115 protein-coding genes and 2 pseudogenes (2 of these 117 only partly in view) are annotated in these 110,733 nt (G+C 58.1%); 68 read left to right on the forward strand and 49 right to left on the reverse strand.

All coding sequences use genetic code 11. From position 1 onward, the window contains the following. Positions 1–191, reverse strand: the 5' portion of a protein-coding gene (locus ACR0BT_RS15595) for a hypothetical protein (RefSeq protein ID WP_170397337.1). It extends 4 nt beyond the left edge of the window; the window shows 191 of its 195 coding nt (coding positions 1–191); the start codon lies at positions 189–191; its stop codon lies off the left edge, out of view. A 352-nt stretch (positions 192–543) separates the two neighbouring features. On the opposite strand from ACR0BT_RS15595, the gene ACR0BT_RS15600 reads away from it, so the two are divergent. After that, positions 544–1,410, forward strand: a complete 867-nt coding sequence (locus ACR0BT_RS15600; RefSeq protein WP_480763552.1) for a lytic transglycosylase domain-containing protein — start codon at positions 544–546, stop codon at positions 1,408–1,410. Between the two features lie 45 nt (positions 1,411–1,455). Here ACR0BT_RS15600 and ACR0BT_RS15605 read toward each other — a convergent pair whose 3' ends face one another. The 5 genes from ACR0BT_RS15605 to tldD form a co-directional block, all read right to left on the reverse strand. Then, complete coding sequence (locus ACR0BT_RS15605; RefSeq protein ID WP_170397333.1) at positions 1,456–2,082, reverse strand: 3-oxoacid CoA-transferase subunit B; 627 nt, start codon at positions 2,080–2,082, stop codon at positions 1,456–1,458. Continuing rightward, positions 2,082–2,786 (reverse strand): CoA transferase subunit A, encoded by a 705-nt coding sequence (locus ACR0BT_RS15610; RefSeq protein ID WP_480763553.1) that lies wholly within the window; start codon positions 2,784–2,786, stop codon positions 2,082–2,084. Before ACR0BT_RS15610 ends, ACR0BT_RS15605 begins: the two co-directional genes overlap by 1 nt. Before the next feature lie 92 nt (positions 2,787–2,878). Then, positions 2,879–5,503 carry a type I DNA topoisomerase gene (gene topA / locus ACR0BT_RS15615; RefSeq protein WP_480763554.1) on the reverse strand — a complete coding sequence of 875 codons (2,625 nt, stop codon included), beginning with the start codon at positions 5,501–5,503 and terminating at the stop codon, positions 2,879–2,881. A gap of 169 nt (positions 5,504–5,672) precedes the next feature. Beyond that, positions 5,673–6,809 (reverse strand): DNA-processing protein DprA, encoded by a 1,137-nt coding sequence (gene dprA, locus ACR0BT_RS15620; protein WP_480602241.1) that lies wholly within the window; start codon positions 6,807–6,809, stop codon positions 5,673–5,675. 240 nt (positions 6,810–7,049) lie between these two features. After that, positions 7,050–8,471, reverse strand: coding sequence for a metalloprotease TldD (gene tldD, locus ACR0BT_RS15625; protein WP_480612760.1), 1,422 nt, complete (start codon positions 8,469–8,471; stop codon positions 7,050–7,052). 176 nt (positions 8,472–8,647) lie between these two features. On the opposite strand from tldD, the gene coxB reads away from it, so the two are divergent. The 11 genes from coxB to ACR0BT_RS15680 all read left to right on the forward strand — a co-directional run bounded on the left by coxB (position 8,648) and on the right by ACR0BT_RS15680 (position 18,594). Then, positions 8,648–9,559 carry a cytochrome c oxidase subunit II gene (gene coxB / locus ACR0BT_RS15630; protein ID WP_480763555.1) on the forward strand — a complete coding sequence of 304 codons (912 nt, stop codon included), beginning with the start codon at positions 8,648–8,650 and terminating at the stop codon, positions 9,557–9,559. 74 nt (positions 9,560–9,633) lie between these two features. After that, complete coding sequence (gene cyoE / locus ACR0BT_RS15635; protein ID WP_170397322.1) at positions 9,634–10,590, forward strand: heme o synthase; 957 nt, start codon at positions 9,634–9,636, stop codon at positions 10,588–10,590. After that, positions 10,587–10,748, forward strand: a complete 162-nt coding sequence (locus ACR0BT_RS15640; RefSeq protein WP_170397320.1) for a hypothetical protein — start codon at positions 10,587–10,589, stop codon at positions 10,746–10,748. Before cyoE ends, ACR0BT_RS15640 begins: the two co-directional genes overlap by 4 nt. Continuing rightward, on the forward strand, positions 10,748–11,323 hold the full coding sequence (locus ACR0BT_RS15645) for a cytochrome c oxidase assembly protein (protein ID WP_170397318.1): 576 nt from the start codon (positions 10,748–10,750) through the stop codon (positions 11,321–11,323). Before ACR0BT_RS15640 ends, ACR0BT_RS15645 begins: the two co-directional genes overlap by 1 nt. A gap of 22 nt (positions 11,324–11,345) precedes the next feature. Then, positions 11,346–12,161, forward strand: a complete 816-nt coding sequence (locus ACR0BT_RS15650) for a cytochrome c oxidase subunit 3 (protein WP_170397316.1) — start codon at positions 11,346–11,348, stop codon at positions 12,159–12,161. Positions 12,162–12,317: 156 nt separating this feature from the next. Then, the gene (locus ACR0BT_RS15655) at positions 12,318–12,995 is read left to right on the forward strand and encodes an SURF1 family protein (protein WP_170424281.1); all 678 of its coding nucleotides are present in this window, start codon (positions 12,318–12,320) and stop codon (positions 12,993–12,995) included. Continuing rightward, on the forward strand, positions 12,992–14,380 hold the full coding sequence (gene thrC / locus ACR0BT_RS15660) for a threonine synthase (protein WP_480763556.1): 1,389 nt from the start codon (positions 12,992–12,994) through the stop codon (positions 14,378–14,380). Before ACR0BT_RS15655 ends, thrC begins: the two co-directional genes overlap by 4 nt. Further along, positions 14,377–15,639: a M16 family metallopeptidase gene (locus tag ACR0BT_RS15665; protein ID WP_480561163.1), complete on the forward strand. Its 1,263-nt coding sequence runs from the start codon at positions 14,377–14,379 to the stop codon at positions 15,637–15,639. The genes thrC and ACR0BT_RS15665 overlap by 4 nt, the downstream gene beginning before the upstream one ends. After that, on the forward strand, positions 15,639–16,223 hold the full coding sequence (locus ACR0BT_RS15670) for a GNAT family N-acetyltransferase (protein WP_170397308.1): 585 nt from the start codon (positions 15,639–15,641) through the stop codon (positions 16,221–16,223). Before ACR0BT_RS15665 ends, ACR0BT_RS15670 begins: the two co-directional genes overlap by 1 nt. Before the next feature lie 128 nt (positions 16,224–16,351). Continuing rightward, a complete protein-coding gene (locus ACR0BT_RS15675; protein ID WP_480503856.1) occupies positions 16,352–17,143 on the forward strand; it encodes an MBL fold metallo-hydrolase in 792 nt (263 codons plus the stop codon). Positions 17,144–17,181: 38 nt separating this feature from the next. Then, entirely contained in the window at positions 17,182–18,594 is a 1,413-nt protein-coding gene (locus ACR0BT_RS15680) for an FAD-binding oxidoreductase (protein ID WP_480763557.1), read from the forward strand. A gap of 39 nt (positions 18,595–18,633) precedes the next feature. Here ACR0BT_RS15680 and ACR0BT_RS15685 read toward each other — a convergent pair whose 3' ends face one another. The 3 genes from ACR0BT_RS15685 to ACR0BT_RS15695 form a co-directional block, all read right to left on the reverse strand. After that, positions 18,634–19,116 (reverse strand): fasciclin domain-containing protein, encoded by a 483-nt coding sequence (locus ACR0BT_RS15685; RefSeq protein WP_170424274.1) that lies wholly within the window; start codon positions 19,114–19,116, stop codon positions 18,634–18,636. A 171-nt stretch (positions 19,117–19,287) separates the two neighbouring features. Further along, a complete protein-coding gene (locus ACR0BT_RS15690) occupies positions 19,288–19,827 on the reverse strand; it encodes an adenine phosphoribosyltransferase (RefSeq protein WP_010441681.1) in 540 nt (179 codons plus the stop codon). An 82-nt stretch (positions 19,828–19,909) separates the two neighbouring features. Further along, positions 19,910–20,044, reverse strand: a complete 135-nt coding sequence (locus ACR0BT_RS15695; protein WP_255612018.1) for a hypothetical protein — start codon at positions 20,042–20,044, stop codon at positions 19,910–19,912. 107 nt (positions 20,045–20,151) lie between these two features. Between ACR0BT_RS15695 and ACR0BT_RS15700 the strand changes: the two genes are divergently transcribed. Continuing rightward, positions 20,152–20,325, forward strand: coding sequence for a hypothetical protein (locus ACR0BT_RS15700; RefSeq protein ID WP_170397300.1), 174 nt, complete (start codon positions 20,152–20,154; stop codon positions 20,323–20,325). Positions 20,326–20,327: 2 nt separating this feature from the next. Here ACR0BT_RS15700 and ACR0BT_RS15705 read toward each other — a convergent pair whose 3' ends face one another. After that, positions 20,328–20,957, reverse strand: coding sequence for a LysE family translocator (locus tag ACR0BT_RS15705; RefSeq protein WP_170397298.1), 630 nt, complete (start codon positions 20,955–20,957; stop codon positions 20,328–20,330). Positions 20,958–21,241: 284 nt separating this feature from the next. Between ACR0BT_RS15705 and ACR0BT_RS15710 the strand changes: the two genes are divergently transcribed. Continuing rightward, complete coding sequence (locus tag ACR0BT_RS15710; RefSeq protein WP_480763558.1) at positions 21,242–22,099, forward strand: alpha/beta hydrolase; 858 nt, start codon at positions 21,242–21,244, stop codon at positions 22,097–22,099. A gap of 2 nt (positions 22,100–22,101) precedes the next feature. On the opposite strand, the gene ACR0BT_RS15715 is transcribed toward ACR0BT_RS15710, so the two are convergent. Further along, positions 22,102–22,974, reverse strand: a complete 873-nt coding sequence (locus tag ACR0BT_RS15715) for an S-methyl-5'-thioadenosine phosphorylase (protein ID WP_170511367.1) — start codon at positions 22,972–22,974, stop codon at positions 22,102–22,104. 205 nt (positions 22,975–23,179) lie between these two features. On the opposite strand from ACR0BT_RS15715, the gene ACR0BT_RS15720 reads away from it, so the two are divergent. Beyond that, positions 23,180–24,814 carry a SulP family inorganic anion transporter gene (locus ACR0BT_RS15720; protein WP_170564740.1) on the forward strand — a complete coding sequence of 545 codons (1,635 nt, stop codon included), beginning with the start codon at positions 23,180–23,182 and terminating at the stop codon, positions 24,812–24,814. A gap of 30 nt (positions 24,815–24,844) precedes the next feature. On the opposite strand, the gene ACR0BT_RS15725 is transcribed toward ACR0BT_RS15720, so the two are convergent. Together ACR0BT_RS15725 and ACR0BT_RS15730 are read right to left on the reverse strand one after the other, a co-directional pair. Beyond that, entirely contained in the window at positions 24,845–25,489 is a 645-nt protein-coding gene (locus tag ACR0BT_RS15725) for a CatB-related O-acetyltransferase (RefSeq protein WP_170818065.1), read from the reverse strand. Further along, positions 25,489–26,094: a flavin reductase family protein gene (locus ACR0BT_RS15730; RefSeq protein WP_170397289.1), complete on the reverse strand. Its 606-nt coding sequence runs from the start codon at positions 26,092–26,094 to the stop codon at positions 25,489–25,491. Before ACR0BT_RS15730 ends, ACR0BT_RS15725 begins: the two co-directional genes overlap by 1 nt. 72 nt (positions 26,095–26,166) lie before the next feature. On the opposite strand from ACR0BT_RS15730, the gene ACR0BT_RS15735 reads away from it, so the two are divergent. The 5 genes from ACR0BT_RS15735 (at position 26,167) to ACR0BT_RS15755 (ending at position 29,217) form a co-directional block, all read left to right on the forward strand. Beyond that, positions 26,167–26,661 carry a GNAT family N-acetyltransferase gene (locus ACR0BT_RS15735; protein ID WP_170397287.1) on the forward strand — a complete coding sequence of 165 codons (495 nt, stop codon included), beginning with the start codon at positions 26,167–26,169 and terminating at the stop codon, positions 26,659–26,661. 53 nt (positions 26,662–26,714) lie between these two features. Continuing rightward, positions 26,715–27,482: an EcsC family protein gene (locus ACR0BT_RS15740; protein ID WP_170404266.1), complete on the forward strand. Its 768-nt coding sequence runs from the start codon at positions 26,715–26,717 to the stop codon at positions 27,480–27,482. A gap of 80 nt (positions 27,483–27,562) precedes the next feature. After that, positions 27,563–28,048 carry an NUDIX hydrolase gene (locus ACR0BT_RS15745; RefSeq protein ID WP_170564746.1) on the forward strand — a complete coding sequence of 162 codons (486 nt, stop codon included), beginning with the start codon at positions 27,563–27,565 and terminating at the stop codon, positions 28,046–28,048. A gap of 71 nt (positions 28,049–28,119) precedes the next feature. Further along, positions 28,120–28,575: a DUF1178 family protein gene (locus tag ACR0BT_RS15750; RefSeq protein ID WP_170397281.1), complete on the forward strand. Its 456-nt coding sequence runs from the start codon at positions 28,120–28,122 to the stop codon at positions 28,573–28,575. A gap of 3 nt (positions 28,576–28,578) precedes the next feature. Further along, on the forward strand, positions 28,579–29,217 hold the full coding sequence (locus ACR0BT_RS15755) for an SDR family NAD(P)-dependent oxidoreductase (protein WP_480763559.1): 639 nt from the start codon (positions 28,579–28,581) through the stop codon (positions 29,215–29,217). Here ACR0BT_RS15755 and ACR0BT_RS15760 read toward each other — a convergent pair. Beyond that, positions 29,211–29,567 (reverse strand): hypothetical protein, encoded by a 357-nt coding sequence (locus ACR0BT_RS15760; protein ID WP_170397277.1) that lies wholly within the window; start codon positions 29,565–29,567, stop codon positions 29,211–29,213. The two genes, ACR0BT_RS15755 and ACR0BT_RS15760, sit on opposite strands and share 7 nt — an antisense overlap. Positions 29,568–29,722: 155 nt before the next feature. Between ACR0BT_RS15760 and ACR0BT_RS15765 the strand changes: the two genes are divergently transcribed. The 6 genes from ACR0BT_RS15765 to ACR0BT_RS15790 all read left to right on the forward strand — a co-directional run bounded on the left by ACR0BT_RS15765 (position 29,723) and on the right by ACR0BT_RS15790 (position 38,548). Next, a complete protein-coding gene (locus tag ACR0BT_RS15765) occupies positions 29,723–30,961 on the forward strand; it encodes an aspartate kinase (RefSeq protein WP_170397275.1) in 1,239 nt (412 codons plus the stop codon). Positions 30,962–31,006: 45 nt separating this feature from the next. Further along, a complete protein-coding gene (ptsP, locus tag ACR0BT_RS15770; RefSeq protein ID WP_170511353.1) occupies positions 31,007–33,250 on the forward strand; it encodes a phosphoenolpyruvate--protein phosphotransferase in 2,244 nt (747 codons plus the stop codon). A 165-nt stretch (positions 33,251–33,415) separates the two neighbouring features. Further along, positions 33,416–34,861 (forward strand): glucose-6-phosphate dehydrogenase, encoded by a 1,446-nt coding sequence (gene zwf, locus ACR0BT_RS15775; RefSeq protein WP_480763560.1) that lies wholly within the window; start codon positions 33,416–33,418, stop codon positions 34,859–34,861. Between the two features lie 2 nt (positions 34,862–34,863). Continuing rightward, positions 34,864–36,669 (forward strand): phosphogluconate dehydratase, encoded by a 1,806-nt coding sequence (edd, locus tag ACR0BT_RS15780; RefSeq protein WP_480561171.1) that lies wholly within the window; start codon positions 34,864–34,866, stop codon positions 36,667–36,669. Positions 36,670–36,673: 4 nt separating this feature from the next. Next, positions 36,674–37,306 carry a bifunctional 4-hydroxy-2-oxoglutarate aldolase/2-dehydro-3-deoxy-phosphogluconate aldolase gene (locus ACR0BT_RS15785; protein ID WP_170397269.1) on the forward strand — a complete coding sequence of 211 codons (633 nt, stop codon included), beginning with the start codon at positions 36,674–36,676 and terminating at the stop codon, positions 37,304–37,306. 51 nt (positions 37,307–37,357) lie between these two features. Further along, positions 37,358–38,548, forward strand: coding sequence for a pyridoxal-phosphate-dependent aminotransferase family protein (locus tag ACR0BT_RS15790; protein ID WP_480763561.1), 1,191 nt, complete (start codon positions 37,358–37,360; stop codon positions 38,546–38,548). 81 nt (positions 38,549–38,629) lie between these two features. Here ACR0BT_RS15790 and ACR0BT_RS15795 read toward each other — a convergent pair whose 3' ends face one another. After that, the gene (locus ACR0BT_RS15795; protein WP_480763562.1) at positions 38,630–39,739 is read right to left on the reverse strand and encodes a pyridoxal phosphate-dependent aminotransferase; all 1,110 of its coding nucleotides are present in this window, start codon (positions 39,737–39,739) and stop codon (positions 38,630–38,632) included. A gap of 149 nt (positions 39,740–39,888) precedes the next feature. On the opposite strand from ACR0BT_RS15795, the gene ACR0BT_RS15800 reads away from it, so the two are divergent. Further along, complete coding sequence (locus ACR0BT_RS15800; RefSeq protein ID WP_170733244.1) at positions 39,889–40,671, forward strand: crotonase/enoyl-CoA hydratase family protein; 783 nt, start codon at positions 39,889–39,891, stop codon at positions 40,669–40,671. Here ACR0BT_RS15800 and ACR0BT_RS15805 read toward each other — a convergent pair whose 3' ends face one another. The 4 genes from ACR0BT_RS15805 to ACR0BT_RS15820 form a co-directional block, all read right to left on the reverse strand. After that, complete coding sequence (locus tag ACR0BT_RS15805; RefSeq protein ID WP_170511344.1) at positions 40,672–41,004, reverse strand: DnaJ family domain-containing protein; 333 nt, start codon at positions 41,002–41,004, stop codon at positions 40,672–40,674. Between the two features lie 39 nt (positions 41,005–41,043). Next, positions 41,044–42,204, reverse strand: a complete 1,161-nt coding sequence (locus ACR0BT_RS15810; protein WP_480763563.1) for a benzoate/H(+) symporter BenE family transporter — start codon at positions 42,202–42,204, stop codon at positions 41,044–41,046. 146 nt (positions 42,205–42,350) lie between these two features. Continuing rightward, positions 42,351–45,512, reverse strand: coding sequence for a valine--tRNA ligase (locus tag ACR0BT_RS15815; protein WP_480763564.1), 3,162 nt, complete (start codon positions 45,510–45,512; stop codon positions 42,351–42,353). A 93-nt stretch (positions 45,513–45,605) separates the two neighbouring features. After that, entirely contained in the window at positions 45,606–46,505 is a 900-nt protein-coding gene (locus ACR0BT_RS15820) for a phytanoyl-CoA dioxygenase family protein (RefSeq protein WP_170404230.1), read from the reverse strand. A 177-nt stretch (positions 46,506–46,682) separates the two neighbouring features. Between ACR0BT_RS15820 and ACR0BT_RS15825 the strand changes: the two genes are divergently transcribed. The 3 genes from ACR0BT_RS15825 to ACR0BT_RS15835 all read left to right on the forward strand — a co-directional run bounded on the left by ACR0BT_RS15825 (position 46,683) and on the right by ACR0BT_RS15835 (position 51,230). Next, positions 46,683–48,974, forward strand: a complete 2,292-nt coding sequence (locus ACR0BT_RS15825) for a xanthine dehydrogenase family protein molybdopterin-binding subunit (RefSeq protein ID WP_480763565.1) — start codon at positions 46,683–46,685, stop codon at positions 48,972–48,974. Further along, positions 48,952–50,028: a DUF2235 domain-containing protein gene (locus tag ACR0BT_RS15830; protein WP_170397244.1), complete on the forward strand. Its 1,077-nt coding sequence runs from the start codon at positions 48,952–48,954 to the stop codon at positions 50,026–50,028. The genes ACR0BT_RS15825 and ACR0BT_RS15830 overlap by 23 nt, the downstream gene beginning before the upstream one ends. 110 nt (positions 50,029–50,138) lie before the next feature. Then, positions 50,139–51,230 carry a Hint domain-containing protein gene (locus ACR0BT_RS15835; protein ID WP_170663854.1) on the forward strand — a complete coding sequence of 364 codons (1,092 nt, stop codon included), beginning with the start codon at positions 50,139–50,141 and terminating at the stop codon, positions 51,228–51,230. Positions 51,231–51,283: 53 nt separating this feature from the next. On the opposite strand, the gene ACR0BT_RS15840 is transcribed toward ACR0BT_RS15835, so the two are convergent. Further along, on the reverse strand, positions 51,284–51,853 hold the full coding sequence (locus ACR0BT_RS15840; RefSeq protein WP_170564771.1) for a GcrA family cell cycle regulator: 570 nt from the start codon (positions 51,851–51,853) through the stop codon (positions 51,284–51,286). 126 nt (positions 51,854–51,979) lie between these two features. Between ACR0BT_RS15840 and ACR0BT_RS15845 the strand changes: the two genes are divergently transcribed. Beyond that, positions 51,980–52,783: an ABC transporter permease gene (locus ACR0BT_RS15845; protein ID WP_170397238.1), complete on the forward strand. Its 804-nt coding sequence runs from the start codon at positions 51,980–51,982 to the stop codon at positions 52,781–52,783. Here the strand turns inward: ACR0BT_RS15845 and ACR0BT_RS15850 are convergent. After that, positions 52,765–53,655: a DMT family transporter gene (locus ACR0BT_RS15850; protein WP_480763566.1), complete on the reverse strand. Its 891-nt coding sequence runs from the start codon at positions 53,653–53,655 to the stop codon at positions 52,765–52,767. The genes ACR0BT_RS15845 and ACR0BT_RS15850 overlap by 19 nt on opposite strands. Positions 53,656–53,949: 294 nt before the next feature. Between ACR0BT_RS15850 and ACR0BT_RS15855 the strand changes: the two genes are divergently transcribed. From ACR0BT_RS15855 to ACR0BT_RS15865, 3 genes are read left to right on the forward strand one after another with little or no spacing between them, the layout of a single operon-like run. After that, positions 53,950–55,137, forward strand: coding sequence for an aspartate aminotransferase family protein (locus ACR0BT_RS15855; RefSeq protein WP_170404221.1), 1,188 nt, complete (start codon positions 53,950–53,952; stop codon positions 55,135–55,137). A 27-nt stretch (positions 55,138–55,164) separates the two neighbouring features. Beyond that, entirely contained in the window at positions 55,165–56,091 is a 927-nt protein-coding gene (gene argF / locus ACR0BT_RS15860) for an ornithine carbamoyltransferase (RefSeq protein ID WP_170404219.1), read from the forward strand. Positions 56,092–56,147: 56 nt separating this feature from the next. Further along, positions 56,148–56,492 (forward strand): 5-carboxymethyl-2-hydroxymuconate Delta-isomerase, encoded by a 345-nt coding sequence (locus tag ACR0BT_RS15865; RefSeq protein WP_480763567.1) that lies wholly within the window; start codon positions 56,148–56,150, stop codon positions 56,490–56,492. A gap of 27 nt (positions 56,493–56,519) precedes the next feature. On the opposite strand, the gene ACR0BT_RS15870 is transcribed toward ACR0BT_RS15865, so the two are convergent. Both ACR0BT_RS15870 and ACR0BT_RS15875 read right to left on the reverse strand, forming a co-directional pair. Continuing rightward, on the reverse strand, positions 56,520–57,116 hold the full coding sequence (locus tag ACR0BT_RS15870) for a ferric reductase-like transmembrane domain-containing protein (protein WP_480612813.1): 597 nt from the start codon (positions 57,114–57,116) through the stop codon (positions 56,520–56,522). A gap of 6 nt (positions 57,117–57,122) precedes the next feature. Next, on the reverse strand, positions 57,123–57,611 hold the full coding sequence (locus ACR0BT_RS15875) for a peptidase associated/transthyretin-like domain-containing protein (RefSeq protein ID WP_170397223.1): 489 nt from the start codon (positions 57,609–57,611) through the stop codon (positions 57,123–57,125). A 256-nt stretch (positions 57,612–57,867) separates the two neighbouring features. Here ACR0BT_RS15875 and ACR0BT_RS15880 point away from each other — a divergent pair. From ACR0BT_RS15880 to ACR0BT_RS15895, 4 genes and pseudogenes are all read left to right on the forward strand, one after another. Continuing rightward, a pseudogene (locus tag ACR0BT_RS15880) lies at positions 57,868–58,020 on the forward strand (pirin family protein); the annotation flags it as partial. 242 nt (positions 58,021–58,262) lie between these two features. Then, positions 58,263–59,894 carry a recombinase family protein gene (locus ACR0BT_RS15885; RefSeq protein WP_480763568.1) on the forward strand — a complete coding sequence of 544 codons (1,632 nt, stop codon included), beginning with the start codon at positions 58,263–58,265 and terminating at the stop codon, positions 59,892–59,894. A 185-nt stretch (positions 59,895–60,079) separates the two neighbouring features. After that, entirely contained in the window at positions 60,080–60,277 is a 198-nt protein-coding gene (locus ACR0BT_RS15890) for a hypothetical protein (protein WP_480714674.1), read from the forward strand. Positions 60,278–60,488: 211 nt separating this feature from the next. After that, positions 60,489–60,905, forward strand: a complete 417-nt coding sequence (locus tag ACR0BT_RS15895; protein WP_480763569.1) for a BRO-N domain-containing protein — start codon at positions 60,489–60,491, stop codon at positions 60,903–60,905. A 1,000-nt stretch (positions 60,906–61,905) separates the two neighbouring features. On the opposite strand, the gene ACR0BT_RS15900 is transcribed toward ACR0BT_RS15895, so the two are convergent. Beyond that, positions 61,906–62,136: a hypothetical protein gene (locus ACR0BT_RS15900; RefSeq protein WP_480714672.1), complete on the reverse strand. Its 231-nt coding sequence runs from the start codon at positions 62,134–62,136 to the stop codon at positions 61,906–61,908. A 360-nt stretch (positions 62,137–62,496) separates the two neighbouring features. Here ACR0BT_RS15900 and ACR0BT_RS15905 point away from each other — a divergent pair, with 360 nt between their 5' ends. The 5 genes from ACR0BT_RS15905 (at position 62,497) to ACR0BT_RS15925 (ending at position 65,595) form a co-directional block, all read left to right on the forward strand. After that, positions 62,497–63,183: a hypothetical protein gene (locus ACR0BT_RS15905; protein WP_480763570.1), complete on the forward strand. Its 687-nt coding sequence runs from the start codon at positions 62,497–62,499 to the stop codon at positions 63,181–63,183. A gap of 29 nt (positions 63,184–63,212) precedes the next feature. Then, complete coding sequence (locus ACR0BT_RS15910) at positions 63,213–63,977, forward strand: hypothetical protein (RefSeq protein WP_480763571.1); 765 nt, start codon at positions 63,213–63,215, stop codon at positions 63,975–63,977. Between the two features lie 223 nt (positions 63,978–64,200). Next, on the forward strand, positions 64,201–64,719 hold the full coding sequence (locus tag ACR0BT_RS15915) for a peptidoglycan recognition protein family protein (protein ID WP_480714669.1): 519 nt from the start codon (positions 64,201–64,203) through the stop codon (positions 64,717–64,719). A 152-nt stretch (positions 64,720–64,871) separates the two neighbouring features. Further along, positions 64,872–65,285, forward strand: coding sequence for a hypothetical protein (locus ACR0BT_RS15920; protein WP_480763572.1), 414 nt, complete (start codon positions 64,872–64,874; stop codon positions 65,283–65,285). A gap of 28 nt (positions 65,286–65,313) precedes the next feature. Beyond that, positions 65,314–65,595, forward strand: a complete 282-nt coding sequence (locus ACR0BT_RS15925) for a hypothetical protein (RefSeq protein WP_480714667.1) — start codon at positions 65,314–65,316, stop codon at positions 65,593–65,595. Positions 65,596–65,701: 106 nt separating this feature from the next. On the opposite strand, the gene ACR0BT_RS15930 is transcribed toward ACR0BT_RS15925, so the two are convergent. Further along, positions 65,702–66,322, reverse strand: a complete 621-nt coding sequence (locus tag ACR0BT_RS15930; protein ID WP_480763573.1) for a thermonuclease family protein — start codon at positions 66,320–66,322, stop codon at positions 65,702–65,704. A gap of 392 nt (positions 66,323–66,714) precedes the next feature. On the opposite strand from ACR0BT_RS15930, the gene ACR0BT_RS15935 reads away from it, so the two are divergent. The 3 genes from ACR0BT_RS15935 to ACR0BT_RS15945 are packed head-to-tail and all read left to right on the forward strand — an operon-like array spanning position 66,715 to position 69,193. Continuing rightward, positions 66,715–67,995 carry a hypothetical protein gene (locus tag ACR0BT_RS15935; RefSeq protein WP_170385602.1) on the forward strand — a complete coding sequence of 427 codons (1,281 nt, stop codon included), beginning with the start codon at positions 66,715–66,717 and terminating at the stop codon, positions 67,993–67,995. Next, a complete protein-coding gene (locus ACR0BT_RS15940) occupies positions 67,995–68,774 on the forward strand; it encodes a COG3904 family protein (protein ID WP_480714665.1) in 780 nt (259 codons plus the stop codon). Before ACR0BT_RS15935 ends, ACR0BT_RS15940 begins: the two co-directional genes overlap by 1 nt. A 23-nt stretch (positions 68,775–68,797) precedes the next feature. After that, positions 68,798–69,193 carry a thermonuclease family protein gene (locus tag ACR0BT_RS15945; protein WP_480714664.1) on the forward strand — a complete coding sequence of 132 codons (396 nt, stop codon included), beginning with the start codon at positions 68,798–68,800 and terminating at the stop codon, positions 69,191–69,193. A gap of 146 nt (positions 69,194–69,339) precedes the next feature. Here the strand turns inward: ACR0BT_RS15945 and ACR0BT_RS15950 are convergent, their stop codons facing one another. From ACR0BT_RS15950 to ACR0BT_RS15960, 3 genes are all read right to left on the reverse strand, one after another. Then, complete coding sequence (locus ACR0BT_RS15950) at positions 69,340–69,588, reverse strand: ParB N-terminal domain-containing protein (RefSeq protein ID WP_480763574.1); 249 nt, start codon at positions 69,586–69,588, stop codon at positions 69,340–69,342. A 74-nt stretch (positions 69,589–69,662) separates the two neighbouring features. Next, complete coding sequence (locus ACR0BT_RS15955) at positions 69,663–70,352, reverse strand: hypothetical protein (RefSeq protein ID WP_480763576.1); 690 nt, start codon at positions 70,350–70,352, stop codon at positions 69,663–69,665. Positions 70,353–71,798: 1,446 nt separating this feature from the next. Further along, on the reverse strand, positions 71,799–72,740 hold the full coding sequence (locus tag ACR0BT_RS15960; RefSeq protein ID WP_480714661.1) for a pirin family protein: 942 nt from the start codon (positions 72,738–72,740) through the stop codon (positions 71,799–71,801). A gap of 309 nt (positions 72,741–73,049) precedes the next feature. On the opposite strand from ACR0BT_RS15960, the pseudogene ACR0BT_RS15965 reads away from it, so the two are divergent. Both ACR0BT_RS15965 and ACR0BT_RS15970 read left to right on the forward strand, forming a co-directional pair. Next, a pseudogene (locus ACR0BT_RS15965) lies at positions 73,050–73,862 on the forward strand (pirin family protein); the annotation flags it as partial. A gap of 65 nt (positions 73,863–73,927) precedes the next feature. Continuing rightward, on the forward strand, positions 73,928–74,902 hold the full coding sequence (locus tag ACR0BT_RS15970; RefSeq protein WP_480763577.1) for a 2-dehydropantoate 2-reductase: 975 nt from the start codon (positions 73,928–73,930) through the stop codon (positions 74,900–74,902). A gap of 61 nt (positions 74,903–74,963) precedes the next feature. Here the strand turns inward: ACR0BT_RS15970 and ACR0BT_RS15975 are convergent, their stop codons facing one another. The 3 genes from ACR0BT_RS15975 to hrpB all read right to left on the reverse strand — a co-directional run bounded on the left by ACR0BT_RS15975 (position 74,964) and on the right by hrpB (position 79,623). Further along, positions 74,964–76,442 (reverse strand): inorganic phosphate transporter, encoded by a 1,479-nt coding sequence (locus ACR0BT_RS15975; protein ID WP_480763578.1) that lies wholly within the window; start codon positions 76,440–76,442, stop codon positions 74,964–74,966. A gap of 89 nt (positions 76,443–76,531) precedes the next feature. Next, complete coding sequence (locus ACR0BT_RS15980) at positions 76,532–76,990, reverse strand: NUDIX hydrolase (RefSeq protein ID WP_170511319.1); 459 nt, start codon at positions 76,988–76,990, stop codon at positions 76,532–76,534. 194 nt (positions 76,991–77,184) lie between these two features. Beyond that, entirely contained in the window at positions 77,185–79,623 is a 2,439-nt protein-coding gene (hrpB, locus tag ACR0BT_RS15985; protein WP_480763579.1) for an ATP-dependent helicase HrpB, read from the reverse strand. Positions 79,624–79,743: 120 nt separating this feature from the next. On the opposite strand from hrpB, the gene meaB reads away from it, so the two are divergent. The 5 genes from meaB (at position 79,744) to ACR0BT_RS16010 (ending at position 83,758) form a co-directional block, all read left to right on the forward strand. Then, a complete protein-coding gene (gene meaB, locus ACR0BT_RS15990) occupies positions 79,744–80,721 on the forward strand; it encodes a methylmalonyl Co-A mutase-associated GTPase MeaB (protein WP_170424219.1) in 978 nt (325 codons plus the stop codon). A 170-nt stretch (positions 80,722–80,891) separates the two neighbouring features. After that, positions 80,892–82,085 carry a Hint domain-containing protein gene (locus ACR0BT_RS15995; RefSeq protein ID WP_480763580.1) on the forward strand — a complete coding sequence of 398 codons (1,194 nt, stop codon included), beginning with the start codon at positions 80,892–80,894 and terminating at the stop codon, positions 82,083–82,085. Positions 82,086–82,204: 119 nt separating this feature from the next. Next, the gene (gene rpmB, locus ACR0BT_RS16000; protein WP_008756960.1) at positions 82,205–82,492 is read left to right on the forward strand and encodes a 50S ribosomal protein L28; all 288 of its coding nucleotides are present in this window, start codon (positions 82,205–82,207) and stop codon (positions 82,490–82,492) included. 405 nt (positions 82,493–82,897) lie between these two features. Continuing rightward, positions 82,898–83,248 (forward strand): glycosyltransferase family protein, encoded by a 351-nt coding sequence (locus tag ACR0BT_RS16005; protein WP_170733230.1) that lies wholly within the window; start codon positions 82,898–82,900, stop codon positions 83,246–83,248. A gap of 45 nt (positions 83,249–83,293) precedes the next feature. Next, positions 83,294–83,758: a copper chaperone PCu(A)C gene (locus ACR0BT_RS16010; RefSeq protein WP_170647588.1), complete on the forward strand. Its 465-nt coding sequence runs from the start codon at positions 83,294–83,296 to the stop codon at positions 83,756–83,758. 68 nt (positions 83,759–83,826) lie between these two features. Here the strand turns inward: ACR0BT_RS16010 and ACR0BT_RS16015 are convergent, their stop codons facing one another. Then, positions 83,827–84,435 carry an HdeD family acid-resistance protein gene (locus tag ACR0BT_RS16015; protein WP_480763581.1) on the reverse strand — a complete coding sequence of 203 codons (609 nt, stop codon included), beginning with the start codon at positions 84,433–84,435 and terminating at the stop codon, positions 83,827–83,829. 61 nt (positions 84,436–84,496) lie between these two features. Further along, positions 84,497–85,195, reverse strand: coding sequence for an NAD-dependent deacylase (locus ACR0BT_RS16020; RefSeq protein ID WP_170511307.1), 699 nt, complete (start codon positions 85,193–85,195; stop codon positions 84,497–84,499). Between the two features lie 27 nt (positions 85,196–85,222). Between ACR0BT_RS16020 and ACR0BT_RS16025 the strand changes: the two genes are divergently transcribed. Then, positions 85,223–85,675 (forward strand): low molecular weight protein-tyrosine-phosphatase, encoded by a 453-nt coding sequence (locus ACR0BT_RS16025; RefSeq protein ID WP_480763582.1) that lies wholly within the window; start codon positions 85,223–85,225, stop codon positions 85,673–85,675. A gap of 172 nt (positions 85,676–85,847) precedes the next feature. Here the strand turns inward: ACR0BT_RS16025 and ACR0BT_RS16030 are convergent, their stop codons facing one another. From ACR0BT_RS16030 to ACR0BT_RS16045, 4 genes are all read right to left on the reverse strand, one after another. Beyond that, complete coding sequence (locus ACR0BT_RS16030; RefSeq protein WP_170564796.1) at positions 85,848–86,987, reverse strand: hypothetical protein; 1,140 nt, start codon at positions 86,985–86,987, stop codon at positions 85,848–85,850. A 162-nt stretch (positions 86,988–87,149) separates the two neighbouring features. After that, a complete protein-coding gene (locus ACR0BT_RS16035) occupies positions 87,150–88,091 on the reverse strand; it encodes a LysR family transcriptional regulator (protein WP_170397757.1) in 942 nt (313 codons plus the stop codon). A gap of 65 nt (positions 88,092–88,156) precedes the next feature. After that, a complete protein-coding gene (locus tag ACR0BT_RS16040; RefSeq protein WP_170404173.1) occupies positions 88,157–88,465 on the reverse strand; it encodes a hypothetical protein in 309 nt (102 codons plus the stop codon). 149 nt (positions 88,466–88,614) lie between these two features. After that, a complete protein-coding gene (locus ACR0BT_RS16045) occupies positions 88,615–89,895 on the reverse strand; it encodes a hypothetical protein (RefSeq protein ID WP_480763583.1) in 1,281 nt (426 codons plus the stop codon). Between the two features lie 86 nt (positions 89,896–89,981). Between ACR0BT_RS16045 and lepA the strand changes: the two genes are divergently transcribed. Continuing rightward, entirely contained in the window at positions 89,982–91,781 is a 1,800-nt protein-coding gene (gene lepA / locus ACR0BT_RS16050) for a translation elongation factor 4 (protein WP_170397199.1), read from the forward strand. A gap of 169 nt (positions 91,782–91,950) precedes the next feature. On the opposite strand, the gene ACR0BT_RS16055 is transcribed toward lepA, so the two are convergent. Beyond that, complete coding sequence (locus ACR0BT_RS16055) at positions 91,951–92,448, reverse strand: hypothetical protein (protein WP_480763584.1); 498 nt, start codon at positions 92,446–92,448, stop codon at positions 91,951–91,953. A gap of 754 nt (positions 92,449–93,202) precedes the next feature. On the opposite strand from ACR0BT_RS16055, the gene ACR0BT_RS16060 reads away from it, so the two are divergent. Beyond that, positions 93,203–93,523 carry a hypothetical protein gene (locus ACR0BT_RS16060; RefSeq protein WP_170397195.1) on the forward strand — a complete coding sequence of 107 codons (321 nt, stop codon included), beginning with the start codon at positions 93,203–93,205 and terminating at the stop codon, positions 93,521–93,523. A 130-nt stretch (positions 93,524–93,653) separates the two neighbouring features. Continuing rightward, on the forward strand, positions 93,654–94,103 hold the full coding sequence (locus ACR0BT_RS16065) for a hypothetical protein (RefSeq protein ID WP_170466098.1): 450 nt from the start codon (positions 93,654–93,656) through the stop codon (positions 94,101–94,103). Between the two features lie 82 nt (positions 94,104–94,185). Here ACR0BT_RS16065 and ACR0BT_RS16070 read toward each other — a convergent pair whose 3' ends face one another. The 3 genes from ACR0BT_RS16070 to ACR0BT_RS16080 all read right to left on the reverse strand — a co-directional run bounded on the left by ACR0BT_RS16070 (position 94,186) and on the right by ACR0BT_RS16080 (position 96,021). Beyond that, a complete protein-coding gene (locus tag ACR0BT_RS16070; RefSeq protein WP_480763585.1) occupies positions 94,186–94,614 on the reverse strand; it encodes a hypothetical protein in 429 nt (142 codons plus the stop codon). Positions 94,615–95,442: 828 nt separating this feature from the next. Next, positions 95,443–95,580, reverse strand: a complete 138-nt coding sequence (locus ACR0BT_RS16075) for an entericidin A/B family lipoprotein (RefSeq protein WP_010443271.1) — start codon at positions 95,578–95,580, stop codon at positions 95,443–95,445. A gap of 99 nt (positions 95,581–95,679) precedes the next feature. After that, entirely contained in the window at positions 95,680–96,021 is a 342-nt protein-coding gene (locus ACR0BT_RS16080) for an ArsR/SmtB family transcription factor (RefSeq protein ID WP_480763586.1), read from the reverse strand. Positions 96,022–96,330: 309 nt separating this feature from the next. Here ACR0BT_RS16080 and ACR0BT_RS16085 point away from each other — a divergent pair, with 309 nt between their 5' ends. From ACR0BT_RS16085 to ACR0BT_RS16110, 6 genes are all read left to right on the forward strand, one after another. Continuing rightward, complete coding sequence (locus tag ACR0BT_RS16085; RefSeq protein ID WP_039970058.1) at positions 96,331–96,963, forward strand: ATP-dependent Clp protease proteolytic subunit; 633 nt, start codon at positions 96,331–96,333, stop codon at positions 96,961–96,963. A 136-nt stretch (positions 96,964–97,099) separates the two neighbouring features. Beyond that, entirely contained in the window at positions 97,100–98,365 is a 1,266-nt protein-coding gene (gene clpX / locus ACR0BT_RS16090; RefSeq protein WP_170397188.1) for an ATP-dependent Clp protease ATP-binding subunit ClpX, read from the forward strand. Between the two features lie 62 nt (positions 98,366–98,427). Next, positions 98,428–98,790 carry a RidA family protein gene (locus ACR0BT_RS16095; protein ID WP_170663838.1) on the forward strand — a complete coding sequence of 121 codons (363 nt, stop codon included), beginning with the start codon at positions 98,428–98,430 and terminating at the stop codon, positions 98,788–98,790. Positions 98,791–98,869: 79 nt separating this feature from the next. After that, positions 98,870–99,253 (forward strand): NADH:ubiquinone oxidoreductase subunit NDUFA12, encoded by a 384-nt coding sequence (locus tag ACR0BT_RS16100; RefSeq protein WP_010443266.1) that lies wholly within the window; start codon positions 98,870–98,872, stop codon positions 99,251–99,253. 10 nt (positions 99,254–99,263) lie between these two features. After that, a complete protein-coding gene (gene mlaD, locus ACR0BT_RS16105; protein ID WP_170466091.1) occupies positions 99,264–99,716 on the forward strand; it encodes an outer membrane lipid asymmetry maintenance protein MlaD in 453 nt (150 codons plus the stop codon). Continuing rightward, positions 99,713–100,072 (forward strand): DUF2155 domain-containing protein, encoded by a 360-nt coding sequence (locus ACR0BT_RS16110; RefSeq protein WP_170466088.1) that lies wholly within the window; start codon positions 99,713–99,715, stop codon positions 100,070–100,072. The genes mlaD and ACR0BT_RS16110 overlap by 4 nt, the downstream gene beginning before the upstream one ends. Here the strand turns inward: ACR0BT_RS16110 and aat are convergent. From aat to ACR0BT_RS16130, 4 genes are all read right to left on the reverse strand, one after another. Next, on the reverse strand, positions 100,036–100,668 hold the full coding sequence (gene aat / locus ACR0BT_RS16115; RefSeq protein WP_170663837.1) for a leucyl/phenylalanyl-tRNA--protein transferase: 633 nt from the start codon (positions 100,666–100,668) through the stop codon (positions 100,036–100,038). The genes ACR0BT_RS16110 and aat overlap by 37 nt on opposite strands. 51 nt (positions 100,669–100,719) lie before the next feature. Next, positions 100,720–102,066: an acetyl-CoA carboxylase biotin carboxylase subunit gene (gene accC, locus ACR0BT_RS16120; RefSeq protein ID WP_170466082.1), complete on the reverse strand. Its 1,347-nt coding sequence runs from the start codon at positions 102,064–102,066 to the stop codon at positions 100,720–100,722. 9 nt (positions 102,067–102,075) lie between these two features. Continuing rightward, entirely contained in the window at positions 102,076–102,570 is a 495-nt protein-coding gene (gene accB, locus ACR0BT_RS16125) for an acetyl-CoA carboxylase biotin carboxyl carrier protein (RefSeq protein ID WP_170397178.1), read from the reverse strand. A gap of 149 nt (positions 102,571–102,719) precedes the next feature. Beyond that, the gene (locus ACR0BT_RS16130) at positions 102,720–103,256 is read right to left on the reverse strand and encodes a LuxR C-terminal-related transcriptional regulator (RefSeq protein ID WP_170799917.1); all 537 of its coding nucleotides are present in this window, start codon (positions 103,254–103,256) and stop codon (positions 102,720–102,722) included. Between the two features lie 176 nt (positions 103,257–103,432). Here ACR0BT_RS16130 and ACR0BT_RS16135 point away from each other — a divergent pair, with 176 nt between their 5' ends. From ACR0BT_RS16135 to ACR0BT_RS16155, 5 genes are all read left to right on the forward strand, one after another. Then, positions 103,433–104,728, forward strand: coding sequence for a helix-turn-helix transcriptional regulator (locus ACR0BT_RS16135; RefSeq protein WP_170397174.1), 1,296 nt, complete (start codon positions 103,433–103,435; stop codon positions 104,726–104,728). A 78-nt stretch (positions 104,729–104,806) separates the two neighbouring features. After that, positions 104,807–105,187, forward strand: a complete 381-nt coding sequence (locus tag ACR0BT_RS16140; protein ID WP_170397172.1) for a response regulator transcription factor — start codon at positions 104,807–104,809, stop codon at positions 105,185–105,187. Next, the gene (locus tag ACR0BT_RS16145; RefSeq protein ID WP_170397170.1) at positions 105,184–105,504 is read left to right on the forward strand and encodes a hypothetical protein; all 321 of its coding nucleotides are present in this window, start codon (positions 105,184–105,186) and stop codon (positions 105,502–105,504) included. Before ACR0BT_RS16140 ends, ACR0BT_RS16145 begins: the two co-directional genes overlap by 4 nt. After that, the gene (locus ACR0BT_RS16150; RefSeq protein WP_170397168.1) at positions 105,492–108,173 is read left to right on the forward strand and encodes an ATP-binding protein; all 2,682 of its coding nucleotides are present in this window, start codon (positions 105,492–105,494) and stop codon (positions 108,171–108,173) included. The genes ACR0BT_RS16145 and ACR0BT_RS16150 overlap by 13 nt, the downstream gene beginning before the upstream one ends. Before the next feature lie 77 nt (positions 108,174–108,250). After that, positions 108,251–109,345: a FliM/FliN family flagellar motor C-terminal domain-containing protein gene (locus ACR0BT_RS16155; RefSeq protein WP_480763587.1), complete on the forward strand. Its 1,095-nt coding sequence runs from the start codon at positions 108,251–108,253 to the stop codon at positions 109,343–109,345. A gap of 5 nt (positions 109,346–109,350) precedes the next feature. Here the strand turns inward: ACR0BT_RS16155 and ACR0BT_RS16160 are convergent, their stop codons facing one another. The 4 genes in view from ACR0BT_RS16160 to ACR0BT_RS16175 are tightly spaced (at most 19 nt apart) and all read right to left on the reverse strand, a layout consistent with a single transcriptional unit that may run on beyond the window. Continuing rightward, the gene (locus ACR0BT_RS16160) at positions 109,351–109,779 is read right to left on the reverse strand and encodes a protein tyrosine phosphatase family protein (RefSeq protein ID WP_170397163.1); all 429 of its coding nucleotides are present in this window, start codon (positions 109,777–109,779) and stop codon (positions 109,351–109,353) included. A 9-nt stretch (positions 109,780–109,788) separates the two neighbouring features. Next, a complete protein-coding gene (locus tag ACR0BT_RS16165; RefSeq protein WP_170397161.1) occupies positions 109,789–110,220 on the reverse strand; it encodes a DUF6691 family protein in 432 nt (143 codons plus the stop codon). Beyond that, on the reverse strand, positions 110,220–110,648 hold the full coding sequence (locus ACR0BT_RS16170) for a YeeE/YedE family protein (RefSeq protein WP_170397160.1): 429 nt from the start codon (positions 110,646–110,648) through the stop codon (positions 110,220–110,222). The genes ACR0BT_RS16165 and ACR0BT_RS16170 overlap by 1 nt, the downstream gene beginning before the upstream one ends. A gap of 19 nt (positions 110,649–110,667) precedes the next feature. Next, on the reverse strand, positions 110,668–110,733 hold the 3' end of the coding sequence (locus ACR0BT_RS16175) for an MBL fold metallo-hydrolase (protein WP_480763588.1). Its footprint extends 798 nt past the window's final position; 66 of the gene's 864 nt are visible here — the last part of the coding sequence; the start codon falls outside the window, past its right edge — the gene reads right to left on this strand; it ends in the stop codon at positions 110,668–110,670.

Consider the following 110,733-nt stretch of genomic DNA (forward strand, 5'->3'; position numbering starts at 1 on the left):
TCGGTATCCGGAACTGTCACAGTTACCGAACCCAGAGCGTCATCGATGTTGCCTGCCAGGCTGCTGGCACCATTGTGGATCTGGTTGTAAGCAACGGCTGCCAGGCCAACAACAGCTGCGGTCAGAACGACCCAGTCTACAGTTACGGCGCCGTCTTCGTCTTTGCGGAAGTTCTTGATGAACTTGATCATGTTATGTCCCTCCTAAAGGATCAAAAATTAATTAACCTCGGCGTCTTTCAGAGCTTTCTCTCTCAGTCCGCTCCCGATCGTCTCGGTGTGGATATATGTTTGACCCCTGTGCGTGGCAGGAATTGGGCCAAACCAATATTTTTTTGCTCAAAGCTTAATTTTTTGTTGGTGAATTTAGTAACCAGTTGGAAATAAATAAAAAAAATCACACCTTTTTTGTACTTCCGTTGTGTGGGCGATGCAAAATGGCGGCAATTGAGGCGAAATTGCCCCAATTCGCTTGGTTTTTCTGGTGTTGCGGGCCGTTATGATGTTCAAAATGCTTCAAAAGATAAGAAATCGAGGCAGGCAAATGTATTTCCGGGACGCAGTATTATGCGCCGGTGCAGCGGTGTTTCTGATGGCGGGTGCGATTCCTGTCACTGCAACCGAAACCGAGCCGCGCGGCGTCTATAAGCGCATAAAGGCCCCTAAACCGGGGACACGTCCGCGCGTGACGATTCAGATCACGCCCGAACAACATGCAGCATCACCATCAGCCCCCAGCACTGGCGCCAAGCTGGTAGTGCCTGAGATTGCCGCTATCGCAAAGCCGCCCCCATCGGTTCCTCAGAAGATTGCGGGGGCGACCAAGCCAGTTGGCTCTTATAGAGCATTCTGGAGCCGGGTATCCCCCGATCTGGCGCAGGCCAGCGCAGGTAGGCTGAGAGAGGCCGTTCAAGCGCTTACTGCCACGGGTGTCGCGGCGCCGCGTCTGCAGACCTTGCAAGACATCGCAGAAAAGCGAGGGGTGGATATTCTACGTTCGACCGTAGGGACGAATGTCTCACCCGCACTTGTCCTAGCCGTTATCTCGGTAGAATCTGCGGGCCGCACACAGGCTGTCAGTTCTGCCGGGGCGCAGGGCTTGATGCAATTGATGCCAGCTACCGCCGAACGTTTTGGGGTAGAGGACAGCCTGAAACCTGAACAGAATATCGAAGGTGGGGTCAAATACCTGCATTGGCTCATGAACGAGTTCGACAATGACCCGATTCTCGTACTGGCAGGTTACAATGCCGGCGAAGGGGCCGTGCGCAAGCATAGTGGTGTGCCACCTTATGCCGAGACCAGAGACTACGTGCCCAAGGTTCTGGCCGCGTTTCAGGTCGCGAGTGCTCTTTGTACAACAACACCGCAGTTCGTTTCGGACCCCTGCATTTTTCAGACTTCGAACTAAAAAAGGCCCGCGTCGCAGCGGGCCTTATGTTTCATTGGCCTGAGGTCAATCTACGATTGTTGCCTGAGTCGCTCCTCGCATCTCGTCCTCGCTGACGCCATCGGCCAGTTCGACGATCTTCAGGCCGCCTTCGACGACATCCAGAACACCCAGATTGGTGATGATGCGATCCACAACGCCCTGGCCAGTCAGAGGCAGCGTGCATTCCTTCAGCACTTTTGAATCACCATGCTTGTTGGTGTGATCCATCACTACGATCACGCGACCAACGCCAGCGACCAGATCCATCGCACCGCCCATACCTTTGACCAGCTTGCCGGGAATCATCCAGTTGGCCAGGTCTCCTTTCTCGTCCACTTCCATCGCACCCAAAATCGCAGCAGCGATCTTACCGCCTCGGATCATGGCGAACGAGGTCGCGCTATCGAAGTAAGAGGTGCGGGACAGTTCGGTAATCGTCTGCTTGCCTGCGTTGATCAGGTCAGCGTCTTCCTCGCCCTCAAACGGGAAAGGCCCCATGCCCAACATACCGTTTTCGGACTGTAGGGTGATGTCCTTGTCCCCTACATAGTTCGCCACCAGCGTCGGAATACCGATGCCGAGGTTCACATACATGCCGTCTTCCAGCTCTTCTGCCGCACGTGCGGCCATCTGATTGCGATCCCAGGGCATTATGCGTCCTCCTTCTTGCGGGTGGTGCGCTGTTCGATGCGCTTTTCGTGGCTGCCTTGGATAATGCGATGCACATAGATGCCGGGCAGGTGGATGCCATCCGGGTCCAGCGAGCCGCGCGGGACGATTTCTTCAACCTCAGCCACACAAATCTTGCCGCAAGTCGCTGCGGGCACGTTAAAGTTGCGGGCGGTCTTGCGGAACACGAGGTTCCCGGTGTCATCGGCTTTCCACGCCTTTACGATCGCGAGGTCGGCAAAGATGCCTTCTTCCATGATATAGGTCTCGCCGTTGAAGTCTTTGTGCTCTTTGCCTTCAGCGATCACAGTGCCCACGCCGGTCTTGGTATAGAAACCGGGGATGCCCGCACCGCCAGCGCGCATACGCTCGGCTAGAGTGCCTTGGGGGTTGAATTCCAGCTCCAGCTCACCGCTCAGGTACTGACGCATGAACTCGGCGTTTTCGCCAACGTAAGAGCTGATCATCTTTTTGACCTGCTTGGTCTGCAGCAGAATGCCGATCCCGAAATCGTCGACGCCGGCGTTGTTCGAGGCAAAGGTCAGGTTCTGAGCGCCCGAGTCCTTGATGGCCTCAAGCAGCAGCTCGGGAATTCCGCACAGGCCAAAACCGCCCGCCGCGATCATCATGCCGTCCGAGATCACTCCATCGAGCGCTTCGGTGGCATTGGCATAGACTTTCTTCATGGAAAACTCCCCCAATGACATGGTGTTGGGCCGATTTGTGCCGCCACGTCACGAGGAAGTCAACGAATCCAAGGGGCAGGTGGTATTTCTACCTAACTTGCTTTCTTGGTGGTCTTCTTGGCAGCAGCTTTCTTCTTGGGGGCTGCCTTTTTCTTTGTGCCTTTCTTGGCCGCGCGTTCATTGACCAGTTCGATGGCCATTTCCTGGGTCACATCCACGGGTTTGATGTCTTTGGGGATCGTCGCGTTGACCTTTTCCCATTTCACATACGGCCCATAGCGCCCGTCCAACACCTGCATCGCGCCGCCATCGGGATGGTCGCCCAACTCTTTCAGCGGCTTCGCAGCCGCCCGCCGTCCGCGCCCTGGATTGGCGCGTTTTTCGGCCAGCAGTTCCACCGCGCGGTTCATGCCGATCTCAAACACATCGTTCGGGTCTTTGAGGTTTGCGTAGACGGGCTTTGCCTCGTCGGCCAACTGATGCATTAGATAAGGTCCAAAGCGACCAAAGTTCGAACTGATCATGCCGCCTTCGGGGTGCTCGCCGATCTGACGGGGCAAGGACAGAAGAGTCAGAGCTTTCTCCAGATCCATGTCGTCTTTGCTCCAGCCACGGGGCAGGGACGCACGAGGAGGCTTCTTGTTCTCAGGCGTGGGCTCTCCACGCTGGACATATGGCCCAAATCGACCGGATTTCAGCCAGATCTCATCGCCCCCATCTTCGCCCAGCAAACGCTCGTCACCTTCCGCGCCCTCACCAGCGATCGGACGGGTATAAGTGCACTCAGGATAGTTGCCACAACCGACAAACCCGCCGGTGCGCGAAGTTTTCAGATGTAACTGGCCAACACCGCATTTCGGGCAAATGCGCGGGTCAGAGCCATCTTCACGCGGCGGATACAGCTGCGGTGCCAGCGCTTCGTCCAGCTTGTCCAGCACTTCCGAGATACGCAGCTCCGATGTCTCACCAATTGCGGCAGAGAAATCGCGCCAGAACTTGCCGAGCAGATCCTTGTAGTCACGTTCACCTGCGCTGACGTCGTCAAGCTCTTCTTCCAGATTGGCGGTGAACTCGTAGCCCACATACTGGCGAAAGAAATTCAGCAGGAAGATGGTGACGATTCGGCCCTTTTCTTCGGGGATCAGCCGATTCTTGTCTTTACGTACATATTCACGATCCTGAATCGTGGTGACAATCGAGGCATAGGTCGACGGACGCCCGATCCCCAGCTCTTCCATCCGTTTGACCAGCGTGGCCTCTGTATAGCGCGGGGGCGGTTGGGTGTGATGCTGCAGCGCCAGAACGGATTCGTTCTCGGCCAGAATGGCGGCCTTTTCCGAGTCGGCGGTGGCCTTGGCAAACTGATCACGCAGCGAGGTCTTGGCAAAACGTGCGGGATCGCCCTGCATGATCTGTGGCAAGCGCTTGTCGTCATCGTCGACCACGTCATCGCGACCTTCTTCGTAAACGCGCATGAAGCCATCGAACAGCACCACCTGACCGGTGGCGCGCAGGCCAACCTGACCGTCCGTGCTGGTAATCTCGACAGTCGTGCGTTCAAGCCGTGCGGCAGCCATCTGACAGGCAATGGTGCGTTTCCAGATCAGATCATAAAGCTTGCGCTGATCCTCATCGGTCACCTTCAGCGCCTTGGCATCGCGCGACATATCTGTCGGGCGAATACACTCGTGTGCTTCCTGAGCGTTCTTGGCCTTGTTTTTGTACATGCGCGGGCTGTCTGGCACGTATTCCGCACCATAACGGTCGGCGATTGCATCGCGCGCTGCCGCCACGGCCTCGGGGGCCATGTCGATACCGTCGGTTCGCATGTAGGTAATGTATCCGGCCTCATACAGCCGCTGGGCCACCTGCATCGCATGGCGTGCGCCCATGCCGAACTTGCGGCTGGCTTCTTGCTGTAAGGTCGACGTCATGAACGGGGCAGAGGGGTTGCGCGCGGCAGGCTTGGCCTCGACCGATGTCACGCTCAGATCACGGCTGGTGATCGCCTGAACCGCCAGTTCGGCTTGCGTTGCATTCGCTAGATCGTGCTTGTCCAGTTTCTTGCCTGCCAGCGTGACTAGACGCGCCTCGTAGGTTTGTCCCCTAGGCGTCTCGAACACAGCTTTGACCGACCAGTATTCGACCGGCTTGAAGGCTTCGATCTCCATCTCGCGTTCAACGATGAGGCGCAGGCAGACCGATTGCACGCGCCCCGCTGAACGGGCACCCGGCAACTTGCGCCACAGAACGGGTGACAGGTTGAACCCTACCAGATAGTCCAACGCGCGGCGGGCCAGGTAAGCCTCGACCAGCGGCATATCGACCTCACGCGGGTTCTGCATCGCCTCGGTCACGGCGTCCTTGGTGATCGCGTTGAACGTTACGCGGCTGACTGGCGTGTCCTTCTTGATCGAACGCCGCTTGGTCAGCGCTTCTTGGAGGTGCCAGCTGATTGCCTCGCCTTCTCGATCAGGGTCAGTCGCGAGGATCAGTGCGTTGTCTTCTTTCAGAGCGTCGGCGATCGCCTTGACATGCTTACGGCTGTCATTGCCGACCTCCCATTTCATTGAAAATTCATGCTCGGGATCGACCGACCCATCCTTCGGCGGCAGGTCCCGCACATGGCCATATGAGGCCAAAACGGTGTAGTCGGGGCCAAGATACTTATTGATCGTTTTTGCTTTGGCCGGAGATTCTACAACAACTACGGGCATTTAAGAGGAATCCTCGCTCGACGGATTTTGCGCTTTGTATGACCGTGCAAAATGTGTGGGGCAAGATCGAATTGTCAATGCGTTCGTTTTCACCACCAAAAATACTTTGTATTAAAGCCTGATCTGGTCGTGCCGCTCGCGGAATCAGGTGCCGAATCCATTCGATAACTTAGGCGCAAAGTGACAGCAGGCCGCCTGGTTGCCGCTGAATCTTGCCCTCAAGCTCCAGATCGACCAACACAGGGCCGACTTCGCCCGCAGATGCAGCGATGTCCCGGATCAACTGGTCTTCCGCGATCGGAGATGGGCCAAGTCGAGTCAGAATCGCCTCGTGCAAGGCTTGGGGCGTGATTTCGGCTGTGTCTGCCTCGGGTCCAAGGGGTAGGATTTGTTGGGCGGAGGATTGTAGCTGTTGCTTGGGCAAAGCATCAATCACGTCTTCTGCATTGCGGACGAGTATAGCCCCGTCTCGGATCAGCAGATTGCATCCTGCCGCGCGGGCGTCAAAGGGATGGCCGGGCACGGCCAGAACCTCGCGCCCTTGGTCCAGGGCGTCCCGCGCGGTGATCAAGCTGCCGGATTTCGCCGCGGCCTCGACAACGACCACTGCCTGCGCCAGACCCGAGATAATGCGATTGCGGCGCGGAAAATGTCGTGCCTGAGGTGTTGTGCCCATCGGTTGTTCAGACAGGCGAAGACCGGTTTCTGCGATATCTCGCGCAAGATCGGCATTTTCGGCCGGATAAATCACATCTACCCCACCTGCTAACACTGCCACAGTACCGGTCGCCAACGTGGCGAGGTGCGCCGAGGTGTCAATGCCGCGGGCAAGCCCCGAGACCACGACATAGTCTTGCTTACCCAGATCCGTCGCCAACGCCCGCGCCATGCGCGCGCCCAGCGAAGAACAGTTCCGTGCCCCGACCATGGCAATTGCCCGGCGTTTCAAGATCGACGGATCGCCGATTGCCCAAAGCATCGGGGGCGCATCCGAAAGGTCACATAACGCGTAAGGGTAATCGGCGGCCCCAAGGCACAAAAGCCGCGCTTTGGCGACCTTTGCGGCCTTGAGCTCCGCCTCAATTACGCCGGGCGGGCAGATTTCATAATCCTCGATCCCGGCAGCGCGCGCCATTTCCGGCAACGCGGCCAGCGCGTTCTGCGCCGAGCCATGTTCGCGCAATAAGCGCCGGAATGTTGCCGGCCCTACTTTGCGTGAGCGCAACAGACGGAGCCAGGAAAACCGGTCCTCTTCCGTGGTGGGTGGGAGTGGGGGGTGATTGGAAGAAAGCTGCTCTTCGGTCATCCGATGCTCCGCCTGATTGCAAAACTGGTTTACGGTGCAGCGGGTTAACAGCCTGTGAATCTTAGAAAATTAGATCAGTATTTTTCGAACCCATCCCTCGGAGAGATGATTATGTCATTGAAAGAAAGAAAGAAAATTCGTGCGAATTATCTTGGCTCACATATCCATGGATGAGTTTTTGATTTCACGCGAAGGGTAGTGTGTTAACCCTTCGCGCCTCGATTCTCATTTTGGGCCGACTCAGGTGGCAGAGCCGCCCACAGTCAGCCCATCCATCAAAACGGTAGGTTGGCCGACACCGACCGGCACCCATTGCCCATCCTTGCCACATGTGCCCATGCCGGGATCCAGCGCCATGTCATTGCCCAGTCCCCGAATGCGTTTTAGCGCCGAGGGGCCGTCGCCAATCAGCGTCGCGCCTTTGACCGGAGCGCCGATCTTGCCGTTCTCGACACGATATGCCTCGGTGCAGGAGAACACGAACTTGCCGTTGGTGATGTCGACCTGGCCACCGCCGAAGCCCACAGCCCAGATGCCGTCTTTGATATCTGCCACCAACGAGGCCGGATCGGCATCGCCACCCAACATGATCGTGTTGGTCATGCGCGGCATCGGTTTATGGGCATAGCTTTGACGCCGGCCGTTCCCGGTTGGAGCAACGCCCATCAGGCGTGCGTTCTGGCGGTCCTGCATATATCCGGTGAGGATTCCATCCTCGATCAGAACTGTACGCGAACTGGGTGTACCCTCGTCATCCACTGATATCGAACCGCGTCGGTCTGCAATCGTCCCATCATCCACGACTGTTACACCTTTCGAAGCGATCTGCTGCCCCATCAGCCCGGCAAAAGCGGAACTGCCCTTGCGGTTGAAATCACCTTCAAGCCCGTGGCCGATGGCCTCGTGCAACAGAATACCGGGCCATCCGGGGCCCAATGCGACTTCCATCACGCCGGCAGGTGCAGGGACGGCATCCAGATTGACCATCGCGATCCGCAGAGCCTCACGCGCCTTATCTTGCCAGTCTGAGGGATCGATCAAGCCATCCAGCCCAACACGTCCGCCACCTCCGGCAGAGCCGCTTTCGCGCCTGCCGTTCTGTTCTACGATAACCGAGATGTTCAGGCGGGTCATCGGGCGTATATCGCGCACCTGCACACCATCGGGGCGAAGAATCTCGACCTCCTGCACTGCAGCGGCAATCGTGGCGCTGACTTGCACAACCCGGGAATCCAGATCACGGGTAAAAGCGTCTATCTCGCGCAGTGTCTCGATTTTGACCGGGAAGGCGGCGGATTCGATCGGGTCTTCATCGGTATATAACCTGGTATTGGTGGCACGTGGTGGCCCGGCCAGCGTCCCACCACCATCGCCGACCGCCAACCGCGCGGTTTCGGCTGCACGCTTCAGAGAGGGAATCGAAACATCCGTTGAATGCGCGTATCCAGCCACTTCACCCTGCACCGCGCGAAGACCGAATCCCTCGGAAGCGTCGTAAGAGGCCGTGCGTAATCGGCCGTCATCAAACACCAAAGATTCGGATTTGCGCCGTTCTACGAACAGTTCCCCATCCTCGGCGCCATCAGTTGCAGCCTTCAGTACAGCAAGCGCTTCATCCTTGGGAAGAACGCTTTCAAACGGGCGAAACGGGGCCTGAGTCATCAGTTGTGACCTTTCGGGTTTGATCCAGATCAAAAATAGCGTCTGTTTGACGCAAGCATTTTGCTTTATCTACCCGACGGAATATGGTTTTTAACGCGGCCAAAGACAACGGGAGAGGTGCGACCGATTCACACCTTTTCGCGAGAGACGCAAAGATCAAACGATCAGGACAGAAAATGAAGAATGCTTTGATGCTTTCCGGGCTTGCTACGGCCCTCTCCAGCCTTCCCGCCATGGCTCAGGAGCTTGAGATTATTGGCAAGCCGGTTGACGGCGGCATGGGGTTCCAGCCTGCTGCCACCAGCCTTGCCGAAGGGATTCAGTCGCTGGACAACATGATTCTGGTGATCATCACCGCGATCTGTGTGTTTGTTGCGGGTCTGCTGGTTTACTGCATCGTACGCTACAACCAGCGCGCAAACCCGAACCCGGCTCGGTTCTCGCATTACACTCCGGTTGAGATTGCATGGACATTGGGCCCGATCCTGATTCTGGTCTTCATCGGAGCGTTCTCGCTACCGGTTCTGTTCAAACAGCAGGAAATTCCTGAAGGCGACATCACCATCAAAGTCGTGGGGAACCAGTGGTACTGGACCTACGAATATGTCGATCATGACTTTGCCTTCGATAGCTATCTTCTGGGCCACCCGGCCACCCTCGACGAGGGCGCGCGCCCGGCGGATGCCGACGTAACACCGTTTGTTCTGGACGATGCGATGCGGGCGAAGCTGGCCGATGCAGGCTATGGCGAAGACGAATGGCTGCTCGCCACCGACACCGCGGTCGTTGTTCCGGTCGGCAAGATTGTCGTGATGCAGGTTACTGCATCGGACGTGATCCATTCCTGGACCATTCCTTCGTTCGGCGTGAAGCAGGACGGCGTTCCTGGTCGTCTGGCCGAACTTTGGTTCGAAGCAGACAAGGAAGGCGTCTATTTCGGACAGTGCTCTGAGCTGTGCGGTAAAGACCATGCCTATATGCCAATCACTGTCAAAGTGGTCAGCGAAGAGGCATATGAACAGTGGCTGCAGGGTGCGCTTGAAGAATATGCAGGTCAGCCTGCTTCCTACCAAGTGGCCTCGAACTAAGCCCTTTGCGGCCTAGGTAAACACATGCGGGCTGCGCGGAAATCGCGCAGCTTTTGCCCCGAAAAGGACCGGATATGAGCGACGCAAGCTTCAATGCCAGCACCGTCTCTGCGCAGACCCGCGCGGACGAGGCCAGCTTTGGCGATTATTTCGCCCTGCTGAAGCCGCGCGTGATGTCGCTGGTCGTATTCACGGCTTTGGTCGGACTGCTTGCGGCTCCGGTTCCGATACATCCGTTTGTTGGCTTCTGCGCCATCCTGTTCATCGCTATTGGTGGCGGTGCATCCGGCGCGCTGAACATGTGGTGGGACGCGGATATCGACCGCGTGATGAAGCGCACCAAAGGCCGTCCAATCCCCTCTGGCAAAGTTGAAGAAGGCGAGGCATTGGCGCTGGGTCTGGCTCTGTCTGGCCTGTCCGTGATTATGCTGGGTTTGGCAACCAACTGGTTTGCAGGGGCGTTTCTGGCCTTCACTATTTTCTTCTATGTTGTCGTCTACACGATGTGGCTGAAACGCTCGACGCCTCAGAACATCGTCATTGGTGGTGCCGCGGGAGCGTTCCCGCCGGTCATCGGATGGGTCGCGGCCACTGGCTCGATGACTCTCGAACCGTGGTTGATGTTTGCCCTGACATTCATGTGGACACCTCCGCATTTCTGGGCGTTGGCCTTGTTCATGCGCTCGGACTATGACGATGCGGGGGTGCCGATGTTGACCGTCACGCACGGCCGCCGTGCAACGCGCTGGCACATTCTGGTCTATACCGCGTTGCTGGCGTTGCTGGCGGTGGGGACTGCGTTCTCGGATATCGGAGGCCCGATTTATCTGGTCGTTGCGCTGGTTCTGAATGGCTTGTTTCTGCGGGGGGCCTGGCAGATTTCTCGTCGAAACGAAGACGATTCGGAGGCCGACAACTTCAAGGTCGAACGCAGTTTCTTCAAACTGTCGCTGCTGTACCTGTTTCTGCATTTCGGCGCGATTCTCGTCGAGGCCCTGTTGAAACCTTACGGATTAGGAGGCTGGTCATGAGCCTGCGCAAAACTCACGAACTTCACCAAAGACGGTTCAGCCGCAATCTGGGCGTCGGCCTGACACTGGCCGCGTTCATCGTGATCATCTTCGGCCTGACAGTCGTCAAGGTCTCGAACACAGATTTTAGTCTGGCGACGCAGCAGGTGCAGAACTGATGAAGTTGACGGGGCCACAGAAAACGGTCGCGCAACTGGTCGGCGTCGTCGTCCTTATGGGCGGTTTGGCATGGGCAGCGGTGCCGTTTTATAATTGGTTCTGCCGGGTCACGGGGTATGGAGGGACCACGGGGGTTGCCGAGAAAGCCCCTGATGACATACTCGACCAAGTGGTGACGGTCCGATTTGATGCCTCCAAGGCCAAGGGTATGCCGTGGGAATTCAAGCCCGTCGAACGCGAGATGAAAATACGTATCGGTGAGACAGGTCTGGCGTTCTACGAAGCGTACAACCCAACCGACAAGCCCGTCGCAGGGCAGGCGTCCTACAACGTGGCGCCCTATTCCGCCGGGGGGTATTTTCAGAAAATCGCCTGTTTCTGCTTCGATGAACAGGTGTTGGAGCCGGGTGAGCGAGTCGAGATGCCCGTTACGTTCTTCGTCGATCCCGAACTGATCGAAGATCCCGAAGCAAAATATGTGCATACGATCACGCTGTCGTATACATTCTATGAGATTGATCTGCCCGAGGGCTATGCCGCCCTTGATGTGCAGGCTGAAACAAACAAGAACTAACGCCTGTAGGTGAGGGACGCTGATGGCACACGCAAAAGACCATGATTACCACATTCTGAACCCGTCAATCTGGCCACTGATCGGCGCGGTAAGCGGATTTGTGATGCTGTTCGGGGCCGTTCTTTGGATGCACGGGATTACCCCGTGGATCTTCTGGATGGGGCTGGTCGGGGTTCTTTATACCATGTTTGCATGGTGGTCCGAAGTCGTGGTTGAAAGCCGTCAGGGCGATCATACGCCGGTCGTGCGTATCGGCCTGCGCTATGGCTTTATCCTGTTCGTGATGTCCGAGGTGATGTTCTTCTTCGCCTGGTTCTGGTCGTTCTTCAAACATCGCATGTATCCGATGTACGACTATGCCGGTACTGAATACATCCAGCCGGATATCCACGCCGTTGATCCGTTCCACCTGCCGCTGATCAACACTTTGGTCCTGTTGCTGTCGGGTTGTGCGATTACTTGGGCCCACCACGCGCTTGTTCATGACAATGACCGCAAGGCGCTGATCAATGGTCTGGCCATTGGTATCGTTCTGGGCATCGCCTTTACTGCGCTTCAGGCGTTTGAATACTATGAGTTACTGGCCCATGAGGGTTGGGAGTTCGGTGGCGATCAGTTCTATTCGAACTTCTTCATGGCAACCGGTTTCCACGGCGCGCATGTGATTATCGGCACCATCTTCCTGTCGGTCTGTCTGATCCGCGCCCTGAAGGGGGACTTTACGCCCGAGAAACACGTCGGTTTCGAGGCTGCCGCTTGGTACTGGCACTTCGTTGACGTCGTCTGGCTGTTCCTGTTTTTCGCCGTCTACATCTGGGGTCAGGCCCCGCTGATGTAACGCCACGCAGGTGATCCAATTGCAAAAGCCGCCCCACGGGGCGGCTTTTTCTCAATCAGGGGCGCAAGATTGCGCCCCATACAATTACATGGTTGCACTTCGGTTCACGTGCCCCTTAACAAGGCGCCGGTTCCCGCAACAAGGTCTGATCCCAATATGCGTCGCATTCTGTTTCTGCTGATCTTCGGCTTTGCCGGTCTGGGCCTGCTGTTGTCGCTGGGCATTTGGCAACTGCAGCGGCTGACCTGGAAACAGGAGGTGCTGGCCGAAATCGAAAGCCGCATCGCTGCCGATCCTGTCGCCTTGCCATTGCAGGTGTCCGAAGATGCGGACAAATACCTGCCGGTGACGGTCACAGGCGAGATCGAACCGGGCGAGATCCACGTTTTGGTTTCGGTCAAGCAGGTGGGGCCGGGGTATCGGATCATCCAGTCCTTTACCACCGACGACCGGACTATTCTGGTGGATCGCGGCTTTGTGCCGACCACAGCCAAGCAGGCTGTTCGCCTGACTGGCCCGATGGAAATCACCGGCAACCTGCACTGGCCCGATGAAGTTGATGGCTACACGCCTGACGCAGATATTGACGGCAACATCTGGTTCGCCCGTGATGTGCCCAATCTGGCCGCCGCGCTGGGGGCTGAGCCGGTGTTGCTAATTGCCCGCTCGGAAACCGATCCGAATGTAACGCCAATGCCGGTGGATACGGCGGGCATCCCCAACGATCATTTGCAATACGCAATCATCTGGTTTGGTCTTGCTCTGGTCTGGGCCGCAATGACCGGATACTTCCTGTGGCGCAGCCGTGCCAATTCCGAAAGTGACGCGACATGAAATACATCTCGACCCGCGGGCAGGCGCCCGAACTGACCTTTGAAGAGGCGATGCTGACCGGACTGGCCCGTGATGGTGGTCTGTACTTGCCCGCTGAAATTCCGGTGATGTCGCAGGACGAAATTGCTGCGTTGGCTGGCTTGTCCTACGAAGAAATCGCATTCCGCGTGATGTGGCCCTATGTGAGTGGCTCGTTCTCCGATGATGAGTTCAAAGATATCATAGCGCGCGCTTATGAGGGCTTCGGCCATGACGCCCGCGCGCCGTTGAAGCAGCTGAACGAGAACCATTTTCTGCTGGAGCTGTTTCACGGACCCACACTGGCTTTCAAAGATTTTGCCATGCAGCTAATCGGCCAGCTGTTCCAGGTTGCGCTCAAACGGCGCGAAGATCGCGTGACCATTGTCGGCGCGACGAGCGGTGACACCGGTTCTGCCGCAATCGAAGCGTTCCGTGGGCTGGATGCGGTGGATGTGTTCATCCTGTTCCCGCATGGCCGTGTTTCGGAAGTGCAACGCCGTCAGATGACGACTCCTGCCGACAGCAATGTGCACGCTTTGGCCGTGGATGGCGATTTCGATGACTGTCAGGCCGCGCTGAAAGACATGTTCAACGATTTCGACTTCCGTGATGGGGTGAAGCTGGCCGGGGTGAACTCGATCAACTTCGCCCGTGTGCTGGCACAGATCGTTTACTATTTCACCGCCGCCGTCAGCCTCGGCGCGCCACATCGCAAGGTCAGCTTCACCGTGCCGACAGGGAATTTCGGCGATATCTTCGCAGGCTATCTGGCCAAACGCATGGGGCTGCCCATCGATCGTCTGGTGGTGGCGACCAACCAGAACGACATTCTGCATCGCTGTCTCTCGGGCGAGGGATATTTCAAGGGCGATACGATCCCCTCAATCAGCCCTTCGATGGATATTCAGGTTAGCTCGAACTTTGAGCGCGCACTGTACTACGCCTATGGCGAAGATGGCGGCGCAGTCGCTCAGTTGATGGACGAACTCAAGAGCGGAGGCTTCAATGTCAGCCAAGGCGCAATGGAGGCTCTGCGAGAAAGCTTTGACTCGGGCCGCGTTTCTGAGGACGAGACGCTTGAGACGATCAGGCGCACCATGGTCCATAGCGCCGAGTTGGTTTGTCCGCACACCGCCGTTGGGATCAAAGTGGCTGAAGACCACCGCGCTGCCGATGTGCCCATGATCACGCTCGCAACCGCGCATCCCGCGAAGTTCCCGGCGGCGGTCGAGAAGGCAAGCGGCGAACATCCGCCTCTTCCATCCCGCATGTCTGATCTGTATGAACGTCCGGAACGGGTGACCCGCGTTGCGAACGATCTGGGTGCCCTTGAGGATCATATCAGAAGGCATATTGCTGAGTGACAGTCAGACAGGACCAACTGAAGAACGGATTTCGTGTCGTCAGTGAACATATGCCGGGGCTGCAATCTGCGGCCATCGGCATCTGGGTAACCGCCGGTGGGCGGCACGAGCGGATCGAGCAGAACGGTATCGCGCATTTCCTTGAGCATATGGCGTTCAAGGGAACCCAGCGGCGTTCTGCGCTGCAAATCGCCGAAGCGATCGAGGATGTGGGCGGGTACATCAACGCCTATACCTCGCGCGAAGTTACGGCCTATTATGCACGCGTACTGAAGGACGATGTGGCGCTGGCCATGGATGTCATCGGCGACATCGTCATGAACCCGGTATTCGACCCGCGCGAGATCGAGGTCGAGCGCGGCGTGATCCTGCAGGAGATCGGTCAGGCCTATGATACGCCGGACGATGTAATCTTTGACTGGCTGCAAGAGCAGAGCTATCACGACCAACCCCTTGGCCGCACCATTCTGGGCCCGACCGAGCGCGTCAGTGCGTTTTCCCGCGAGGACTTGTCTGGTTTCGTGGCCGAACACTACGGGCCGGAACAGATGATCCTGTCTGCAGCTGGAGCTGTGGACCACGATGCGCTGATGAAACTGGCCGAAGAGATGTTCGGCCACCTGCAGCCGCGCAAGGGTCTGATCCCCGACGCTGCGCGGTTCACTGGTGGTGAGGCGCGGCAGGAGAAAGAACTGGAGCAGGCGCATTTCGCGCTGGCGCTGGAAAGTCCGGGCTATCGCGATGATGCGATCTATACGGCCCAGATTTACTCGACCGCTCTGGGTGGAGGCATGTCCTCGCGCCTGTTTCAGGAAGTGCGCGAGACGCGCGGGCTTTGCTATACGATCTTTGCTCAGACCGGTGCTTATGCGGATACCGGTACGACAACGATTTACGCAGGCACCTCGGCCGATCAGGTGGGCGAATTGGCGACGATTACCATCGACGAGATGAAGCGCGCTGCCGAAGACATGAGCGCAGAAGAGGTTGCCCGCGCGCGGGCCCAGATGAAGGCCGGGATGCTGATGGGGCTGGAAAGCCCGTCGAACCGGGCCGAACGGCTGGCGCGGCTGGTGCAGATCTGGGGACGTGTGCCCTCGCTTGAGGACACCGTGGCCAAGATCGATGCGGTCAGCACCGAGGACGTGCGTGCCTTTGCCGAAGACATGGCAGTCAAAGCCCCTGCAGCGCTGGCGTTGTATGGGCCGGTCTCGGGCGCACCGACGCTGGTGGATCTGCAGGAGAGGCGTGCGGCGTGATGCTGTTAGGCAGACGCAAGCTGAAACTCGAAACCGAGCGCTTAACGCTGCGCCCGCCCATGCATTCCGACTTCAACGACTGGACCGCCCTGCGGCGTGCTTCAAAGGACTATCTGGTGCCGTGGGAGCCGGTTTGGGCCAAGGACCATCTGAGCCGAAAGTCGTTTACCAACCGGGTCTATTGGGCCCAGCGCTCAGTCGCGAGTGGAACGGCGATACCTCTGTTCCTGTTTCGTCGCACAGACAATATTCTGCTAGGGGCGATCACGTTGGACAATGTTCGCCGTGGTCCGGCGCAGGCTGGCACCTTGGGCTATTGGACCGGGCAGGCCTTTGCGCGACAGGGGTTCATGCGCGAAGCAATTGGCGCCGTTGTTCATCACGCCTTCACCCGTCTGGATTTAAGCCGGATCGAGGCCGCGTGTTTGCCTGAGAACAAGGCCTCTCGCGGTCTGCTGGAAAGCTCAGGCTTCAAATACGAAGGCGTGGCGCAGTCTTATCTGCAGATCAATGGGCGCTGGCGAACACATGTTCTGTATGCCAGCCTAAGGTCCGATCGTCGGGGCAAGACTGAGGCAGGCTAGAGGGCTCTGCCGCCAGGCATGGCAAGCCTCCTGTCCTGGAGATATCCGTGGCCAGATCAACAAGGGCATGACTTGTTGGCCCATTGCGCTACACTTGCCCTATGTGGCGGTTTGTTGCGGGACTGATGATGATTGCATGCGGGGCTGTGGCGCAGGAGCGGCGGCCTAGTCACTGCATCGCCATCGCAGATGCGGCACCGGGGATTGAATATCTTCACAAAGCGGCGTGGCAGGATCCCGTGCCCGAGTTTTCGGTTCGTATCAGCTATGTCGCGCATGCATCGTTTCTGATCCAGACACAGGGCGGGCTGAACGCGGTGACCGATTTCACCGGTTTTATCGGCGGCGCTGCGCTAATTCCTGACGTGGTCACAATGAACCATGCGCACAGCACCCACTGGACTGCCCATCCCGATCCGGCCATCCCGTATGTCTTGCCGGGCTGGGGAGAGTTCGGCGAAGGCATCGAGCACCATCTTGATCTGGGTGAGATGCTGATTCGCAATGTGTCGACCGATATCCGTTCGGCCTATGGCGGTATTGAAGATCGCGGAAACTCGATCTTTGTGTTCGAGGTCGAAGGGTTGTGCATCGGCCATCTGGGGCATCTGCATCACATTCCGTCGGATGAACAATTCGCTGCACTGGGTCGGCTGGATGTGGTCATGGCGGCGGTGGACGGAGGCACCACGATGCCCTTGCCCGAGATGGTTCAGGTTCTGAAACGCCTCAAAAGCTCGGTCATTATCCCGATGCATTGGTTCTCGGACTTTTCGCTCCAGCGGTTTTTGGTGGATATTCGGGATGAATTCCCGGTTGAACGGGATGGGGTGTCCGAGATTGTCGTCTCGTTGCGCACGCTGCCCGACAGGCCGACGGTTGTGGTGCTGGAGCCTCAGTACCTGATAGAGCTGGAATAGGGCTTGTCGCGGCCCGTGGCCTTTGGCAGGGAAGAGCCATGAAACTGAACCCTGCAGACAGCCGCCTTGCCGAAGCAATCAGAGCCCGATTGGGTGCTGACGTTTTGCGCCCGATTGCAGATCGTTACCTTGAAGAGCCGCGTCAGCGGTTTGTCGGGCAGCCCGGTTTGCTTGCCTTGCCACGCACTGTGGAAGATGTGTCGGCTCTGGTGCAATTGGCCGCAGACGCTCGGGTGCCTGTTGTCCCTTATGGCGGCGGCACCGGTCTGGTAGGAGGGCAGGTTGTTCCGGATGGTCCTGTCCCTTTGATCGTTTCCCTGGAACGGATGACGGCGATACGCGCGACTTACCCCACCGAGAACATACTTGTGGCCGAGGCCGGTGCCATTCTGGCCGACGTTCAGACCGCCGCTGAAGACGCGGACCGTCTATTTCCCCTGTCGCTGGCTGCGCAGGGTTCTTGCCGGATTGGCGGCAATCTGGCCACCAATGCGGGTGGCGTGAATGTGCTGCGCTATGGCAATGCACGCGATCTGTGCCTGGGGCTTGAGGTGGTGCTGCCTAATGGTGAGATCTGGCACGGGCTTAGTCGGTTGCGTAAGGACAACACCGGGTATGACCTGCGCAACCTGATGATCGGGTCCGAAGGGACACTTGGCATCATCACGGCGGCGGCGTTGAAGCTGTTCCCGCGACCCAGGGGCGTTGGAACCGCAATGTTTCAGGTCTCCTCACCCGAGGCTGCCATTGATCTGTTGTCAGTGGCGCGGGATCAAGTGGGGGAAGCGGTCAGTACGTTTGAGTTGATCCATGGGCAGGGACTCAAATTCCTGACCGAGGTTTTGCCCGACGTGCGGCAACCCTTTGCGGCAACACCGGAATGGAGTGTGTTGATCGAGCTGGGCTTGTCGGTCGGCCAAGACCCTTCGGACATGCTTGAGGCGATTTATGTCGCCGCTGATGAGCGCGATCTGGTCCGCGATGCGGTCATCGCGCAGAGCGAAGCACAGCGGTCCGAACTCTGGGCCGTGCGCGAGCGCATCCCCGAGGCCAACCGGCTGATCGGATCAGTTTCCAGCCATGATATCTCGGTCCCGATTTCCCGCATTCCAGAGTTCATTCGGCGCGGTGCGGATGTGGTGGCCGGGCAGGGGCCGTTTCGCGTAAACTGCTTTGGCCATCTGGGCGACGGTAATCTGCACTACAACGTATTTCCACCTGCCGGGCAGGACAAGGCGGAGTTTGTCGCACAGCGGGGCGCGGTCAAACGCGCGGTACATGATCTGGTTCATGAATTTGGTGGATCGGTCAGCGCCGAACACGGTGTCGGTCGGCTCAAGACAGATGATCTGGAACGCTATGGCGATCCGGTCAAGTTGCAGGCCATGAGGGCGATCAAAGCAGCGCTTGATCCTCAGGGGATTATGAACCCCGGGGCGGTTCTGGCCTAATAGACGCGCCCCGGACGTATACCGGGGCGCTGCGGTTCTTTACGACGCGGGCAGAATGACCTTGTCGATCACATGGATCACGCCGTTCTCGGCTTCGATATCGGCTTGCACAACGTTGGCATCATTCACCATGACGCCATTGTCGAGATCGATGGTGATATCTCCGCCCTGCACGGTGGCGGCGGTCATGTCATCGGACAGATCACCCGACATCACTTTGCCCGGGACAACGTGATAGGTCAGCACTGCGACCAACTGGTCCTTGTTTTCGGGCTTCAGCAGATTTTCGACCGTGCCCTCGGGGAGCGCTGCAAAAGCCTCATCCGTTGGGGCGAAAACGGTGAACGGCCCTTCGCCTTTCAGCGTTTCAACCAGTTCGGCGGCCTGAACGGCAGCGACGAGCGTTTCAAAACTGCCCGCGCCCACCGCAGTATCGACGATATCCTTGGCGTGCCCATCTGCCAAAGCAGAGGTGGTCAACAGAAGACTGGCAACTCCAGCAACAGCGAATTTGCGCAACATGACATGATTTCCCTTGTTGAGAATGCCCTAGGTGGCATCATTCGGGGTACGCAGTCAGGTCGCGACAAGATCACAGAATCCAGAGGCAACTGTTTCTTGAATGTGACCCCAATCGCGCTAAGCCTGCGGCGCACGCGATTTCCAGTCACGAGTTTGTGAAGTTTGTGGAGATCAGAGCCCTTCGAACTCGCACAGAACGTGCACGTCCATGCCCAAATCTTCCAGCGCTTTGCGACCACCCAATTCGGGCAGATCGATGATGAACGCGCATGAGATGATCTCGCCGCCCAGCCGTTCGATCAGCTTGATCCCCGCAGCGGCGGTGCCTCCGGTAGCCAGAAGATCATCAACGACCAGGATCTTCTCACCCGGCTGGATGGCGTCATCGTGAATTTCGACTATCGCCTCTCCATATTCCAGCTTGTAGTCCTGGCTGATCGTGGTGCCGGGCAGTTTGCCCTTTTTGCGGATCGGCACGAATCCAACGCTCAGCTGGTGGGCAATCGCACCGCCCAGAATAAAACCGCGCGCCTCAAGGCCCACAACTTTGTCGATTCGCTCACCGGCGTAAGGGTGCAACATCTGGTCGATTGCCATGCGGAACCCACGCGGGTCGGCAAACAGGGTGGTGACATCGCGGAACATGATCCCTTCATGCGGGAAATCGACGATGGTCCGAATGTAATCCTTGACCGTTTTGTTTCTGGACATGGGCCACCCCTTTGGCATCAAACACGCGCGGGGTATTTCGCCCATAAGGTGCGGTCATGCAAGAGAACTCTGGCCCCTGCGGCTACTTGCTGCGGCCGCGCATGGCGTTAGGCAGGCCGTAGTAGCGATACAGCGCGTTCGGAAGCCAGGACAGGTGCGGCTTGCGCCAGTTGCGTTGATCCCGAAGAAGAATGGCTTGCGCGACATGAAGGTTCATTGCTTTAATCTCACTTTTGCTGTTATGTGCGCGATATCTACATTTTATATTCTATGTATATACAATGCATCGCACTTAGAATCAAGGGCAGGACGGGGACTGGACGTGTGACCAAGAAAGATGGAAAGAAATCTACCAAGAAAAACAGTCAGTTGGTTTTGCGCCTCGACAAGGATGAGCGCGACGCGTTCGTCGAGTTGTGCAGGGATCTGGACACCTCTGCCGCCCGCGAAATCCGCCGGTTTATCCGGGGGTTCATGAAGGAAAACGCTGAAAACTGAAATCACGCCGGGCGGCGCAGAACCGCTGTGGCGATGCCCATTCCGATCAGGGTCAACCCTCCGAACCGGGTCATGGTCGTGATGACATTCGCACGTCCGATCATACGGCGCAGCTTGTCCGCCAGCAGCGCATAGGCCAGCGCGTTCAGCCCCGCGAGACCCACAAATGTTGCGATCAGGATCGCGAATTGCGGACCCAAAGGCTCGGCTGGACGCAAGAATTGCGGTACGAAAGCGATGAAGAAGGCAATGGACTTCGGGTTCAGCGCGGTGACTGCTGCGGCATGGCCAAAAACACTGCGGGCGGTCACGTCACGTTCGGTTTCAATTGCTTGCAGCCCGCCCGACGGCGCGCTGCGCAGGAGTTTGACACCCAGCCAGACAAGATAGGCTGCCCCAACCCATTTCAGCACGGTAAACAGTGTGGCAGAGGCCAGCACCAGCGCGCCCAGCCCCAGCAGCGACGCGGTCATCGCCACCAAATCCCCCAATGCGACCCCAGTGGCCGAGGCAACCGCCACACTGCGTCCTTTCGACAGCGCATAGCTAAGCACCAGCAACACGGTCGGGCCTGGGATCAGCAGCAGCGCAGTCGAAGCGGCCACAAAGGCCAGCCAGATTTCAATGGACATGGAGTATCCTATTAGAGTGTTTCCCACACCAAGCCTTGGCACGACGTATTGGTCAAGGCTTTGCGGGCACATTCTCGTGGTGAAACACCGGCTCCAACGGGTTGGCGTTCGGATTTGCGAAGCCGGGGTCGCCTAAATACCGAGGACATGGGGCAGGGAATTCAGGCGTGCAATGCGATCTGGGATTGCCGCAACAGGTTTAAGATTGGATGAAGCTTGGCTTATGCATCTTGAAACGCCTCCAATGTACCCCACTCTCGCAATGCGACCCAAAGGAGGGAGCCATGGTTCAAACCCAACACGCTGAGGCCGATACCGGCCGCGCCAGATCCGGTGTCGAGCGCCTCAAAAGAATCTTGGTAGGACTGCTGTTGGCCGGGGCGATCTTGTATGCGGGCGTCCTCGGATACATGTTTTTCAACCAGCAATCTCTGCTGTACAAACCCGAAGGTACGTTACCGGATCCGGCTTCGGTGGGGTTGGCGGATGTTGATGCGCTGTCGCTGACAATGGCTGATGGTACTGCCCTGACGGTCTGGGCTGCACCCGCTGCAATCCCGGATGCACCGACCGTCCTATTCTTCCACGGCCAAAGCGGCAATCTGGGGGACCGTGCTGAACGGCTGCGCGAAATCCTGAACTCGGGCTACGGGCTGCTTGCCCCCAGCTATCGCGGCTTTCCGGGCAGCGAAGGCGAGCCCTCGGAACTGGCGCTGATCTCTGATGGAGTTCAGCTCTATGACAGGCTGGCGGGTCAGGGCAAAGCTGTGGTGCTGCACGGTCAGAGCCTCGGCACCGGCATTGCCGCCGCTGTGGCTGCCGAGCGTCCCGATGCAGAACTTCTGGTGCTCGAGGCCCCGTTCACTGCAACCGTTGATGTCGCGGCGGAACGCTATCCTTTCCTGCCGGTCTCAGCCTTGATGAGGGATCAGTTCGCCACACGTGATCTTATCGAACAGATCTCGGTGCCGACGTTGATTTTTCACGGCACCGAGGATGAAACTATTCCACTGCATCACGGAAAAGCTCTGGCCGAGATGTCTGATACCGCGCAGATTTACGTGATCCCCGACGGCACCCACAACGATTTGTGGTCGCGTGGCCTATGGGACGAGGTGCAAAAGAACCTGTCTCAGAACTGAGTTCATAACACCCGCCCAGCCACAGCATCCAGCTTGGCCAACAATTCCGGATCGCGCTTTTCAGGCGCGGTCAGGATGGCATACTCCAGCGCCCGGTCGCAGCCATGCGGGCAGGGCGCACGGTCGGTCCCCAGCATAGCGGGTAGACCTTTGACCAATGCCCGGCCTTTTTCCGCATTACCGGTCAGCGTGGCGATGATGGCGGCCACGTCGACTTCACCGTGATCAGGGTGCCAGCTGTCATAGTCGGTGACCATGGCAATTGACGCATAACAAAGCTCGGCCTCGCGGGCGAGTTTCGCTTCGGGCATGTTGGTCATGCCGATCACGTCGCACCCCCATTGTTCGCGATATAATTTGGATTCCGCCAATGACGAGAATTGCGGTCCTTCCATCGCCAGATAGGTTCCACCTCGGTGGATGGTGATGCCAGCCGTCTTGCCAGCAGTCTCACAAGCGTCCGACAGGCGCGGGCAGGTCGGATGCGCAACACTGACATGGGCGACGCAGCCAGTCCCGAAAAAGCTCTTTTCACGGGCAAATGTTCGATCGATGAACTGATCCACGATCACGAAATCACCCGGCGCCATATGTTCGCGGAACGACCCGCAGGCCGAGACCGAGATCACATCCGTTACGCCAAGCCGTTTCAACGCGTCGATATTGGCGCGATAGGGCACCTCGGTCGGCGAGTGCACATGTCCGCGACCGTGACGCGGCAAGAAGGCCATTTCGACCCCATCCAGCGACCCGGTCAGGATCTGATCCGACGGATCGCCCCATGGCGTTTCTACTGTGACCCACTCGGCATTCTCTAGACCATCGATGTCATAAATGCCCGATCCTCCAATGACGGCGATTTTTGTTTGGGTCACGAGTGCTCTCCATTGAAAATTCCTGCTGTGTGAGTTCTGCGGGCCACAGCTTCATTTGACAAGTGGGTTCAACGGTTTGTGTGCGCTTGGGTCAAGCTATGCGCACGGCGCATATCAGGGTCCCGCCTGGCGCGGTATCTCAAGACCGGTTTGACCGCTAGAAGGCCCCTTTCGCGCGAACAAAACCGACCAACAGGACCGATCCATGCCCCGAGCCATGCTGGCAAGCTTTGCCAATCGTATAGCCAAACCCGATTTGCGCTGGGTCCCGGATGAGGGATTGACCTTTTCCCGCCTGCGGATCGAACTGCTGTCCGGTCTCACCGTCGCCTTGGCGCTGGTCCCCGAAGCCGTGGCCTTTGCCTTTGTCGCCGGGGTGCACCCTCTGGTCGGGCTTTATGCCGCATTCCTGGTTGGTCTGATCACTGCGTTGATCGGTGGTCGCCCCGGCATGATCTCGGGCGCAACCGGGGCGCTTGCGGTTGTCATGGTCGCATTGGTTGCGCAGCACGGGGTCGAATACCTGTTCGCTACAGTGGTGCTGATGGGGATTATGCAGATTATCGCAGGAGCGATGCATTGGGGCCGGTTCATCCGTCTTGTGCCGCACCCGGTGATGCTGGGCTTTGTGAACGGTCTGGCGATTGTGATCTTTCTGGCGCAGCTGGGGCAGTTCAAAGTGCCCGGAACCATGGAAAACACCGGCCACGGCATGGGCGGTGGCGAGTGGCTTTCGGGCGTTCAGCTCTACACAATGCTGGGTCTGGTCGCTCTGACCATGGCTGTGATCTGGATCATGCCCCGCATCACCCGCGTCATCCCAGCGCCTCTGGCCGGGATTTTTGTTGTCGCTGCTTTGGTCATTGGCATTGGGCTGGACGTCCCGCGTGTCGGTGATCTGGCTTCGATCGAAGGCGGCTTGCCCAGCTTCCATATACCTATGGTGCCGCTGAACTGGGAGACCTTTGAAATCATCCTGCCCTATGCCCTGATCCTTGCCGCAATCGGTCTGATTGAATCCCTGCTGACGCTAAACCTTGTGGGTGAGATCACCGGCAAGCGCGGTGGTGCTTCGCAGGAATGTATCGCGCAGGGCACAGCGAACGTAGTCACCGGTTTCTTTGGTGGTATGGGCGGTTGTGCGATGATCGGTCAGTCGATGATCAACGTGAAGTCAGGCGGGCGCACGCGTATCGCAGGTATCGCTGCAGCGCTGTTTCTGTTGCTCTTCATCCTGGTGGGTTCGCCTCTGATCGAGCAGATTCCACTGGCCGCACTTGTCGGTGTGATGTTCATGGTGGTGATCGGAACCTTCGCCTGGAATTCGCTGAAGATCATGCGCAAGGTGCCTTTGATGGATGCGTTCGTGATCGTACTGGTGACAGTCGTCACCGTGATGGAAGACCTTGCGGTGGCTGTTGTGGTCGGTGTTATTGTCTCTGCCCTGGCTTATGCATGGAATAACGCCAAACGCATCCACGCGGTTACGCGCGACTCGGAAACGGAAGAAGGGGCGAAGGTCTATGAAATTCAGGGCCCGCTGTTCTTTGGCTCGTCCGAGGGCTTCGTGGAGCTGTTCGACGTAAGAAACGACCCCGAAACCGTCATCATCGACTTTGCAGCCAGCCGTGTGGTGGACCAATCCGCGCTGCAGGCTATCGAAAACATCGCCGCCAAATACGAAGCTGCTGGCAAACGCGTCATGCTGCGGCACCTGAGCCGTGACTGTCATACACTGCTGAACAAGGCCGGCCATCTGATGGTCGACAGCGATGATGACCCGGATTACGAACTGGCTGTGGATTATTCGGTCCGCACCGGTATTCTGGGCGGGCACTGAATACGCGAAAGGGCGGCCGGATTGGCCGCCTTATATCTCAGAAGCAATGCGCTCCAACGCATCGATATTGCCTGAAAGCAAGGCATCTTCGGCCCGAGTGATGGTTTCTGCGGGCCAATCCCACCATCGCAAGTCTTGCAGCCTTTCAATCACATCGCGATCAAAACGATAGCGCCGGACTTTTGCCGGATTTCCGGTAACGACTGCATAGGGTGGAACCTGACCCCGCACGACCGAGCCTGCGCCAACAATCGCGCCATTTCCGATCTGCGCTCCGGGTAAAATCAAAGCTCCGTAACCGATCCAGACATCGTGCCCGATAACGGTATCACGTGTATCAGGCTGGTAGCCTGACATGCGATCCGGATCGAAGATTGGAAATGGAAAGCAGGTCAAGCCATCGGTCGCGTGATTTGCGGAGGCAGTGATAAACCTTACTCCATGAGCGATTTGGCAGAACTTGCCCAGCATCAGCTTTTCTTCTGAAAAGGGAAACAGATACGGTGCAAGCCGCTGCGCCCAGTCCTTCGGTGCATCGAAATCCGACGCATAAGTGTAAGCTCCTGCCTCAAAGCGGGGATGATCGATGGCCTGAGACAGAAACACTGTTCCGTTGTGGCTAGAGCCGTCGGGCAGAACAATCGGATATCTGCATGTAGGATCAGGCAGTGGCATTAGTCATCCGGGCGTGAAAGGCTGAACAATTCTGTCACCACAGAATAGTCCCGATAACCCAACCGCGCGAGCGGGTTGAATGAGGTCACGTCAAATTTGCCGTCACGGATGTGGTCATCGTGCAGGTGCACACCAGTGACCTCTCCGAACACCACCCGATTGGACTCACCCGGCAGAGTAACGATCTGAGTAAGTTTGCATTCCAGCGCTGCGGGCGCTCCCTCGACCCGAGAGCAATTTATGGTTTCGCATTCAACGGGTGTCAGCCCAGCATGAGTGAACTCGTCGACGTGCTTTCCCAAACCCTCTGAGCTGGCATTCATTGCATCGCGATGCGCATGGGCCACCACGTTGACGCAGAATACCTTCGTGGCCTCGATATTGGCGATGCTGTCCTTGCCGCCATCCTGATCGTGTTTGGAGCCGGTTGAGGCGAACATCACCTGAGGCGGTGTATAAGCGACACCATTGAAGAAGGAATACGGGGCCAGATTGTTGATCCCGTCAGCATCGCGCGTCGAAATCCAGCCGATCGGGCGTGGGGTTATGATGGCGTTGAAGGGGTTGTGCGGCAGGCCGTGGCCGTCTTCGGGGCGATAGAACATATGGACTCCAAGCGTTTGCCCAAGGCCTATCGAAGTGCTAGGGCGTTTTCCAGCAAGGATAAGAGGGCGCGCGTGCAGCAATTCAAGATCAGGCCGGAAGAGCCGGAAGACTGGTGGGAGGTCGAAGCGCTCTATGACCTGTGCTTTGCTCCGGGGCGCGAGGCGTTGTCGTCTTATCGTCTGCGCGATGACGTGCCGCCTGTCGCTGGCCTGTCGCAGGTCGCGCGCGATGGGCAGGGCATTCTGGCTGGTGCAATCCGGTTTTGGCCCGTGCATGTGGGTGAACATGACGCGCTGCTGCTAGGTCCAGTGGCGGTCCACCCGACCCATCAAGGCGAAGGGTTGGGCGGATATCTGATCCATCAGGGGGTAGAGGCCGGGCGCGCCAAAGGGTGGGATCGCGTCATGCTTGTGGGCGATGCGCCCTATTATGCCCGGTTCGGGTTCACCCCGCTGACGGGTGTCGAAATGCCCCCGCCCACCAACCCTGATCGCATACTGGGTTTGGAACTGACCCCCGGAGTTTGGTCCGAAATTCAGGGGCTTGTTAGTCGCTGGACCCGTTGACCCATTGAAAACCCGCTGCAAAGTCCCGATGTTTTCAGGACAGGAGGGCACAGATGCAGGACGTGGTTCTTGTCGAAAAACTCGATCCCGAGGCCGAGCTTGATCGGCTTGCGCAGCTGTACGGTGCGGCAGGTGGCGCAGGAGTGAATCTGCTGAACAAGCTTGGTGGTTCGGCGGAATCCTTATTGGATCAGTTACCTAAGCCGGTGCGAGAAGGTCTGACCGAAGCAACCGAACAGGCGCTTTGGCTTGCCATGCATGCGGCCGAAGGCTCTCGGCGTGCCGTGCCGGACCAGAAACCATGGGTCAACACAGCCTTGACTACTGCCATGGGCGCAGCCGGAGGTCTGGGTGGAGTGTCCACAGCACTTGTCGAGCTGCCCGCGACAACCGCCATGATGCTGCGCGCGATCCAAGGCGCAGCGATGCGGGAAGGATTTGATCCGACCGCCGAGAACGTGAAATTCGACTCGATCCGAGTCTTGTCAGCCGCAGGTCCTTTGGCCGAGGATGACGGGGCTGATCTGGGCTTTTTCTCAATGCGCATGACCCTGACCGGACCGACCATGCAACGCCTCATTGCGATGGTGGCGCCGCGCCTGTCCGTAGTGCTGGGCCAGAAGCTGGCGGCGCAGTCTGTACCGTTGCTTGGGGCGCTTGCCGGGGGCGGTACAAATTTTGTCTATACCCGCTACTACCAGCAGATCGCGCATGTGCATTTTGGGCTGCGTCGATTGGCGATTGATGCCGACATCCCTCATGACGAGCTGGTGCGGCGTTTGTCGGGGCGGATGGCTCTGAACAAGGGGGCTTTCCCGTAAAGCTTGGCAGACTCTGCCGGATATGATAAATATCACTTTATAAACCGCAACATAAGCGGAGCGAGCAGTGGATATGAACCGTGTTTGACGGGCGCAGTAATGGTGCTATCGCCGATCTTTCGGCCGAGAACCTCTCCCTTTCCGGGGCGCTGCCTGTTTATGCTCAATCCGCTGCGCTTTGCTATCGAACCAATGATGGCCTGCCAGAGATTTTGTTGATCACAACGCGCAGGGCGCGGCGCTGGATCATCCCGAAGGGGTGGTTGATCAACGGGCTGACCCCGTCTGAAACAGCCGCCCGCGAGGCCTGGGAAGAGGCTGGTGTTTTGGGGCAGTGCGGAAGCGAAAGCCTTGGTCGGTTTGCCTATATCAAGAACCGGCCTGGCAAGCCATCGGCGCTGTGTCTGGTTGATGTGTTTCCGCTGCATGTGCAGCGATCCGAGGCGCATTTTCCCGAAGCGGGTGAGCGCAGGCGCAAATGGGTTTCGCCCAAAAAGGCGTCATCGAAAGTGGCGTCGCCTGATCTCGCCGCGCTTTTGGGTGGATTCGGGTTGCATCGGCAATAGCGGGCCAAGATCAAGACTTGATATTGCCATGTTGGTCGGTATCTATTCGCCAACCGGATTTTGGATGTGATATGATTCAATACGCATTGAAATGCAGCAATGACCACAGCTTTGACAGTTGGTTTCAATCCGCAGCCGCCTTTGACAAACTGTCAGCGGCCGGGTTGGTAACCTGCGCGGTATGCGGCTGCGACAAGGTGGAAAAGGCGGTGATGACACCGCGTGTCCGGCCTGCGCGCAAGGCGGTGACCGAGGTTGCACCAGCGCAGCCTTCTGCGGATGAGATCAGCATGGCAACACCTTCGCCCGAGATCGCTGAGGTCCTTAGCGAACTGCGTCGAAAGGTCGAGGAAAACTCGGACTATGTGGGCAAGGATTTCGCCAAAGAAGCCCGCAAAATCCATCTGGGGGATGCGCCCGAGCGCGCGATCTATGGTGAGGCCAAGCCCGAAGAGGCGCAATCGCTGATTGAAGACGGCGTGCCGGTCGCACCGTTGCCGTTTGTTCCTAGCCGCAAGACCAACTGACCCATGCACATCGTTGTTACGGGCGCGAACCGAGGGATCGGGAAAACCGTTGCGGATCAATACCGTGCAGAAGGTCATGAAGTGACCGGAACTGCCCGAGACGGTAGCGCAGATATCGTGCTGGATGTCTCGGACCCAGAACAGCACGCTGCAATGGCCGAGCAACTGCGAGGCCGCCAGATTGACCTGCTGATCTGCAATGCGGGCGTTTATCTGGACAAAGGACACGACATTAGTGGCTATCCCGCCGAGATGTGGGCGCAAAGCTTCGCCGCCAACGTGACAGGCGTGTTTCTTACCATCCAGTCCTTGTTGCCGAACCTGCGAACCGCGCGGGGCCGGATCGCCATCGTTTCGTCTCAGATGGCGTCACATACGCGCGCGCCGGGTGGCAGCTATATCTACCGTGCGTCAAAGGCGGCGGCGCTGAATTTGGGCCGCAACCTAGCGACTGACCTACAGGCGGATGGCATTGCGGTGGGAATCTACCATCCGGGCTGGGTGCAGACGGACATGGGCGGATCTGCAGCAGAGATCACGGTCGATCAGGCGGCAAACGGCTTGATCGAGCGATTTGCGGCTCTCTCGCTCGATACTACCGGTTGTTTTGAAACCTGGGATGGTCGGGCGCACCCTTACTGAGAGTTCAGGGCCGCCTTGGGGATTTCGTAGACTTCACCGGGATCAATGAAGATCACCATGATATCACCGCGTGTCTCATAGGTCAGTTTCGATGTCGAACTGCTGGAATCCGGCACACCTTTGGTGAAGTAAATCCGCCGAACCTCGCCAGTGTTCAACTGAACCGCCAACGTCGCCGTTCCATCTTCGCGCTTCCGCAATTCGGCCGGACAACTGGCCAGTGTATCACCTGCCAATGCAGCGCATGGAACGGTGCCTAATGAGTTCTCGCCATCCGTTCCCGATAGGGTGGCCACTTGGGCATTTGCGGCAGTCGAAACCAGGCTTAGGGCAAGGGCAAAGCGGAACATTGAAATCCTCGTGGAATAAGACTTTGACCGAACGCTTACACCACGCACGACCAAAGTAAAGCACTGCGGTGCAGACTTTGCCCACTTGCCCTTGCGCCCCCCCTCGCATAAGAGGCACGGGATCAGAAATTCAAGGCGCGGAGACACTAGCCCCCATGCCCGTACTCGTGATGAAATTCGGCGGCACATCGGTCGCCAATCTGGACCGGATCCGCCGTGCTGCCAAACGGGTTGGTGTCGAGGTAGCCAAAGGCTATGACGTCATCGTCATCGTTTCGGCGATGTCCGGCAAGACCAACGAGCTGGTGGGCTGGGTCGATGAAATCTCTCCGCTCTATGACGCGCGCGAATATGATGCCGTTGTCTCCTCTGGTGAAAACGTTACAGCTGGCCTGATGGCGCTGACCCTGCAGGAAATGGACATCCCGGCGCGCAGCTGGCAGGGTTGGCAGGTGCCGCTGATCACCAACGGTGCCCATTCAGCGGCCCGGATCGAAGAAATCCCGCCCGAGAATATCAACCAGAAATTCGGCGAAGGGATGCGCGTTGCGGTGGTCGCGGGCTTCCAGGGCATCAGCCCCGAAGGTCGCATCACCACGCTGGGTCGGGGCGGTTCGGACACCACCGCCGTGGCTTTTGCTGCCGCTTTCGAAGCCGAGCGCTGCGACATCTATACGGATGTGGACGGTGTCTATACGACCGACCCGCGCATCTGTGAAAAAGCGCGCAAGCTGGACAAAATCTCGTTCGAGGAAATGCTCGAACTGGCCTCGCTGGGGGCCAAAGTGCTTCAAACCCGCTCGGTCGAGCTGGCGATGCGCTACAAGGTGAAACTGCGCGTTCTTTCAAGCTTTGAGGAACAATCCGACGAGGCCGGTACACTGGTCTGCGACGAGGAGGATATCATGGAATCCAATGTTGTGGCCGGTGTGGCCTATTCCCGCGACGAAGCCAAGATGACCGTCGTTTCCGTGGCGGACCGCCCCGGCATCGCCTCGATCATCTTTACCGCGCTCAGCGACGAGGGCGTGAACGTGGACATGATCGTCCAGAATATCTCGGACGAAGGGCGCACCGACATGACCTTCTCCTGTCCGACCAATCAGGTCTCCCGCGCCGAAAAGGCATTGCTGGCGATCAAGGATCAGGGTGAGCTGAACTACGCCGAACTGGTTGCGGATGAGGATGTTTGCAAGGTCTCAGTTGTCGGGATCGGTATGCGCTCGCAATCCGGTGTTGCGGCCAAGATGTTCAAGATTCTCTCGGATGAGGGGATTAACATCAAGGTCATTACAACCTCCGAGATTAAAATTTCCGTCCTGATCGACAGGAAATACATGGAACTTGCGGTTCAGGCACTGCATGATGCCTTTGAACTGGACAAGGCGGCCTGAGCTTTCAGCCAAGTGTCCTGTCTGAAACCGTAACGTGGGTGGGCCATGGCGGAAGGCACGGAAACAGAATCTCGCAAGTTGCTGGGACGGCTGCGCGAAGAAATGGCGAGTGAAGCCGCCGGTCAGGAACGTCTTGACCGGATCACGCACCTGATCGCCGACAGTACCGGTCGCGAAGTTTGCTCGATCTACCTGTTTCGGGATGAGGATACGCTTGAACTGTGCGCCACCGAAGGTCTGTCCCCAGAAGCGGTGCACAAGACGCGGATGCGTATGGGCGAAGGGCTGGTCGGTCGCGTCGCCAAATCTGGCAAGGTGGTGAATACGGCGGACGCACCCTCGGCCAAGGGCTTTCGGTACATGCCGGAAACTGGCGAGGAACGGTATTCGTCCTTTCTTGGTGTGCCGGTACAGCGTCTGGGTCAGAAACTGGGCGTGCTGGTGGTTCAGTCCCGGGACGCGCGCGAGTTTTCGGCGGATGAGGTTTATGCGCTGGAAGTTGTCGCGATGGTTCTGGCCGAAATGGCCGAACTGGGCGCGTTCGTCGGCGAAGGCGCGGCCTTGTCACCGCTGCACCAGCAATCGGTGCAACTTACCGGTGGCCCGGCGCAGGAGGGATCTGCTGAAGGCCATGTCTGGCTGCATGAACCTCGTGTTGTTGTCACCAATCCCATTGCCGAAGACCCGCATCGTGAGCGTGAGCGGCTGACCGAGGCCGTTGAAGAGCTACGCGTCGGCGTCGACAAGATGCTTGAGATTTCTCAGGGCGGCGACAAAGAGCAGTTGCAGGTTCTGGAAGCCTACCGGATGTTCGCCAACTCCAAGGGTTGGATGCGCCGGATGGAGGAGGACATCGCTCTTGGTCTCAGCGCTGAGGCGGCGGTCGAGAAAGAACAATCTCAGGCGCGGGCCCGCATGGGGCAGGTCACCGATCCGTATTTACGTGAACGGTTGGCCGATCTGGACGACCTCAGCAATCGGTTGCTGCGAATTTTGACTGGACAGGGTAACGGAAATGGGGCTGACCTGCCGCCCGATCCGATCCTAATTGCGCGAAATATCGGCCCCGGTGATCTGCTGGAATATGGCCGTTCTCTCAAAGGGATCGTATTGGAAGAAGGCTCGGTCGGAAGCCATGCCACTATCGTGGCGCGCGCGTTGGCGATCCCACTGGTGGTGCATGTAGGCCGCATCACCACCGAAGCGCTGAATGGCGATCACATATTGGTGGATGGGGATAGCGGTGTCGTACATCTGCGCCCCGAGGACACCGTCGTTAGTGCTTTCCGTGATAAAATCGCGATGGAAGCCAAGGCGCAGGAACGCTACGCCTCGATCCGTGAAACGCCCACCGTCACGCAGGATGGTGCGCGAATCAACATGGTGATGAACGCGGGCCTGATGGCCGATTTGCCCTCGCTTAGTACCTCTGGCGCCGAAGGAGTGGGCCTGTTCCGCACCGAACTGCAGTTTCTGATCCGCAATCAGATGCCCAAGCGATCCGAGCTGGTGACGCAATACAAACGTGTCCTGGATGCTGCGGGAGAAAAGCGCGTGGTGTTCCGCACGCTCGATATCGGGTCAGATAAGGTTCTGCCTTATATGAAACATGTGGAAGAGCCGAACCCGGCGCTGGGCTGGCGGGCGATCCGCGTGGGTCTGGACAAGCGTGGCGTGATGCGGATGCAGTTGCAGGCGCTGATCCGCGCCGCCGATGGCCGCCCCCTGACGATCATGTTCCCGTTTGTCGCGCAGGCTGACGAATTCCGTGAGGCGCGCTGGGAGGTCAAGAAAACGATCGAGCGTGAACGGCGTCTGGGCCATGTTCTGCCTGAATCGCTCGAAGTGGGGGCGATGCTGGAAACGCCTTCACTTGCCTTTGCGCCGCAGAAGTTCTTTGACGAAGTCGGCTTTATCTCGATCGGTGGGAACGACCTGAAACAGTTTTTCTTCGCCGCCGACCGCGAAAATGAACTGGTTCGCCGTCGCTACGATACGCTGAATGTCAGCTTTCTGAGTTTCATTGAACGTATCGTTGAGAGATGCTCGATCTCGGACACACCGCTCAGCTTCTGTGGCGAAGATGCTGGTCGCCCGGTCGAGGCGCTGTGTCTCGCGGCCATGGGCATCCGTACCCTTTCGATGCGCCCGGCCTCAATCGGGCCGGTCAAAAGCCTGTTGTTGCGGTCGAACCTTCAGGATGTGCGTAAAATTATCGCCGATGCCCGCCATCGTGGGGAACAATCCGTGCGTCCGGCGGTGATGGACTGGCTGCGGACGCAGTCCTGACTGATCTTCCGCGATGCCAGCTGCAAATCCGCGCTTGATTTTTGCGCTCAGGTTTTCTATTCAGCCGGTGAATGTTAGCGATAACATAGCTAATGACGCACATGCGTTTTAATCCCGGGCTGAAACCTCGCTTATGCTGGCGGGGAATTCGAAAGGAGCCTTGCAATGGTCTCACGCGTAATTCCGGTAGATCCGTTCGACCTTGTGTTGTTCGGCGCGACGGGCGATTTGGCGCAGCGTAAAATCCTGCCGGGCCTCTATCATCGCTTCGAAGTCGGCCAGATGCCTGAGAATGCGCGCATCATTGGAACCGCCCGATCCGACATTGACAGCGACGGGTTCCGTGAACAGCTGCGTGCGTCGATGCAAGAGTTTGCGCCGGGTTTTAAAAAGGATACGCTTGATCGCTTTCTGTCCCGCGTCGAGTATGTTCCGGTAGATGCGCTTGGCGATGCGGGTTGGTCTGACCTTGCGAAAACGCTGCGACCGGATGTGGTACGCGCTTTCTATCTGTCAGTAGGCCCAAGCCTTTTCTCGGGCATCGCCCAACGTCTGAACGAGCACGGCCTGTCCACACCTGACAGTCGTATCGTGGTCGAGAAACCCTTTGGTCACGATCTGGCATCAGCCAAAGCGTTGAACGAAGGGCTGCGGGCCTGTTTTGAAGAACATCAGATTTACCGGATCGATCATTATCTGGGCAAGGAAACCGTGCAGAACCTGATGGCGCTGCGCTTTGCCAATTCGCTTTTCGAACCGCTCTGGAACGCCACTCATGTTGATAACGTCCAGATCACCGTGGCCGAAACCGTGGGCGTCGAAGGGCGCGGTGCTTATTATGATCAGTCCGGCGCGATGCGGGACATGATCCAGAACCATCTGGTTCAATTGCTGTGCCTGACAGCGATGGAACCGCCTTCGAAATTCTCACCCAACGCGGTGCGCGATGAGAAAGTCAAAGTGATCGAAGCGCTGGAGCCGGTGGAACCCAAGGATATCGCTCGTGGTCAGTACCGCACCGAAAAAGGGGGCGATGGCTATCTGGATCACGTCGGCAACCCCGCCAGCCGTACCGAAAGCTTCATTGCGCTGAAGGCGCATATCGGCAACTGGCGCTGGGCCGGTGTCCCGTTTTATCTGCGGACCGGCAAGCGCCTGCGCGCACGTGAATCCGAGATTGCAGTGTTCTTCCGCGACCCGCCGCATACGATTTTTCCGAATGTCGGCCCATTGCATGGCAACGTGCTGGTGATCCGCCTGCAACCGGACGAAGGCATCACGCTCCGCACCACCATCAAGGAACCGGGGCAGGGCGGGTTCCGCCTGTCCGACGTTGCACTCGACATGAGTTTCGCTGATGCGCTGGGCGACGACGGCCAATCCCCGGATGCCTATGAACGCTTGATCATGGATGTCATCCGCGGCGACCAGACTTTGTTCATGCGCGGGGATGAAGCCGAGGCCGCATGGGCCTGGGTCGATCCCATCATTCACGGCTGGGAAGAGCGTGGCGATAAGCCCGCGAAATACGATCAGGGCAGTTCGGGGCCCGAAGAAGCATTGATGCTGATGCATCGCGATGGGCGCCGCTGGCGTCAGATCGGAGGGTAATCATGGTCAACACAGTTATATCCGACGTCACCAAACGCATCATCGACCGCAGCGCCGATCTGCGTGGTCCGCATCTTGAACGAATGGAGCAGGCCAAATCCAAAGGCCCTGCGCGTGCGCACCTGTCCTGCAGCGGGCAGGCCCACGCCTATGCCGGGGCGGGCGAAGATCAGGACTCCATGGCCGCCGGCACGGCTGGCAATCTGGGGATCGTTACCGCCTATAACGATATGCTCTCGGCCCATCAGCCTTTCGAACGCTACCCGGCCCTGATCCGCGATGCGATCCGCGCAGCAGGCGGCACAGCGCAGGTTGCAGGCGGCGTGCCAGCCATGTGCGACGGCGTCACGCAAGGCGAGGCGGGGATGGAACTATCTCTGTTCTCGCGCGATGTGATCGCGCTGGCGACCGGAGTGGCGCTAAGCCACAACACTTATGACGCCGCCGTTTTCCTGGGCGTCTGTGACAAGATCGTGCCCGGCCTAATCATCGGCGCGCAAGCCTTTGGGCATCTTCCTGCCGTCTTCCTGCCTGCAGGACCGATGACCAGTGGCCTGCCGAATGACGAAAAGGCCAAGGTCCGCCAGAAATTCGCCGCCGGAGAGGTGGGCCGCGAAGAGCTGATGAAGGCCGAAATGGCCGCATATCACGGCCCCGGCACCTGCACCTTCTACGGAACTGCCAACACCAACCAGATGCTGATGGAATTCATGGGCCTGCACCTGCCAGGGTCCAGCTTCATCAACCCCAACACCCCCCTGCGCGATGCCCTGACCGAGGAAGGCGCGCGCCGCGCCCTGTCTCTCAGCGCGTTGGGCAATCACTACACACCGGTCTGCCAGATCCTTGACGAGCGCGCTTTCGTCAATGGCATCGTCGGCCTGATGGCCACCGGCGGTTCCACTAACCTACTGATCCACCTGATCGCCATGGCGCGTGCCGGTGGTATCGTGCTGGACTGGGAGGATTTTTCCGACATCTCCGCTGTCGTGCCTTTGGTCGCGCGCGTCTATCCCAACGGTCTGGCAGACGTGAACCACTTCCACGCTGCGGGTGGCCTGGGCTTTGCCATCGGCACGCTGCTGGAAGATGGCTTGCTGCACCCCGATACGCTGACTGTCGCGGGGCAGGGCCTGCACAACTACACCAAAGAACCCAAGCTGAAAGACGGCGAGTTGGTCTGGGAAGAGGGCGCGGGCCACAGTCTGAACGAAAAGATCGTTCGCCCGGCCAAAGACCCGTTCCAACCCACGGGCGGGCTCTCTCGCTTGACGGGCAATCTGGGCACAGGGGTCATGAAGGTGTCGGCTGTAGCACCTGAACACCAAGTGGTCGAAGCGCCCGTGCGTGTATTCCACGACCAGAACGCCGTTAAAGCCGCTTTCAAAGCCGGAGAATTCACCGATGACGTCATCGTTGTTGTTCGCTTCCAAGGGCCAAAAGCCAACGGTATGCCTGAACTTCATTCGCTGACGCCGATCCTGTCGATCCTGCAGGGTAGGGGGCAGAAGGTGGCTCTGGTCACCGATGGCCGTATGTCGGGCGCATCCGGCAAGGTGCCCGCCGCCATCCATGTCTGCCCCGAGGCGCTGGATGGTGGACCGATCGCCTATCTGCAAGACGGTGACCTGTTGCGCGTTGATGCGGTCAAGGGCGAGTTGGAAATCCTGACCCCCGGTGTTCTCGACCGCAATCCGGCCACCGCCGACCTTACGGCAAACCAACACGGCGTTGGCCGTGACCTCTTCGGCGCCTTCCGTCAGAATGTCGGCTCAGCCGACACCGGCGCCAGCATTTTCGGAGTGTAACCCAATGTCCAAAACCCAACGCACCCGCGAGATCTGCGCGCTGGCCCCGATTGTTCCAGTCCTGGTCGTCGACGACGCGGCCCATGCGCGCCCGTTGGCCGAAGCTTTGGTTGCTGGTGGCCTCCCGGCGCTTGAAGTCACCTTGCGCACTCCCGCCGCGCTCGACGCGATCCGCGCCATGGCCAACGTCCCAGGCGGTGTTGTCGGGGCGGGTACACTGGTCACACCCGAAGATGTCCGCGCTGCCAAAGAGGCTGGCGCTCAGTTCGGCGTCTCGCCCGGTGCAACCGATGCCCTGATCGCCGCCTGCGAAGCCGAAGGTCTGCCCCTTCTCCCCGGTGCGGCTACAGCAAGCGAAGCCATGGCTCTGCTGGAAAAGGGCTATGACATGCTGAAATTCTTCCCCGCCGAGGCCTCAGGAGGGGCTCCCGCCCTAAAAGCCATCGGCGCACCGCTACCGCAGATCACCTTCTGCCCAACTGGTGGCGTATCGCCGTCAAATGCCCTCGATTACCTGTCGCTGTCGAATGTTGTCTGCGCCGGCGGCAGCTGGGTCGCGCCGAAGCAGATGGTTCAAAACGGTGATTGGTCCGGGATCGAAACACTTGCCCGCGAGGCCGCCAGTCTGCTGGATTGACGCCGCAGGGCAAGACGCTAGGGTAGGCCTCAATTCAAACAGGTTGCCCTCATGACAAACCAAACCTCCCTCGCGCATGGGCGCGAGTATCTGGCCATCCCCGGCCCTTCGGTCATGCCCGATACGGTGCTGCAGGCGATGCACCGTCCGTCGCCCAATATCTATGACGGCGAATTGATCGAGATGATGCCCGCGCTCACCCGAGATCTGAAACGCGTTGCCGGAACTCAGCACAACGTCGCCATCTATATCGCTAATGGTCACGGTACATGGGAAGCTGCGCTTTCCAACGTCATTGCACCCGGTGAAACCGTGCTTGCCCCGGCCTCTGGCCGATTCACCCACGGTTGGGCCGAGATGGCCGAAGGAATCGGCGCCAAGGTTGACCTGATCGATTTCGGCATGTCCTCACCCTGGGATCTTGACCGCATCGCCGAGGCCCTGCGTAACGATACCAGCCACAAGATCAAAGCGGTCCTTGCAGTCCACGTCGATACGTCCACATCGATCCGCAACGATATCCCGGCTCTGCGAGCGTTGCTCGACGACCTTGACCACCCAGCCTTGCTGATGGCTGACTGCATCGCGTCGATGGGCTGCGACCGGTTCGAGATGGATGCCTGGGGTGTCGACGTCACCGTCACGGCTTGCCAAAAGGGGCTTATGACCCCGGCGGGCACCGGCTTTGTCTTCTTCAACGACAAGGCGCAAGCCAAGCGCGCCACAATGCCCCGCGTCTCGCATTATTGGGACTGGCAGCCACGCGCCAATCCAGATCTGTTCTATCAGTATTTCAACGGCACCGCGCCAACCCACCACCTGTATGGCCTGCGCGCCGCGCTCGACCTGATCCATGGCGAAGGGATCGAACAGGTCTGGGCCCGCCACGAACACCTGGCAACGGCCATCTGGGCCGCCTGTGAAATCTGGGCGCAAGGTGGCGCGCTGCATTTCAACGTCGCCGACCCGGCCCATCGCAGCCACGCGGTCACTGCCCTCCGCCTGACCGAGGGGCGGGGCACGCCGCTGCGCAGCTATACCGAAACCCAACTGGGTCTGACGCTGGGCATCGGTCTGGGAATGGAGGATTGGGACGGCTGCTTCCGCCTTGGCCACATGGGGCACGTAAACGCTCAAATGGTCATGGCCATGCTGGGTGGCGTCGAAACCGCTATGGCTGCGCTCGATATACCCCGTGGTCAAGGCGCGCTCGAAGCCGCCGCCGCGACGCTGGCCGGATAAGCCCGATCCGCCTCTTCATCTGGCCATAAATACCTTCGGGGAAAATCGCGCATGGGCGCGATAGGGGGCAGACAGCCCCCTTTACGAGGCTCGGGCTTTTGCCAAGGCCGTGGGCAGAGCGGCTTCAAACGCCGCCATTTCCGCCTCACCTCCGCAGCTGACCCGAATGCACCGGTTCTGGGGCGCGGCAAATGGCATCCGCACGAACACGCCTTGTTCAACGAGCGTGTCCAACACGGCCTTGGCAAACACCCCATCGCGCCCACAATCAATCGCCACAAAGTTTGTCGCAGACGGCAAAGGCACCAGACCATTCGACCGTGAAATCTCTTCGATGTGGTTCCGGGACCCGGCAATCCTTTGCTGCACATGCGTCAGCCAATCTTCATCTTTTAGCGCGGCTAATGCCCCTGCCTGCGCGGCTCGGTTCATGCCGAAATGGTTGCGCACTTTGTTGAAGCTCGCAATCAACTCGGGCGAGCTGATAGCGTAGCCTACCCGCGCCCCGGCCATGCCATAAACCTTGGAAAACGTTCGCATCCGGATCACACGTGAATCATCAGCAGCGACAGGTGCAGCGGTCCCCTCGGGCGCGCATTCGACATATGCCTCGTCAAGAACCACCAAACAGCCCTCTGGCAAAGCCTCCAGAGCGGACAGGATATCCTTACCTGCATGCCATGTTCCCATCGGGTTGTCCGGGTTGGCCAGATAGACCAACTTGGCGTCTACCTCCGCCGCTTTGGCGAACAGCGCCGTCGGGTCCTCGTGATCGTCGTGGTAGGGGACCTTGTGCAATACCCCACCAAACCCGGCCACGTGGTAATTGAAAGTCGGATAAGCTCCATCCGAAGTCACAACTGCATCGCCGTGACCAACCAGCAGGCGCACCAGATAGCCCAGCAACCCGTCAATGCCTTCGCCAACCACGATGTTTTCAGGCGCGACCCCATGATGTACCGCCAGCGCATGGCGTAGTTCGTAATTCTCGGGATCGCCATACATCCATATCTCGCCTGCGGCCCGTTGCATTGCATCGATGGCGCGCGGGGACGGGCCAAACACGCTTTCATTCGCACCGATCCGGGCCACGAAGGGCGCGCCACGTTGGCGCTCCTGCGTTTCGGGGCCGACAAAAGGCACGGTCGCGGGCAGCGTGAGGGCAAGCGGGGTATAACGAGGACCAGTCATGGCCGCAGATAAGCGCAACCGATCAGGCGGGGCAAGCCTTGCCAGAAGTTCAAAGGAGGCTTCGGATGTGCGGTTTGCCCTGACGTCGCTGTGGCGCTTCTGGCGTCTTGCTGGCATGTTTATACAGCAAATCACGCCCCGGAGGTCCCATGTCCCGCGTATCCGTCGAATACAAAGACCACATCGCCCATGTCACGCTGACTCGCGGCGACAAGATGAACGCGCTGGACGATGCGATGATCAAGGCGATCCTTTCGGCCGGCCAAGAAGTCGCCGCAGCCGATATCCGCGCCGTGGTGCTATCGGGAGAGGGCAAGAGCTTTTGCGCAGGGCTCGATATGGCCAGCTTTGCCAGCATGGCACACACAGACCCAACCGAATGGCTGATGACCCGCAGCCACGAAGATGCCAACGAAATGCAGGAACTTGCCTTGATCTGGCGGCGCGTCCCGGTGCCGGTGATCTGCGCTATTCAAGGCGTCGCCTATGGCGGTGGGCTACAGATCGCGCTGGGTGCCGACATCCGCATCGCGCATCCCGAAGCCAAGCTGGCAGTGATGGAGATGAAATGGGGCATTATCCCCGACATGGGCGGCATGGTTCTGCTGCCAGAGCTCGTGCGCTCGGACGTGCTGCGCCTGCTGACCTATACCGCCCGCCCTATCGGTGCGCCACAGGCGGCAGATTGGGGGCTTGTTACCAAACTGTCGGATGATCCCCTGACCGAAGCGCTGGCGCTGGCCGAGGACATCGCGGGTAAAAGCCCGTCCGCCATCCGCGCCGCCAAACGGTTGATTGATGTGGCCGAAACCCGTGACCGTGCTGATGTGCTGTTGGCCGAATCTACCGAACAGGTCGACCTGATCGGTAAGTCGGATCAAATGGAAGTTGTCATGGCACAGATGCAGGGTCGAAAGCCCGAGTTCAAATGATCACCGCATGAATGCGCGCCGTGCATCGCGGGCCATGTTGTATCGCATCTCAAGATCAGCAATCTTTGCCATTGCGGCCCTGCGGTCCTGATTGTCAGTCAGCGCTGCAAACTCCTTGCGGGCGGCGTCGAGCTGTTTCTTGATGTCGAACTCCTCGGGTAGCACTCCGGCCTGCGCCATGATCCGATGACCCGCAGCAATGGCGGGATCGCCTTGTGCCTCGCCCGAGCGGTCGGGTAACGGGGCACCTTCGCCTTCAAGACCCTGCAGTTGGCCTTCGGCCTGCGCCTTTTTGATCTGGCGTTCAATCAGTTTTCCAAGCGATCCGAACATGCGCTCATTTTACCGCCTGAGGGGTTCTGATGAAAGGGCTCAGCGCACTCGGTTTGTTGCCAGATATGCGATACCCCCAGCCAACAGCCCCCAGACTGCCGCGCCCAACCCAAAAACCGTTATTCCAGAGGCTGTGATGGCCAGTGTCAAAATAGCCGCTTCGCGCTCGACAGGGACGTCCAGTGCGGCATGCATGGCATTGGCCAGGACCCCGATCAGGGCCACACCTGCCAGAGTGCCCATAAGCAGCGGGTCGGCATGGGCGGCAAAACTGGTGATCGCCACGGCAAAGATACCGAAGAGGCAGTAGAACACGCCACCCATGATTGCCGACCAATAACGCTGCGCCGGTTCGGGGTGGCTTTCCTCGTTGGAACACATCGCTGCGGTGATTGCGGCCAGGCAGGTTGCGGGCGCCCCGAAAGGGGCCGAAAGCATGCTTGCGCCACCGACGGATGAAAACAACCGGCCGGGAACAGGATCAAAGCCAAAGCTGCGCATCACCGCGACGCCGGGGATATTCTGTGTCGCCATCGTGACGATAAACAGCGGTACGCCGATCCCGATGGCCGACGCGACCGAGAATGATGGCATGGTCCAGATCGGAGCCGCGATCAAACGATCCGGCATCAATTGGGCATCTCCTGCGTTCAGCGACACAATGATAGCCGCCGCGACCACAGCTGCCGGAACTGCGATCAACCGATTGAAACGGCCCGCGACAAACCACGTCAGGATCACCGGCAACGCCTGCCATGGAATCTCGATCGCCGCCTTGAAGGGCACAAGGCATAGTGGCAAGAGCACACCTGCCAGCATTGCTTGCGCCAGTGTTGTGGGAATTGCTGCTGCCAACCGTCCCAGCGGCTTCCACAGCCCTGCCAGAACCGTTAATGCTCCGGCGCACAGGAACGCACCAATCGCGCCTGAAAATCCCTCGACCGGGGTGGCCGAGACGGCTAACAGAGCGGCCCCCGGGGTCGACCACGCAACGCTGATCGGCATTTTGTTCCGCAGGCTGAGGACGATGGCTGCAAGCCCCATGGCAATCGCCGCACTCATCAGACCCGAGGCGGCTTCCTGCGATGAAGCTCCCATTGCGCCCAACCCTTGCAATACGATGGGAAACGAGCTGAAGAACCCGACAATGGCCACAACCAACCCGGTTGAGACGGTCTGCATCGGAGGGAAAGATCGCATCGTCAGTGCCTCGCCAGGTTGTGTCGCCGAAGTGCTAACAAGCGGGGCGTGGCGTGAACAAGGGGAAAGCTCTGAGGGTAAAGAAAAACCTCACCGCCGGTTGGGTGGTGAGGTTCGATTTCAATATATCAGCAGCAGGAAAAAGATCAGGCAATTTCAGCCAAACGGGCGAGAGCTTCGTTTAGCTTGGCTTCTTCTTCTTCGCGGGCGGCAAGGTTAGCTTTGGCTTCCGCAACAACCTCTTCCGGGGCCGATGCCACGAATTTCGGGTTGTTCAGGCGCCCGCGCAGACCGCCGAGTTCCTTGGCCAACTTGCCTTTGGCTTTTTCCAGCCGTTCCTTTTCCGCACCAATGTCGATGATGTCCGCCAGTGGCAGGCCAAAGGAGGCACCGGGGGCGGCAATCGAGATCGTGCCCTTTGGCAGTTCATCCGCCTTGGTCAGGCTGTCGATCCGCGCCAGACGTTTGATCAGCGCTTCGTTGCGGTCCCATGCAGCTTGGCCGTGCGCGTCAATCTCAGTCACCAGCATCGGCACGTATAGGCCAGCAGGAACTCGCATCTGCGCGCGGGCCGAGCGGGTGTTTTCGATCACCGAGATCACCCAGTTCATCTCGCGATCCGCATCCGCGTCGATCAGGTTAGCCGCCGTATAGGTTGGCCAATCTGCGTGTACGACCATTTTGGCACGCTTACCGGTCAGGCCCCACAGCTCTTCGGTGATGAAAGGCATGATCGGGTGCAGCATGACCATGCACTGGTCCAGAACCCAGCGCATGGTGGCGCGGGTCTCGGCCTGTGCCTCGGCGTCATCGCCTTGCAGCAAGGGTTTAGAGAGTTCCACGTACCAGTCGCAGACCTTGCCCCAGACAAAGGCGTAGAGCCCGTTGGCCGCGTCGTTGAAACGATAGCTTTCCAGCGCCGCGTCGACCTCTTCCCGCACACGGGCGGTTTCACCGATGATCCAGCGGTTCACGGCGGCTTTGGGTTTCAGGTCAGCCACGTCCAGTTGCGGGACAGCGTCGGTGAAGACCTCATTCATCTCGGCAAAGCGGACGGCGTTCCACAGTTTGGTGCCGAAGTTACGGTAACCTGTGATGCGCTCGCGCGACAGTTTCAGTACCCCGCCAATAGCCGCCATCGAGGCATTGGTAAAGCGCAGCGCGTCAGCACCGAATTCGTCCACGATCTCCAACGGGTCGATCACGTTGCCGGTGGTTTTGGACATCTTCTTGCCCTTCTCGTCGCGGACGAGCTGGTGCAGATAGACGGTGTGGAACGGGATCTCGTTCACTACGGCCAGTTGCATCATCATCATCCGCGCGACCCAGAAGAACAGGATGTCAAAGCCGGTGATCAACACATCGGTTGGGAAATAGCGCTCTAACTCTTCGGTCTTTTCGGGCCAGCCCAGCGTGCCGATAGGCCAGAGGCCGGAAGAGAACCATGTGTCGAGCACGTCGGGGTCGCGCCAGACCGGGTAGACCAGCTTGGTCGGGTCTTGTTCGACTGCGTATAGGGCAAGGCTTTCGGCGAACTGATGGATCGCTTCCTGCTTATCGGCAACTTCGATGACCGTCGCGTGGCTCAGCGGGCTGGGTATGTTGGCATTGTCGTCGAGGAATTTCTCTGTAACTGCCTCAAGGCTTGCCGCGCATTCCATGACATTGCCACGATGCAGCATGCCGCCTTCGTTCAGCAAACGACCCAATTCGACCAAATCAAGGTCGCCGTCGTTTTCGTCGTCCTTGAAATTCTCAGCCGAGAGATCGAGGCCATACCAAACCGGTATCTGATGCCCCCACCACAGCTGGCGCGAGATGCACCAGGGCTCGATGTTTTCCAGCCAGTGGTAATAGGTCTTCTCGCCCGATTCAGGGATGATCTTGACCGTGCCGTCCTTGACCGCGTCCAGCGCAGGGCCGACGACCTTGGCGGCGTCGACGAACCATTGGTCGGTGAACATCGGCTCGATGACGACTTTCGAGCGGTCGCCGAAGGGCTGCATGATCGGTTTGCTTTCGACCAGCGGCACCAGCTTGTCCGCGCCTTCGTGTTCCGGCTTTAAAGCGGTCGAACCCAGACGTGGATCATCGGCGCGAGTCATGACAGCCAGACCGTCTGCAGTGATCTCCTCGACGACCTTCGCACGTGCCTCGAACCGGTCGAGGCCGCGCAGATGATCAGGGATCAGGTTGATCGCGTCGATCTCGTTCTCGGTGAACTCACGCCCGCGCGCGTATTCCTGCGCCTTGTCCGCCTCTTCGGCATAAGGCGCACCATCGGCGCGCATTGCGCCTTTGGTGTCCATCAGGCGATACATTGGAATGCCGCCGCGCTTGGCGACCATATTGTCGTTGAAGTCATGTGCACCGGTGATTTTCACCGCGCCCGAGCCGAAATCTGGATCAGGGTAATCATCGGTGATGATCGGGATCTGACGGCGATGCTCTTTCGGGCCAACCGGGATTTCGCAAAGTTTTCCGACGATGGGCGCATAGCGCTCATCCGATGGGTGAACCGCAACTGCGCCGTCGCCGAGCATGGTTTCGGGGCGAGTCGTGGCGATCGAGATATAGTCGCGCTCTTCCTCCAGCACGATATTCCCGTCCTCATCTTTCTCGACGTAGGTATAGGTCTCACCGCCCGCCAGCGGGTACTTAAAGTGCCACATATGGCCCGCAACTTCGATATTCTCGACCTCAAGGTCCGAAATTGCGGTCTCGAAATGCGGGTCCCAATTGACCAGCCGCTTGCCGCGATAGATCAGGCCCTTTTCGTACATGTCGACGAAGACCTTGATGACCGCGTCGTGGAAGTTCGGCGAGTTCTCATGACCTGTACGCGGGTCGCGCGGCGCACCTGCCATGGTGAAGGCATTACGCGACCAGTCGCAGCTGGAGCCCAGGCGCTTGAGCTGCTCGATGATCGTGCCGCCGTATTCTCCCTTCCATTCCCAGACCTGGTCCAGAAACGCCTCACGTCCCAGCTCACGACGTCCCGGCTGCTGGGTGTTGGCCAACATCTTTTCCACCTGCATCTGCGTGGCGATACCAGCGTGGTCCTGACCGGGCTGCCATAGCGTGTCGAACCCGCGCATCCGGTGCCAGCGGGTCAGAACATCCTGCAGCGTGTTGTTGAACGCGTGGCCCACATGCAGCGCACCCGTCACGTTCGGTGGCGGGATCATGATGGTAAAACTCTCGTCGCGCGATTTGTTCGCGCCTGCCTTGAAGGCTCCGGCCGCTTCCCAGGCCTGATAGATGCGGGCCTCGGCCTCGGCCGCGTTGAATGTCTTTTCCATCGCCATGGGATGCGTCCTGCGTCAACAATATCGGGTCAGCGCCTGCAATAGCGAATGCGTAAGGGAAGGGGAAGGGTCTGCGCGGCGGTCCTGCAATGATCAGCCGGGATTTGATGGGGCGGGCGCATAAAGATCCAGCTTTTCGCTGGCCCCTTGCCCCATCGCCTTGGCCTGATCGCTGCGGATGCGCGCGTGCAGGTCCAGCGCCTCAGGAGCAAACAGCTCGGTCGGCTCAGGGATATGGATGAAATTCCCCACCCGGTCCTCGCCCCGCGCCAGAATGGCATAGTCGCGATCCGCCACTTTCTGCTGCGCATTGGGGTTGAGATAACGGATAGCCAATCCAATTCGACGATCATCAGATACGTTCGGCCCGGACCCGTGAATGGTCAGCCCATGGTGCAGCGACATCTGGCCGGGCTGCAACTCGATATGGGTTTTGTCTTCCTCCGCGACATCGACTGCCACCTCTTGCCCACGCGACAGCAGGTTGTTGTCGGAAAACGTATCATTATGCGGCAGGATCGGGTTCTTGTGGCTGGCCTTCACGAAATCCATGCAGCCACTCTCAACCGTCGCAGGGGACAGGGCGATCCAGGCGGTCAACTGGTCCGAGGTTTCACCCATACCCCAATATGTCAGGTCCTGATGCATGCCCACCACTTGCGTCGTACGCGGTTCCTTGATGAACAGCTCAGCTGACCACAGCAGCAGGTCTGGGCCCAAAACACCTTCGACAACGTCCAAAACGCGCGGATCCAACGCGATGCGAGTGGCAAATGGCATCACCACATGCGCGTTGATGCGTTTGTACATGTTCAGGGGTAGCGGCAGGTCAGCCTCGCGCCAGCTGGCCTCGACATCCTCCAACTCGGCACGGTACCCGGCGGCTTCTGCGGCAGAGAACACGGGGATCGGAAATATAAACCCATCATCCCAATAGGCCTCGGCACTTTGGCTGTCCAATCGGCCATTCGTCAGCTTGATTTCTTTGGGCATGGAAACCTCCACTCGACTGAATTTAGGTTCAGCCTAGGCGCGGCCCAGATCGGCGCGCAACGCTGTTTCCAGACATGAATGTCGCTTTCAGACCGTGCGGAGTTAATTTTCTCAGCCACTGGACAAGGTCCTGCTTCACGCTAGGGTCGCGCATTCAGGCAGCCAGAGGATCATCCCATGGAAAAATTCGGCAAAAGCCAGCCCATCAAACGGACCGAGGACCAGCGGTTTCTGACCGGGCAGGGGCAATACATGGACGATTCTGTGCCCGAGAATGCGCTGTTCGCAGCATTCTTTCGCAGCCCGGTGGCGCATGCCACGATCACGTCGCTGGACCTTGAAGATGCACGTACAGCGGATGGGGTGCGCTTGGTCATGACGCTGGAAGATCTGACTGCTGCCGGGATCGATACGGTGATGAACGCGACTACAGTCGCCAACCGCGACGGCAGTCAAGGCGCTGCGTCCGAGCGAAACATGCTGGCCAAGGACCGCGTGCGTTTCGTCGGAGAACCCGTTGCGGTCGTCATTGCCGACTCGTTGTTACAGGCCCGCGATGCAGCCGAATTGATCTGGATGGAAACCGAAGACCTGCCGGTCAAGATGGATGTCGCTGCGGGTGGGGAACCTTTGCATCCACAAGCCCCCGACAACCGCGCCTTTGACTGGGGCTTGGGTGATGAGAAGGCGACCAATGACGCCTTTCAGGCAGCGGCGCGCACCGTCGCGCTGAACGTGCATGACAACCGGGTCATCGTGAGCTCGATCGAACCGCGTGGCTGTCAGGCCGATTGGTCGGGTGGCCGTATGCATTTCTCATATGGCGGGCAGGGTGTCTGGGGGATGAAAGCGCAACTGGCACAAAAGCTGAAACTGGACCCCGAGGCGATCCGTGTTACTACGCCAGATGTCGGCGGCGGATTTGGTATGAAGGCGATGCCTTATCCCGAATATTTCACCGTTGCTGTTGCTGCCATGAAACTGGGCCAGCCCGTGCACTGGATGTCGGACCGGTCCGAAGCGATGTTGTCAGATCACCACGGCCGTGACCTGACGTCGCTGGCGGAGCTCGCCTTTGATGCCGATCACAAGATCACTGCTTACCGGGTCCACAGCAAGATCAACCTTGGCGCTTATAACAGCCATTTCGCGCAGGCGATCCAGACCAGCCTGTTCAGTAAGGTTTTGATGGGTGTCTACGATGTTCAGACCACCTACTTGCGGGTCGAAGGATTCTTCACCAACACCACGCAGGTCGACGCCTATCGCGGTGCCGGGCGACCCGAGGCGATCTATGTGCTGGAACGCGTCATGGACCGTGCTGCGCGTGAGTTGGGGATTGATCCGTGGGAGTTGCGGCGCAAGAATTTCATCCGACCCGAAGCCTTCCCCTATAAGACCGTAACCGGCGAAACCTATGATGTGGGTGAGTTCAACATGGTCCTCAGCCGCGCCGCCGAACAGACTACGGGCTTTGAGGCCCGCAAGGCGGCGGATGCGGAAAACGGCCTGATCCGGGGGCAGGGGCTTTGTTACTATATCGAAAGTATTTTGGGAGACCCTTCCGAAGGCGCGAAGATCGAGTTTTGCGAGGACGGAACGGTGAACCTCTATGTCGGCACTCAGTCCAATGGGCAAGGGCATGAGACCGTCTATGCCCAGTTCCTATCGGACCAGACAGGGATTCCTTCACACCTGATCAATGTTGTGCAAGGCGACACGGACAGGCTGGCGCAGGGCGGCGGGACTGGCGGTTCACGCTCGGTCACGACCCAAAGCAACGCGACACTGGTCACAGTTGATACGATGATCGCCGCATTCACGCCCTATCTTGCGGATAAGATGGGGGTCGAGGAAAGCGATGTGACCTTCGACCATGAAACCTTCCGCGCGCCGGGGTCCAACCTGACCCCCACGCTGACCGAGGCGGCCGAGATGGCGCGCGCAGACGGGCGCACCGATCTGTTGCAGCACGAAGCCCGCGCCACGCTAGATGCACGCAGCTATCCCAATGGTGCACATGTTGCCGAAGTCGTTATCGATTCTTTCACTGGTGAAACATGGGTCGACCGCTACACGGTGGTGGATGATTTCGGCAATCTTATCAACCCGATGCTGGCCGAGGGGCAGGTACATGGCGGCGTGGTTCAGGGTATCGGCCAAGCACTGACCGAGCATGTTGTTCATGATGCCGAGGGGCAACTGCTCACGGCTTCGTTCATGGACTACGCCTTGCCCCGCGCTGCTGAGATACCCATGATAGAGTTTACCTCGGCGCCGGTTCCGTCAACCGCCAACCCGATGGGGATGAAAGGCTGTGGCGAGGCAGGCACCGTGGGCGCACTGGCCGCAGTGGCGAACGCGGTACAGGATGCGCTCTGGGATCACGGGGTGCGGCAGGCGGATATGCCTTTCACACCTCACAAAGTTTGGGAATTGTTGACGCATGGTTCTGTCGCGGCTGAGTAGAAAGGTACTGGGATGGCTCGGACGGCCTCTGCGGTCCGAGCACTCGGCCGAAACGCGCCACCGCGAACCTGTCAGCCATGTCATCATTCTTGACGGCACCATGTCGACGCTGGAAGCAGGGCGGGAAACCCACGCGGGCCAGACCCTGCGTCTGTGCTGCGAGATGGGCAGCCAGGTTTCGGTTTTCTACGAATCCGGCGTGCAGTGGGAAAGCTGGAAGTCGACTATGGACGTGATGATGGGGCGGGGTATCAACCGTCAGATTCGTCGGGCCTATGGTTATTTGGCTTCGCGTTACAAACCCGGTGATAAGATCTTTTTCATCGGCTATTCACGCGGCGCATACGGGGTCCGCAGCCTTGCGGGCGTGATCGATGCTATCGGGTTGCTCAAGGCCGAACACGCCACTGTCCGCAATATCAAACAGGCCTATCGACACTATGAATGTAACGCCAATGGCGAAGCGGCGGCGGTCTTTCGTCGGGAGTTCTGTCACGAGGATGTCGCCATCGAGATGGTCGGCGTCTGGGACACGGTCAAGGCGCTGGGCCTGCGCCTTCCGCTGCTCTGGCGCTGGGCCGAGGAACGCCATGCCTTCCACAACCACCAGCTTGGCCCTGCCACCCGCCACGGCTATCACGCCATGGCGCTGGACGAGACCCGCGAGGTGTTCGAGCCGGTGCTGTGGAAATGCACGCCTGACTTCAAAGGCCATATCGAGCAGGTTTGGTTCCGCGGCACCCACGGCGATGTTGGCGGCCAGCTGAACGGGTTCGAAGAGGCCCGCCCCCTCAGCAACATCTCCCTGATCTGGATGCTGGACAAGGCCGAGCTGCACGGCCTGCCATTGCCCGAGGGCTGGCGCGACCGTTTCCCTACCGATCCGCATGCGCAATCCGTGGGCACCTGGCGTGGCTGGGGTAAGATTTTCCTGCTGCGCAAGCATCGCAAAGTAGGGCGTGACCGGTCAGAGAAACTGCATGTCTCGGTTTCGCCCGAGGAACTACCCCGATGGGTGCCGATGCCAAATCTGCCTTCGCATCCGGCGCAGTAACAGAAGCAACAGCTTGCCTTCCTATGAAAGTTGTATCAACAGCAGCCACAGCATTTCTGTCCCGTCAGTGCCGGGTGGACGTCTTAGCATCATCGAAAGACATGTGATTTATGCCGGATCCATACTTTTCTGAGCTCAAATACTTAGGTGGCCCGACCCTGGATTTTATCGAGGTCGCGGTTGACGCTGGTACGGATGTCTCGGGGTTGGTCGTGACGATCTATTTGAGCAATGGCTCGATCCGAACCACCAATACTCTGGCCGGTATCACGCCGACAACGGTTGCCGGTCGCGATATCTATGTCATCGACACGACAAGTTCCGGGACATTTAACGGATTGGGTAAAACCAATGGTATCTCGCTTTCCGAAGGGACAACGGTTTATCAGTTTAATTCTTTCAGCGATCCTCCAAGTCCCGGCCCGATCACTGCGAACACTGGCCCGGCCAATGGTATGCAATCGACAGTCATCGGGCAGGCCGGCGCTGGCGATTCCCTGATTTCGACCGACAATGGCGGCACATATACAGTCAATACCGATCCCACCCCGGGCAGCATCCCCTGTCTGACTGCGGGCACACTCGTATCCACTGATTTGGGTCCGGTGCCGGTAGAAGATCTGAAGCCTGGCCAGCTGCTTTTGCTGGCGCGGGGTGGCAACCAGCCTTTGCTGCAGATCTTGCGCCGTTCACTCACTGCGCGCGAGTTGCGCCGCAATCCGAAACTTTATCCAGTGCGAATTTGCGCGGGCGCACTTGGACAAGGCCTGCCCCGACGTGATCTGCTTGTCTCGCGTCAGCATCGCATGCTGGTGTCCTCGGCGATTGTGAAACGCATGTTCGGTCGTTCTGAGGTTCTGGTCGCCGCGATAAGGCTGACCGATCTGCCGGGGATTTATGTCGATGAAACCGTAGACAGCGTCACGTATTTCCATCTGGTCCTGGCGACGCACGAAGTGATTATCGCCGAGGGTGCCCCGACCGAAAGCTTGCTGATAGGACAGGAAGCGTTGAATTCACTCCCTCCTGCAATGGTCGAGGAACTTACTGTATTGTTTTCGGGCATTTCGACCGGGGGCCTCTCGGATACCAGTTATCTGGTGCCGGACAACGCGCGTCAGAAACAGCTGGTGTCGCGCCACGCTCAACACGCCCGATCATTGCTATCCGACTATACGGAAAGCACCCGTTCCGCAGACTAATGTCGATCGGGCGCTGGCCAATCAAGGCCAACCCCCGCTGTCATGTCTAAGAATTACCGCCGCCGATCTCTGCGCGAACTCATCGGCTGGAACGCCACGCCCACATGCGCTTCGCAATAGGGTTTGCCTGCCTCGACGGGCAGGCCGCAGAACCAGAAATCCTCGGTCGCGGGGTCGCCGACAGGCCATTTGCAGGTCTTTTCGGTCAGCTCCATCAAAGACAGCTTCTTGGCCTTCTTTTCAATCTCGTTGACCTTGGCCAAAGCCTCGGGGCTGATCTCATTGGCCGACGGTTGCGGAGGCAGCGGCTGGCCGGCGGGTATGATCTGGCGACGGGCCGGGGTGACCGGTTTGGCCTCGGGGGCTGGCACCGGGCGGGCCGGTTCAGTCTTGGGTGCCGGTTTCGGTTTGGCCTCGGCCTTGGGCGCGGGGGCCGGTTTTTCCTTAGGCTCGGCCTTTGCCGGGCTTGCACCGGTGGCGCGGTTCGACAGGCCCAGACGGTGAACCTTGCCGATCACCGCATTGCGGGTCACGCCGCCCAGTTCCTTGGCGATCTGGCTGGCCGACTGGCCCTCGCCCCACATCTTTTTCAGCAGCTCTACACGCTCGTCAGTCCAGGACATCATTTGCCTTTCAAAAGCGGAAAGCGGCCCCGGATTCGGGCCGCCTTGGGAAATCATCTCAGCGCCCTATTCTAAACACTGCGGCCCGAGTTACAAGCGGTCTTCGAATCAGGTATGGGGCAGAGCATGCATAATCTCATGGATCACGACGCACGCCGCTTTGGCGCGGTGAATTGGATGGGCCTCTATACACTGGCGCAGCGCGAAACCCTGCGCTTTCTGGCCGTGTGGACGCAGACCCTGCTGGCACCGCTGGTGACGGCAGGCCTGTTCCTGCTGATCTTCAACATTGCCATTGGCCCCAGCCGACCGGATGTGATGGGGGTGCCGTTTCTGACCTTTCTGGCACCGGGCATCATGATGATGACCGTGATTCAGAACGCCTTTGCCAATACATCGTCATCGATGGTGATCGCCAAGGTTCAGGGCAATATCGTCGATACGCTGATGCCGCCGCTATCGCCGCTGGAAATCCTGTTGGGTTATCTGGCCGGAGGCATCGCCCGCGGTATCCTGATCGCCCTTGTTGTTGCAATCGCTCTGGCGTTGGTTCTGGGCATCGTGCCGCAGAACCCGCTGATCGCACTGATATTCGTGGTTTTAGGCGGCGCGTTCATGGGCGCGCTTGGGCTTTTTGCCGGGATTTTTGCCAACAAGTTCGACCAGATGGCGGCGATCACCAATTTCATCGTCACGCCTTTGGCTTTCTTGTCCGGCACGTTCTATTCTGTGCAGGCGCTACCGCCAGTGCTCAATCGGCTAAGCCATGCGAACCCGGTCTTCTATCTGATTGACGGGTTGCGCTATGGGATGATCGGCGTGTCCGACAGCTCTCCTTGGTTGGGCATGGCGATCTGCGCCAGCGCGACATTGTTGGTTGGAGGATTGACCTGGCAGATGTTGCGCACCGGCTACCGGCTCAAGGCCTGACGGTGTATCGCCTCGCGCCAGACCAGAATCAGACCTCCGGTCAGGATGATGGCCGAGCCGATCAGGCTGATCCCATCCGGTATCACCTTGAATACCGCGAAATCGTAGAAGGCAGCGAAGATCAGCGTAGCGTAGCTGATCGGAGCCACAAAAGAGGCATCCGCTCGCGCCATTCCGTTGACGAAACAAGCCTGCGCACAGGCCATTAGCACACCAATCGAGGCCAGCGCCGCCCATTGCTGAGGCGTCGGCATCTGGAAAACGAAACTTACCGCGACTGTCGCAATGGTCAGACCCATCGCATTGTTGATCAGCAGAATCTGGATCGGTATTTCTCGGCCCGAGAGCTTTTTGATAAAGATCAGTTCCATCCCAATTATCACTGCTGCGGTCAGGGCCAGTAATGCAGCGGGTTGAAAGCTAGCGGGCGTTGGACGCAACAGAACCAAGGCACCGATCAAGGCTACGAAGGCGGCCAACCAGCGCCACGGGCCGACACCTTCTTTCAGCAGCGGGATCGCCAACATCATGGCAAAGACCGGGTTCAGGAACGAGATAGCCGTCGCATCCGCAATCGGTATGAAAGCAACGGATGCAAACATCAGCGTGATCCCCAGCCAGCCGAAGCTTGTCCGTCCGATATGCAGACCCCAATGCGGGCGGCTCAGACGGGGGCGCATGATGCCGACGGCTGTCACGATTACCAGAAAGGCAAACAGAAACCGTCCATGGCTGATCTGCATCGGATGCAGGGCAGGGCCAAGCACATCCGTCCCCAGTGCTTTCGCCAGCAATGTGGTCCCTGCGAGAAGGGCGCTGGCCGCAAGGATCAGCAGGGCCGCAAGGGCAGGATTCTGACGTATCGGTGTCATGGTTCAGCCGTGCGCCAGCGTCGGGTAAATGACAAGCGGTAAATCCCGGTCTCAGAATGATTTTTGCCCCGATCGCAAAAACGGGGTTTTCAGACCCGGTGCACCCCGCTATACGGCCTCACATGATCAATACCGCACATATCCTGCGCCTCCGACGCCGACGCCTGACCGCATAATCGGCCCGTTTGATCCATTTGCGCTGTCCAAATCCGCGCAAACCCCACCAAATCAGTTGACGACCATGGCCCCAGTGTATCACTCACAGGGCTCAAGCTATTCGAAAAGGATGATCCGATGATCCCGTCCGTTCTGCCGACCTATAACCGCGCGCCCCTGACATTCGTGAAGGGCGAAGGCGCCTGGCTGACCGAGGCGGATGGCCGACGTTTTCTGGATCTGGGCGCGGGCATAGCGGTGAACGCGCTGGGTCATGCGCATCCGGCGCTGGTGGCGGCCCTGACGGAACAGGCGCATGCGCTGTGGCATGTTTCAAACCTCTATAACATCCCGCAACAGCAGGCACTGGCGGACAAGCTGGTGGAACACACCTTTGCCGATACGGTGTTCTTCACCAATTCGGGCACAGAATCCTGCGAATTGGCCGTCAAAATGGCCCGCAAGTATTTTTATGACAAAGGTCAACCCGAGAAGGTCGAGATCATCACCTTCGACGGCTCATTCCATGGCCGGTCATCGGCGGGTATCGCCGCCGCCGGGTCCGAGAAGATGACCAAAGGTTTCGGCCCGCTGCTTCCCGGCTTTGTGCATCTGACATTCGGAGACCTCGACGGTGTCACCAACGCCATCACCGACACCACGGCAGCCATCCTGATCGAACCGGTTCAGGGCGAAGGCGGCATCCGCCCCGTTCCGGATGCAGAGCTGAAAGCCTTGCGCCAGATTTGCGATGATAACGGCCTTTTGCTGATCCTCGATGAAGTCCAATGCGGCGTGGGGCGGACCGGCAAACTCTTTGCCCATGAATGGGCCGGCATCACGCCGGATATCATGATGGTCGCCAAAGGCATCGGCGGCGGTTTCCCTCTGGGTGCGGTTCTGGCCACCGAAGAGGCCGCCAGCGGCATGACGGCAGGCACCCACGGCTCGACCTATGGCGGCAACCCCTTGGGCTGCGCTGTAGGCTGCGCGGTGATCGATCAGGTCGCCACTCCGGCCTTCCTCGAAGGGGTGAATCGCAAGGCGGGCCTGCTGCGTCAGAAGCTCGAAGGCCTGATCGCGGACCACCCCGAAGTATTCGAGGAGGTGCGCGGCTCAGGTTTGATGCTTGGCCTGAAATGCAAACCCGCCAATATCGACGTGGTCAACGCTGGCTATGACAACGAGGTCATAACGGTCCCCGCCGCAGATAACGTGATCCGCCTGCTGCCGCCGCTGACCCTCACCGAGGATGACATCGCACAAGCCCTGATCCGCCTCGAGAAAACTGCGGCACAAGTCGAAAACGCAATGGCTTCGGCCTGAACTCGCCTGATTGAAAAGTGAATTAAAATGAACCACTTCCTTGATATCCACAAAACTGACGCAGGTGATCTGCGGAACATGATCGATCAGGCCAGCGCGATGAAACAGGCGCGCCTTGGGCGTCCCAAAGCCGCCCCCGACGACGAGCAGCCTCTGGCAGGCCGCATGGTTGCGCTGATCTTTGAAAAGCCATCAACGCGGACCCGCGTGTCCTTCGATGTTGGCGTGCGCCAAATGGGCGGGCAGACCATGGTGCTGTCCGGCAAGGACATGCAGCTGGGCCATGGCGAGACCATCGCCGACACTGCACGGGTCCTGTCGCGCTATGTCGACATGATCATGATCCGAACCTTTGATGAAACCATCCTGACCGAGATGTCCGAATACTCGGACGTTCCCGTCATCAATGGTCTGACCGATCGTACACATCCCTGCCAAATCATGGCCGATGTGCTGACCTATGAAGAGCATCGCGGCCCCATCGCAGGAAAAAAGGTCGTTTGGACCGGCGACGGCAACAATGTCTGCGCTTCATTTCTGCATGCCGCCGGTCAATTCGGTTTCGACCTGACATTCACCGGCCCGGCGCAGCTGGACCCGGAAGAAGAATTCATGGGGCTTGCACGCCAGAAGGGCTCGAAAATCGTGATCGAACGGGACCCGCACAAAGCTGTTGAAGGGGCCGACCTCGTGGTCGCCGATACTTGGGTCTCAATGCACGATTCTCAATCCGCGAAGGAGCGCCGCCACAACATGCTGCGCCCCTATCAGGTTAACGCCGAGCTGATGTCGCATGCCAAGCCAGACGCGTTGTTCATGCACTGCCTGCCTGCGCACCGCGAAGAAGAGGCCACATCCGAGGTCATGGACGGCCCGAACTCGGTGATCTTTGACGAGGCCGAAAACCGCCTGCATGCGCAAAAAGCCGTGATGCGCTGGTGTCTGGGCGTCTGAGGCCGACAGCAATCTGGGAGAGCCATAGATGGCTCTCTTAAATCTCGGAGCAACCAATGCCACACATCACTCTGGAATTCTCTGCCGGGCTCGAAAAAACTCATGATTTTCAAGCCATCTGTGAGCAGCTCTATTCCGTGCTCGCCGCGCATGAAGAATTCGATGCCCCAACACTCAAAATCCGTGCCACCTCGTTTCCGTATTTCCGCATCGGGACCGAACCGCAGACCTTCATTCATGCCACGCTCTTGTTGTTGCAGGGCCGTGATGAGGCAACGCGCGGCGAGTTGAACGCGATCATTCTGAATGTTCTGGCTGCGTCTGCGCCCACGGTCGGCAGCATCACCGTGCGGGATGTTGAAATAGATCGCGCGACCTATGCCAAACGCCTGTCAGCCTGACGCGGCCCCGGTATGCGTATGGGAGGACTAAGCGCGTCGGGACACTTCCCAGACCCGTAATCTGGCGAGCGTAGCGACGCACGCCAGAACTACCAGCACACACAATGCGATCTTGGTCATGATCTCCATTGTGCCCTCAATCAGCAGGGCGTGTACGACACTGCCCAGAATGGTTACCAGCGCCAGTCCTGTGTGCCCCAGACGCCAGAGCCGAAATCGCAGGTTCAGGCGTAGGCGCAGAACGCCCATCGTTGCTGCAGCAATACCCGTCCACATCGCGATCACACCCCAGACGGAAAAGGGTGTGGCTGATACGAATAGAAGCGCGTCCACGACATCCGGCGGGCTCGTGATCCACAAACCGCCCACATGGATTACGATCGCTGCGACAAGGGCCAGACCGCACCGCCTGTGCCATAAGCGGCTGCGCACAGGTGAAAGCCCAGGCAACCAGCGTCCGGCCAGCAAGGGTTGCATCAGCAGAAGGCACATCCCGACGATGCCCGCAAACCCGGCAAGGATGTAGATCGGCTCGCGCCACGCCAGATAAGGGCTGAATGCTGCCGCGATAACCGGCACCAGAAGGGCGACAATCAACGCTGCCCAGATCAGTATGCGCCTCAACACGTATCAGGCAGGCTGCAAGACGAAATGCGCGGCAAGCGTTTTGTCTTTCGCGCTCGACATCACCGGGCGTAGGAAAACCGTTTCGAATTCGCCGCTGTCATAGGCCAGATGCCCGTGCGGTTGGCCAAAGGCGGGCACGATTTGTGGCATCTCAAGCCGAAATTCACCGTTCGCATCCGTCAGCGTCGCCCCATGGCTGCGCTGGTCGCGCTCGTGCCCTTCGGTCGTATGCGCCCAGATCTGGATACGCTGGCCGGGCAAGGGGGCTCCGTCGCCTGCGCGGCGCACGGTGCCGGTCATCCAGAAACCTCCGCCGCCGATGCGCTGCACAATAGGGGCGCCGGGGCGATAGTTGTTCGATCCGCCCCGCATGGACGGGGTCGGTGCAACGCCCTGCGCCCGCGCGGGCGTGGTCAGCCCGGCCGTGCCTAGCGCTGCAAAACAGCCCGCCGTAACCAACGCGCTGCGGCGGGTAAGAAGAACGTGCGACATCGAGAGGGTTCCTTTCGATAACGGGCATGTTGTCTGGCCTGATACTCAATCTAGCACGTTTGTTGCGAAAGCCGAGTTAAGCTGGTCTGAAGATCGGGTCAATTCATCACCGTCACGTGAGCGTTGCCGCCGTTTCCGCCCATCGTGCACTGTATATGTGCACTCATGCGCTATGCCCGACAATAGATCATACTATATTCCACATAATCAAACATATTGAAGCCCAAGCCAGATCCTGACCTAAGGGAGAGCGAGAATGAGCTGGAATCCGACCCATACCCCCGACTGCCGGTCCGAGAACCCGGCGCTGGACAGCCTGATCATCCCCCGTGCCCGTGATCTGGGCGGGTTCGAGGTGCGCCGCGCGCTACCCTCGGTCAAACGGCAACTGGTCGGCCCCTTCATCTTCTTGAAGTAAATTCGATAAGACCATATCAAGTGCAAATGCTGAGGTTGCTTGGTGTGTGCATGAGTTGGGCTGGGTTGTTCCCTCGTTCATGTTCTTTCCAGCGTCCTCGGTCACCTAACGAAACAAAGGGTAACATAGCAGGTACACTTGACCATGATAGGCCTCATCTCCAATAGATCACGCGGATATATTGGGCCGATCACCCTGGGTGAACCTGCCGTTGCAAACGGAGAGACTCGAATATGGATGCCAACGCATCGCTCAGCAACGGAGGCAAACCCCTAGCGTTCAGCTATCGGAGGTTCTCCTCGGCTCAACAAAAGGACGGTAACAGCATCAAGCGGCAGACCGAGGCCGCACAAGCATGGTGTGATGCTAATGGCTACGAACTTTCTTCGAGTAACTTTGAGGACCTCGGGGTATCAGCCTTCAAAGGTGCGAACGCCGAGGTAGGGGCCTTGCGAGGCTTCCTCGAAGCCGTTGAGGAGGGTTCAGTACCACAAGGCTCAACCCTCCTTGTGGAGTCGTTGGACCGCCTGTCGCGTCAACACTGGCAGAGGGGACTGGCTCTGCTTCAAGACATCGTTGAGAGCGGAGTTAACCTCGTGACGCTGTTTGATGGAAAGATGTTCAAGGCGAATGAGCTTATCGACTTTGCAGACGGCATCATGCTGCTGGTTGGGTTCCAGAGGGCGAATGAGGAGAGCGAGGTCAAGTCTAAGCGCCTGACCGCAGCATGGGGAGCCAACACCGATGAGACACTCGCAGGCAACCGAGTGCGCTCCTCTCAGACACCGGCTTGGATCAAGGTTGTTGGTGACCCCAAGACATCCCGAGAGTTCGAGGTCATCAAAGACAAGGCTGATCTGGTCCGTGATGTGTTTGAGAGATTTGCCAACGGTGAACGTCCTGTCGGTATTGCCCGTGATCTGGCCGCTCAGGATGTCCCTGCGTTGGTCAGAGGACATTGGCGGGGTCAGACTGTCAGCCAGTTGGTGCGCTCGGAGGCTGCTTATGGGACGCTTGAAGTAGGCCGCAAGATCAAACCCGAGGAGAAGGACGGATCACTGCCCATTGCCAAAGGGTTCTACCGCAAAGGTGACCGGGTGATCATCGACAAGGTAAGGGATTATTTCCCGAGGATCGTTGATGAGGATACCGAACGCCGTGTGAGGTTCCGCCTTGAGCAACGCGAGGCTGCTGGTGGTGCTGAGGTCAAGACGACGTCACCGGTTGAACCTATGCACCGTCAAACCAAAGCGGCACTGACAGGTGTTCTCAAGGTTCCCGGTACAGACAGGAACGCCAAGCGGAAGGCATATGCTCGAACCGCAGCGTACATCGATCCGGTCTTGAATACCTACATCGGGGCCGTGTCCCACATCGACGAGGTGTTGATTGACTACTGGCCGGAAATCAGGAAAGCCAACGCGGTTGAGACCACACCGGAGACAGAGGGCCTCGAGGCGGCACTGTTGGACGCCCAAGGAACACTCGAGTACCTCCAATCGAAACCCGCAGTAACGCCCCGTCTGCTGATGGCTGCTCAGGCTGAGGTCGAGGAACTCGAGGCCGAACTGAAACGGATCACCGAGAGTGCTGGTCTGGGTGTGGTCGATCTTCCACGCGATGTGAGTGACCTCGAGCCTCACGAGTTGAATGCACTGGTGCGTTGGGTTGTCGCCCGTGTTGATGTCCACAAAGGTGAGGAGATGCGCCTGTCCAAGACACCCCGTAAGCGGGCCAAAGGCATCCGAGTGCCGCACCCGGTCTATGACCTCAGCGTTACCATGCGTAATGGCATCAAGTTGACCATCGGGAAGGGTTTGAGTGGTCTTAAACCGAGGAGGGCGTCTGACGAAGTGATCCACTGAGAGACTGGCGGCCTAGACTTCAAGTTGATTGGGTCGAAAATGGTCCATATAGCTGCCGTTGTACTTGCTGCATCGTAAGCCCTAACATATTGAAAGGCTTGCGAAAGTGCGTTGCAGTTGTTGTTGAGTTGGTGAGTCGTTCGGTCTATGCCGGTGTCACAAACATGCAATGGAAGGACAACGACATGACCCTCAATCACTTTGCAAACACGCAAGAAGTCATCAAGTTCACCATCGACGAAACTCTGGTCGATCTTCGCGAACTCCACGCGTCCATGATGGGGTCACTTGCTGATCAATACACCGACGCTGAGTTCTACGCTTTGGAGGACAAGATCGACGATTTGAAGGCGGTCGGTAGCTCTATGGGCCTGAAGGTTTAACCCAGTTGAGGCGATAACTGCTGTCTCCTGAATGAACCCAAAACGTCTCGGCTGGTGATCTGCTGGCCGAGGCTCTGAAAACCCCTAAATCACCGCATTGTAGGTCACCCTACCTGACCCCTGAATTTAGACCTTTATTTCCCAATGAAATCAACAACTCGCAGGGTAAAATGGGAGGTCGAAGGTCTACGAAGCTAACACCATCCGCGTCGTGGAAATCGACGGTGACCCGTGGTTCGTCACCAAGGACGTCATGGAAGTCCTCACCATCGGTAGTGTGACGAAGGCCACGTCTAACCTTACCGAAAGTGAAGTTAGAAATTTCAAACTCACGCAAGGCCGCGCTCGCCCAAACAAACTGATCTCCGAGAGTGGTCTCTACAAGATCATCATGCGCTCAAACAAACCCGAGGCCCGTGCGTTTCAGGATTGGGTCACTCAGGTTGTCCTACCGTCGATCCGCAAGGACGGAGGGTACATCGCTGGTGAGGAGAAAGCGGGTGTGCCGGAAACCCCTTGTTTATATGGGGTTTTGAATTTGTGCTTGCTTATGAGACAGAGAAGAAACGAAAAGTTATTACCTATAGTGTACATCTCAGGTTCACTCCCAGTATCTCCTCTGTGTTGATGGTCGATGACGATCATCACCGGTCGATGACCTGCTCGGTACACTTCGTTGTAAATCAATGGGTTGGAGTTACAGCTGACTCATGAAGAACAAATACCAACAGTTATACCTTTAGTTACACAATCAGGTTCCTATCCTGATGTCTCTGATCGGGGAATAGGCGTTAGCTTCTACCCTGATATCAGTCACCGTTCCCGGTCACTGTCACTCGCAGTACACCTCATTTTAAATCAATGGGTTACTATTCTCCCTCCCTCTAGAATACAGATACCAAGAGATTTACCTCTAGTTACACGATCAGGTTCCTCTCAAGGCTTCACGGTTCCCCGTCAGTGTACGTTAGGTGAATGTCCATCACCGATAATCAACCAACGACTGTGACCATCAATCCTAATCCCTATACCGCATCGATCTTGGTCCTTGGTCGATGATGGTTCAGGTCTCACGCGCATCCCTGTCTTGTCTGACGGGTCGATGTAGTGAGACCTTTTATCGTTTAACTCCGCCCGTGTTGTCTTTGTGAGCTTGACACATGGGCGGGGTGATGTGGACGCCCTCGGCTGTTGTGGTGACTGGCTTCGGGGGCGTCCTCAGTAATCCCAACGCACAACCCAATGAGGCCACAATGACCACCTGTGCCTCTGCTACATGCAACAACCCACTACCTGCCTTTGAGTACACCGAAAGACTGCCCCTGCGATGGGGTCTTTGTTCGCGCTGTCGGACGGTCGTCCAGAACCGAGGGGTTCCACTTGGTGGCTACATCCCCGGTGGAGCAATCAACGCTGTTGCCCGGTCGGTCTTGAGGCAGACCAAACCGACACCATCAGAGATAGCCGAGGCCGTCCGGTTTACCAGAGGCACACGTCATCGGGTCGGTGATTGGGATGACCGTCCGACATACCGCATGGCTGTGTTGAGGCATGCCAGAGCAAGGGAGAGGTTGCAGCATCTGCTCATCGGTAGACGACATGAACCGAACGCATCAGCCATTGTCAGATCATTCGTCCACTACGTCCTCGCCCGAGAGTTCCTCGGTACGGGACACCGATACAACGTCTATCTCGTTGGTGGGACGTACATGGGCCGTCAGGGGCTTTGTGTCCCGCCTGGTCGTAAAGCCGAGGTGCTGACTGGCGATGTTCGATACTCCAAATACCGCCTGAGTTACGCCGACTTCGCCATTGTCGGCACACACACGCTCAAGGCCGCAGAGCGGCTTGGTTTGCATCGATCTGACCGAGACCTAACCGCATTCAGTGTTACCTCCTACGGTCGTCTCCTAGCCTCTGGTAATGCGTTCCCGCCGGTCTCAGTACCAATCAGATCGATGCGTACAGACTTCCTCGGTGACAGCCTGTTCGATCATGTTTTGCCGCGTTCCCCAGCGATACCTCCGAGATACCACAAGGTCATTCGCAGGTCCTCAGGTCTTATCGCGGGACACTGGCCCGAGGGTCTCGACTCTGTCTTTGATCTGGCACCCCGACCAGCGACACCACCCAAACCCAACACAGTGCTGAAAGCACCCCCGATGCCAGACGCAAGTTGGCTGTTTGAGAAGACATAAGGACCGCCTCACATGCCGAGAGTGAAAACCACCAACAACAAGAAGCCACCAGCACAGCGTTCCCGGCAGATGTACCTCAAGACCTGTGGTGCCTGTGGTGTTGAGTTCGAGACCCATAAGCCCAAGGCCTCGAGGTGCAACCAGTGCATTTCTGAGAACCGCAGGGTCAACTACAAGTCCTGCATCTCCTGCGGCGTCAAGTTCGCAGCCCCGTTCGGTGACGAATATCAATGCCCGTCATGCGCCGAACAACTTGGGATCGACCAAGCAGAACTCACCCCAGAACAACGCGAGGCTCAAAGGGCTGAGGAGAAACTCGCCCGATGGAAGAACAAGGTCGCAGCCCTCGATGCAGAACTCAATGAACGCAGCAACGCAAAACCAAAAGGGAGCCGCAAGATGACCACAAAGGTAAAGGAAAGCGCCATTGGTGTGGCTTGGCTCGAGCTTGTAGGTCGCGATGGACAGGTCTCCTCACTGTCGCAACTTCATGAACGCGAGATCGATGAGGAAACCAAGCTGCGTCTGGTTATGGCGTTCACCCGCCTCCGGCTAAAAGGCTACGCGCTGGACGCACTGGCTCAACTATGCCCCGTCCACCTGATGTCTCTCGATGAGGACAAGGCGATCACTGGTCTGCCCCTAATCGAAAACCCAAACCCGCCCACACCCCAAGAACTGGCCGAGATCGAACTCGGTCTCCACTAACCAACCCCAACTAAAGGACATAAGAAAACATGGTTGAAAGAGTAACCCTCGGTGGCGGCGATGCCACCTCACAATCGATGCCATCTAGCAAGTCTTACGCTTCAAGTGCAGACTACGTGAGCGGAGGCGTCACTGTCCGTGACACCAACAACATGCAGCGCGATGTTCACTCACAGGGCGATCTCAAAGACAGCGACGTGATCAACGTACAGGGCATGTCGATGAAGGTCGCCCAGGCTAAAGAACTTGGATTGCTCAACACCGTCTTTGATGAAGGGCTGTCGATTGGCGCGGCACAAAGGGCAGCGCAGGAACATAGTTCGGCGGTAGACGAGACGCCCGAAGAACCCAAAGGTAGCGACACAGGTCATGCTGAGTTCGACTCCGTGATCGACGGTCTCAACGCCTCGCTTGATGACAGCATCATGACAATGGAAGAAGCCCAGACGTATGAAACAGCGTTCGGTCAGATTGCTATGTCTGGAATGTCAGTCGATGAGGTCACTGAAACCATGCGCGGTCTGGCTGATGGGTCGGTATCGGAACTAGACGTGGATGGTGACACCCGCGCGATGTTCTCGAATATCCAAAGCACAATCACCGAGGCTGCAACTCAGAGCGCAATGCAGGAACTCGGACAAGATGGCTTCGACTTCCTGAAACATGCATCAGACACGCATACCGGTGTTGATCGATGCGTCCGCCAGTTCGCCGTGGACCGGGCAGTGGGTCGCGCCGATGGCATCACATGGGCCGAGTTCGCGCAGCATATCCGTGAACAGCTTGGCCACTGACCTTCGGAATCAGTACGAATGACCAATCTATCAGACATGGTTTGGGACACAGATATCGATCTGGTCTTGAACCGTATCCAACCCCGCGCCTGCACCGACCCGGATTACTTCTATGCAACCGTCGATCTGATTGAAGACGGTTGGTCTCCCACCGGCACCGGTCGGTTGACCAAGAGTGAACTCATTGCGTGGGAAAACCGAGTGAAAACAGGACAAGGCAACTATGATCAAGATAAAACGGGCCGACACATACTTGCGGACCTCGATGTTCCCCACGGTGCACCGCGAGAAAACCACCGGTATCTTCGTCAGGTACACCCATCACCCAGCCGATCCACGAATAGATGCGGCGATCATCGACGTTGAACACGCCAAGACTGGCCGCTTGGGTATCGGCTGGCATTACTTGGTGCTGGTCGATGGTACGATTGAACTCTGTAGACACCCACTGACGCGTGGCGCAGTCGGTCGCGAAAACTTCACCAGAAGCCATATCCAGATCGGCGTAGTGGGGGGGCGAGAACGGGAGACCGGCAAGTTCTCCCAGACCCTCACGACTGCCCAGCGTGACGCACTCGAGGCCCTCTATCAGAAACTTGCGGATACACTCGGTGTCCCCCTCGAGATCGACGAGAGCCTCGAGAAGTTCTCCTTTGTCCAGCACGAGCAAAACGAAGCTGCTGACGCGGAACTCGAAGAAACCCTCGACCGCAAAGAAGCGATGACGCTGGGCGTCCACTAACGCCACCAACAAAACCCCCTCGATCCCCGAAAACACATCCCGTGATCCATTGATTTCATTGGATTTTATAATGTCTAAATCGACCCTCCGCAGGGGTCGGTAGGTATGTGCTGTTTTAGGGGTTTCGAGGCTTCCGCAAAGGACCCCTCCAAATGGCCAACGCCATCACAATAGGTGACGCCAAACGTCACTACCAAAAACACACTCCGCTGCACGGCAGAACCCGCCAGCAGAAGGCAGACCTAGACGCAATCGCCAAAGCATCCGCCCCGATGATCAAGGCCGAGAACCTGATTTCCAAACGCCGTAATGAGGTGATCGACCGGAAGATTGACGAGATGCTCGTGCGTCTCCAAGGTCGCCGCGCCCGGCATCGCTACGATCAATCCGCAGTGATCGCCCTTGAGCATTTGACCGACCATCCCCTCGACCCCAATACGCAATTACCAATCTGGCGTGACATGTTGCGCCGGTCGAAAGGCACGACGCTCAGCAAAGCCGAGTTTTACCGGGATGCCCGCGCGATTTTCCAGCAGCACTCAATGTTTAACCCAGCGGTTCAGTGAAGCCGTTCAGATCAAGGACTCAGAAACCATGACATCCAAGACCAACCCCACACCGGCACCGCTTACCGATGACACCGAAAGCTGGAAGCGCACACTGTCTATCCTCGCGGGCATCCGTCAGGTGCGCCAAGAGATGCGTGAAGAAGCTGACCAGATCACAGCCGCATACCCCAACCAGATGATCAAACCCGGCCACGGTGAACGCGCCGATATCGTGTCTGTTTTGGATGAGGGCTACGCCTTGATGGTCAATGATCTTCGCAGGATTGCTCGCAGTGGCGGTCTGACAATGCCGGAGGACTTGAGATGAAGGTGGATTGGTTCACAACCTAACAACACATATTCGGGGCGGCTCGGGAAGAACCCCTTTGGTCGCCCAAACTGGCACAGACTTTGAAGCCGTTGCTGGTGTGCCGTCAGTTCTTCAGCTTACGGGCGGCTTGCTTCTCTTCGTACTGCTTCCACAACCCCATATGTCCATTTTGTCTTGCGTTTGCCAGCCAGAGCTTTTTTCGGGCATCAGGCATTTCCATTGATTGGTACCTTCCGCCTGAGAATTTTGGCCAGTCAATCGCGAGGCCAAGTTTGACCATTTCAGCGGATAGATCACGGCCGTCCTCAAGGTAGCACTTTGCAACAGTCCGCCCGTGGGTGTCTTGCTCGGTCACTTCTGCCCTAATTTTTTGACCCTTGCAAAGCGAAACGAGCGCCCATTTCGCCTTCTTTCCATAGGGATGGTTCATCTCGGGAGCATCGACGCCAAACAGACGAACCTGTGTTTTCTTAATGACCAGTGTATCGCCATCTACAACGTAGGCTGAACCCGATAGTATCGTGACGTCGGGTTTCGGGACCGTATGGTCTGGATCAAAACGCTCTGGCTGCGATGTGCGCTGCCGTTGGTTCGTAGTCAATCTAGGTTTCTCATGCACACCTGACTGACTCGGCGGAGTAGTTGTATCGATTGGCCTGTTACTGCGAAATGCCAAATACACAGCAACAGCCAAAACCAAACCCAAAACTATCAAGATTTCCATGAGCTAGGTCTCCAAGAGTTAGGTCAATCAAATTTTTCGCACTGGATCAGGATCGAACCAAGCACACGTTCGGGTTGATATGCTAGGGACACCTCATATTCACTCAGGGATATGTGACGGATTTACCCCGCTGAGCGAATTCACGCGTGTGACAACGAGTCATGTGATCCATGCTCATGGCCACTCCCAGAATAGCTATCGGAATTTCAATTGGTTGATGTTTTTCCCGTCTTCTAGAGCTGGCGGCGCAATTTGGCAGAAAATCGCAAAAGAATGGCAGCCTCGCAAAAGCAATCAATTCGTATCGTCCAGATGTGCAACCCAGGGTGAAAAGTCTTAATAAATGATTAAGTGACGAACTATCGCGTGATGAGTGTGGAGCATGTTGTAGAATGACGGAGAACAAGGATCGCTTGACGGCTGAGGAAGCTAAGGGACTTCGGACCGCAAAAGAACTAGAAGGTCATCTTGCGTGGTTGGACACGTTTACCCCCGCAGCCTTGGGTGTCCTAGCCATCGCATCTGGTATCTATACCTATCTCGGCGTGTCCTCATTGCTCGAAGACAATGGTGCGGTTTCTTTCTTCGCAGCCGTTGCGTACTCAATCGCTGTCTCTGTGGGCATCTTCGTGTTTTGGAGCTACATGCTCCGTCTGCTGCCTTCAATGCGAACGGCTAGTGGTTTCATTGGTTTGACGATCTCTACGATTGTTGGCTCTGTCGCCATTATCGCCATGTCTAGCTGGCTGAACGCAGCCGCACTCGCAGGCTCGGCGGCAGTCGAACAACACTTGGAGAACACTGTCCGCGACTACCAAGCTGCTCTCGAGCAAGCCCACGACATAGCCCTCAGTGGCCAAGCGTTGGGTCGCGAGGTGGAACGCGCCCGCCAGAGTTTTGAAGAACTGGCTGAACTCGAGCAGTCCGGAGACCTCTCAGGTACCGCCGGTCGGGGTGCCGTGTTTCGTGTGCTGACACAAAAAGCTGAGGAGTTGCGAAACCTTGAAGAGCAGATCGCGGCGCAGCAAGAACCTATCGAGGAAGCCTTCCAACAAGGCAACGAAATCCTCGCAAAGATGCGCGAGCTTACTGTAGCCCCCGGTCCAGTGGATCGCCGTTCGGTTCAATTCTCCGAGGAAAGTGTGAAGCTGGCGGGTGTTATCTCGCGCCTCAACCAGTACAGCGTGGCACCACTTGTTGCTCGTGCTGCTGAGGACCTGCCATCCTCGGTCGTACTTCCAGAGCTTGATGGGCGCAGTTCCGACGTACGAGACGCGCAATCGTCCACAATCAACTCCGTTTTGAATGCGCTGGACCAACGCAGCAAGACACTCAAGAACGCCGCTGACGAGGTATTGGACATGGAGCCGCCCATCGAGACGGCGTACAACCCGATTTCCAGCGCCGATGCAGTAATCAAGTACGCCCACAACTTCGTACCTTCGTGGGCAGGAGCTATTGCCATCGACTTGTTGCCCGCCGTGTTGGTGTTTGTGCTGGCTATCACACAGGCCGCAATCCGCAGCGGCAAGGACGGCATGAGCATCGAGGATACTCTGACACTTGCTGACCTCAGAGCCGCAATGAACGCCATGAAGGACGTAGAGGCGACAATGGGCGTGGCCGACGCAGCTATCCTCAACCGCGCCACTCCACAAAAAGATGAAACGTGATGAGCCTTTTGAGCCGTCTCGATCCTCGTTCAGGGCTGCGCTATGTTCTCATCCTACAGCTCGCTATTGCAGGCGTTCTAATAGCGTCGGACGTTCTTGGTGTAATGCCCAGCCCGTTCAAGGAGCGTGTTGAACTCCCGACTGGTCCGATATCCCCCGGCGATCAACGTCGAGAGTATCGCACTGATCGTAGCGATCCGTCGCTTTTGCCGCCGGATGGACCTCTGGAAGTACCCGTGCCAGAGGCTTTTCCAAACCGATTGGACTTCTCAGTTCAGGAAGTCGAAGGACTGGGGAGAATACTTCTTCTTAGTGGCCAGATAGAGGTGGACGACTCGGCCCGCTTCGCTTCGTACCTGTCCGACATGCAGGAGAAGCCCGACCTTGTGGCTCTCCACAGCCCGGGAGGAGTGGTTTCCGAGGCACTGTCCATTGGTAAGCAGGTGAGAGGTGCTGAGCTTTCTACAGCCGTTCTAGCTGGCTCGATGTGCGTATCGTCATGTCCTTACGTTCTAGCAGGCGGTGAGGAACGCATCGTCTCTCTTCGCGGCATTGTAGGTATGCATCAGCACTACTACGACCAGCCTCGCTTAATTCCTGTCGTCTTCGCGGTAGAGGGCATCCAGAAGGGGCAAGGAGAGACGATGCAGCATCTGATTGACCTGGGTGTGGACCCGTCACTGATGCTGTTCTCACTGAACACCCCACCCGAGGAAATCTATGCGCTTATCGAGGAAGAACTCGTGGATACCCGCATAGCAACCCAAGTAGTCGATTAACACGAGACACCGAGGACTTCGCCTTGTTCAAGAAGCTATCCATTGCTGCGGCTCTATTCGCCACGACTGCCACTGCGGGTGGCCTCCAAGTACGCGACGCGGACACGATCGTTGTCGATGGTACTCCGGTCCGTTTGAACGGCGTGGATGCGCCGGAGCTTGGAACTCGTTCTGGTCAGGATGCTAAACGCTGGATGGTGAACTTCCTACGCGGCAAGGACATCGAGTGCAGTCTCAATGGCGAGCGCACCTATGATCGCTGGGTTGGTGTTTGTTACGCGGACGGACAAGACATTGGTGCTGCAGTGATTGCTGCGGGGCATGCACTGGATTGCGCGAGGTACTCGGGTGGTCGCTATCGGCACTTGGAGACACCGGCAGCGAAGTCTAGGTTGAGACGAGCGGGGTACTGCAGGTGAAAAAAACAAACTCTCTCGTAATGCTGCCGTTCGGCAGAAATCACTTAATGTCTGCATCGAGCCCATAGCCGCCTTTACTCAGCCATTTGATCGCTGCAACCGCACTCGGCGTGTTTGGCCTTGAAGCGACCGGTTCCAAGGAACTGTCAGTGTAATCTGGCACGTACCAGATATGCTTCAATTTTGTCACCGCCGAGGGCGCGAATGGCCTCCAGCCGGTGCAGACCTTCGATCAGCACGAACCTCTTGTTGTCAGCACGCAATTGGATCGGGGTCGTCTGGCCGTTCTTCAATATATCTTCGGCAAGCGTCAGAACTTTTTTCTGATCAAGTGTTTTCGCGCGTTTTACAGGTACGTAGATCAATTCGAGCGGGTATTGTCTTTTCTCCAGCATAAGCTACCCATGCAACCTTTCGTGCGTTTGATCCGGTTCGGATTTCCCTTTGAAAGCGTGCGCTGCTAAGTACATCAAAGTACCGTACGAACAGCGCAGCGGAGTTCTTGATGCATGATCCAAGCCGCCGGTTCATCTTCACTTTCGATGTGAGAGAAAGCCACAATTTGAGCAGCACCATCATTCTGCTCTGACCCGGTTTCGGGAAGATCAAGTTCCAGATATTCTGCGATCAATAATCCTGCATTTTTGAAGACCTTAATGGATGTTTCACGCGACTTGTAACCAGCCGCCTGAGATAGTTGACCAATAGTCAGGCCTTTCTTCCCTGCGATTGAAAGTGCTCTGAGCATGGAAACCTGCGCCGGTGTAAACCTGACTTGACGCAAGGCTTCTGTGTACTCTCTTTCGCTAGGAACCAGCGTGCCAGAGCTTCGTTCTAAACGGCGTTGCACGCTGCGTTTCCTGTCACGTTCCTCTAAGATCTTTTTCAGCGCCTCGATAGCCATTAACGGTGTTTCACCAACTGCGTCGGCAATCATGGCTTGTGTTTTAGCGGGTGGCTTGGGGAACGCACGCGCAACACTGTTGCCGCTCAAAATACCCGCCTTTATCAGGTACTTTCCGAACTCTTCTTCAATAACTCCAGATACATCAGCATTCCGCGATTTTCGAACACTGCGATCCTGAAACTCTCGCTGTTCCCGACCAAGAACAGATGCCTTTGCGTGCTGAAGACTGACTTGAGGGGGTTTGTTGCGCATCAGAAAAACACCACAACAACAACCGCAGCTACGAACACAATTGACGCGATAATCAATTTGATTCCGTAGGTTAGGCGGTGAACCCTTTCGGCTTTGAGCGTTTTTCCCAGATTTTCGTCAATCGAATTATGATTCAAAGTTTGATCCTTCGGGCTATGTCAGGGCGACGGTGAACTCCAATTGCCTACTGTCGCGGCAAATTTTTAACGCATGTATCGTTCTGGCGTTTGAAGGGTTGATTGCATTCCCATCCATCTCCTCTTCGGTTCAAATGAGCGTTTGATGGGACGATGACTGCCATGCATTTGTCTTGGTTCGCGCGGAAACCACGCTCACATTTCCAACCAGAATATGTGTCAGACGCTAGGTATGCGTGATCAGGAACGCTCACAAATTCACAGCGACCTTCCGTCGCTTTGAACCCTCTCAGACACACCCAGCCATCCGCGCTTCGCCTATCAGATAATCGCCCGTTCTCGGGAACTTCTATAGCAACACACTCCCGGCCCTCTTTGCGAAAACCCCAGTGGCAATGTGCTTCCTGCGCACCAAACCGTGTTTCAACGAATCCATTTTCAGGCACAAACAGTTCTTCACATCTATCTTCGACACGTTGGAACAAGCGATTGCACGTCCAGCGGTCACCCGTTGAAACAAGGTAGGCGTTTTCAGGAACTTCTATTTCCTCACACTGATCCTCAACACGCAGGAAACCATGGTTGCAAATCCAATCTGGACCATAGGAGCGGCCGGTCGAGTGCGCATTCTCGGGTATCTTTTCATTGTGGCACGATCCGCTCCTGAGCTGGTGACCCTCATCACAAACCAACCCTTCAACTTCTCCATCCACGAGGGGATCTGCAGGCGTAAGCTGAGCTGAAAGTTGTGTTGCCGAAAGCAACGAGAGTAATATCAGTATCAAACACGATAGAACGCTGGTGCGTTTGATTGATGTCAGATTAATGCGGTGGCTGGGGCCGACCCTATTAGGCATCGGACAGGCAGTTTAAGATCCATGTATTATTCATGTAGCGCCTTCTTTCATGTGTCGTTCGTCGACTGGGAATTATCAGGCGATAAATGCGAACGTTTGTGATTAACGAGCTCGTTCCGAACACCCTAGCGAAACCCGTTTCTAAGCTGGGGCACATGCTACAATTATTATGAAGGCAATTGGGTTATCGAAGTCGGCAGCATCGCAACGACGAGTAAATTTCCCTAGTGCACTCTTGTGGTTCTTACTCAGCATAGAGTCAAGGAAGTTTCCTTCGTCGCAAAACCTATTCTTCGCATAAATCGGAGGCAGATTGATACCTAGGCCGCAGATGCGGCGAACGGCAGCTCAGTGGCCCACCTGCCTGTTCAAACACCATGCAATGCAAGTCGGCTTTATCTCTCAAAGCGGTCTTAGAGGTGGTCCCCGACAAGTTCCGCTTTGGCGATCAACTACCTTTTAGGCAACGGAATGAACTCCTGATCATCTCCGGGCGGTAGGTGGAACCGTGGGTTACTCTCCCAAGTCTCAGCCCGCCAAGCCTCCTTAGCTTCCTCGATGCGCTCTTTAGAAGACGCCACGAAGTTCCACCAAATATGCCGGGGTCCCTCGAGCGTTTCACCACCCAAAAGCATCACCCGTGCGCCTCGTTCACCGGCCTTCATCGACACCCGATCACCGGGGCGGAACACCATCATCTGACCAGCCTCGAACGTATCCCCGGAGACCGTCACCGAACCCTCAACGACATACACCCCGCGATCCTCGTGGTCATCTGGTAGTGGCAGACTTGCACCCGCTTGAAGTACGGCATCGGCATAGAACATCTCAGCGGGGGTCTTGACCGGCGCACGTTCCCCGTAGGCGTTACCGAGGATCAGGCGCACCTCCTTGCCTTCACCTTCCATCACCGGCAGAGCATCAGCAGGGGCGTGTTCAAAGGTAGGGTCTAGGTCCTCGTGGTCCTTCGGTAGAGCAACCCAAGTCTGGATGCCGAAGAATGGCATAGGGTCCACTTGGGTTTCATCATCGGTTCTCTCCGAGTGTGTGATGCCATGTCCTGCAACCATCCAGTTCACTGCGCCCGGCTCGATCCATGAGTCCGTCCCAAGGCTATCCCGGTGGTGCATACGTCCACGGTATAGGTAGCTAACGGTCGCCAGACCGATATGAGGGTGAGGGCGTACGTCAATGCCTTTGGTTGGCAAGAACTCAACGGGTCCCATTTGATCGAAAAAGATGAAACTTCCAACCATCTGGCGCTTCGGAGCGGGCAGTGCGCGGCGTACCTCGAAGCCTCCCAAATCACGGGCGCGTGGGATGATGACGGTTTCTATCGCATCCACGGAGTCACCAGTGGGGCAGTGGGGGTCTAGCGCAGGGTTCCAAGACATAGGGCGTACTCCTTTAGCTCTGCTGATAAGATGGCATGAGGAGACGGGAAGTGAACCCCAAGGAGCGCTCAGGGTTAGTGCGGGGTTGCACACGTAGTTACTTAAACCAAATGGTTTGAATTTTGGGGCAAAAATCTGAGTGGGTTATGAATACGTGATCCTTCCCACTATCCCCCCGTGGCCCCCTTGGCTCACTCGGGGAAAACCAACAGGACACCCACGGGGTACGCCGGATGCTCAAGTGCAGCCACAAAAACCGCTGATCTCACGTCATCTGATAGGTCCTAATATGCAAACCGAATAAAACTCTTCGACCAAATGGGTCCGGCCGAATTCATCACCGAAGGCGGTATTGACGTACGGCCGCATCCCCATATCGGACTTGGTACCGTGACCTATTTATATCAGGGCGAGTTTGAACACCGCGACAGTCTCGGCACGCATCAGATGATCTACCCCGGCGAGGTCAACTGGATGGTCGCTGGGCGTGGTGTGACCCATTCCGAACGTACCAGTGACCACACACGCGGCAAGAAACACAGCCTGTTTGGCATCCAGACTTGGATCGCCCTGCCCGAAACTCACGAAGATATGGCCCCCGATTTCGAACACCACAAACAGGGCGCGTTGCCTCATATTCAGGATGCAGGCGTCAGCGCCCGCCTGATCCTTGGTTCCGCCTATGGCGAAACCAGCCCGGTCACCATGCTGTCCGAGACCTTTTATCTCGACGTCCAGCTCGAACCGGGTGCCTCCTTCCCGCTGCCCGACAATCACGAGGATCGCGGTGTCTATGTCACCACAGGCTCGGTCGAGATCGCAGGCGACAGCTTCGAGGCGGGTCGCATGATGGTCTTCCGCCCCGGCGATCACCTGTCCGTGAAGGCCGGACCACTGGGTGCGCGGCTGTTGCTGCTGGGCGGCGCGACCTTGAACGAAGATCGCTACATCTGGTGGAACTTCGTCTCCTCTTCGAAGGAGAAAATCGAAACCGCCACACGCGAATGGAAAACTGCCGACTGGGCGAACGGCGCCTTCCACCTGCCGCCCGGTGATGATCAGGAGTTCATTCCGATCTCAGAAGACCTCGAACGCACCCGACCCAGACGCGCCCGCGTCTGACCTCACGTCACGCTGGCTCCGTTGAACGATCCCGGCGATCCTTGGAGGCACAGCGGAGGTAAGCCATGAATATCGTCATCGCCGGTGCAGGCAGCATTGGCTGCTTTTGCGGCGCATTGCTGGCCGCAGCGGGACACAGCGTGACGCTGCTGGGCCGCGCGCGGGTGCTGGACGCCATCCGGGGACAGGGGCTGACGGTGACAGATTTCTCGAACCTGCATCGGCACGTCGCCGCCGCACAACTCCTGCTCAGCGAAGACCCTGCCTGTCTTGGGGATGCCGAGTTAGTCATCGTCACGGTAAAAACAGGCGCGACCGCCGAGATGGCAGCGCTGATCGCCGCACACGCCACGGAAACGGCCCCGGTTCTGTCTTGGCAGAATGGGCTCGAGAACGCCCGCACCCTGCGCACCGCTCTTCCCGGACGCGACGTTCGGGCTGGAATGGTGCCCTTCAACGTGGTGCCGACGGGCCCGGCAACCTATCACCGTGCCACATCGGGTGAGATCGTTATCGAGCGTGGCTCCCGGTCTCTGGCTGAACGCCTAAGCGCCCCGGATCTACGCGTCAGCGAAAGCGACCAGATCGAGGCAGTGCAATGGGGTAAGCTGGTGATCAACCTCAACAATGCATTGAACGCATTGTCCGGCCTGACCTTGCAAAACCAACTGCTCGACCGAAACTGGCGTCGCCTGATGGCTGATCAGATGGCCGAGGCGCAGCGTGTTTTGAAAGTCGCCGAGATCGAGGCCACCTCCACAACGCCACTACCCGCATGGATGACACCGCACATTCTACGTCTGCCAACGCCAATTTTTACACGAATTGCGACAAAAATGCTGACCATCGACCCCAATGCGCGCACCTCGATGGCTTATGATCTGACGGCGGGTCGCCCGACCGAAATCGACAGTCTACAGGGCGAAATCATCAAACTCGGCCAACAGTACGCGATCGCTACCCCGATCAATAGCCGAGTCTCTCAACTCATCCATCAATCACCGGACACGCCGCTCACAGTCGACCAGATCATAACCTGATCCGTCTCTTCATCTGGCCTAAAATACCTCGGAGCGCGAGGCAGAGCCTCGCAAAATCCGATCAAGCGAACGCAGTCAAAACCCAGAAAATTAGCGCCGACATCACTGCCGCTGCCGGTACCGTGATCACCCAGGCCGCCACGATGGTCATGAAATGCGACCGCCGCACCAGCTTGCGCCGCCGCCGTTCCTCGCGCGCCAGTCGCAGCTCTGCCGGTCGCTGGCGGTTCGAGTATTTCCACCGCCGTTCTGCATGCCACTCCCGATAGAAGCCAACACCAAAGACGGCCCCAACCGCGATATGAGTCGAACTGACCGGCAGACCCAGCCAACTGGCGACGATGACCGTGATCGCCGCCGATAGCGCGACACAGAACGCCCGCATCGGGTTCAGCTTGGTGATCTGGCTGCCGACCATACGGATCAGCTTGGGACCGAACAGGAATAGGCCGAACGAGATGCCAAACGCGCCGATCACCATGACCCATGTCGGGATCGAGACTTTCGTGGCAAAATCTCCGAACTCGGCCGCATGCACGATCGCCGCCAGTGGACCCACCGCATTGGCCACATCATTGGCCCCATGCGCAAAGCTCAGAAATGTGGCCGAAATCACCAGAGGCAGGCCAAACAACGTCTTCAACGACCGGGTCCGGTTCTCCAACCCTTCAGACTTGCGCTTGACCCACGGTACCGTCGCAGTCCAGACCAGGCCGCCAAAGGTCAGGCCGATCAAAAGGGCAAATTGAAGATCAATTTTGACGATCCGCTTCAGGCCTTTGACCGACAAGTAGGTGGCAAACGCCCCTGCCATCACGGCAACCAGAATGGGCACCCAGCGCCGCGCTGCCGCGATCTTGTCGTCCTGATACTGGATCTTGTGTTTGATCAATGCCAGAAAGGCGGCTGCAATCATCCCGCCCAAAACGGGTGAGATCACCCAGCTGGCGGCAATCGCGCTCATCGTGCCCCAACTCACCGCGCTCAGGCCCGCTGCTGCAATGCCGGCACCCATCACGCCGCCGACCACCGAATGCGTGGTCGAAACCGGTGCCCCGACCCAGGTAGCCAGATTGACCCACAGTGCCGACGATATCAGGGCCGCCATCATCGCCCAGATGAACACATTGCTGTTCTGCACCGACATCGGATCGATGATGCCCTTAGAGATGGTCGAAACCACATCCCCCCCTGCCAGCAATGCGCCTGCGCTTTCTGCGATGGCGGCAATCAGGATGGCTCCGCCCATGGTCAGAGCATTGGCCCCCACTGCCGGGCCCATATTGTTGGCCACGTCGTTGGCACCGATATTGATCGCCATGTAAGCGCCGAATGCAGCAGCTGCGACAACGATCACGCCGCCATCGGCCCGTCCGAACAGAAGCGCTGCAGCCAAACCTGCCAGCGCGATAAAGGCCAGTGCAATTCCGGGGGCCAACAGAGGACGCGATACTTGGGCATTGGCGTGCTCAACGCGCGAGATACGCTGTAGGTCACGGTCCAGTGCGTGCCAACGGGCTTTAGTGGGGTGGTCTGACATCGGTTCACAACGGCTGTTTTGAATGATGCCCGCCGCTAAACGGTTCCAATGGGCGCGGCAACCTTTGTCATCAGTTTTTTACAACATTGTTACAATTGCAGTAGCAAGTCGCGCAATTCCGGCTCTTGCACGCGTTCGGCGGCCACCTTCGGGGACACCCAGCAGCGCTTACGCTGATCGGACTCGGGGAATACATCCGCCAGTCCGGTCACCTCGATCCGATAAACGCTGGTGATAACCGGCAACGCCGTGCCGTCATCCAACCTTTTGTCGTATGAGTAATGACCAACGGGATCTTTCTGCACCTCCGTTGCACGCACCCCAGCCTCTTCCCAGGCTTCCCGCAATGCGGTTTCCGGCCCGTTGAGCCCATCAATGGGCCAGCCTTTGGGGATAATCCAGCGTCCGGTGCCCCGACTGGTGATTAACAAAACGTCGTCACCGGGACCTGCCTTGCGGGTACACAACGCAGCAACCTGCACCCGGCTTGGGCGCTGGATCAGCGGTCGCGCGACCTCTTCCCAGATGTTGCGTATCCATGTCGTCATGTAAGGCCTGCTCGGGCGTGTTCTTTTTGTAATTCGAAAAAGTTACATAATCATGTATTGCTGAGTTAACAATACCGCCCTCGGATAACCGCAAAATATGGCCTGAACTTTCAGTGTTTCGTGTATTTTTGCAGCAATTTGTGCGCTTTGCACTGTTTCCGCCAATGAGGCTTATTTACGCCCACCTGATCAACTCAGCCTTTGCGCCGCTTCGCGCGCAGCGTCGGATCCGCCTGAGTTGGATCTTCGGGCCAGGGATGTTTTGGGTACTGCGCCCGCATGTCCTTGCGCACTTCGGCATATGACCCGGCCCAGAATCCGGGCAGATCACGGGTGATCTGGATCGGTCGCTGGGCCGGTGACAGCAGCGTGATCTTCAAAGGCTCGCCCCCAACCACCGGATGTTGCGTAACGCCGAATACCTCTTGTAGCCGAACCGAGATTTCGGGCACCGCACCGCCATAGTCAATTGGCAGCTTGCGGCCCAACGGAGTCACAAACGAGCCCGGCGCCCGCCGATCCAGTTCATGCATCTGGTCCCAGTCCAGCCGGGCGCGCAGCGCGGGCAGCAGGTCGAACCGCTTCCAGTCATCGGCATTGCGCACGCCCGAGAGCATCGGCAGCAGCCAGTCTTCCAGCGTATCCATCAGCCCGGTTTCCGAGAAGTCCGGCAGATCAGCGCCTTCCGCGCGGATCAACTCGACCCGAGCGGCCAATCGCGCTGCGGCCCCGTTCAGCCGCACACCCAGATCGCGCACCCCGTCCAACATCGCCCGCGCCAATGCATCCTCGGGGACATCTTTCCAGATGCGGTCGTCCAGCGTGATCGCTCCGAACCGCTCTTGCCTGCGCGCCACGACACGGCGTTCGCGTTTCGACCAGTCGCAGCTGTCGACCCACGCGATCTGATCGCCGAATAGATCGCGAATTTCCCCCTCGGAAATCTGCGCTGCCATGCGCACGCGCGCTTCACGCGGGTTCCCATCCGTATCCGTCACCACAAGATAAGGTGCACCCGCCAGCGTATCACCGGCTTCCAGCACGACGCCTTTGCCACCCGACAGGACATAACGCGGGACATCTCCCTTGCGTCGCTGTCCGATGCGATCGGGATAGGCCAGCGCCGCCATCGCTGCCGGGCTCAGACCGCCCGCATCCTTAGATTGCGCGCGCAACCGCTTTGCTTCGCCCTTGATCCGATCCAGCGCGCCCATGTTGACCTGCCAGGCCCGATTGCGCTGAAACGCGCGCACGTCCCGCAGCACCTCAAGCCTCAAAGACAGATCGACCGGAGCGCCCCTTAGCGGATCGCGTTCCGCCATCAGCGCCGCCAGTGCCGCGGCCTCAGGTCCTGCGTGCAGCAACATATGCCCCAGCCGAGGATGCAGCGGCAGCGCCGCCAGCGCCCGCCCATGTTCGGTGATCCGACCTTTGCCATCCAGGGCACCCAGCATCGCCAGCAACGCGCGCGCCTCAGCCAGCGTGCCTTCGGGCGGCGCGGTCAGAAACGCAAGATCACCCGGTTCTGCGCCCCAGAGCGACAATTCTAACGCCAGCCCGGTCAGATCGGCTGCCTCGATCTCGGCAGGCGGGTAGGCGGCTAGTGCACCTTCTTCGCCCTTGGACCACAACCGATAGCAGACACCTTCGGCCACACGCCCCGCACGGCCTGCGCGCTGCGTCGCTTCGGCCCGCGTCACCCGCTCGGTCACCAGCCGCGACATGCCTGATCCGGGATCGAACCGCGCCCGCCGGGCTTGCCCCATATCGACCACCACGCGGATATCGGGAATAGTCAGCGAGGTTTCGGCAATCGACGTCGCCAGAACCACCTTGCGACCTTGCTTAACCGGCGCAATCGCCGCGCGCTGGGCGGCAAAGGGCAGTGCTCCGAACAAAGGCCGCACTGAACAGGTGTCGGGTAGACGGCTGGCCAAAGCCGCCTCGGCCCGCCGAATTTCACCTTCACCGGGCAGGAACACCAGCATGCCCCCTTTGGTTTCCCGTTCGGCTCGCACCACCAGATCGATCAGCGCGTCCAGTCGCCGCGCCTGCGGCCCCAAAGGCCGGTCCAACCAGCGGGTCTCGACCGGATAGCTGCGCCCTTCGGATGTCACCAGAGGCGCGTTCATCAGCTGGCCCACCGGTTCAGCATCCAGCGTCGCGGACATCGCCAGCAAGATCAGGTCATCGCGCAACGCTCCAGTCACCTCAAGGCACAGTGCAAGCCCAAGATCGGCGTTCAGGGACCGTTCGTGGAATTCATCGAATATCACAGCACCTACGCCGGGCAGGTCAGGTTCGGATTGCAGCATCCGTGTCAGGATACCTTCGGTCACAACCTCGATGCGCGTCGCCTTTGAAACTTTCACGTCTCCACGGACACGATAGCCCACGGTCTGGCCCACGGGTTCACCCAGCGTCTCGGCCATGCGTTCGGCGGCGGCACGGGCGGCCAGCCGCCGGGGTTCCAGCATGACGATCCGGCCCTCACACAGACCGGCCTGCAGCATCTCAAGCGGCACGCGGGTTGTCTTGCCCGCACCCGGCGGCGCCTGCAGCACCGCGCGCCCATGCGTTCGCAAGGCGTTCAGAATATCGGGAATGGCGTCATCAATGGGCAACCGGGTCATATCGCCTTATCGCCAAAGCCTCGGCCAAGGTCCAGCGTCGCCAATCTCGGCTCCGGTTGGGGCTGGACAAACCGGGTCATCCCCCCTCATCTAGGGCAAATTCCAGCCGGGGACTTACCGATGAACATTGCCGAGCTTGGCGACAGGATCTTGAACGGAGAGCGCAGGGCATTGGCCCGTGCGATCACACTGGTCGAAAGCGGGCGTGAAGATCATCGAGCGCAGGCAACTGCGCTGCTGGATCAATTGAGCGGCGCCGGACGCCAGGCTTTGCGGATCGGCCTGTCGGGCACGCCGGGTGTAGGCAAATCGACCTTTATCGAAAGCTTCGGCATGATGCTGACGGGGCAGGGGCTGCGCGTTGCGGTTCTTGCAGTTGACCCCAGCTCGGCCCGTTCGGGGGGCTCGATTCTGGGCGACAAAACCCGCATGGAGCGGCTGAGCCGCGAGAAAAACGCCTTTATCCGCCCGTCCCCCAGCCAGAGCCATCTTGGTGGCGTGGCGCGCCGCACACGCGAAGCGATTGCACTTTGTGAGGCGGCTGGTTTTGACGTCGTGCTGATTGAAACCGTGGGTGTGGGCCAATCGGAAACCGTTGTGGCCGAGATGTCTGACCTGTTCCTGCTGCTGCTGGCCCCGGCGGGCGGAGATGAGTTGCAGGGCGTCAAGCGCGGCATCATGGAGATGGCCGACATGATCCTGATCAACAAGGCCGATGGCGACCTGAAAGCGACTGCCACCCGCACCTGCGCCGATTACGCGGGCGCGCTGCGTCTGTTGCGCAAGCGCCCACAGGACCCCGAAGGGTTTCCCAAGGCCATGACGGTTTCAGCGGTTGAAGAGCATGGGCTGGAACAGGCCTGGGACGAAATGCAGGCCCTGACCACTTGGCGGCGCGAAGCCGGGCATTGGGTATTGAACCGCGCCACACAGGCACAATACTGGTTCGAGCAAGAGGTACGCCACGCATTGCTTGCGCGTCTCGAAACGCCACAGATGCGCAGTCGGATGAGCGATCTTGGCGCTCAGGTCAGTGCGGGCCACCTCAGCCCATCGGCGGCGGCCGAACAAATCCTCTCCGGGCTGTCCGACGCGTAACACTCTGGCGGTATGATGCGTGCGCGGCTGGTGCGCTGACCGCTAATCGTGTATTAAGGCTACATATATTGTTGTGTTTGAGTGTAAGTCACTGCGTTTGAACCGGGTTGAGAAAGGGCTTGGTCAGCTCGGATCGTGCCCGGATTCTCCGAGGAACGGGACACGTCAGAATGCCCAATATCAATGGTACCAACGGCGACGACGATATCGATGTCACAAATGACAACGGTACTCTGAACGGAAACCCGGCGACGCCTCCGGTGACCGGTATCCGTGGCCGTGGCGGCGATGACGATATCACCATCACCAATAGCACCATTGCCAACAATGTCCTGGGCAATGCAGGCACCGACACGATCATTGTTACCAACAGCGCGGTTGGCGGGCGCATCGCTAGCGGGTCCGATGCGGATACGGTTGATATCAGGGGGTCAACCGTCGGCGATATCCGGCTTGGTGCCGGTAATGACACGCTGAATTTCACCAGCACCACGGTGTCGGGTGACATTCGCGGCGGCAGCGGAACCGACACACTGAACCTCCCTGAGGGCACTGTTATCACGGACGATACTTTCGGGGTGATTACGGTCGAAGACGGGGTTGGTTATTCAGTCTCGAGCGGCACATTTACCCTGCCTTCAGGCATCACCGTCACGTATTCAGCGTTCGAGAACGGGTCGGGTATGCCCTGTTTCACGCGCGATACATTGATCACGACACAGGATGGGCGGTCCCTGATCCAGTCGTTGCGCACTGGTGATCTGGTCCACACTCTTGGGCACGGCCTACACCCGATCCGTTGGATCGGGCGGCGCGAATTTGATCGCTTCCAGCTTGAAGCCAACCCCAGACTCTGGCCTGTGCGTATCCTTGCAGGGGCATTGGGCGAGGGGCTGCCGCATCGCGATCTGCTGGTCTCGCGCCAGCATCGGATGCTGGTGCACTCAAAGATCGCTCAACGCATGTTCGGCACGACCGAGGTGCTGATTCCGGCCATCAAACTCACTGCAATGCCGGATATCTACATTGATGAAGGCGTGGAAAGCGTCGAGTATTACCACCTGCTGTTCGACCGCCATCAGGTGATCTTTGCCGAGGATGCGCCAACCGAAAGCCTCTATACCGGCCCCGAAGCGCTGAAAATGCTGAGCGCCGCGTCGCGTCGCGAGATATTCGAGATTTTTCCCGAACTGACAGACCTTGACTACCGCGCCGACCCGGCCCGCATGATCCCCGGCGGGCGGCTGCAAGCGCAGTTGATCACACGGCATTTGAAGAATAACAAGCCGCTGTTGCGGATGTCCCCGATCTTGACCTCAAATGAATTCAACTCGGGTGCAAAGATTTCGCCGCAGCCGTCTTGACCCTTCGCGCGATTCCCACTAAACGCATCCAACCAGTTTTCGGGCGCGACTTCGGGTTGCGCCCCTTGTGATTTGGCCGCGGGTCTTGTACCCGGCCTCTAGAAACAAAGGAAGAAACCATGTCGCGCCGTTGCGAACTGACCGGAAAAGGCCCGATGACTGGCAACAATGTCAGCCACGCCAAAAACAGAACTCGTCGCCGTTTTCTGCCCAACCTGAACGACGTTACCCTGCAGTCGGAAACTCTGGGTCGTGGCGTCAAGCTGCGCATCTCGGCAGCTGCCCTGCGCTCGGTTGACCACCGCGGTGGTCTGGACGCGTTCCTGGCTAAAGCCAAGGATGACGAGCTGTCGGCGAACGCCCTGAAAGTGAAGAAAGAAATCGCCAAGGCACAAGCCTCGGCCTAAGCGCTTTCTCACGCAAGAATTCAGCCCTGCACCCTGCGGTGTGGGGCTTTTCTTTTTTGCATTCGCTGCCCCTGTGCGAATGATTGTCTCTGAAATGGTAATAAAACGCCCCGCTTCGTGACGTTGTTCACAGAACGCCTGCTGAATATCGCATATGTTTATGCATATTCATGTTGAGGGGGTTACCATGTCACTCAAAGCAAAGAATTTTCTGTTTTTACTGCCACGATCAATTGCAAAAGCTGTGATCCGCTGCACCCGGATGCAGCGCCGGGTAAACCGACTGCATACGGGGATGAATGCCGAGGCGTTCAGGCCGCCGAAAAGCTGAGCTAGGCCATACTGTCTCAGCCACTGCTTTGCGCTTGAAGCCGGTTCAGCGGGCGGCGTATATACCAAGCTGACATGACAGGCTTTTTCCGCACATTTCTGCCTTATGCGCTGTCCCTGATGGTGATCCTCACCGGGCAGGGACTGGCCGTGTCGCGGGGTATGGAGCGCGCGGTCGGGCAGATGGTTTTGTGCACCGGCAGCGGGCCGGTCGTCGTCTATATGGACGAAGACGGCCAACCGACCCGCGCACCGCAATACTGCCCTGACTATGCGCTCAACCTGCTGGGCGCGATCCATGAAGCCTCGGTTGCCGTACCTCCGGCCCCGCCGCGCGCGCTCCCCGCGCCGTCGCTCCTTTCCCAGCATCTGATTGCCGCGCCGCTGCCGCGACACCCAGCTCGTGCCCCGCCGGTTTCTGCCTGATTCCAGTTTCCAAACTCTATCAGACAGTTACCAAGGAGAGGCACAATGACCCTCAAATCCAGCCTGCTTGCAGTCCTGACTACCTTTTCGCTGACCGGTGCGGCGCTGGCTGCCGATACCATCTCGGTCGAAGACCCTTATGCACGGTCTTCGGGCAAAACCGCGAAGGCGGGTGCCGCCTTCATGATTATCCAGAATCAAGGCGATACCGATGACCGCCTGATCGGCGTGACCTCGGATGCGGCTGCCCGTGTGGAACTGCACACTCATAAGGTTGACGAAAACGGTGTCGCCAAGATGGTGCATGTGAAGGAAGGCTTCGCCATTCCGGCGGGCGAAACCCACATGCTGAAACGCGGCGGTGATCACGTCATGTTCATGGGCCTGACAGCGCCCTTCGAACAGGGAGGGAGCGTTCCCGTCACACTGATCTTCGAAAACGCCGGAGAGGTCGCGGTCGAGATCCCGGTCGATCTTGAGCGCCAGGACAAAGGCGGCCATTCGAACTAACGCCTGTCTTCAGGCTGTGGTACAGCCATCATCCATACGTCAGGCCGGGCAATGCCCGGCCTGTTGCGTCATCTATTGACGGTTTTCATCTCCAATCGATCGCCCGCTTTTTTGAACCGTGCCGCCAGAAAGAACATCACCACCGCCGAGGTCAGCGCGAAGAAGGCAATTGCCCAGCCCAACGCCACCATGCCGCTGCCGGGCCAGAAGATCAGCACCAGCCCGACGATGAGTGCGAAGATACCTGAATTACGCACCGTTGCGCGCTCGGGGTCTTGTGGATGCATTTGCGGCAGCGCCATGAACGAGCCGATCGCAACGAACAGCGCAATCGCCCCCAAGAGGGTGAAGGCCAGCCAGGCCACGCCCTGTGGCCAGATCAGCAACACCAAACCGATCAGCGCGGCACCGATCCCGACGCCTCCGATCAGCCCGCGCCGCCCAAAACCCAGCCAGGTCAGCGCGCCATCCAGAATCAGCAGCGCCCCTACCAATCGCAGCAATAATGAGATGCTGCTGGTCGGCCAGAACAGCGCTGCAATCCCGATCAGACCTGCGAGAATTCCACGCAGCAGAAAGGTCCACCACAGGCTGGCCAGATTGGTACTTAACGTATCGCGCGCGTCGATACTGCTGTCGTCAAGGATTTCTCCGTCTTTGGGCGGTAGATCGGTCATGTCACTCACTCGGGTTTGCGTTTTCTGCACCATAGACGGGAAGACGCGCCGCTGTCTGCCCCTATCGCGTGCTGCCTCGCGCCAACAGCTCATCGACCCAGCGCGGTACTGCCTCCGAGGCTGGCCCCAGCCGGGTTTCATCAAATATTCCGGCGGATGGCTCAAGGTTCAATTCGATCGTCCGCGCGCCCACGGCCCGCGCCTCTTGTACAAACCCTGCCGCCGGATAAACCTGCCCCGAGGTGCCGATCGAGGCGAACAGCGATGCTTCCATCAGATGGTCGTAGATCTCATCCATGAAATATGGCATCTCGCCGAACCATACCACGTCGGGCCGGGCCGAGGGCTGGTGACAGGAGGGGCAGGGCTCACCCACATCCATTTCGGGTGGCGAAGCCCAACGATATCCGCACGCCGCACACAAAGCCCCAGCCAAGGTGCCATGCATATGGATCACATGCGCGGCCCCACCTGCCTCGTGCAGGCTGTCGACATTCTGGGTGACAAGGATCACCTCTCCAGGCCAGCCCTGCTGCAACCGGGCCAGCGCCTGATGCGCCGCGTTGGGTTGCGCCTTGGCGGCCTGTACTCGGCGGGCATTGTAAAACTGATGCACCAGCGACGGATTGCGGGCAAAGCCCTCGGGCGTGGCCACATCCTCGATTCGGTGCTGCGTCCACAGGCCCCCTTCATCGCGGAACGTACCCAACCCGCTTTCGGCGGAAATCCCGGCCCCGGTCAGAATGACGATCTTTTCCATACCTGTCCCACGCGCTAAACCTCTCTTATGTCACACCGTATCCTTTTCGTCTGCCTGGGCAATATCTGCCGGTCCCCCGCCGCCGAGGGTGCTTTTCGCGCCCGCGCCCCGCATCACCAGACCGACAGCGCCGGAACCTCGGGCTGGCATATCGGAGACCCGCCTTACGGCCCAATGCAAAAGGCCGCCCGCGCGCGTGATATCGACCTCAGCGACCTACGCGCGCGCCAGTTCGTGGCCGAGGATTTCAACCACTTCGACCTTATCATCGGAATGGACGCAGAAAACATCGCGAACATCGAAGATTTGCGCCCGGACGGCAACGACACCCCGGTCCGCCTGTTGACCGATTTCGCCCCCCATATCGGTGCCGACCATGTGCCTGACCCGTACTACACCGGAGATTTCGACGGCGTTCTGGACCTGATCGAAGAGGCCGTGGCGGGGCTGGATGCGCGTCTTCGCACTTCGTTTCAATAACCAGTTTCGTCCTGTTTGAGAAAGCGATTAAGGATCAGCGACGATCACGAGATTTAGCACCTTGAATTCGCACAGTCGCATATGTTCACAATTAGGTTCAAAATACGCAGCCTCAATTCGGCTGTGGGCTGCATCATTGCGCGAATACGCCCTGCTCTAGTGGTTCCAAAATCTAATTCTCAATCGCGGATGCTGGATGCCAGGCGGGTACATGCCAGTCACGACCGCGCTGAAGACATAGCCCTTCTTGATGACAATACCTAAGCCCAACCGAAACCGACCTTGAAAGATCGTCGGTCGGGTTGCCTAAATCCTGGTCTAATTGGCTCGGGCGTGTAAATGGAGGAAGGTCCAACCTGTGCTCTAAGGCAGTAAGCAGGTCAAAAATGGTGCTGCCATCAAAACCGTGATGACCCTCATCCTCCTCTTTCTGTGGATAAGACAGCGAGTGGTATCGATAAAAGCCGGTATTCCATCTTTTTAATACCGCTTCGAACGCATCTTGGAGCGTTGTTTCTCTTCGCTCCTTTTGCATCTTCAGATCCCAGTCCAGAACTTCCCAAGAGATCGTGCCAACAATAAAGTGCCATGCAGTTAACCGGTCACATTCGGGTTGTTCCAAAATCCAGAAAGCGGCCTCTAAGCGATCACCTTCAAATTCTTCGAAATCGGTAACGATCTCATTCCAGAGCCGGATATCAGGGTGTTCCAGTGATTTGAGGAACGGCAGCCATCCATCCTTTAGAAGGTGCATTGCGGAATCGCTCCCTCCAACCCGTTGAAGCCAATCCGAAGACGCGCTTGCTCTATCCCGGATGGATGCTTCTCGTTGTTCAAGAACAGCCCCCAAATTGCCAAAGGCTTGAGCTATCGCAATTCCTTTGAGCCATTTAGATCTTTCAAGGCTACTTTTCTCGTTGCCAAAATGACTCCCAAACATCTTAAGTTGATAAAGCGAGCGAATTTCGTCATCGGACAACGGAGATAGCTTATTCGTCTTGGTAGGCGCTGAGCTCCATTTCTCTGGCTTAATAGTGTAGAGCATACATCTAATCAGATCGCCGAGCGTCGAGAGATCGTTGATTATACTCTCGTCGTTTTTCAGGCCACGCCAGGCGAAGAAATTTGATGTCAAATGCACGGTAACTATTTGTTCGATATTGTACTTATCCCGGTCCACTTGGGCGCTTATGCGTGCGATGTCATCATCAAGAGAAGCAAACAGCGCGGGGTTGCTCATTGAATAAGCCAAGAACTCTAACATTCCTGACCGATCTTCAGCAGGCAGTGAAGGTCTTCTTTCAGAATTCATGAGACCCATGCTTCTCCGAAGGGCACTGCACCTCGCCTCAACTCTGGAGCGTTTTCGCTTAATAATGAAAGGTGTGGATGCAAGTCCGACGACCAAGCAGAGTATTAACAATAAAGTCATCCAGATTACAAAACTGCCTTTCACGCCTTGGGGAGCGTCAGGTCACCCCACCACCTTCAACTGACCACCTAACCACGGCAGTTGCGCAATCGCTGGATCAACGATCTGGCTGCGCATCAGGCGTCGGATCATGTCGGCCACTTCCTGCGGTACCTGATCGGACCAGTCGGTCCGTGTAAACAAGGAAATGGTGCGTGCGAACTCACCGAACGGGGCAGGGTGCGCCTCCATCCCGTCGTGGAAGCGGGCGGCGCGCATATAGCCCAGCGGCGTGGTAATCGCCCAGCCGAGGCCGCGCGCAACCATCGCCATCAGCGCGAGGTGTGAGCCGATTTCGAACCGTTCCTCGAATTCCAGCTGCTGCCGGGCCAGATGGCTTTCGATCTGACGGCTGATCAACTGCTCGCGGGCATAGCGCAGAAAGGGCAGATCCTGCACTGGTTGCGCAACGCCCTTAGGCGCGACCAGAATGAACGGATCCTGCACCAGCGGATATTCGACCACGCCCTCCAGCACCTCGCCAGAATGGGCCGAGACCGCCATGTGCAGGCGCTGCGCTTCCAGCTCGGCAAACAGGTCCAGACTGGGCAGCGTGATCAGCTTGAATTTCGACCGGGTCAGACTGTCGGCCAGCAATGTCGCCAATCGCGGCGTCAGGTCGTTGTCGAAATCGTCGATCAAGCCGATGGACAGGGTGGTCAGATGCCCCAGATCCATCACCGCCAGTTCGCCTTGCGCCATCTGCAACTCGGCCAGCACTGCCTCGGCCCGCGCCAGGAAACTGCGGCCGGCCTGTGTCAGTCGCATCGGTCGCCGCCCGTGATCCACCAGATCGGTGCCCAAAGCCTTTTCCAGATTGCGCAACTGCTGGGACACCGAGGGCTGGCTGAGCCCCGTGATCTCGGCCGCCTGCGCCACCGATCCGGTCCGCGCCAGCGCCTCGAACACTTCAAGGCCCCGCAGGGTCAGCCCTTTCATCACCATCGCACATACCTTTCGCTGCGCCATTTCTGAGGCGCAGCGGGCATCAGGTCAAGGATTGACAGGGCTCAGTTGCAGATCGCTTGCGCCATCTGGCCAAAGTTCTGATACCGATCCCACAGCGCATCATCGCGCGCGGTCTGCGACATCTTCAACTCCTGCGCCTGATGCGGGTTGGTGAACCACTTGGCGACGGTCTTCTGATCACTACGCGTCAGCGCCTGATCCGCCACGCGCTGAATACACCGGCACCGCGCCCGCGTCGCCGCTTCACGGTCTGATGCTAGACACGCCCGCTTGATCTGCGCCGCGTCCACTGTGTGGGCCACCGACGTCAGCGATGCCGCACAAAATGCGATTAAGAGGAACTGTTTCATACTCGAGCCTCGTTTTTTGCCTGCCCGGACGGGTCTTATGCCCCTCTCGGTCTGCGGCGGAGTATGAATCAAAGTGGATTCGGGATCAATTGGGTGGTTCGAAAAAGTGATCGTGAAGCTTTCAGAGCCCGCTTCTAAGGTCAAAACAACTATTGCTTGGTGCCCAGATCTTCTACCTCCGGACGTTTCAGCAACTGTTTGGCGGCCTGAGAAGGTTTCATTTGATTAGTAATTAATCCACCAACAACGGCGCCGGCTACTGGTTGGCCAAGCATGGCACCAATGCCGGTCGTGCCCAAAACAATGCTAGTTGGTACAGTGGCTCCTGCTACATTATCCGGAGATGAGTAGTGTGTAAGTTTGCTCAGTAGCTCGTCTTTATAATCACGCAACCACACAGCGATTCCTCCCCCATCAGCTTTGCTGGGTTCGCCATTAGGCGCTGGCAGCGCAGCACTGAGTTCGGAAAATTTGGTAATGAGATAGTCTGCGAATTCTAGAATTTCGGCACGCAGATCAGCGTCCAGAGTATTTGAGCCTCTAATCTGTTCTCGAAAACTGTCTATTTGTTCGATCAACCCGGCAATGGACACGGCCAAAGCATCTCTATTGAGCATAATCGACTGTGTAATCTCGGTTGTCCTCGATCGCGATGCGCCAGCTGGGTCGTGCAAGCTTCTGCGTATTTCTTGACGCTTCTCAATACGCGCTACCTCCGCCGCGAAAGCACCCGGGCCTTCTCGCCATATTTCATCTTCGATCAACGCGATCTGGCGTTGAAAGTCCCAATCCAGTGGATTCCCATCAATAAATCTTTGACGCCACAAGCGCCAAAATGAGTAACTTGACTCTTGAAAGAAGCCTCTGAAATTTCTTTTATCTTCGACGCTAGGTACAATCGTTGGTTTGTTACTCCAAAGTTCGGAATTGAACAGGTTAGCATCTACCAATCCAAAATCCTTGAGGCATTCCTTTAGAATCAATTCCTCCGCTTCGAAGTAGGCTTGAGGCGTCCTCCAATGATCAGCTGACGTTGCGGTCAAGAATTGATGTTGGTTTGTGGCGGTGGCAAAAGAGGCTATCACTCCATCTACTGCTTTTTGTGCGCTTCCAATCTCTTGAAGGTGCGAGGCTTGTGCGGCTAGGAATGAGGTACTGTCAGAAAGTAACACATCGTCAGGATGTACTTGTGACCAAGTCTGCCGCAGCGCGCTAAAGGATTCCGGGCATTGAAATTTCCAATGAACAATTGACTGTAGGAGGAGCCGTCCATTGGGAAACAGAAATCTGTCACTTACATCTGTATTTCCATCAAAGTTCGGAGGTGGAAAGTCCCGTAGTGCTGCTCGCAAGGCCACACCAGTACATTTTCGGGTGTTTTGCTCTTCAAATTCGGAACGTAGCAGTTCGGCGTAATCAACTTGCGACATCTTAATCCTTTGGGAGTTGATCCAGCCTTCGAACACTAAACGTGCCACCTTGACCAACCCACGATTCCTCTACATATCCCCATCCCATGACAGACCTCGCTCATATCCGCAATTTCTCCATCGTCGCGCATATCGACCATGGCAAATCCACCCTTGCTGACCGGCTCATCCAAGAGACCGGAACGGTCAAGGATCGCGACATGAAGGAACAGCTGCTCGACAGCATGGATATCGAGCGCGAGCGTGGCATCACCATCAAGGCCAACACGGTTCGCATCGACTATACCGCCGACAATGGCGAGGCATACGTGCTGAACCTGATCGACACCCCCGGCCACGTGGATTTCGCCTATGAGGTCAGCCGGTCGATGCGCGCGGTTGAAGGCTCGCTGCTGGTTGTCGACTCGACCCAAGGGGTCGAGGCGCAGACGCTGGCGAATGTGTATCAGGCCATCGACGCCGATCATGAGATCGTGCCGGTGCTCAACAAGATCGACCTGCCAGCGTCCGATTGTGACCGCGTCGCGGAGCAGATTGAGGATGTGATCGGCATCGACGCGACCGACGCCATTCAGGTCAGCGCCAAGACGGGGCAGGGCATCCACGAAACGCTCGAGGCCATCGTGCAGCAACTGCCCGCACCGCAGGGCAATCTGGACGCGCCGCTCAAGGCGATGCTGGTGGATTCGTGGTACGACGCCTATCTCGGCGTCATCGTTCTGGTCCGCATCATGGACGGCACGCTGAAAAAGGGGATGCGGGTCAAGTTCATGTCGAACAACACCCTGCACCATGTGGACCGCGTCGGTGTCTTCCGCCCCGAGATGGAGATGGTCGACAGCCTCGGCCCCGGTGAGATCGGCTTCCTGACCGCTTCGATCAAACAGGTCCGCGACACCCGTGTTGGTGACACCATCACCAATGACCGCAACGGCACCGAAGAGGCTCTGACAGGATTCAAACCCGCGCAGCCGGTGGTGTTCTGTGGCCTCTTCCCCGTCGACAGTTCCGAATTCGAAGACCTGCGCGACGCGATCGACAAATTGGCCCTGAACGACGCCAGCTTCAGCTTTGAAATGGAAACCTCGGCAGCACTTGGCTTTGGCTTCCGCTGCGGCTTCCTCGGTCTTCTGCACCTTGAGGTCATCCGAGACCGCATCGAACGCGAATATGATATCGAGCTCATCACCACCGCGCCGTCGGTGATCTATCACGTCTACATGAAAGACGGCGAGATGATCGAGCTGCACAACCCCGCCGACATGCCCGACCCGTCCAAGGTCGACCATATCGAGGAACCGCGCATCAAGGCGACCATTCTGGTGCCCGACGAATACCTCGGCGACGTGCTGAAACTCTGCCAGGACCGCCGCGGCATCCAGCTGGACCTGACCTATGCCGGCACCCGCGCCATGGTCGTCTATGACCTGCCGCTGAATGAGGTCGTCTTTGACTTCTACGACCGCCTGAAATCGGTGACCAAGGGCTATGCCTCGTTCGACTATCAGATGACCGGTTATACCGAGGATAATCTGGTCAAGATGTCGGTGCTGGTGAATGACGAACCGGTGGATGCGCTTTCGACCATGGTTCACCGCGACCGGGCCGAGATGCGGGGCCGTGCCATGTGCGAAAAGCTCAAGGACCTGATCCCGCGCCACATGTTCAAAATCCCGATCCAGGCCGCCATCGGAGGCAAGGTCATCGCGCGCGAGACCCTCTCGGCCTTGCGCAAGGACGTGACCGCCAAATGCTACGGAGGCGACGCCACGCGGAAACGCAAACTGCTGGACAAGCAGAAGGCGGGTAAAAAGAAGATGCGTCAGTTCGGGAAGGTCGATATCCCGCAGGAGGCGTTTATTAGCGCCTTAAAAATGGACAGCTAAGGCTGTCCATTTTTACGGCGGGTGGGCGAAAGCGGTTGGTGCAGCCAACTGCGTGCCCACACGGTGCGATTTATGAGAGAGGGAATGGCTGAGCCCGTACGATTTTCGTGTTGCCCGTGCCATCTCATTGCCGAGATTGCTGCAGGGTTACATTTCGTCACTTAGATCCTTAGCACGCGCCAGCGTTAAGGTTACGTAGAAGGTTCATCCCCGCCGTTTTTTCCGCCTTGGCGTGATCCAAACCGGTCGATCTTAGTTTTAATACTTGAATCAAGATGCGGATCATTGTGAATAGATTTTGGTGAGTCAGGTAAGTCAGCCAAGATATTACGGCTTTGTTGAACAAATCCTGAAGCTCTGGGCGCATGCTGTAGAAACTGCGGTCAATATCTGATTTCATGCTGGCTTCAACGGACTTCCCATTCGCTCGAGCAGTCAATGCAGTCAACAAGAAACGGTGCCCGCCGTCATTAGATGCGGAGGCATTCATGGTTTCCAAGAAATCGAGCATGATGTCCGGAAGTTCGTCGCTAGAAGTCATTAGGCTTTCGGTGGCCTCAAAAAATTCTTTCGAAGACACTGCTAAGATACGGTTCGAAAGAGCGCGTGCGCGCGCATACAGCGTGAGCAACCCGAACGAGAGCACAATTGCGGCACTGAATGCCACCCAGCTTACAATTGAAGTAATCACTTTCTAAGCCCCCTTTCTCGCTCGACGTTCTCGCTTCTCTTTCTCTGCCTCAATCTTCGCTGCCAACGTTTTACTATTAAGTTTGAATTCTGACCGAATTTTGGCCATCTCTCGTCTATGGTTTAGAATTGTGGGCAGTCTCAAGGCAATGAGCCCCAGCAGGATTAGTCCATAGAGTTCCCATTTAGTTAAGCCAAAGACCGTTGCAGTTTCACGAATCTCCCTAAGAAGCTCGGTTACGTCCATAAAATAATCGCTCAAATCAGTTTTTCTGCCTTGAAACGACAATATCAATCAAATTTGACCAAGTGCCAGCAAAAAAAGGCCAACTAGGCATAAATAAATAGGAATTAATATACTTTAGTTCAACTGATAGCTCTATTTGGGAAGGGCTAGGAAACAACCCACCCGCCCGGCGGCACCGCCGGGCCGCGCCGACCCGCCCCCATGGGGCGGCGCGTTTGCGCCTCCCCTCGGGCCGGCGCTGCCCTCAGTTCTTTTGATCGAACGGTATTCATAAACCGTAGGGCGGGCTTCAGCCCGCCATTCACTCCATGGATCGGATGGAGACGGCGGGCCGAAGCCCGCCCTACGAGGGTATTGGTGGGTTAAAACCCACCCTACGTAAGATGGGTTTTTAACCCATCACCCACACTGTGACCCACCTCACAGCCCTAAATCAGCCCATCTGCTACAGTTGACCCAACGGCAACCTTTGCAGGAGGCCCTTATGTCTACATCGCTTGTTCCCCTTATCGCTTTTGGATCAGCAGGCCTTTATTCCGTTGCCATGATCGCGATGAAGTTCTGGTGGAAACTCCCCGGCGTGGGTCTTGGTCTACTGATCGTCGCGACCCTGCTGGCCGGGGCCACGCTCGAACTCGCCGCTCTGCGCGAGGAACGGCTGGGCATCATCTATACCGGCATTCTTGGGGCCGAAGTGGTTCTGATCGCCATCGCCTCATTCTTTCTGTTCGGCGAGAACTTCTCGTATCGCGAGGCGGCAGGTATCGGTCTGGTCATCCTCGGCACTGCGCTGGCCTGGGCCTGACGCAAACATTACCGGTTCATGAAGTTTCCCTTAGGTAAGTTGTAACCGGCGCACCTCCGCCCAATCTGTATGCCACAGCAAGGATGTTCGTTTTTGAACTTCAAAGGGTCGCTTTCAGGAGGAGATCCCCATGACCAGATACATGACTGCCGGAGCCGCCGCTCTGGCCACGTCCCTCGCCCTCGGAACCGCAGCACTGGCCGATACCACACCGGATCTGCGCGGCACGTGGGTCGGGTCCTACACGACCGTGCAGCCCAGCCATTATTACAAGGGCGATCAGCCCCGCTTTAATCAGGCCGAATGGATGCTCGACGTCCAGATGCAGGAAGACAATGTCTTCTGGGGGCCCAGCAAGTGGCGTCGGGATGGCGACACTGAATGGAATGAATACGAGGCCACCGGAACCATCAGCCTCGATGGGTCTGGCTCGATCGGCATCGTTGAAACTTCCCCGCTGGTGATTGGCGCCAATGCGTTGATCGATGCGCGGTACGAGGACGGCAAGATCTTTGCCGATTTCCGTAGCCTGCGGAACGGAACGACCTACAGCACAGTTCTGGAACGTCAGGTGAACTGAAGCGTTTCCGGCCCGATCGGATGTTAAAGGGGGTTAATGCCGCTGAGATTTGTGACTGCGGCAGGAGTAGTAGGTACCCCGGTCAGGTCGGAGCGCTTCTCATAAACAACTGTCTCCACAGGGAGGCGACGGGCCGGGCGGCGATCTCGCCGCCCGCGACAGGGTCCAGACCCCCGCGCTTGAGAATGCGGCGTTCCTCGGCACGGGTCATCTGGATCTCGCGGACCTTCAGCGCGGCGTCGCGCGCGGTGAGGTAAGAACCGTCCGGCCCAGGTTCCATCCCCGGAATACCACGCCCCTTCGACCACCACCCGCGCAGCCCGCTGAGCGGGTGTTTGCGTCCGATGGTGTCATCATCCAGTAACTCCCAGATCCGCTGCGCCTCGTTCATCGACACCAGTGCGGCGATCGGTTTGCCATAACGGGTCAGCACGATCACTTGCCGGGGGTCTTGCGACAAGGTGGCCAGTTCGCCCAAACGGGCGCGGGCTTGAGAAATGGTCAGGCGCATAGGCGAATCTCCGGTTGTACGATTCGAAAGATTGGGGGCTTGAGTGTTGTACAACTCGGACAATACCCCCCTAATTCAGCGCGCGGGACCTTCGCAGGTGCAGAAACCAAGCGAATTCTGGCCGGCGATCCATATTTGACTTTTTCCATCCCCAAGCCTGCGCGATGACGCGAATTCTCGGGTTATCCACATGGCTCTCCCGGCGGATATCAACAGCTTATCCCCGTCTAATTTTTATGCTGCAGTGCTATTTTCTTGCCGGATCATGACGCTGATGTAACAGTCTGGTTACTGCTTCTGATCTTCGGAACAGGGGCGGGATGCAAGGGCCAAGGGGGCCACAGCAGCGAAGGCGGATTTTAGGATTTGTTTGTAGTTGCAATGGCTTACCGGTGGTGGAGCAGGTGGTCTGGGCTTCGGTTCGGGTTAAATGCTCAGCCTCTCAGAAGGTCCGCGCGGACTGCGACGCGACATAGCGCGTGTGGCAGTGGCCAATGTCCCTTCGGGGGCCGAGGCAACTGGACCGGGAAGCCCCTCGGGCGGAACGGACCGGCAAGGCGTCAGGAGTGTCCGCAAGGATGCATGCAAAGACCGCGTCTGAGCACCTGACGCCTTTTCCTTTTTGAGAACCCAAGGTTCATACAGGCTACCACGCACCACCCTCCGGACCAGAACGGGGTTCTTTCGCTTGCGCAAAAGAACCCCGTCAAAGTGTCAGAAATGCAATGCCGCGTCTATGCACCTGTACCGGCACACTACTCGGGTTGAGTCGGTGTGGCAACTACATATTGCGGGTAAGCGTTGCCTGAACGCAACATCCCGTCACGATCAGATGTTTTCCTGCACGTCCTCGGCCGCGTTCTGGATGGCATCTCCGGCGTTTTCGATATCTTTACCAGCGCCCTTTGCGGTTTCGCATGCGGTCAAGGTGAACAGGGCCAGGCCAATCAGAATTGCGCGGATCATCGGTTGCTCCATAAGTGCTTGTTTCGAATTGACTAGCAGCTTTCCCGGGCCATAGCTACAGGTTTTGCATGGCCGATTTCGAAGGGCTAAAAACTAGACTCAGGTCGCATCCTGAGCGCAAAACAGTTCGTACACCACTTCCAGTATTCGGGCTGGTCGATCATCTGCCAGCCGGTAGTATATCGCCTTGCCTTCGCGACGAGGAACAACCAGCCCCTCAAGTCTGAGCCGCGACAGTTGCTGAGAAACGGCGGCTTGGCGGGCCGATAGCAATTGTTCCAGTTCAGTAACGGATTTCTCGCCCGAGACGAGGTGACACAGGATCATCAAACGCCCTTCGTGGCTTATGGCTTTCAGAAAGTTCGACGCGCGCGTTGCGTTTTCAACCATCCGGTCAAGGTCGCCGTGTGACATATCCTCGGTCATTTGCGGAAAAGCCATGATCGTATTCCCTCGTTAGTGCCGCCGAATCCCGACGCCTGACCGGCGCCGCATCCGCAGCGAGAACTCTTGGTACAATTTCCAGGCATGTATTTCCATATGCATGGATCAAAATAGCGTGATGTAACCAGCACGTTTCCGCGCAATCCGTCAACCGACCTGTAGCGGCGTGTGCATTCGGGTCGTGCAGGTAGACGGAATTCGTGGGAACGTTCGGCCCCCCTTGCAGCCCCCCTGTGGCGGCACTAAGACTCGGGTAACTACTCTTCGGGTAATGTCCCGATCCATCGCAAAACAGGCAGGTTCCGAATGTTCGATCCAGTTGATACATATATGAACACACTCGTCCCCATGGTCGTCGAGCAGACCAGCCGGGGCGAGCGCGCATACGACATCTTCTCGCGCCTTCTGAAAGAGCGGATCATTTTCATCAACGGCCCCATCCATGACGGTATGAGCCATTTGGTGGTCGCTCAGCTGCTGCACCTTGAGGCGGAAAATCCGAACAAGGAAATCTCGATCTACATCAACTCTCCCGGTGGCGTGGTCACCAGTGGTTTGTCGATTTACGACACAATGCAGTATATCAAGCCGAAATGTTCCACATTGGTGATCGGTCAGGCGGCGTCGATGGGTTCGGTTCTGCTGGCCGGGGGCGAGAAGGGAATGCGCTTTTCGCTGCCTAACAGCCGGATCATGGTGCACCAGCCCAGCGGCGGTTATCAGGGCCAGGCGAGCGACATCATGATCCACGCGGCCGAGACGCAAAAGCTGAAAGATCGCCTGTATGACATCTATGTGCGCCATACCGGGCAGACCAAAAAGGCGGTTGAAAAGGCGCTGGATCGTGACAATTTCATGAGCCCGGAAGAGGCCAAGGATTGGGGCCATATCGACGAGATCGTCGAGAACCGCGCCAAGATGGATGGTGACGAGGCCTAGGTTCAAATCCGCGCGCGTCCGGCGTGAGGGATGATTTTGAGATTGTAGCTGCCAGAACGCTGGCCTAAGCTGCAGGCATATACGGCAAGCGCGGCCCTTGAGAGGGGCCGCTGAGACGGAGCCCGAGGGGTAAAGCATGGCGACGAATTCAGGCGGTGACGGCAAGAACACGCTCTATTGCAGCTTTTGCGGCAAAAGCCAGCATGAGGTGCGTAAGCTGATCGCAGGCCCGACCGTGTTCATCTGCGATGAGTGTGTCGAGCTGTGCATGGATATCATTCGCGAGGAAACCAAGGCCAGCGGTCTGAAATCCTCGGACGGTGTGCCAACACCCAAGGATATCTGCGAAGTGCTGGATGACTATGTGATCGGTCAGGCCACCGCCAAGCGGGTGCTGTCGGTTGCGGTACACAACCACTACAAGCGTCTCAATCATGCCCAGAAAGCGGGCAGCGATATAGAACTGGCAAAATCCAACATCTTGCTGATTGGCCCCACCGGCTGCGGCAAAACCCTGCTGGCGCAAACGCTGGCGCGGATTCTTGACGTGCCGTTTACGATGGCGGACGCAACCACGCTTACCGAAGCCGGTTATGTGGGTGAAGATGTTGAAAACATCATCCTCAAACTGCTGCAGGCCAGCGAGTACAATGTCGAACGCGCACAGCGCGGCATCGTCTATATTGACGAGGTCGATAAGATCACCCGCAAGTCTGAAAACCCTTCGATCACCCGCGACGTATCGGGCGAGGGCGTTCAGCAGGCCCTGCTGAAACTGATGGAAGGCACCGTGGCCAGCGTTCCTCCGCAGGGTGGGCGCAAACATCCGCAGCAGGAATTCCTGCAGGTGGATACCACCAACATCCTGTTCATCTGTGGTGGCGCATTCGCCGGACTAGACAAGATCATTGCACAGCGTGGCAAAGGCTCGGCCATGGGCTTTGGTGCCGACGTGCGTGACAATGACGAGCGCGGCGTGGGCGAGATCTTCAAGGATCTGGAACCCGAAGACCTGCTGAAATTTGGCCTGATCCCCGAATTCGTCGGCCGACTGCCGGTTCTGGCGACGCTGGAAGATCTGGACGAAGACGCTTTGGTCACCATCCTGACCAGCCCGAAGAACGCTCTGGTCAAGCAATACCAGCGGTTGTTTGAGTTGGAAGATGCGGAACTGGCCTTTACCGATGATGCGTTGAAGGCGATCGCCAAGAAAGCGATCGAGCGTAAAACCGGTGCACGTGGTCTGCGTTCTATCCTGGAAGACATCCTGCTGGATACAATGTTCGAACTGCCGGGCATGAAGAACGTGACCGAAGTTGTGGTCAACGAAGAGGCTGTGACGTCGGATTCTCAGCCTTTGATCATCTACGCAGACGCGGCGGAATCGGCTTCGGCGGGTTGAACCGCATAGATTGATGCACACACGGCGCGGCAATGCCCGCGCCGTTTTCGTTTGAGGACACGATGACAGTAAGACGTATCTCTTCGGGTGGTGAGTTTGAAGCCAAGGTTGGCTATTGCCGCGCGGTTGTCGCGGGTGGCTGGGTTCATATCGCGGGAACTGTTGGGCAAGGTGAAACGGTCGTGGAGCAATGCCGCTCGGCGCTGTCTATCATCGAAAACGCGCTGGCCGAGGCGGGTGCTTCATTCTCTGATGTCGTGCGCATCACTTATATGCTGCCGGATCGAACCGAATTTGAACCTTGCTGGCCCATTCTGGCCGAAACCTTTGGCGCGAACCCTCCTGCGGCGACGATGATCGAATGCGGATTGATCGATCCGAAATACCGGATTGAAATTGAAGTCACCGCTATCCTGCCGGAATGACGCAGGTAGCGCTGGCAGTACTGGACCTTAGCGTGCCTTTGGTCCATATCTTCGGGGACAGAAATGCCGGAGGCAGCCGATGGGAATCCTGAACAGTCTTTTGCGGGCCGTGACCTGGTGGAACGGGGCCACCCTGAACACGCAATTCTACACTGCGCGCAAGGGGATCAAGGTCGGTGAGGACGACGAGGGCAACGTGTTCTATCGCAATGCCGACGACAGCAAGCGCTGGGTGATTTTCAATGGCGAAGCCGAGGCCAGCCGGATCGATCCCGATTGGCATGGCTGGCTGCACCGCACATGGGATGAACCGCCAACCGATAAACCTCTGGCGCACAAGTCCTGGGAAAAACCGCATCAGGAGAATCTGACCGGCACCGCGCTGGCCTATGCACCTGCAGGTTCTCTGCGTCGTGCCGATCCGGTTGAACGTAGCGATTACGAGGCGTGGAGCCCGGAATAAGCGAGGCCAGATGTCTAATCATACGAAGACCGAAGTTATCGTCGGCGGTGCCGTGCTGGCCTGCGCCATTGCGTTCGGTGTCTACGCCAGCCAATCCACAGGCCTGTCTCAATCCGGCGCAGGATACGAGCTGGGCGCGTCTTTCCGCTCGCTCGAAGGTGTGGGCGTTGGCACGGATGTACGCCTTGCCGGGGTCAAGATCGGGACGGTGACCGGCGTTACGCTAAACTCTGATACGTACCGCGCGGACACCCGATTTTCCGTGGCAGATGGTATTCTTATTCCAGACGATAGCGCCGCTGTGATTTCTTCCGAAGGCTTGCTGGGTGGCAACTTTGTTGAGGTTATGCCGGGCGGTTCCCCGTTCTATTTTGAGGCGGGTGATGAGATTACCGATACGCAAGGCGCGGTCAGCCTGATCTCGTTGCTGGTCAAATTCGTGGCCGGGGACGGAAGCGAATGATCCGCGCTGCACTGGTGGCTCTGATGGTCACCGCAACCGGAGCTGCTGCGCAGCAAAAGGTCGAATCCGGCCCCGGCGCAATGTTGCGCGGGTTGGACAAGGTCAGCGGGCAGACGGTGGACATCGAAATGCAGAACGGCGAGACCACGTCGGTCTTTGGTCTGGATGTCGCGCTGGGTGATTGTCGCTATCCAGCCGAAAACCCGACAGGTGACGCCTTTGCCTATCTGACCATCTGGGAACAGGGTAAGGCGCAGCAGCTGTTTGATGGCTGGATGATTGCGACCTCACCCGCGCTGAACGCGTTGGATCACGCCCGCTACGATGTCTGGGTGATACGTTGTATCACACCCTGAGGGGTCTGCTGCAGATCAGCGGTGAAATCTGCTTTCAGGTCAAGCGCTTGTTTCAATTCGCTATGATAAACCGCACGCGGGATCTCGATCGCGCCTAACGAGGCCAGATGCGCCGTCAGAAACTGCGTATCGAACAGCGTGAACCCGGTTTGGCGCAGTCGATCCACCAGATAGGCAAGTGCAATCTTCGATGCGTCCGTGCGACGCGAGAACATGCTTTCGCCAAAAAAGGCCGCGCCGAGGACTACGCCGTAAACGCCGCCAATCAGTGAAGCGCCGTCCCAGACTTCGAGTGAATGCGCGCGGCCGGTCCGGTGTAGTTCCTGATACAGACGGCGCAGTTCGGGATTGATCCAGGTATCCGATCGGTCGGCGCAGCCATCCACGACGCCCGCAAAATCGCGATTGATGCTTACCGAAAACCCACAGGTCCGGATACGCCGCGCTAGGCTGCGGGAGATGTGGAACCCATCCAGGGGGAACACGCCGCGAAACTTCGGGTCGACCCAGAACAACTCGGGGTCGTCGCGATGCTCGGCCATCGGAAAAATGCCGATGGAATAGCCATGGAGCAGAAGTTCAGGGGAAAGGCTCATGCCGGGTGCCTCGGGGCCGAAGGGGGGTTATCCTTCGGCCCTTTGGTCAGATTAGGCCATGTTCTCCGCAAGCCAGTGCTCCAGCCAGTGGATGTTGTACTCGCCGCTGTGCAGGTCAGGTTCCTGCAGCAGGGCGTGGAACAGCGGCACGGTGGTGTCGATACCGTCGACGATCAACTCGCCCAAAGCACGTTCCAGACGGGCCAAAGCTTCAGCCCGGTCACGGCCCTGAACAATCAGTTTGGCGATCAACGAGTCGTAATACGGCGGGATCGAATAGCCGTCATAGAGCGCGGAATCCATCCGCACGCCCAGACCACCTGGCGCGTGATAGGCCGTAATCTTGCCCGGGCAGGGCGAGAAGTTCGGCAGTTTTTCCGCGTTGATGCGAACCTCGATGGCGTGGCCATTGATCTCAAGATCGTCCTGACCGAACGACATGTCCTCACCAGCGGCGACGCGGATTTGTTCGCGCACCAGATCGACGCCGAAGATACCTTCGGTCACGGGGTGTTCCACTTGTAGACGCGTGTTCATCTCGATGAAATAGAACTCGCCGTTTTCATAAAGGAACTCGATGGTGCCTGCGCCGATATAGTTGATCTTGGCGACCGCATCGGCACAGATCTTACCGATCTTGGCGCGTTCTTCCGGCGTGATACTGGGGCCGGGGGCCTCTTCGAACACCTTCTGGTGGCGGCGCTGCAGCGAACAGTCGCGTTCGCCCAAATGCACTGCCTTTCCCTTGCCATCGCCGAAGACCTGAATCTCGATATGGCGCGGGGTGGTCAGATATTTCTCGATATAGACCTCGTCATTGCCAAAGGCGGCCTTGCCCTCGGCGCGTGCGGTCATGAAGGCGCTTTCCATCTCATCGGCGTTTTGTGCCACCTTCATGCCGCGACCGCCGCCACCGGCGGTTGCCTTGATGATGACGGGATAGCCGAACTCTTCACCAATGCGCTTGGCGTCGGCCAGCGTGGGAACGCCGCCGTCAGAACCCGGAACACAAGGGACACCCAGTTCCTTCATCGTGTCCTTGGCGGTGATCTTGTCACCCATGACACGAATATGGTCGGCGGTGGGTCCGATGAAGGTAATGCCGTGATCTTCGACGATCTGCACGAACTCGGCATTCTCGGACAGGAAGCCATAGCCGGGATGGATCGCCTGCGCGCCAGTGATTTCACAGGCCGAGATGATCGCGGGCACCGACAGATAGCTTTGCGGGCTGGGCGGGGGGCCGATGCAGACCGATTCGTCCGCCATGCGCACATGCATCGCATCGCTGTCGGCGGTGGAGTGCACGGCAACCGTCTTGATCCCCATCTCGCGCGCAGCACGGATCACACGCAGGGCGATCTCGCCTCGGTTGGCAATCAGGATTTTGTCGAACATGGGCCCGCCTTACTCAACGATGACTAGAGGCGTGCCGAATTCCACAGCATCACCATCGCCGACCAGAATGCGTTTGATGGTGCCCGACTTGGGTGCGTGGATGTGGTTCATTGTCTTCATGGCTTCGACAATCAATAGCGTGTCACCTTCCGAGACCGATGCACCGACCGAGATAAACGCAGGCGCGCCCGGTTCCGGTTGCATGTAAACCGTGCCTACCATGGGCGAGGTCACAGCGCCTGGATGGCTGGCGGGATCATCCACGGCAGCGGGCGCTTCGGCAGCGGCCGGCGCGGCAGCAGGTGCGGCAACCGGTGCAGCCGCAGGAACCGCAACCTGAACCGGCGCGGCCACGGTCTGCGACATGCGGCTGACACGGACATTCAGGCTGTCTTCCTCGCCATACTCGCGCTTGACTTGCAATTCGGTCAGGTCATTCTCGCGCAGCAGTTCGGCCAGTGCCTTGATAAACGCGACATCCGCTTCGTGTTTGGTATCTGTCATGAGTGTCCTCGAAGGTTCCCCTATGCCCGTCTGTTTGCTGCGGGCTTGGTTTGATTACGCAGGGTTATAAGCCATGCAGACGGCCATGAAAAGCGCCGTCTAAGCCTGCCAAATGGGGGTTTTTGCGCGAATTACGAGGGCTGTCGCGATTACAGCGGCGTTCCAGACAATTTTGCGACCAGTTCTGGTAGCTTGCGGGCTCCGTATTTTTCCAAAAGTCGGGCGCGATAGGCCTCGATCGTGCGGTAACTTAGCCCAAGTTCAACGCCAATTTCCTTCGCGGATAAACCCCGGCATGACAGGATGGCCACTTCGCGTTCGCGGGTTGTCAATTGCACCAAGGGGCGCTCTTCCGAGATGTCCGAAAAGCTCCATATCCCGTGCCGGAACGGATCGTCTGGCGTCAGCGAACGCCCCCGCGCGCGGCACCAGAACAGGTCACCGTCGCGTCGCCGCATCACCCGTTCGTCTGTGTAATAGCCTGTATCGCGCATCACCTGCAGACTACGCGCGCCGATCCGTTCCCAATCGGCGACCGAAGGATAAAGATGCAGCAGGGGCATGTTGCGATAGTCAATCTCATCCCCGCCAAAGGTCCGCGCAAATTGCAGATTGCACCGTCGGATGATGCGGTTCTCAAGCTCAACAAGGCCGATGGGGGCGTATTCAAAGGCGGGATCGCTCATGTTCTTATGGTGACGGGTATTGCGTCGAAAGAGAAGGGTGGGCGGCAGGAAAGGGCGGGTTTCTTTCTCTGGCCGTTGTCAAAGTTGTAAATCTTCTTTGAAAATTAGTCGGCAACAGATAATAAATACTTAGTTAATCTGCAAATCCAGCCGCAACAGCCAAGGATCTAAACGCCATGCGCGACACGCTGACCGGCAGCCGGATACGCGAAAGACGGCAAATCTCTGGGCTGCGACAGGCGGAGCTGGCGCGGCAGGTGGGGATTTCGGCATCGTATCTGAACCTGATCGAGCACAACCGCCGCCGCATTGGGGGCAAACTGCTTGTCGATATCGCGGCGGCTTTGTCCGTCGAGCCGTCGCTGCTGACACAAGGGATCGAAGAGACGCTCATCGCCGCTCTGCGCGAAGCCGCGGCGGATGCAGTCGGTCAAAAGGCCGAGGTGGACGGGCTGGAAGAATTCGCCGGCCGCTTTCCCGGTTGGTCGGGTGTTCTGGCGCAGATGCATCGCCGCGTAGTGTCGCTGGAGCGCACTGTCGAAGTTCTTTCCGACCGACTGACCCATGACCCGCATCTGGCGGCCTCAATGCACGAGGTGCTGTCGACCGCCGCCGCCATCCGCTCAACAGCTGCAATCTTGGCTGAACCGGGAGAGATCGAACCGGAATGGCGCGACCGTTTCCATCGCAACCTGCATCAGGATGCCGAGCGACTGGCCGAAAGTTCCAAAGCGCTGGTGACCTATCTGGATGACAGCGACGGGCAGCGCGATCTGCGCGGTATCCCACTGGACGCGGTCGAGGCGTTTTTTGCCGAGCAAGGATATCATTTCCCGGAACTCGAAGCCGGCGGGCAATTGACCGAAGTGCCGCTGGATGGGCTCGATTCCGCTGCAGCCAACACTGTGGCCTCGGGGTTGCTGGACCTTTATGCCGCCGACGCGCGCGCTATGCCGCTGGATCAGGTGTGTGCCGCGCTGGATGCAGCAAACCCCGATCCTCTGGCGTTGGCGACGGTGTTTTCAGTGGACCTTGCTACGGTGCTGCGACGGTTGGCCTTTCTGCCTGAAGGCACGCTGGCGCGTCCGGCTGGCTTGGTGATTTGCGACGCCTCCGGCAGCGTTCTGTTTTTTAAACCCGCGCCGGGGTTTGCCCTGCCGCGCCATGGCGAGGCCTGTCCGCTCTGGCCCTTGTTCACCGCCTTGAATCGGCCCTTGGTCCCGATCCGGAAACGGGTCGTTCAGCTTGGTCGAACCGCTGCCGAGTTTGAGTGTTTTGCAATCGCAACCCCTCAGCCAGCTAAGGAATTCGGGGCCGAGCCGGTCTATCGTTCGGTCATGCTGGTGCTGCCGGTCGAAGACACGGTGCAGCCTGCGGAAAACGCGGCGCAAGCCGGAGCCAGTTGTCGGATATGCCCGAAACGCGAATGCAGCGCGCGGCGCGAGCCATCGATCCTGAGCGAAGGGTTTTGACAGTTTCGTGACACAGCGCTTAATCTGGGCTGGACGGGTGGCCGGACGTGCAATCCGTCATGGGGAGGATATGCAAATATGAGCCGCAAGGTTCTGTTGATCGAGGATGAGCCCAACATCACCGAGGCGATCCGGTTTCTGCTGACACGCGAGGGGTGGCAGGTTGAAACCCATGCCGAGGGAACGGATGCGGTGCAGGTGATTCTGTCCGCGCGGCCCAATCTGGTGATTCTGGATGTGATGTTGCCGGGAAAAAGCGGGATGGATGTGCTGCGTGATCTGCGCGAACATGATGATATGAAGGCGTTGCCGGTTTTGATGCTGACCGCGCGCGGGCAATCCCGGGATCGTGAAATGGCCGAACAGGCAGGGGTCAGCCGATTCATGACCAAGCCGTTTTCGAACACCGAAGTCCTGACAGCGGTGCGCGACCTGCATGCGCAGGCGTCTCAGTTATGAGCTCCGCGGGCGACGGCAAAGATCGGCCCTCGCCAGTTCGTCCGTCCCTGTTTCTGGAACGGCAAAGCTATCGTCGGCGCAGGCTGGCGGATGCAGCGCGGCTGCTGCCTTTTCTGGGTGCCGCAATGCTCGCGCTGCCGCTTCTATGGCCGGATGACAGCGCAGGCGCCGAGGCTCTGTCGCTGTCGACGGCCATGTTCTACATCTTTGCGTGCTGGGGTGTTCTGATCCTGATCAGCGTGATCTTCGGCTTCGTCGCCAAACGCATGACCGCGCGCGAGACTGCCGAGCCCGAGGCCGAGACATGGCAACCCTGAATGTCCTGATTCTGGTCTGTCTGGGCTATGTGGTTCTTCTGTTCGGTGTCGCCTTCGCAGCGGACCGGCTGGCTGCGCGTGGCGGCGGGAAATGGTTGCGTTCCCCGCTGATCTACACCCTGTCACTGTCGATCTACTGCACTGCATGGACGTTTTATGGCGCGGTTGGCAACGCCGCGCGTTCTGGGCTTGAATTCGTAACCATCTATCTGGGTCCTACACTGGTGATGATCAGCTGGTGGTGGGGCCTGCGCAAACTCGTGCGCATCGGACGCAGCCAGCGCGTGACGTCGATCGCTGACCTGATCTCGTCACGATACGGCAAGTCCAACACACTGGCGGTGTGCGTGACCATTCTAGCCGTTCTGGGCGGCACACCTTATATCGCGCTGCAATTGCAGTCGATCACGCTGTCCTTTTCGATCTTTGCCGAGGCCGATCCCTCAGGTCTCTATCGCGAAGGCTCCAGTGTGTTCTGGGTCGCGGCGGGCTTGGCCGTCTTTGCGATCCTCTTCGGGACGCGCAATCTGGATGCCAATGAGCGCCACCACGGCGTTGTTACCGCTATTGCGTTGGAATCTGTGGTGAAACTCTTCGCCCTTCTGGCCGTTGGCATCTTTGTTGTCTGGGGCGTCGCTGGCGGCTTGGGGCCGATGATGGATCAGATCGATGCCTCGGAAATTGGCCAATGGCATGTGGATGCCGGGCGCTGGACCACTTTCATTTTCCTTTCGGCGGCGGCCTTTGTCTGCTTGCCGCGGATGTTTCAGGTCATGGTGGTCGAGAATGACGATGAGAGCCACCTGCGCACCGCCGCCTGGGCCTTTCCGCTCTACCTGCTGCTGATGAGCTTGTTTGTCGTGCCCATCGCCGTCGTTGGGTTGGACCTGATGCCCGAAGGCTCGAACCCCGACCTGTTTGTGCTGACCGTGCCGCTGTCGCAGGGCAATGACTGGTTGGCGATGCTGTCGTTCATCGGCGGGTTTTCCTCGGCCACATCAATGGTGATCGTTACCGCGATGGCGCTGTCAACCATGGTCTCGAACCATGTGGTCATGCCGATCTGGCTGAATACGCAGGAAGGCACCGCGTCGGTCTCTGGTGATGTGCGAACAGTCGTGCTGATGGCGCGGCGCGTCTCGATCGCGGCGATCATGGCGTTGGGCTATTTCTACTTCCAGCTTTCGGGGGGCGGGGCTGCCCTGACCTCGATCGGACTGGTGGCCTTTGCCGGGATTTCCCAGATTCTGCCCGCACTGGTGGGCGGCCTGTTCTGGCGCGGAGCGACCCGAACTGGCGCGTTGGTCGGGCTCAGCGTCGGGTTCTTTCTCTGGATTTACACCCTGCTGCTGCCTGGCATGGGTGGCGGCATTGTCCCGGCATCGGTGATTGAAAACGGACCCTTCGGCTGGGGCTGGCTGCGCCCGCAGGCGTTGTTCGGGATCGAAGGGATCGACCCGATGGTGCATACGGTCATGTGGTCGCTGTCGCTGAATACAATCGCCTTCTGTGTCGCCTCGATGCTCAGCTTCCCCAGCCCGCTGGAACGCCTTCAGGGTGCGCAATTCGTAAATGTATTTGACCATTCAGTTTCAGCCCGTGGCTGGACCGGTTCGGTTGCGCAAAGCGAAGACCTGATGATCATGACCCAGCGGATTCTGGGCACTATTCCCGCGCAAGAGTTCTTTCAAGCCGAAGCCGAGCGCCAGAATGGTCGCCCCGGACGACTGCCCGAGCCCACGCCGCAGTTTCTGGAACGGCTGGAACGTGAACTCAGCGGCTCGGTCGGGGCCGCAACCGCCCATGCCATGATCGGTCAGATCGTTGGCGGGGCGTCTGTGTCTGTCGAAGACCTGTTGGCCGTTGCCGACGAGTCCGCGCAGATGTTGGAATATTCCAGCCAGCTTGAGGCGAAATCGACTGAGCTCAGCCGTACAGCGCGTCAATTGCGCGAGGCGAATGCCAAGCTTACGCAAGTCTCGAAACAGAAAGACGCGTTTCTTAGCCAGGTCAGCCACGAATTGCGCACGCCCATGACCTCGATTCGGGCGTTTTCCGAAATTATGCGCGACACCGATGGCCTCAGCGCCGAGGAACAAATCCGCTATGCTGCGATCATACATGATGAATCGCTGCGTCTGACCCGGCTACTGGATGATCTGCTCGACCTTAGCGTGCTGGAAAGCGGCCAGGTTAGCCTGAACATGGGCGAAGCCACCCTAAGCGAAGTTCTGGACCGCGCCGTTTCAAGCGCGCTGGCGGGCAGTGATCGAAAGATTGGCGTACGGCGGGTGCGCGCAAGTGAACGTATCCCGCTGCACACGGATCTCGACCGGCTGGGGCAGGTGTTCATCAACCTGATTTCCAACGCCCAGAAATATTGCGACGCCATTGAACCGGTGCTGACCATCTCGGCCCATGATGTCGGCGGGCAAGTGGTAATCGATTTCATCGACAACGGTGGTGGTATCCCGGCCGAGGCGCAATCGATGGTATTCGAGAAATTTGCCCGCGTCGGCTCGGACAAGGCAGGCGGGGCAGGGTTGGGGCTGGCGATCTGCCGAGAGATTATGCAGCGCTTGGGCGGCGAAGTTGCCTATCTGCCGGGGCAGGGTGGGGCGGCCTTCCGCGTCAGCCTTCCGCTGGCTTTTCGTCAGGCCGCGCAATGAGGGCGTCATAAAGACATTCGTAACCTCCGCCGGGTTAGACAAATTGTCATCGCATCGACAAACGGCGGAACGGGGCCATGACCACATCAGCACTGGCACGAAAGCTTTCAGCGGGGCAATGCGGTGCCGACACGCCCCGCTCGGTCCTGCGCGCCTTGCGGCTGGGGTTGGCACGCGCCTCCGGCGAAAGCATGGGGCTGGCGCTGTCGGTCATCGGGGCAAAGCAGGCCGTACGTGCGCAGGAAGATGTCGCCGACCGGCTGAATGAGGGGTGGTTGATGCTGCTGTTTACCTCGGATCAGGGCGGCCTGGCTGCGGCCTGTCTGGACCCGGGTTGCGTCTCTGCCATCGTCCAGCAGCAAACGATTGCCATGGTCACCTCTGACCCACCACCCGAGCGTGCGTTTACCGACACCGACGCTGCCATGGTCGCCCCTCTGATCGAGGATATGCTGAGCAGGGCGCTGAAACTGGTTGAGTCCCCGGCAGACATGGCCAGCCTGTCCGGGTATGAGTTCACCTCACGCGCCGAAGGTCGGCGCGCACTGAACCTGGCGCTGGTGGATGAGGTCTATCGCATGTTTGATCTGACGGTCGAACTTGCCGGTGGTCCGCGTCAGGGCGAGGTCTGTATCCTGCTGCCCGAGCGCCCGCTCTCGGATCAGGAACAGGTTGCGGATATCACCCAATCGGGGGTGAATCTGGATCAGGCATCCGGGGTAATTCGGGCTGAGCTGAACACCGTGATCTGCCGCCTGTCTTTGCCGTTGACAGCGCTTTCGGAATTGTCCGTCGGGGATGTCCTGTCGCTGCAAGGCGCGCGGGTGGATGGGGTTGAAGTTCTGTCAATCGATCGTGCCCGAACCGCCATCGGACGTCTGGGACAGTGCGGCGGAATGCGTGCGGTACGGATCAACGAACAAGGCCCTCCTACTGCGTTGCCCGCCAAGGACTGCGCCGGATTTCTGGCCAGCAAATCAAGCTTGACGCCCTCGGCCCCGGATGACGAGATGTCGTCCCCGCTTGATGACGATATTGTAGCGCATGATCTGACGACCGAGGATTCCCTCCTGGAACCCGACGACTTGTTGCCTGCCAGTTCCGAGCAGCGTGTCACGGAAATCTCGCACCTCGCCGGTCTGCCAGCGCCCGAAGGCAATGGCCGCGACTAGGAGGCTTATCCACGCCCTCGCAGCTGTTCCAATGCCGGGCGTAACCCGTCGAGCGCATAGCCCGCTTTTCCGGTCGCATCGAGGATTTCATCCGTGCTTAGCCGATCGCACTGTCCCAGCGCCCAGACCACCGAACATCGTGTGCCAGAGGCGCAATAGGCCAGAACCGGCCCGCTGCAGCTTTCGGCCAGATCGCGTTGCAGCGCCACGTTTTCCGGTGTCATCGTCTGGTGTGTCAACTCCAGAACCTCATATTCCATCCCGGCCTCGCGAACGGCTTGACCGATGGCGTCTGATTGCTGATCCGGCGGAACTTCGGTATTGGGACGGTTGCAGATCACCTTGACGAAACCGGCCTCGGCAATGGCTGGCACGTCCTCCACCGAGATCTGAGGTGAGACGGCGTAGCGGGGGGTTATCGGTCGAATCTCCATGGCAATTGCTTAGGCTGCGTCGGCGATCCTGTCCAGTTGCGCACCCAGCTTTGGTGCCGCAAACATGCCCGCGATCATCGCAATCAGGAACACAATCCCGCCAACGCCCCCATATCCAAGCGAGGCCATCGCCGGGCCCGGGCACAAACCGGCCAATCCCCAACCGACGCCGAACAGGACCGACCCGACGATCAGACGGCGATCCAGTTCAACACGGGGCGGGGCGGGGAACTGTCCGCCCACAACAGGGACCCTGTTCCGTGTCAATCGCCACGCCACCAGCATTGGCAGGATCGCCCCGCCCATGACAAAGGCGAGCGTCGGGTCCCAATTGCCGAACACATCCAGCCACCCCTGCACCTTGGTGGTGTCGGTCATGCCTGAGATCAAAAGCCCGATGCCGAACAGCGATCCGGCGAGAAAAGCAAACACTGAGCGCATTAGATCACCCCCAAAGCATGGCGAAACAGCGCAACCGTCAGACCACCTGCAAGAATGTAGAACACCGTTGCGACGATCCCGCGCAACGAGAAGCGAGAAATCCCACAAACGCCGTGACCCGACGTGCAGCCATTGGCGATCCGTGTTCCAGCCCCCACCAGCAGCCCAGCAAGGATCACGATCGCCAGATCCGGGGTCAAATGGGTCTCGGCCTGCGGCGCAATCAATGGGCGCAGCAATAAGGGCATCCCGATCAAACCCGCGACGAAAGCCAGGCGTTCAGTCATTACGCTCCGGTCGCTGCGTTCCAGCAGCCCGCCCAATATGCCGCTCGCCCCCATGATCCGCCCATTACACAGCAGATAAACGCTGGCACCTAGCCCGATCAGCAGACCACCAGCCAGACCCGAAATCCATTCGATATTCATTGTCTCGTCTGCCCTCGTATCAAAGCTTATTGACTGGGATTTTCATGAAAACGTCGCCCTGCTCATCCGCTGGTGGCATCTGACC

The organism is Ruegeria sp. CJ6 (assembly GCF_056536665.1).

Excerpts from the sequence above, each read along its gene's own strand:
- ACR0BT_RS15600 (WP_480763552.1), top strand. The coding sequence starts at position 544 with ATGTATTTCCGGGACGCAGTATTATGCGCCGGTGCAGCGGTGTTTCTG.
- ACR0BT_RS15605 (WP_170397333.1), bottom strand. The coding sequence starts at position 2,082 with ATGCCCTGGGATCGCAATCAGATGGCCGCACGTGCGGCAGAAGAGCTG.
- ACR0BT_RS15610 (WP_480763553.1), bottom strand. The coding sequence starts at position 2,786 with ATGAAGAAAGTCTATGCCAATGCCACCGAAGCGCTCGATGGAGTGATC.
- topA (WP_480763554.1), bottom strand. The coding sequence starts at position 5,503 with ATGCCCGTAGTTGTTGTAGAATCTCCGGCCAAAGCAAAAACGATCAAT.
- dprA (WP_480602241.1), bottom strand. The coding sequence starts at position 6,809 with ATGACCGAAGAGCAGCTTTCTTCCAATCACCCCCCACTCCCACCCACC.
- tldD (WP_480612760.1), bottom strand. The coding sequence starts at position 8,471 with ATGACTCAGGCCCCGTTTCGCCCGTTTGAAAGCGTTCTTCCCAAGGAT.
- coxB (WP_480763555.1), top strand. The coding sequence starts at position 8,648 with ATGAAGAATGCTTTGATGCTTTCCGGGCTTGCTACGGCCCTCTCCAGC.
- cyoE (WP_170397322.1), top strand. The coding sequence starts at position 9,634 with ATGAGCGACGCAAGCTTCAATGCCAGCACCGTCTCTGCGCAGACCCGC.
- ACR0BT_RS15640 (WP_170397320.1), top strand. The coding sequence starts at position 10,587 with ATGAGCCTGCGCAAAACTCACGAACTTCACCAAAGACGGTTCAGCCGC.
- ACR0BT_RS15645 (WP_170397318.1), top strand. The coding sequence starts at position 10,748 with ATGAAGTTGACGGGGCCACAGAAAACGGTCGCGCAACTGGTCGGCGTC.
- ACR0BT_RS15650 (WP_170397316.1), top strand. The coding sequence starts at position 11,346 with ATGGCACACGCAAAAGACCATGATTACCACATTCTGAACCCGTCAATC.
- ACR0BT_RS15655 (WP_170424281.1), top strand. The coding sequence starts at position 12,318 with ATGCGTCGCATTCTGTTTCTGCTGATCTTCGGCTTTGCCGGTCTGGGC.
- thrC (WP_480763556.1), top strand. The coding sequence starts at position 12,992 with ATGAAATACATCTCGACCCGCGGGCAGGCGCCCGAACTGACCTTTGAA.
- ACR0BT_RS15670 (WP_170397308.1), top strand. The coding sequence starts at position 15,639 with ATGCTGTTAGGCAGACGCAAGCTGAAACTCGAAACCGAGCGCTTAACG.
- ACR0BT_RS15675 (WP_480503856.1), top strand. The coding sequence starts at position 16,352 with ATGATTGCATGCGGGGCTGTGGCGCAGGAGCGGCGGCCTAGTCACTGC.
- ACR0BT_RS15680 (WP_480763557.1), top strand. The coding sequence starts at position 17,182 with ATGAAACTGAACCCTGCAGACAGCCGCCTTGCCGAAGCAATCAGAGCC.
- ACR0BT_RS15685 (WP_170424274.1), bottom strand. The coding sequence starts at position 19,116 with ATGTTGCGCAAATTCGCTGTTGCTGGAGTTGCCAGTCTTCTGTTGACC.
- ACR0BT_RS15690 (WP_010441681.1), bottom strand. The coding sequence starts at position 19,827 with ATGTCCAGAAACAAAACGGTCAAGGATTACATTCGGACCATCGTCGAT.
- ACR0BT_RS15695 (WP_255612018.1), bottom strand. The coding sequence starts at position 20,044 with ATGAACCTTCATGTCGCGCAAGCCATTCTTCTTCGGGATCAACGCAAC.
- ACR0BT_RS15705 (WP_170397298.1), bottom strand. The coding sequence starts at position 20,957 with ATGTCCATTGAAATCTGGCTGGCCTTTGTGGCCGCTTCGACTGCGCTG.
- ACR0BT_RS15710 (WP_480763558.1), top strand. The coding sequence starts at position 21,242 with ATGGTTCAAACCCAACACGCTGAGGCCGATACCGGCCGCGCCAGATCC.
- ACR0BT_RS15720 (WP_170564740.1), top strand. The coding sequence starts at position 23,180 with ATGCCCCGAGCCATGCTGGCAAGCTTTGCCAATCGTATAGCCAAACCC.
- ACR0BT_RS15725 (WP_170818065.1), bottom strand. The coding sequence starts at position 25,489 with ATGCCACTGCCTGATCCTACATGCAGATATCCGATTGTTCTGCCCGAC.
- ACR0BT_RS15730 (WP_170397289.1), bottom strand. The coding sequence starts at position 26,094 with ATGTTCTATCGCCCCGAAGACGGCCACGGCCTGCCGCACAACCCCTTC.
- ACR0BT_RS15740 (WP_170404266.1), top strand. The coding sequence starts at position 26,715 with ATGCAGGACGTGGTTCTTGTCGAAAAACTCGATCCCGAGGCCGAGCTT.
- ACR0BT_RS15750 (WP_170397281.1), top strand. The coding sequence starts at position 28,120 with ATGATTCAATACGCATTGAAATGCAGCAATGACCACAGCTTTGACAGT.
- ACR0BT_RS15755 (WP_480763559.1), top strand. The coding sequence starts at position 28,579 with ATGCACATCGTTGTTACGGGCGCGAACCGAGGGATCGGGAAAACCGTT.
- ACR0BT_RS15760 (WP_170397277.1), bottom strand. The coding sequence starts at position 29,567 with ATGTTCCGCTTTGCCCTTGCCCTAAGCCTGGTTTCGACTGCCGCAAAT.
- ACR0BT_RS15765 (WP_170397275.1), top strand. The coding sequence starts at position 29,723 with ATGCCCGTACTCGTGATGAAATTCGGCGGCACATCGGTCGCCAATCTG.
- ptsP (WP_170511353.1), top strand. The coding sequence starts at position 31,007 with ATGGCGGAAGGCACGGAAACAGAATCTCGCAAGTTGCTGGGACGGCTG.
- zwf (WP_480763560.1), top strand. The coding sequence starts at position 33,416 with ATGGTCTCACGCGTAATTCCGGTAGATCCGTTCGACCTTGTGTTGTTC.
- edd (WP_480561171.1), top strand. The coding sequence starts at position 34,864 with ATGGTCAACACAGTTATATCCGACGTCACCAAACGCATCATCGACCGC.
- ACR0BT_RS15785 (WP_170397269.1), top strand. The coding sequence starts at position 36,674 with ATGTCCAAAACCCAACGCACCCGCGAGATCTGCGCGCTGGCCCCGATT.
- ACR0BT_RS15790 (WP_480763561.1), top strand. The coding sequence starts at position 37,358 with ATGACAAACCAAACCTCCCTCGCGCATGGGCGCGAGTATCTGGCCATC.
- ACR0BT_RS15795 (WP_480763562.1), bottom strand. The coding sequence starts at position 39,739 with ATGACTGGTCCTCGTTATACCCCGCTTGCCCTCACGCTGCCCGCGACC.
- ACR0BT_RS15800 (WP_170733244.1), top strand. The coding sequence starts at position 39,889 with ATGTCCCGCGTATCCGTCGAATACAAAGACCACATCGCCCATGTCACG.
- ACR0BT_RS15805 (WP_170511344.1), bottom strand. The coding sequence starts at position 41,004 with ATGTTCGGATCGCTTGGAAAACTGATTGAACGCCAGATCAAAAAGGCG.
- ACR0BT_RS15810 (WP_480763563.1), bottom strand. The coding sequence starts at position 42,204 with ATGCGATCTTTCCCTCCGATGCAGACCGTCTCAACCGGGTTGGTTGTG.
- ACR0BT_RS15815 (WP_480763564.1), bottom strand. The coding sequence starts at position 45,512 with ATGGCGATGGAAAAGACATTCAACGCGGCCGAGGCCGAGGCCCGCATC.
- ACR0BT_RS15820 (WP_170404230.1), bottom strand. The coding sequence starts at position 46,505 with ATGCCCAAAGAAATCAAGCTGACGAATGGCCGATTGGACAGCCAAAGT.
- ACR0BT_RS15825 (WP_480763565.1), top strand. The coding sequence starts at position 46,683 with ATGGAAAAATTCGGCAAAAGCCAGCCCATCAAACGGACCGAGGACCAG.
- ACR0BT_RS15830 (WP_170397244.1), top strand. The coding sequence starts at position 48,952 with ATGGTTCTGTCGCGGCTGAGTAGAAAGGTACTGGGATGGCTCGGACGG.
- ACR0BT_RS15835 (WP_170663854.1), top strand. The coding sequence starts at position 50,139 with ATGCCGGATCCATACTTTTCTGAGCTCAAATACTTAGGTGGCCCGACC.
- ACR0BT_RS15840 (WP_170564771.1), bottom strand. The coding sequence starts at position 51,853 with ATGTCCTGGACTGACGAGCGTGTAGAGCTGCTGAAAAAGATGTGGGGC.
- ACR0BT_RS15845 (WP_170397238.1), top strand. The coding sequence starts at position 51,980 with ATGCATAATCTCATGGATCACGACGCACGCCGCTTTGGCGCGGTGAAT.
- ACR0BT_RS15850 (WP_480763566.1), bottom strand. The coding sequence starts at position 53,655 with ATGACACCGATACGTCAGAATCCTGCCCTTGCGGCCCTGCTGATCCTT.
- ACR0BT_RS15855 (WP_170404221.1), top strand. The coding sequence starts at position 53,950 with ATGATCCCGTCCGTTCTGCCGACCTATAACCGCGCGCCCCTGACATTC.
- argF (WP_170404219.1), top strand. The coding sequence starts at position 55,165 with ATGAACCACTTCCTTGATATCCACAAAACTGACGCAGGTGATCTGCGG.
- ACR0BT_RS15865 (WP_480763567.1), top strand. The coding sequence starts at position 56,148 with ATGCCACACATCACTCTGGAATTCTCTGCCGGGCTCGAAAAAACTCAT.
- ACR0BT_RS15875 (WP_170397223.1), bottom strand. The coding sequence starts at position 57,611 with ATGTCGCACGTTCTTCTTACCCGCCGCAGCGCGTTGGTTACGGCGGGC.
- ACR0BT_RS15885 (WP_480763568.1), top strand. The coding sequence starts at position 58,263 with ATGGATGCCAACGCATCGCTCAGCAACGGAGGCAAACCCCTAGCGTTC.
- ACR0BT_RS15890 (WP_480714674.1), top strand. The coding sequence starts at position 60,080 with ATGACCCTCAATCACTTTGCAAACACGCAAGAAGTCATCAAGTTCACC.
- ACR0BT_RS15900 (WP_480714672.1), bottom strand. The coding sequence starts at position 62,136 with ATGCAAACCAAGCCGCTCTGCGGCCTTGAGCGTGTGTGTGCCGACAAT.
- ACR0BT_RS15910 (WP_480763571.1), top strand. The coding sequence starts at position 63,213 with ATGGTTGAAAGAGTAACCCTCGGTGGCGGCGATGCCACCTCACAATCG.
- ACR0BT_RS15915 (WP_480714669.1), top strand. The coding sequence starts at position 64,201 with ATGATCAAGATAAAACGGGCCGACACATACTTGCGGACCTCGATGTTC.
- ACR0BT_RS15920 (WP_480763572.1), top strand. The coding sequence starts at position 64,872 with ATGGCCAACGCCATCACAATAGGTGACGCCAAACGTCACTACCAAAAA.
- ACR0BT_RS15925 (WP_480714667.1), top strand. The coding sequence starts at position 65,314 with ATGACATCCAAGACCAACCCCACACCGGCACCGCTTACCGATGACACC.
- ACR0BT_RS15930 (WP_480763573.1), bottom strand. The coding sequence starts at position 66,322 with ATGGAAATCTTGATAGTTTTGGGTTTGGTTTTGGCTGTTGCTGTGTAT.
- ACR0BT_RS15935 (WP_170385602.1), top strand. The coding sequence starts at position 66,715 with ATGACGGAGAACAAGGATCGCTTGACGGCTGAGGAAGCTAAGGGACTT.
- ACR0BT_RS15940 (WP_480714665.1), top strand. The coding sequence starts at position 67,995 with ATGAGCCTTTTGAGCCGTCTCGATCCTCGTTCAGGGCTGCGCTATGTT.
- ACR0BT_RS15950 (WP_480763574.1), bottom strand. The coding sequence starts at position 69,588 with ATGCTGGAGAAAAGACAATACCCGCTCGAATTGATCTACGTACCTGTA.
- ACR0BT_RS15955 (WP_480763576.1), bottom strand. The coding sequence starts at position 70,352 with ATGCGCAACAAACCCCCTCAAGTCAGTCTTCAGCACGCAAAGGCATCT.
- ACR0BT_RS15960 (WP_480714661.1), bottom strand. The coding sequence starts at position 72,740 with ATGTCTTGGAACCCTGCGCTAGACCCCCACTGCCCCACTGGTGACTCC.
- ACR0BT_RS15970 (WP_480763577.1), top strand. The coding sequence starts at position 73,928 with ATGAATATCGTCATCGCCGGTGCAGGCAGCATTGGCTGCTTTTGCGGC.
- ACR0BT_RS15975 (WP_480763578.1), bottom strand. The coding sequence starts at position 76,442 with ATGTCAGACCACCCCACTAAAGCCCGTTGGCACGCACTGGACCGTGAC.
- ACR0BT_RS15980 (WP_170511319.1), bottom strand. The coding sequence starts at position 76,990 with ATGACGACATGGATACGCAACATCTGGGAAGAGGTCGCGCGACCGCTG.
- hrpB (WP_480763579.1), bottom strand. The coding sequence starts at position 79,623 with ATGACCCGGTTGCCCATTGATGACGCCATTCCCGATATTCTGAACGCC.
- meaB (WP_170424219.1), top strand. The coding sequence starts at position 79,744 with ATGAACATTGCCGAGCTTGGCGACAGGATCTTGAACGGAGAGCGCAGG.
- ACR0BT_RS15995 (WP_480763580.1), top strand. The coding sequence starts at position 80,892 with ATGCCCAATATCAATGGTACCAACGGCGACGACGATATCGATGTCACA.
- rpmB (WP_008756960.1), top strand. The coding sequence starts at position 82,205 with ATGTCGCGCCGTTGCGAACTGACCGGAAAAGGCCCGATGACTGGCAAC.
- ACR0BT_RS16005 (WP_170733230.1), top strand. The coding sequence starts at position 82,898 with ATGACAGGCTTTTTCCGCACATTTCTGCCTTATGCGCTGTCCCTGATG.
- ACR0BT_RS16010 (WP_170647588.1), top strand. The coding sequence starts at position 83,294 with ATGACCCTCAAATCCAGCCTGCTTGCAGTCCTGACTACCTTTTCGCTG.
- ACR0BT_RS16015 (WP_480763581.1), bottom strand. The coding sequence starts at position 84,435 with ATGACCGATCTACCGCCCAAAGACGGAGAAATCCTTGACGACAGCAGT.
- ACR0BT_RS16020 (WP_170511307.1), bottom strand. The coding sequence starts at position 85,195 with ATGGAAAAGATCGTCATTCTGACCGGGGCCGGGATTTCCGCCGAAAGC.
- ACR0BT_RS16025 (WP_480763582.1), top strand. The coding sequence starts at position 85,223 with ATGTCACACCGTATCCTTTTCGTCTGCCTGGGCAATATCTGCCGGTCC.
- ACR0BT_RS16030 (WP_170564796.1), bottom strand. The coding sequence starts at position 86,987 with ATGAATTCTGAAAGAAGACCTTCACTGCCTGCTGAAGATCGGTCAGGA.
- ACR0BT_RS16035 (WP_170397757.1), bottom strand. The coding sequence starts at position 88,091 with ATGGTGATGAAAGGGCTGACCCTGCGGGGCCTTGAAGTGTTCGAGGCG.
- ACR0BT_RS16040 (WP_170404173.1), bottom strand. The coding sequence starts at position 88,465 with ATGAAACAGTTCCTCTTAATCGCATTTTGTGCGGCATCGCTGACGTCG.
- ACR0BT_RS16045 (WP_480763583.1), bottom strand. The coding sequence starts at position 89,895 with ATGTCGCAAGTTGATTACGCCGAACTGCTACGTTCCGAATTTGAAGAG.
- lepA (WP_170397199.1), top strand. The coding sequence starts at position 89,982 with ATGACAGACCTCGCTCATATCCGCAATTTCTCCATCGTCGCGCATATC.
- ACR0BT_RS16060 (WP_170397195.1), top strand. The coding sequence starts at position 93,203 with ATGTCTACATCGCTTGTTCCCCTTATCGCTTTTGGATCAGCAGGCCTT.
- ACR0BT_RS16065 (WP_170466098.1), top strand. The coding sequence starts at position 93,654 with ATGACCAGATACATGACTGCCGGAGCCGCCGCTCTGGCCACGTCCCTC.
- ACR0BT_RS16070 (WP_480763585.1), bottom strand. The coding sequence starts at position 94,614 with ATGCGCCTGACCATTTCTCAAGCCCGCGCCCGTTTGGGCGAACTGGCC.
- ACR0BT_RS16075 (WP_010443271.1), bottom strand. The coding sequence starts at position 95,580 with ATGATCCGCGCAATTCTGATTGGCCTGGCCCTGTTCACCTTGACCGCA.
- ACR0BT_RS16080 (WP_480763586.1), bottom strand. The coding sequence starts at position 96,021 with ATGGCTTTTCCGCAAATGACCGAGGATATGTCACACGGCGACCTTGAC.
- ACR0BT_RS16085 (WP_039970058.1), top strand. The coding sequence starts at position 96,331 with ATGTTCGATCCAGTTGATACATATATGAACACACTCGTCCCCATGGTC.
- clpX (WP_170397188.1), top strand. The coding sequence starts at position 97,100 with ATGGCGACGAATTCAGGCGGTGACGGCAAGAACACGCTCTATTGCAGC.
- ACR0BT_RS16095 (WP_170663838.1), top strand. The coding sequence starts at position 98,428 with ATGACAGTAAGACGTATCTCTTCGGGTGGTGAGTTTGAAGCCAAGGTT.
- ACR0BT_RS16100 (WP_010443266.1), top strand. The coding sequence starts at position 98,870 with ATGGGAATCCTGAACAGTCTTTTGCGGGCCGTGACCTGGTGGAACGGG.
- mlaD (WP_170466091.1), top strand. The coding sequence starts at position 99,264 with ATGTCTAATCATACGAAGACCGAAGTTATCGTCGGCGGTGCCGTGCTG.
- ACR0BT_RS16110 (WP_170466088.1), top strand. The coding sequence starts at position 99,713 with ATGATCCGCGCTGCACTGGTGGCTCTGATGGTCACCGCAACCGGAGCT.
- aat (WP_170663837.1), bottom strand. The coding sequence starts at position 100,668 with ATGAGCCTTTCCCCTGAACTTCTGCTCCATGGCTATTCCATCGGCATT.
- accC (WP_170466082.1), bottom strand. The coding sequence starts at position 102,066 with ATGTTCGACAAAATCCTGATTGCCAACCGAGGCGAGATCGCCCTGCGT.
- accB (WP_170397178.1), bottom strand. The coding sequence starts at position 102,570 with ATGACAGATACCAAACACGAAGCGGATGTCGCGTTTATCAAGGCACTG.
- ACR0BT_RS16130 (WP_170799917.1), bottom strand. The coding sequence starts at position 103,256 with ATGAGCGATCCCGCCTTTGAATACGCCCCCATCGGCCTTGTTGAGCTT.
- ACR0BT_RS16135 (WP_170397174.1), top strand. The coding sequence starts at position 103,433 with ATGCGCGACACGCTGACCGGCAGCCGGATACGCGAAAGACGGCAAATC.
- ACR0BT_RS16140 (WP_170397172.1), top strand. The coding sequence starts at position 104,807 with ATGAGCCGCAAGGTTCTGTTGATCGAGGATGAGCCCAACATCACCGAG.
- ACR0BT_RS16145 (WP_170397170.1), top strand. The coding sequence starts at position 105,184 with ATGAGCTCCGCGGGCGACGGCAAAGATCGGCCCTCGCCAGTTCGTCCG.
- ACR0BT_RS16150 (WP_170397168.1), top strand. The coding sequence starts at position 105,492 with ATGGCAACCCTGAATGTCCTGATTCTGGTCTGTCTGGGCTATGTGGTT.
- ACR0BT_RS16155 (WP_480763587.1), top strand. The coding sequence starts at position 108,251 with ATGACCACATCAGCACTGGCACGAAAGCTTTCAGCGGGGCAATGCGGT.
- ACR0BT_RS16160 (WP_170397163.1), bottom strand. The coding sequence starts at position 109,779 with ATGGAGATTCGACCGATAACCCCCCGCTACGCCGTCTCACCTCAGATC.
- ACR0BT_RS16165 (WP_170397161.1), bottom strand. The coding sequence starts at position 110,220 with ATGCGCTCAGTGTTTGCTTTTCTCGCCGGATCGCTGTTCGGCATCGGG.
- ACR0BT_RS16170 (WP_170397160.1), bottom strand. The coding sequence starts at position 110,648 with ATGAATATCGAATGGATTTCGGGTCTGGCTGGTGGTCTGCTGATCGGG.